112 protein-coding genes, 3 tRNA genes and 1 pseudogene (1 of these 116 running past the window's edge) are annotated in these 108,746 nt (G+C 66.5%); 54 read left to right on the top strand and 62 right to left on the bottom strand.

All coding sequences use genetic code 11. The features are described from left to right. The 4 genes in view from ABWP22_RS07485 to ABWP22_RS07470 are tightly spaced (at most 3 nt apart) and all read left to right on the top strand, a layout consistent with a single transcriptional unit that may run on beyond the window. A protein-coding gene (locus ABWP22_RS07485; protein ID WP_353199331.1) for a spinster family MFS transporter crosses the window boundary here: on the top strand, positions 1–575 show its end. It extends 727 nt beyond the left edge of the window; only the last 575 of its 1,302 coding nucleotides appear in the window; its start codon lies off the left edge, out of view; the stop codon is at positions 573–575. Then, positions 553–1,458: a haloalkane dehalogenase gene (locus ABWP22_RS07480; RefSeq protein WP_353199330.1), complete on the top strand. Its 906-nt coding sequence runs from the start codon at positions 553–555 to the stop codon at positions 1,456–1,458. The genes ABWP22_RS07485 and ABWP22_RS07480 overlap by 23 nt, the downstream gene beginning before the upstream one ends. Before the next feature lie 3 nt (positions 1,459–1,461). Beyond that, positions 1,462–1,872 (top strand): DUF1330 domain-containing protein, encoded by a 411-nt coding sequence (locus ABWP22_RS07475; protein ID WP_353199329.1) that lies wholly within the window; start codon positions 1,462–1,464, stop codon positions 1,870–1,872. Next, the gene (locus ABWP22_RS07470) at positions 1,869–2,519 is read left to right on the top strand and encodes a 2-hydroxychromene-2-carboxylate isomerase (protein WP_353199328.1); all 651 of its coding nucleotides are present in this window, start codon (positions 1,869–1,871) and stop codon (positions 2,517–2,519) included. Before ABWP22_RS07475 ends, ABWP22_RS07470 begins: the two co-directional genes overlap by 4 nt. A 148-nt stretch (positions 2,520–2,667) precedes the next feature. On the opposite strand, the gene ABWP22_RS07465 is transcribed toward ABWP22_RS07470, so the two are convergent. Genes ABWP22_RS07465 through ABWP22_RS07455 form a run of 3 tightly spaced genes read right to left on the bottom strand, consistent with a single transcriptional unit; the run spans position 2,668 to position 6,057 of the window. Further along, positions 2,668–3,321 (bottom strand): YoaK family protein, encoded by a 654-nt coding sequence (locus ABWP22_RS07465; protein WP_353199327.1) that lies wholly within the window; start codon positions 3,319–3,321, stop codon positions 2,668–2,670. After that, complete coding sequence (locus ABWP22_RS07460; protein WP_353199326.1) at positions 3,291–5,024, bottom strand: arylsulfatase; 1,734 nt, start codon at positions 5,022–5,024, stop codon at positions 3,291–3,293. Before ABWP22_RS07460 ends, ABWP22_RS07465 begins: the two co-directional genes overlap by 31 nt. Continuing rightward, positions 5,011–6,057: an MBL fold metallo-hydrolase gene (locus ABWP22_RS07455; protein WP_353199325.1), complete on the bottom strand. Its 1,047-nt coding sequence runs from the start codon at positions 6,055–6,057 to the stop codon at positions 5,011–5,013. The genes ABWP22_RS07460 and ABWP22_RS07455 overlap by 14 nt, the downstream gene beginning before the upstream one ends. 237 nt (positions 6,058–6,294) lie before the next feature. Here ABWP22_RS07455 and ABWP22_RS07450 point away from each other — a divergent pair, with 237 nt between their 5' ends. The 5 genes from ABWP22_RS07450 (at position 6,295) to ABWP22_RS07430 (ending at position 10,634) form a co-directional block, all read left to right on the top strand. After that, entirely contained in the window at positions 6,295–6,675 is a 381-nt protein-coding gene (locus ABWP22_RS07450) for a hypothetical protein (RefSeq protein ID WP_353199324.1), read from the top strand. After that, positions 6,672–8,354, top strand: coding sequence for a sulfatase-like hydrolase/transferase (locus ABWP22_RS07445; protein ID WP_353199323.1), 1,683 nt, complete (start codon positions 6,672–6,674; stop codon positions 8,352–8,354). The genes ABWP22_RS07450 and ABWP22_RS07445 overlap by 4 nt, the downstream gene beginning before the upstream one ends. Positions 8,355–8,390: 36 nt before the next feature. Then, positions 8,391–8,987, top strand: a complete 597-nt coding sequence (locus ABWP22_RS07440; protein ID WP_353199322.1) for a TetR/AcrR family transcriptional regulator — start codon at positions 8,391–8,393, stop codon at positions 8,985–8,987. 67 nt (positions 8,988–9,054) lie between these two features. After that, positions 9,055–9,570 carry a 5-(carboxyamino)imidazole ribonucleotide mutase gene (gene purE / locus ABWP22_RS07435; RefSeq protein WP_353199321.1) on the top strand — a complete coding sequence of 172 codons (516 nt, stop codon included), beginning with the start codon at positions 9,055–9,057 and terminating at the stop codon, positions 9,568–9,570. Next, positions 9,570–10,634, top strand: a complete 1,065-nt coding sequence (locus ABWP22_RS07430; protein ID WP_353199320.1) for a 5-(carboxyamino)imidazole ribonucleotide synthase — start codon at positions 9,570–9,572, stop codon at positions 10,632–10,634. The genes purE and ABWP22_RS07430 overlap by 1 nt, the downstream gene beginning before the upstream one ends. Position 10,635: 1 nt before the next feature. Here ABWP22_RS07430 and ABWP22_RS07425 read toward each other — a convergent pair whose 3' ends face one another. Beyond that, positions 10,636–12,294 (bottom strand): M28 family peptidase, encoded by a 1,659-nt coding sequence (locus ABWP22_RS07425; protein ID WP_353199319.1) that lies wholly within the window; start codon positions 12,292–12,294, stop codon positions 10,636–10,638. Positions 12,295–12,356: 62 nt separating this feature from the next. On the opposite strand from ABWP22_RS07425, the gene ABWP22_RS07420 reads away from it, so the two are divergent. Then, on the top strand, positions 12,357–15,164 hold the full coding sequence (locus ABWP22_RS07420) for a M16 family metallopeptidase (protein ID WP_353199318.1): 2,808 nt from the start codon (positions 12,357–12,359) through the stop codon (positions 15,162–15,164). 145 nt (positions 15,165–15,309) lie between these two features. On the opposite strand, the gene ABWP22_RS07415 is transcribed toward ABWP22_RS07420, so the two are convergent. The 4 genes from ABWP22_RS07415 to ABWP22_RS07400 all read right to left on the bottom strand — a co-directional run bounded on the left by ABWP22_RS07415 (position 15,310) and on the right by ABWP22_RS07400 (position 19,170). Then, positions 15,310–15,969 (bottom strand): DsbA family oxidoreductase, encoded by a 660-nt coding sequence (locus ABWP22_RS07415; RefSeq protein WP_353199317.1) that lies wholly within the window; start codon positions 15,967–15,969, stop codon positions 15,310–15,312. A 13-nt stretch (positions 15,970–15,982) separates the two neighbouring features. Then, the gene (locus ABWP22_RS07410) at positions 15,983–16,870 is read right to left on the bottom strand and encodes a c-type cytochrome (RefSeq protein WP_353199316.1); all 888 of its coding nucleotides are present in this window, start codon (positions 16,868–16,870) and stop codon (positions 15,983–15,985) included. A gap of 43 nt (positions 16,871–16,913) precedes the next feature. Beyond that, positions 16,914–17,762 (bottom strand): l-ornithine N(alpha)-acyltransferase, encoded by an 849-nt coding sequence (olsB, locus tag ABWP22_RS07405; RefSeq protein WP_353199315.1) that lies wholly within the window; start codon positions 17,760–17,762, stop codon positions 16,914–16,916. Positions 17,763–17,832: 70 nt separating this feature from the next. After that, positions 17,833–19,170 carry an AmpG family muropeptide MFS transporter gene (locus ABWP22_RS07400; protein WP_353199314.1) on the bottom strand — a complete coding sequence of 446 codons (1,338 nt, stop codon included), beginning with the start codon at positions 19,168–19,170 and terminating at the stop codon, positions 17,833–17,835. A gap of 394 nt (positions 19,171–19,564) precedes the next feature. Between ABWP22_RS07400 and ABWP22_RS07395 the strand changes: the two genes are divergently transcribed. The 3 genes from ABWP22_RS07395 to ABWP22_RS07385 all read left to right on the top strand — a co-directional run bounded on the left by ABWP22_RS07395 (position 19,565) and on the right by ABWP22_RS07385 (position 22,812). After that, positions 19,565–20,719, top strand: a complete 1,155-nt coding sequence (locus ABWP22_RS07395) for an aromatic ring-hydroxylating oxygenase subunit alpha (RefSeq protein WP_353199313.1) — start codon at positions 19,565–19,567, stop codon at positions 20,717–20,719. 193 nt (positions 20,720–20,912) lie between these two features. Further along, the gene (locus ABWP22_RS07390; protein ID WP_353199312.1) at positions 20,913–22,100 is read left to right on the top strand and encodes a toxic anion resistance protein; all 1,188 of its coding nucleotides are present in this window, start codon (positions 20,913–20,915) and stop codon (positions 22,098–22,100) included. Position 22,101: 1 nt separating this feature from the next. After that, positions 22,102–22,812 carry a hypothetical protein gene (locus ABWP22_RS07385; protein WP_353199311.1) on the top strand — a complete coding sequence of 237 codons (711 nt, stop codon included), beginning with the start codon at positions 22,102–22,104 and terminating at the stop codon, positions 22,810–22,812. On the opposite strand, the gene ABWP22_RS07380 is transcribed toward ABWP22_RS07385, so the two are convergent. From ABWP22_RS07380 to ABWP22_RS07360, 5 genes are read right to left on the bottom strand one after another with little or no spacing between them, the layout of a single operon-like run. Further along, positions 22,809–23,210, bottom strand: a complete 402-nt coding sequence (locus tag ABWP22_RS07380; RefSeq protein WP_353199310.1) for a type II TA system antitoxin MqsA family protein — start codon at positions 23,208–23,210, stop codon at positions 22,809–22,811. The genes ABWP22_RS07385 and ABWP22_RS07380 overlap by 4 nt on opposite strands. Next, entirely contained in the window at positions 23,203–23,391 is a 189-nt protein-coding gene (locus ABWP22_RS07375; protein ID WP_353199309.1) for a type II toxin-antitoxin system MqsR family toxin, read from the bottom strand. The genes ABWP22_RS07380 and ABWP22_RS07375 overlap by 8 nt, the downstream gene beginning before the upstream one ends. Positions 23,392–23,413: 22 nt before the next feature. Beyond that, positions 23,414–24,556: a succinyl-diaminopimelate desuccinylase gene (dapE, locus tag ABWP22_RS07370; protein ID WP_353199308.1), complete on the bottom strand. Its 1,143-nt coding sequence runs from the start codon at positions 24,554–24,556 to the stop codon at positions 23,414–23,416. After that, complete coding sequence (locus ABWP22_RS07365) at positions 24,553–25,293, bottom strand: DUF1499 domain-containing protein (RefSeq protein WP_353199307.1); 741 nt, start codon at positions 25,291–25,293, stop codon at positions 24,553–24,555. Before ABWP22_RS07365 ends, dapE begins: the two co-directional genes overlap by 4 nt. Beyond that, positions 25,293–25,964 carry a glutathione S-transferase gene (locus tag ABWP22_RS07360; protein WP_353199306.1) on the bottom strand — a complete coding sequence of 224 codons (672 nt, stop codon included), beginning with the start codon at positions 25,962–25,964 and terminating at the stop codon, positions 25,293–25,295. The genes ABWP22_RS07365 and ABWP22_RS07360 overlap by 1 nt, the downstream gene beginning before the upstream one ends. 182 nt (positions 25,965–26,146) lie before the next feature. On the opposite strand from ABWP22_RS07360, the gene accB reads away from it, so the two are divergent. Genes accB through aat form a run of 3 tightly spaced genes read left to right on the top strand, consistent with a single transcriptional unit; the run spans position 26,147 to position 28,791 of the window. Further along, positions 26,147–26,656, top strand: coding sequence for an acetyl-CoA carboxylase biotin carboxyl carrier protein (accB, locus tag ABWP22_RS07355; RefSeq protein WP_353199305.1), 510 nt, complete (start codon positions 26,147–26,149; stop codon positions 26,654–26,656). A 5-nt stretch (positions 26,657–26,661) separates the two neighbouring features. Then, entirely contained in the window at positions 26,662–28,050 is a 1,389-nt protein-coding gene (gene accC / locus ABWP22_RS07350) for an acetyl-CoA carboxylase biotin carboxylase subunit (RefSeq protein WP_353199304.1), read from the top strand. A gap of 48 nt (positions 28,051–28,098) precedes the next feature. Continuing rightward, positions 28,099–28,791: a leucyl/phenylalanyl-tRNA--protein transferase gene (gene aat / locus ABWP22_RS07345; RefSeq protein WP_502951099.1), complete on the top strand. Its 693-nt coding sequence runs from the start codon at positions 28,099–28,101 to the stop codon at positions 28,789–28,791. 35 nt (positions 28,792–28,826) lie between these two features. On the opposite strand, the pseudogene ABWP22_RS07340 reads toward aat, so the two are convergent. The 3 genes and pseudogenes from ABWP22_RS07340 to ABWP22_RS07330 all read right to left on the bottom strand — a co-directional run. Continuing rightward, a pseudogene (locus tag ABWP22_RS07340) lies at positions 28,827–29,219 on the bottom strand (DUF2155 domain-containing protein); the annotation flags it as partial. A 169-nt stretch (positions 29,220–29,388) separates the two neighbouring features. Further along, positions 29,389–29,889, bottom strand: coding sequence for an outer membrane lipid asymmetry maintenance protein MlaD (gene mlaD / locus ABWP22_RS07335; RefSeq protein WP_353199303.1), 501 nt, complete (start codon positions 29,887–29,889; stop codon positions 29,389–29,391). Between the two features lie 8 nt (positions 29,890–29,897). After that, a complete protein-coding gene (locus ABWP22_RS07330; protein WP_353199302.1) occupies positions 29,898–30,287 on the bottom strand; it encodes an NADH:ubiquinone oxidoreductase subunit NDUFA12 in 390 nt (129 codons plus the stop codon). Between the two features lie 133 nt (positions 30,288–30,420). Here ABWP22_RS07330 and ABWP22_RS07325 point away from each other — a divergent pair, with 133 nt between their 5' ends. After that, entirely contained in the window at positions 30,421–31,638 is a 1,218-nt protein-coding gene (locus ABWP22_RS07325; RefSeq protein WP_353199301.1) for a TCR/Tet family MFS transporter, read from the top strand. 98 nt (positions 31,639–31,736) lie between these two features. On the opposite strand, the gene ABWP22_RS07320 is transcribed toward ABWP22_RS07325, so the two are convergent. Then, positions 31,737–32,876: a pyridoxal phosphate-dependent aminotransferase gene (locus ABWP22_RS07320; RefSeq protein WP_353199300.1), complete on the bottom strand. Its 1,140-nt coding sequence runs from the start codon at positions 32,874–32,876 to the stop codon at positions 31,737–31,739. A 65-nt stretch (positions 32,877–32,941) separates the two neighbouring features. Between ABWP22_RS07320 and modA the strand changes: the two genes are divergently transcribed. From modA to ABWP22_RS07305, 3 genes are read left to right on the top strand one after another with little or no spacing between them, the layout of a single operon-like run. Beyond that, a complete protein-coding gene (modA, locus tag ABWP22_RS07315; protein ID WP_353199299.1) occupies positions 32,942–33,673 on the top strand; it encodes a molybdate ABC transporter substrate-binding protein in 732 nt (243 codons plus the stop codon). Continuing rightward, complete coding sequence (gene modB, locus ABWP22_RS07310; protein WP_353199298.1) at positions 33,670–34,335, top strand: molybdate ABC transporter permease subunit; 666 nt, start codon at positions 33,670–33,672, stop codon at positions 34,333–34,335. The genes modA and modB overlap by 4 nt, the downstream gene beginning before the upstream one ends. After that, complete coding sequence (locus tag ABWP22_RS07305) at positions 34,328–35,014, top strand: ATP-binding cassette domain-containing protein (RefSeq protein ID WP_353199297.1); 687 nt, start codon at positions 34,328–34,330, stop codon at positions 35,012–35,014. Before modB ends, ABWP22_RS07305 begins: the two co-directional genes overlap by 8 nt. Here the strand turns inward: ABWP22_RS07305 and ABWP22_RS07300 are convergent. Next, the gene (locus ABWP22_RS07300) at positions 35,011–35,484 is read right to left on the bottom strand and encodes a YqaA family protein (protein ID WP_353199296.1); all 474 of its coding nucleotides are present in this window, start codon (positions 35,482–35,484) and stop codon (positions 35,011–35,013) included. The genes ABWP22_RS07305 and ABWP22_RS07300 overlap by 4 nt on opposite strands. Before the next feature lie 783 nt (positions 35,485–36,267). On the opposite strand from ABWP22_RS07300, the gene ABWP22_RS07295 reads away from it, so the two are divergent. Together ABWP22_RS07295 and ABWP22_RS07290 are read left to right on the top strand one after the other, a co-directional pair. After that, positions 36,268–36,969: a transferrin-binding protein-like solute binding protein gene (locus tag ABWP22_RS07295; protein WP_353199295.1), complete on the top strand. Its 702-nt coding sequence runs from the start codon at positions 36,268–36,270 to the stop codon at positions 36,967–36,969. A gap of 2 nt (positions 36,970–36,971) precedes the next feature. After that, complete coding sequence (locus ABWP22_RS07290) at positions 36,972–38,120, top strand: porin family protein (RefSeq protein ID WP_353199294.1); 1,149 nt, start codon at positions 36,972–36,974, stop codon at positions 38,118–38,120. 376 nt (positions 38,121–38,496) lie between these two features. Here ABWP22_RS07290 and ABWP22_RS07285 read toward each other — a convergent pair. Further along, positions 38,497–38,588: transfer RNA gene (locus ABWP22_RS07285), tRNA-Ser, on the bottom strand. 70 nt (positions 38,589–38,658) lie between these two features. Next, positions 38,659–39,960: a UDP-glucose dehydrogenase family protein gene (locus ABWP22_RS07280; RefSeq protein ID WP_353199293.1), complete on the bottom strand. Its 1,302-nt coding sequence runs from the start codon at positions 39,958–39,960 to the stop codon at positions 38,659–38,661. A 164-nt stretch (positions 39,961–40,124) separates the two neighbouring features. On the opposite strand from ABWP22_RS07280, the gene ABWP22_RS07275 reads away from it, so the two are divergent. Continuing rightward, positions 40,125–40,742: a DUF1134 domain-containing protein gene (locus ABWP22_RS07275; protein ID WP_353199292.1), complete on the top strand. Its 618-nt coding sequence runs from the start codon at positions 40,125–40,127 to the stop codon at positions 40,740–40,742. 18 nt (positions 40,743–40,760) lie between these two features. Here ABWP22_RS07275 and ABWP22_RS07270 read toward each other — a convergent pair whose 3' ends face one another. After that, entirely contained in the window at positions 40,761–41,702 is a 942-nt protein-coding gene (locus ABWP22_RS07270; protein WP_353199291.1) for an NAD(P)-dependent oxidoreductase, read from the bottom strand. An 87-nt stretch (positions 41,703–41,789) separates the two neighbouring features. On the opposite strand from ABWP22_RS07270, the gene ABWP22_RS07265 reads away from it, so the two are divergent. The 10 genes from ABWP22_RS07265 (at position 41,790) to ABWP22_RS07220 (ending at position 48,208) form a co-directional block, all read left to right on the top strand. Then, the gene (locus ABWP22_RS07265) at positions 41,790–42,107 is read left to right on the top strand and encodes a 2Fe-2S iron-sulfur cluster-binding protein (RefSeq protein ID WP_353199290.1); all 318 of its coding nucleotides are present in this window, start codon (positions 41,790–41,792) and stop codon (positions 42,105–42,107) included. Positions 42,108–42,127: 20 nt separating this feature from the next. Further along, positions 42,128–42,697 carry a Maf family protein gene (locus ABWP22_RS07260; protein ID WP_353199459.1) on the top strand — a complete coding sequence of 190 codons (570 nt, stop codon included), beginning with the start codon at positions 42,128–42,130 and terminating at the stop codon, positions 42,695–42,697. Then, a complete protein-coding gene (locus tag ABWP22_RS07255; protein WP_353199289.1) occupies positions 42,694–43,632 on the top strand; it encodes a ribonuclease in 939 nt (312 codons plus the stop codon). Before ABWP22_RS07260 ends, ABWP22_RS07255 begins: the two co-directional genes overlap by 4 nt. Next, entirely contained in the window at positions 43,616–43,837 is a 222-nt protein-coding gene (gene yacG / locus ABWP22_RS07250; protein ID WP_353199288.1) for a DNA gyrase inhibitor YacG, read from the top strand. The genes ABWP22_RS07255 and yacG overlap by 17 nt, the downstream gene beginning before the upstream one ends. 43 nt (positions 43,838–43,880) lie before the next feature. Next, positions 43,881–43,955, top strand: a tRNA-Phe gene (locus tag ABWP22_RS07245). Positions 43,956–44,051: 96 nt separating this feature from the next. Continuing rightward, positions 44,052–45,059 (top strand): D-cysteate sulfo-lyase, encoded by a 1,008-nt coding sequence (cuyA, locus tag ABWP22_RS07240; protein WP_353199287.1) that lies wholly within the window; start codon positions 44,052–44,054, stop codon positions 45,057–45,059. Then, complete coding sequence (gene cuyB / locus ABWP22_RS07235; protein ID WP_353199286.1) at positions 45,059–45,739, top strand: cysteate racemase; 681 nt, start codon at positions 45,059–45,061, stop codon at positions 45,737–45,739. Before cuyA ends, cuyB begins: the two co-directional genes overlap by 1 nt. Beyond that, positions 45,736–46,851 carry a zinc-binding dehydrogenase gene (locus ABWP22_RS07230; RefSeq protein WP_502951098.1) on the top strand — a complete coding sequence of 372 codons (1,116 nt, stop codon included), beginning with the start codon at positions 45,736–45,738 and terminating at the stop codon, positions 46,849–46,851. The genes cuyB and ABWP22_RS07230 overlap by 4 nt, the downstream gene beginning before the upstream one ends. Next, entirely contained in the window at positions 46,851–47,594 is a 744-nt protein-coding gene (locus ABWP22_RS07225) for a prepilin peptidase (protein ID WP_353199284.1), read from the top strand. The genes ABWP22_RS07230 and ABWP22_RS07225 overlap by 1 nt, the downstream gene beginning before the upstream one ends. Next, a complete protein-coding gene (locus ABWP22_RS07220; RefSeq protein ID WP_353199283.1) occupies positions 47,591–48,208 on the top strand; it encodes a prolyl hydroxylase family protein in 618 nt (205 codons plus the stop codon). Before ABWP22_RS07225 ends, ABWP22_RS07220 begins: the two co-directional genes overlap by 4 nt. A 127-nt stretch (positions 48,209–48,335) precedes the next feature. Here ABWP22_RS07220 and ABWP22_RS07215 read toward each other — a convergent pair whose 3' ends face one another. From ABWP22_RS07215 to ABWP22_RS07110, 22 genes are all read right to left on the bottom strand, one after another. Next, positions 48,336–51,038, bottom strand: coding sequence for a TonB-dependent receptor domain-containing protein (locus ABWP22_RS07215; protein ID WP_353199282.1), 2,703 nt, complete (start codon positions 51,036–51,038; stop codon positions 48,336–48,338). A 79-nt stretch (positions 51,039–51,117) separates the two neighbouring features. Then, positions 51,118–52,656: a beta-helix domain-containing protein gene (locus ABWP22_RS07210; RefSeq protein ID WP_353199281.1), complete on the bottom strand. Its 1,539-nt coding sequence runs from the start codon at positions 52,654–52,656 to the stop codon at positions 51,118–51,120. A 183-nt stretch (positions 52,657–52,839) separates the two neighbouring features. Then, positions 52,840–53,547, bottom strand: coding sequence for a hypothetical protein (locus ABWP22_RS07205; RefSeq protein WP_353199280.1), 708 nt, complete (start codon positions 53,545–53,547; stop codon positions 52,840–52,842). Continuing rightward, the gene (locus ABWP22_RS07200; protein WP_353199279.1) at positions 53,547–53,951 is read right to left on the bottom strand and encodes a hypothetical protein; all 405 of its coding nucleotides are present in this window, start codon (positions 53,949–53,951) and stop codon (positions 53,547–53,549) included. The genes ABWP22_RS07205 and ABWP22_RS07200 overlap by 1 nt, the downstream gene beginning before the upstream one ends. Next, positions 53,948–54,604 carry a type II secretion system protein N gene (gene gspN / locus ABWP22_RS07195; RefSeq protein ID WP_353199278.1) on the bottom strand — a complete coding sequence of 219 codons (657 nt, stop codon included), beginning with the start codon at positions 54,602–54,604 and terminating at the stop codon, positions 53,948–53,950. The genes ABWP22_RS07200 and gspN overlap by 4 nt, the downstream gene beginning before the upstream one ends. Continuing rightward, positions 54,601–55,068 carry a type II secretion system protein GspM gene (gene gspM, locus ABWP22_RS07190; RefSeq protein WP_353199277.1) on the bottom strand — a complete coding sequence of 156 codons (468 nt, stop codon included), beginning with the start codon at positions 55,066–55,068 and terminating at the stop codon, positions 54,601–54,603. Before gspM ends, gspN begins: the two co-directional genes overlap by 4 nt. Then, complete coding sequence (gene gspL, locus ABWP22_RS07185; protein ID WP_353199276.1) at positions 55,065–56,105, bottom strand: type II secretion system protein GspL; 1,041 nt, start codon at positions 56,103–56,105, stop codon at positions 55,065–55,067. Before gspL ends, gspM begins: the two co-directional genes overlap by 4 nt. After that, complete coding sequence (gene gspK / locus ABWP22_RS07180) at positions 56,102–57,055, bottom strand: type II secretion system minor pseudopilin GspK (protein WP_353199275.1); 954 nt, start codon at positions 57,053–57,055, stop codon at positions 56,102–56,104. Before gspK ends, gspL begins: the two co-directional genes overlap by 4 nt. Next, positions 57,052–57,786, bottom strand: a complete 735-nt coding sequence (gspJ, locus tag ABWP22_RS07175; RefSeq protein ID WP_353199274.1) for a type II secretion system minor pseudopilin GspJ — start codon at positions 57,784–57,786, stop codon at positions 57,052–57,054. Before gspJ ends, gspK begins: the two co-directional genes overlap by 4 nt. Next, positions 57,783–58,151 (bottom strand): type II secretion system minor pseudopilin GspI, encoded by a 369-nt coding sequence (gspI, locus tag ABWP22_RS07170; protein WP_353199273.1) that lies wholly within the window; start codon positions 58,149–58,151, stop codon positions 57,783–57,785. Before gspI ends, gspJ begins: the two co-directional genes overlap by 4 nt. Then, the gene (locus ABWP22_RS07165; protein ID WP_353199272.1) at positions 58,135–58,731 is read right to left on the bottom strand and encodes a GspH/FimT family pseudopilin; all 597 of its coding nucleotides are present in this window, start codon (positions 58,729–58,731) and stop codon (positions 58,135–58,137) included. Before ABWP22_RS07165 ends, gspI begins: the two co-directional genes overlap by 17 nt. Continuing rightward, entirely contained in the window at positions 58,706–59,143 is a 438-nt protein-coding gene (gene gspG, locus ABWP22_RS07160; protein ID WP_353199271.1) for a type II secretion system major pseudopilin GspG, read from the bottom strand. The genes ABWP22_RS07165 and gspG overlap by 26 nt, the downstream gene beginning before the upstream one ends. Further along, positions 59,140–60,348, bottom strand: a complete 1,209-nt coding sequence (gene gspF, locus ABWP22_RS07155) for a type II secretion system inner membrane protein GspF (protein WP_353199270.1) — start codon at positions 60,346–60,348, stop codon at positions 59,140–59,142. The genes gspG and gspF overlap by 4 nt, the downstream gene beginning before the upstream one ends. Further along, on the bottom strand, positions 60,341–61,795 hold the full coding sequence (locus ABWP22_RS07150) for a GspE/PulE family protein (protein ID WP_353199269.1): 1,455 nt from the start codon (positions 61,793–61,795) through the stop codon (positions 60,341–60,343). Before ABWP22_RS07150 ends, gspF begins: the two co-directional genes overlap by 8 nt. Then, entirely contained in the window at positions 61,792–63,882 is a 2,091-nt protein-coding gene (gene gspD / locus ABWP22_RS07145; protein ID WP_353199268.1) for a type II secretion system secretin GspD, read from the bottom strand. The genes ABWP22_RS07150 and gspD overlap by 4 nt, the downstream gene beginning before the upstream one ends. Continuing rightward, positions 63,879–64,433, bottom strand: coding sequence for a type II secretion system protein N (locus ABWP22_RS07140; protein ID WP_353199267.1), 555 nt, complete (start codon positions 64,431–64,433; stop codon positions 63,879–63,881). Before ABWP22_RS07140 ends, gspD begins: the two co-directional genes overlap by 4 nt. Positions 64,434–64,638: 205 nt before the next feature. Further along, complete coding sequence (locus tag ABWP22_RS07135) at positions 64,639–65,241, bottom strand: c-type cytochrome (RefSeq protein ID WP_353199266.1); 603 nt, start codon at positions 65,239–65,241, stop codon at positions 64,639–64,641. Beyond that, positions 65,241–65,786 (bottom strand): methylamine dehydrogenase light chain, encoded by a 546-nt coding sequence (locus ABWP22_RS07130; RefSeq protein ID WP_353199265.1) that lies wholly within the window; start codon positions 65,784–65,786, stop codon positions 65,241–65,243. The genes ABWP22_RS07135 and ABWP22_RS07130 overlap by 1 nt, the downstream gene beginning before the upstream one ends. A gap of 27 nt (positions 65,787–65,813) precedes the next feature. Continuing rightward, positions 65,814–66,440: a thioredoxin domain-containing protein gene (locus ABWP22_RS07125; RefSeq protein ID WP_353199264.1), complete on the bottom strand. Its 627-nt coding sequence runs from the start codon at positions 66,438–66,440 to the stop codon at positions 65,814–65,816. 22 nt (positions 66,441–66,462) lie between these two features. Further along, a complete protein-coding gene (locus tag ABWP22_RS07120) occupies positions 66,463–66,999 on the bottom strand; it encodes a MauE/DoxX family redox-associated membrane protein (protein WP_353199263.1) in 537 nt (178 codons plus the stop codon). 25 nt (positions 67,000–67,024) lie between these two features. Beyond that, entirely contained in the window at positions 67,025–68,227 is a 1,203-nt protein-coding gene (locus ABWP22_RS07115) for an amine dehydrogenase large subunit (RefSeq protein ID WP_353199262.1), read from the bottom strand. Between the two features lie 177 nt (positions 68,228–68,404). Further along, complete coding sequence (locus ABWP22_RS07110) at positions 68,405–69,097, bottom strand: TetR/AcrR family transcriptional regulator (protein ID WP_353199261.1); 693 nt, start codon at positions 69,095–69,097, stop codon at positions 68,405–68,407. Positions 69,098–69,155: 58 nt separating this feature from the next. Here ABWP22_RS07110 and ABWP22_RS07105 point away from each other — a divergent pair, with 58 nt between their 5' ends. Further along, positions 69,156–69,698 carry a c-type cytochrome gene (locus tag ABWP22_RS07105; RefSeq protein WP_353199260.1) on the top strand — a complete coding sequence of 181 codons (543 nt, stop codon included), beginning with the start codon at positions 69,156–69,158 and terminating at the stop codon, positions 69,696–69,698. A 7-nt stretch (positions 69,699–69,705) separates the two neighbouring features. Here ABWP22_RS07105 and ABWP22_RS07100 read toward each other — a convergent pair whose 3' ends face one another. Continuing rightward, positions 69,706–71,760, bottom strand: a complete 2,055-nt coding sequence (locus ABWP22_RS07100; protein WP_353199259.1) for a tetratricopeptide repeat-containing sulfotransferase family protein — start codon at positions 71,758–71,760, stop codon at positions 69,706–69,708. Positions 71,761–72,203: 443 nt separating this feature from the next. Here ABWP22_RS07100 and ABWP22_RS07095 point away from each other — a divergent pair, with 443 nt between their 5' ends. From ABWP22_RS07095 to cysN, 3 genes are all read left to right on the top strand, one after another. Next, entirely contained in the window at positions 72,204–74,795 is a 2,592-nt protein-coding gene (locus ABWP22_RS07095; RefSeq protein ID WP_353199258.1) for a TonB-dependent receptor, read from the top strand. Between the two features lie 329 nt (positions 74,796–75,124). Beyond that, on the top strand, positions 75,125–75,976 hold the full coding sequence (cysD, locus tag ABWP22_RS07090; protein ID WP_502951097.1) for a sulfate adenylyltransferase subunit CysD: 852 nt from the start codon (positions 75,125–75,127) through the stop codon (positions 75,974–75,976). Further along, the gene (gene cysN / locus ABWP22_RS07085; RefSeq protein WP_353199257.1) at positions 75,976–77,829 is read left to right on the top strand and encodes a sulfate adenylyltransferase subunit CysN; all 1,854 of its coding nucleotides are present in this window, start codon (positions 75,976–75,978) and stop codon (positions 77,827–77,829) included. Before cysD ends, cysN begins: the two co-directional genes overlap by 1 nt. Before the next feature lie 187 nt (positions 77,830–78,016). Here cysN and ABWP22_RS07080 read toward each other — a convergent pair whose 3' ends face one another. Then, positions 78,017–79,264, bottom strand: coding sequence for a DmpA family aminopeptidase (locus ABWP22_RS07080; protein ID WP_353199256.1), 1,248 nt, complete (start codon positions 79,262–79,264; stop codon positions 78,017–78,019). A gap of 257 nt (positions 79,265–79,521) precedes the next feature. On the opposite strand from ABWP22_RS07080, the gene ABWP22_RS07075 reads away from it, so the two are divergent. Beyond that, positions 79,522–80,934 carry a DEAD/DEAH box helicase gene (locus ABWP22_RS07075; protein WP_353199255.1) on the top strand — a complete coding sequence of 471 codons (1,413 nt, stop codon included), beginning with the start codon at positions 79,522–79,524 and terminating at the stop codon, positions 80,932–80,934. A gap of 177 nt (positions 80,935–81,111) precedes the next feature. On the opposite strand, the gene ABWP22_RS07070 is transcribed toward ABWP22_RS07075, so the two are convergent. The 4 genes from ABWP22_RS07070 to ABWP22_RS07055 all read right to left on the bottom strand — a co-directional run bounded on the left by ABWP22_RS07070 (position 81,112) and on the right by ABWP22_RS07055 (position 84,436). Beyond that, on the bottom strand, positions 81,112–81,513 hold the full coding sequence (locus tag ABWP22_RS07070) for a PaaI family thioesterase (protein ID WP_353199254.1): 402 nt from the start codon (positions 81,511–81,513) through the stop codon (positions 81,112–81,114). A 3-nt stretch (positions 81,514–81,516) separates the two neighbouring features. Then, a complete protein-coding gene (locus ABWP22_RS07065; protein WP_353199253.1) occupies positions 81,517–82,047 on the bottom strand; it encodes a class I SAM-dependent methyltransferase in 531 nt (176 codons plus the stop codon). Between the two features lie 149 nt (positions 82,048–82,196). Beyond that, positions 82,197–83,372: an acetyl-CoA C-acetyltransferase gene (locus ABWP22_RS07060; RefSeq protein WP_353199252.1), complete on the bottom strand. Its 1,176-nt coding sequence runs from the start codon at positions 83,370–83,372 to the stop codon at positions 82,197–82,199. A 74-nt stretch (positions 83,373–83,446) separates the two neighbouring features. Beyond that, positions 83,447–84,436 carry a polyhydroxyalkanoate synthase family protein gene (locus ABWP22_RS07055; protein ID WP_353199251.1) on the bottom strand — a complete coding sequence of 330 codons (990 nt, stop codon included), beginning with the start codon at positions 84,434–84,436 and terminating at the stop codon, positions 83,447–83,449. Positions 84,437–84,760: 324 nt separating this feature from the next. Here ABWP22_RS07055 and phaR point away from each other — a divergent pair, with 324 nt between their 5' ends. Together phaR and dksA are read left to right on the top strand one after the other, a co-directional pair. Next, on the top strand, positions 84,761–85,366 hold the full coding sequence (gene phaR / locus ABWP22_RS07050; RefSeq protein ID WP_353199250.1) for a polyhydroxyalkanoate synthesis repressor PhaR: 606 nt from the start codon (positions 84,761–84,763) through the stop codon (positions 85,364–85,366). 255 nt (positions 85,367–85,621) lie between these two features. Further along, positions 85,622–86,050, top strand: coding sequence for an RNA polymerase-binding protein DksA (dksA, locus tag ABWP22_RS07045; protein ID WP_353199457.1), 429 nt, complete (start codon positions 85,622–85,624; stop codon positions 86,048–86,050). Positions 86,051–86,068: 18 nt separating this feature from the next. Here the strand turns inward: dksA and ABWP22_RS07040 are convergent, their stop codons facing one another. Then, on the bottom strand, positions 86,069–86,230 hold the full coding sequence (locus tag ABWP22_RS07040; protein ID WP_353199249.1) for a DUF465 domain-containing protein: 162 nt from the start codon (positions 86,228–86,230) through the stop codon (positions 86,069–86,071). A 244-nt stretch (positions 86,231–86,474) separates the two neighbouring features. Between ABWP22_RS07040 and ABWP22_RS07035 the strand changes: the two genes are divergently transcribed. Both ABWP22_RS07035 and ABWP22_RS07030 read left to right on the top strand, forming a co-directional pair. Further along, the gene (locus ABWP22_RS07035; RefSeq protein WP_353199248.1) at positions 86,475–86,672 is read left to right on the top strand and encodes a YdcH family protein; all 198 of its coding nucleotides are present in this window, start codon (positions 86,475–86,477) and stop codon (positions 86,670–86,672) included. Between the two features lie 8 nt (positions 86,673–86,680). Next, positions 86,681–87,244, top strand: coding sequence for a tetratricopeptide repeat protein (locus ABWP22_RS07030; RefSeq protein WP_353199247.1), 564 nt, complete (start codon positions 86,681–86,683; stop codon positions 87,242–87,244). 86 nt (positions 87,245–87,330) lie between these two features. Here the strand turns inward: ABWP22_RS07030 and ABWP22_RS07025 are convergent, their stop codons facing one another. After that, the gene (locus tag ABWP22_RS07025) at positions 87,331–87,792 is read right to left on the bottom strand and encodes an Hsp20 family protein (protein WP_353199246.1); all 462 of its coding nucleotides are present in this window, start codon (positions 87,790–87,792) and stop codon (positions 87,331–87,333) included. A gap of 61 nt (positions 87,793–87,853) precedes the next feature. Here ABWP22_RS07025 and ABWP22_RS07020 point away from each other — a divergent pair, with 61 nt between their 5' ends. The 6 genes from ABWP22_RS07020 (at position 87,854) to ABWP22_RS06995 (ending at position 94,454) form a co-directional block, all read left to right on the top strand. After that, on the top strand, positions 87,854–88,297 hold the full coding sequence (locus ABWP22_RS07020) for a DUF1465 family protein (protein WP_353199245.1): 444 nt from the start codon (positions 87,854–87,856) through the stop codon (positions 88,295–88,297). Further along, the gene (locus tag ABWP22_RS07015; protein WP_353199244.1) at positions 88,294–88,707 is read left to right on the top strand and encodes a VOC family protein; all 414 of its coding nucleotides are present in this window, start codon (positions 88,294–88,296) and stop codon (positions 88,705–88,707) included. The genes ABWP22_RS07020 and ABWP22_RS07015 overlap by 4 nt, the downstream gene beginning before the upstream one ends. A gap of 73 nt (positions 88,708–88,780) precedes the next feature. Next, positions 88,781–89,539 (top strand): ABC transporter ATP-binding protein, encoded by a 759-nt coding sequence (locus tag ABWP22_RS07010; RefSeq protein WP_353199243.1) that lies wholly within the window; start codon positions 88,781–88,783, stop codon positions 89,537–89,539. A gap of 19 nt (positions 89,540–89,558) precedes the next feature. Continuing rightward, positions 89,559–92,108, top strand: a complete 2,550-nt coding sequence (locus ABWP22_RS07005; protein WP_353199242.1) for an FtsX-like permease family protein — start codon at positions 89,559–89,561, stop codon at positions 92,106–92,108. Then, positions 92,108–93,154 (top strand): lipocalin-like domain-containing protein, encoded by a 1,047-nt coding sequence (locus ABWP22_RS07000; RefSeq protein WP_353199241.1) that lies wholly within the window; start codon positions 92,108–92,110, stop codon positions 93,152–93,154. Before ABWP22_RS07005 ends, ABWP22_RS07000 begins: the two co-directional genes overlap by 1 nt. 58 nt (positions 93,155–93,212) lie before the next feature. After that, a complete protein-coding gene (locus ABWP22_RS06995) occupies positions 93,213–94,454 on the top strand; it encodes a Coenzyme F420 hydrogenase/dehydrogenase, beta subunit C-terminal domain (protein WP_353199240.1) in 1,242 nt (413 codons plus the stop codon). Between the two features lie 82 nt (positions 94,455–94,536). Here the strand turns inward: ABWP22_RS06995 and ABWP22_RS06990 are convergent, their stop codons facing one another. Further along, entirely contained in the window at positions 94,537–95,520 is a 984-nt protein-coding gene (locus ABWP22_RS06990) for a protochlorophyllide reductase (protein ID WP_353199239.1), read from the bottom strand. 69 nt (positions 95,521–95,589) lie between these two features. Here ABWP22_RS06990 and ABWP22_RS06985 point away from each other — a divergent pair, with 69 nt between their 5' ends. Genes ABWP22_RS06985 through ABWP22_RS06975 form a run of 3 tightly spaced genes read left to right on the top strand, consistent with a single transcriptional unit; the run spans position 95,590 to position 98,461 of the window. Then, positions 95,590–96,672: an alanine racemase gene (locus tag ABWP22_RS06985; RefSeq protein WP_353199238.1), complete on the top strand. Its 1,083-nt coding sequence runs from the start codon at positions 95,590–95,592 to the stop codon at positions 96,670–96,672. A 14-nt stretch (positions 96,673–96,686) separates the two neighbouring features. Beyond that, a complete protein-coding gene (gene mtnP, locus ABWP22_RS06980; protein ID WP_353199237.1) occupies positions 96,687–97,559 on the top strand; it encodes an S-methyl-5'-thioadenosine phosphorylase in 873 nt (290 codons plus the stop codon). 29 nt (positions 97,560–97,588) lie between these two features. Further along, the gene (locus tag ABWP22_RS06975) at positions 97,589–98,461 is read left to right on the top strand and encodes an alpha/beta fold hydrolase (protein WP_353199236.1); all 873 of its coding nucleotides are present in this window, start codon (positions 97,589–97,591) and stop codon (positions 98,459–98,461) included. Here the strand turns inward: ABWP22_RS06975 and lptA are convergent. The 3 genes from lptA to ABWP22_RS06960 are packed head-to-tail and all read right to left on the bottom strand — an operon-like array spanning position 98,433 to position 100,216. Continuing rightward, on the bottom strand, positions 98,433–98,927 hold the full coding sequence (gene lptA, locus ABWP22_RS06970; RefSeq protein WP_353199235.1) for a lipopolysaccharide transport periplasmic protein LptA: 495 nt from the start codon (positions 98,925–98,927) through the stop codon (positions 98,433–98,435). The two genes, ABWP22_RS06975 and lptA, sit on opposite strands and share 29 nt — an antisense overlap. A 2-nt stretch (positions 98,928–98,929) precedes the next feature. Then, positions 98,930–99,580 carry an LPS export ABC transporter periplasmic protein LptC gene (gene lptC / locus ABWP22_RS06965; protein ID WP_353199234.1) on the bottom strand — a complete coding sequence of 217 codons (651 nt, stop codon included), beginning with the start codon at positions 99,578–99,580 and terminating at the stop codon, positions 98,930–98,932. Positions 99,581–99,601: 21 nt separating this feature from the next. Further along, entirely contained in the window at positions 99,602–100,216 is a 615-nt protein-coding gene (locus tag ABWP22_RS06960; RefSeq protein ID WP_353199233.1) for a ribonuclease D, read from the bottom strand. A 63-nt stretch (positions 100,217–100,279) separates the two neighbouring features. Here ABWP22_RS06960 and ABWP22_RS06955 point away from each other — a divergent pair, with 63 nt between their 5' ends. Continuing rightward, a complete protein-coding gene (locus ABWP22_RS06955; protein WP_353199232.1) occupies positions 100,280–100,624 on the top strand; it encodes a ribose-phosphate pyrophosphokinase in 345 nt (114 codons plus the stop codon). On the opposite strand, the gene ABWP22_RS06950 is transcribed toward ABWP22_RS06955, so the two are convergent. The 4 genes from ABWP22_RS06950 to ABWP22_RS06935 all read right to left on the bottom strand — a co-directional run bounded on the left by ABWP22_RS06950 (position 100,618) and on the right by ABWP22_RS06935 (position 103,816). Next, the gene (locus tag ABWP22_RS06950; protein ID WP_353199231.1) at positions 100,618–102,069 is read right to left on the bottom strand and encodes a DUF6600 domain-containing protein; all 1,452 of its coding nucleotides are present in this window, start codon (positions 102,067–102,069) and stop codon (positions 100,618–100,620) included. The two genes, ABWP22_RS06955 and ABWP22_RS06950, sit on opposite strands and share 7 nt — an antisense overlap. A 119-nt stretch (positions 102,070–102,188) precedes the next feature. Next, positions 102,189–102,944 carry a sulfite exporter TauE/SafE family protein gene (locus tag ABWP22_RS06945; RefSeq protein WP_353199230.1) on the bottom strand — a complete coding sequence of 252 codons (756 nt, stop codon included), beginning with the start codon at positions 102,942–102,944 and terminating at the stop codon, positions 102,189–102,191. A gap of 28 nt (positions 102,945–102,972) precedes the next feature. Further along, positions 102,973–103,500: a rhodanese family protein gene (locus tag ABWP22_RS06940; RefSeq protein WP_353199229.1), complete on the bottom strand. Its 528-nt coding sequence runs from the start codon at positions 103,498–103,500 to the stop codon at positions 102,973–102,975. Then, entirely contained in the window at positions 103,475–103,816 is a 342-nt protein-coding gene (locus tag ABWP22_RS06935) for an ArsR/SmtB family transcription factor (protein WP_353199228.1), read from the bottom strand. Before ABWP22_RS06935 ends, ABWP22_RS06940 begins: the two co-directional genes overlap by 26 nt. A gap of 64 nt (positions 103,817–103,880) precedes the next feature. Here ABWP22_RS06935 and ABWP22_RS06930 point away from each other — a divergent pair, with 64 nt between their 5' ends. Continuing rightward, on the top strand, positions 103,881–104,762 hold the full coding sequence (locus tag ABWP22_RS06930) for an MBL fold metallo-hydrolase (protein ID WP_353199227.1): 882 nt from the start codon (positions 103,881–103,883) through the stop codon (positions 104,760–104,762). A gap of 22 nt (positions 104,763–104,784) precedes the next feature. On the opposite strand, the gene ABWP22_RS06925 is transcribed toward ABWP22_RS06930, so the two are convergent. From ABWP22_RS06925 to moaA, 3 genes are all read right to left on the bottom strand, one after another. Beyond that, positions 104,785–104,859 (bottom strand) — tRNA-Asn (locus ABWP22_RS06925). Positions 104,860–104,935: 76 nt separating this feature from the next. Continuing rightward, positions 104,936–105,700 carry an NAD kinase gene (locus tag ABWP22_RS06920; RefSeq protein WP_353199226.1) on the bottom strand — a complete coding sequence of 255 codons (765 nt, stop codon included), beginning with the start codon at positions 105,698–105,700 and terminating at the stop codon, positions 104,936–104,938. A 45-nt stretch (positions 105,701–105,745) separates the two neighbouring features. Next, on the bottom strand, positions 105,746–106,807 hold the full coding sequence (gene moaA / locus ABWP22_RS06915; RefSeq protein WP_502951096.1) for a GTP 3',8-cyclase MoaA: 1,062 nt from the start codon (positions 106,805–106,807) through the stop codon (positions 105,746–105,748). Between the two features lie 151 nt (positions 106,808–106,958). Here moaA and ABWP22_RS06910 point away from each other — a divergent pair, with 151 nt between their 5' ends. After that, positions 106,959–108,698 (top strand): EAL domain-containing protein, encoded by a 1,740-nt coding sequence (locus ABWP22_RS06910; protein ID WP_353199225.1) that lies wholly within the window; start codon positions 106,959–106,961, stop codon positions 108,696–108,698. Positions 108,699–108,746 lie beyond the last annotated feature (48 nt).

The following is a 108,746-nucleotide window of genomic DNA, read 5'->3' as shown; positions in this document are numbered from 1 at the left end:
TGTGGGTGCTGGTGTATTTCCAGCGCACCCACGGGCTGAGCGTCGGGCAGACAGCGCTGTTTGTCGGGGTGACGCTGGGGATTGCCGGCATTGTCGGCACCTGGTTGGGCGGCTGGGCCGCCGATCGCTGGGGCCGGCATGACAAGCGCCACATGCTCACCCTGCCGGCCTGGGCGATGGTGCTGGCGGCGCCGATCCTGTTTGCCGGTTACTGGATCGATGATTGGCGGCTGGCGATTGCCTTGCTGGTGCTGCCGACCATCGCCAATTCGGCCTATTACGGCCCGGCCTATGGCGCGGCGCAAGTGCTGGCCCGGCCGGACACGCGGGCGATGGCGGCCGCATGGATGGTGTTTGCGCAAAATCTGATCGGGCTGGGGCTGGGGCCGCTGCTGTTCGGCGCGCTGTCGGACATGCTGAAGCCCGAATATGGCGCGCAGTCGGTGCGCATCGTGCTGTATTTTGCGGCCTGGGCCGGCCTGCTGCCGGCGTTGCTGTTCTGGCTGGGCGCCCGCGCGCTTGGCCGCGAAACCAAGGAAAGGGAATTGATCAATGCACGTGTTGCGAACGCCTGACGACGCCTTTGCCGGCATCGCCGATTATCCATTCGCGCCGCATCATGCGGACATCACCGATCGTGCCACCGGTACGGCCATGCGCCTGCATTATGTGGATGAAGGCCCCCGCGATGCCGCGCCGATCCTGCTGCTGCACGGCGAACCGAGCTGGAGCTATTTGTACCGCAAATTCGTGGGCCCACTGGTCGCCGCCGGGCACCGCGTGGTGGCGCCCGATCTGATTGGCTTCGGCAAATCCGACAAGCCGGCGGACCGTAATGATTACACCTATGAACGCCATGTCGAATGGATGAGCGACTGGCTGACCGGGCTCGATCTGACCGGCATCACCTTGTTCTGCCAGGATTGGGGCGGGCTGATCGGGCTGCGGCTGGTTGCGGCCTTTCCCGATCGGTTCGCCCGGCTGGTGATCGCCAATACCGGCCTGCCGATCGGCACCGGCTGGTCGGAAGGCTTCCGCGCCTGGCTGGAATTCAGCCAGAAGGTGGAGACCTTCCCCGTCGGCTTCATCGTCAACGGCGGCACCACCCGCGACCTGACGCCGGCCGAGATCGCCGCCTATGAAGCGCCCTTCCCGGACGAGACGTTCAAGGAAGGCGCGCGCCAGTTCCCGACGCTGGTGCCGATCACGCCGGAACACGCCAGCGTCGCCGAGAACAAGGCGGCGTGGGAGGTGCTCGGGCGCTTCGACAAGCCGGTGGTCACCTGTTTCTCCGACAAGGATGCCGTGACCCACGGCGGCGAGAAGCTCTTCATCGATCGCGTGCCCGGTGCCAAGGGCCAGCCGCACACGATCGTGCAGGGAGGCGGACATTTCTTGCAGGAAGACGCACCTGAAGAAGTCGTGCAGATCATCCTCGATCACATCAATCGGGGGTAAGCCATGCAAGTCGTCAATGAAACCGCGCCGCGTCCAGAGGTGATCGCCGGCTTTTTCGGCGATGCCGATCATGGCCCGATGGTCATGGTCAACCTGCTGAAGTTCAAGGACAAGGCGACCTATCCCGATGGCCGGGATCCCGAATTGACCGGGCGGGAAGCCTATGACCGCTATGGCGAGGCCGTGCGTGGCTGCCTGGAAGCGGTCGGCGGCCATGTCGTCTATCACGGGCCGGTCAGCGGCATGCTGCTGGGCCAGGTGGAGGAACAATGGGATGCGGTGGCGCTGGCCTGGTATCCCAGCCCGCAGGCCATGCTGCAGATGGTGGCGCTGCCCGAATATCAGGCCATCGAAATCCATCGCTACGCCGGGTTGGCCGGGCAATTGAACATCCGCACGAAACCACAAGCATGAGCCTCAGCTTCGACCTGTTCTGGTCGTTCCGCTCGCCCTATTCCTATCTGCTGCTGCCGCGCGTTGTCGATCTGGTGGCGACGCACGACGTGACCTGCAACGTGCGCATCGTCTATCCGATCGCGGTGCGCCAATCGGATTTCTTCCAGAAGGTCGATCCCTTGTGGATGTTCTACCTGATGAAGGACACGTATCGGGAATCGCAGTATCTGGGCATGCCCTATCGCTGGCCGCAGCCCGATCCGGTGTACATGGATCCGGCGACGCGGCTCTATCCGGCCGAGCAGCCTCATATCCACCGCTTGTCGATGCTCGGCATTGCCGCCACCGAGGCCGGGAAGGGTCTCGCCTTCATCCGCGAAGTCTCCCACACGATCTGGAGCGGCACGGTCGATCAGTGGCACGAAGGCGATCATCTGGCCGAGGCTGCGGCGCGCGCCGGGCTCGATCTGGCGGCGCTCGATGCCGCCATTGCGGCTGACCCTGACCATTATCGTGCAGCCATCGAGGCCAATCAGGATGCCCAGCGCGCGTCGGGCCATTATGGCGTGCCGTTGATGGCGCTGGATGGTGAGCCGTTCTTTGGCCAGGACCGGTTCGATCAACTGGTGTGGCGGCTGAAGCAGAAGGGGCTGCAGGCGCTGTAGTCTCAGCTCCCTCCCCCTTGCGGGAAGGGCGACTCGGCGCCAGCCGAGCGGGGTGGGGGGTTCCAATTGTGGCCACGTTGGTAACCCCCACCCCGCTCACGCCAAGGGCGCGAGTCGCCCTCCCCACACGGGGGAGGGCGTTTTGTCCCTAAGCATCGATCACCAGCGCCAGCCCCGCCGCCACCAGCGCCGCCACCGCCAGATTGGCCAGGCCCAGCCACGGCCAGGCCAGCGCGCCGGCCACGGCACCGCCAATCATCGCCAGCCACAGCAACAGCCACGGCACGAAGGCAAAGGCCGGCCCGCCGGCCAGCGCCAGGCCCAGCCGCTGGCCGATCTTCACCAGATTGCCGGTCATGAAGGTCAGGCTGATCTTCACGTCGCCGCCGGCTTCGAACACGCAGTTTTCGGCGCCCATCGCCATCGCCGCCAGCAGCAGCCCCGGCCAGGTCTGCCCGCTCAGCGCCAGCGCCGCGCCGGCCGCCAGCAGGCCGGCCACCAGCAGCAACTGCGAACGCCGCCGCTTGTGCTGCAACCGCCGGCCCACCAAGCTCGCCAACGTCACCCCGGCCACGAATGCCGCCAGCAGGCTGCCGGCCAGCAGGGCGAAGCGGGTCGCCTCGGCGAGGCCGATGCCCAACCGCGTGCTGTTGCCGCTCATGAAGCTGATGAACAGGCCGCCGCTGGCGAGGAAACCGACCGCATCGACAAAGCCGGCCAGTGCCGCCAGTGCGGCCGCCATGATCTGATCGCGCCGCGAATGATCCTGCATCAGCCAGCGCGCCAGCGCCGGCCCGTCCACAGCCCGGCCAGCAGCAGCAACAGCGCGGCAGCGATCGGCGCCAGCCGCGGGGCCAGCAGATCGTGCAGGGCATTGGCCTGGATCTGCGCTGGCGCGCTGTAACCGGCTGGCATCGGCAGCACCTTGTTGGCCTTGGCCCAGCGCCTCCATTCGGCCTGCATGGCCGACAGCAGAACCGGCTGCGCTGCCGCCAGATCGTTTGTCTCACCGGGATCGGCGTTGATGTCGAACAAATGCCAGCCGCCATCGCCATAGGGCGGCAAATTCTTCACCAGCTTCATCGCGCCTTGATAGAGCACGGCGTTGCCCGACAATTCGTAGCCAATGGCCTCGCCCTTTGGGTGGATGGCGGCTGCGGAGTTGGTGAGCGCCGGCAACAGCGAATGCCCTTCCAGCCCGGCGCGGTCGGTGACGCCGGCCACATCGAGCAGGGTGGGCGCCAGATCGACGGCATGTGCCGGTGCGCCCGCCACGCCGCCGCGCGCCTGTTGCAGGGCCGGCGGCAGCGACAGGATGAACGGCACGCGCACGCCGCCTTCCCAGGCGCTGAACTTGTAACCGCGCAAGGGGCTGGCCGCGGCGCTGGCCCAACTGGCACCGATATAGGTGAGGGTGCCCGGCTGGCCCTGGCGTTTCGGCGCCATGTCATATTCAAGATTGGTCGTGAAGCGGGTGAAGTCCGTCGCTTCGGGATTGGTGGCCTCCGCGCCATTGTCGGATACGAAGACGAACACCGTGTTGTCATACAGGCCGCGCGCCTTCAGATGGGCCACCAGCCGGCCCAGTTCGCGGTCCATCGCCGTGGCCATGCCGCCATAAACGGCCATGGCGCCGGCCCAGCGCGCGCGCTCCTCGGCGCTGAGCGCCTGCCAGTTGCGGGTGCTCGGCATCGTCACCGGCGCAACCGGTGGCAGCAGCCCGGCACGGGTCACGCCGCTGGCCCGCGCGGCGCGCAGTGCGGTCCAGCCGGCATCATAACGGCCCGTGTAAGGCGCTATGTCGGCCGCGCTGGCCTGCACCGGGATATGGTTGGCCAACAAGCCCAGCGTCGCAAAGAAGGGTTTGCCCTTCACGCTGTCGATCTGGCCGATGGCTTCATCCACGATCAGCGTGGAGGAATAGAAGCGCCGCGGCAGCTTTGCCGTCTTGCCGTCGCGCGTCCAGTCGGCGCGTTCATAAAGCAGGCGATTGGGCTTGTTCTCCCAATTGTCCGCCCCCGATTGCGACAGCGCCAGCGCGTGATCCCAACCGCGCGCGGTGGGCAGATCGGCGGCATCGTGCCCCAGATGCCATTTCCCGGCATAAAGCGTGGCATAGCCGGCGCGTTTCAACCGCTGCGCCAGCGTGGTGACGCCGGGGGCCAGCACCGCGTTGTAGCCGGGCTGGCCGCGATGTTCGGGCGGGATGGTTTCGGGCATGTTGCCCAACCCGGCACGGTGGCTGTTCACCCCGGTCAGCAGCATGGCGCGGGTGGGGGAACAACTGGCCGCGACATGGAAATTGGCAAAGCGCGTGCCCTGGCGCGCCAGGGCATCGATGGTGGGCGTCGCCATCTCGCTGCCGTAACTGCCCGGATCGGAAAAGCCCCAATCGTCGGCGATGATCAGCACGATATTGGGGCGGGCAGGTTGTGCGGCGGGCTGGGCGTGCGCGGTGAAGCCACTGCTGGCCAGCAACAGCGCTGCAACCCTAGAGCGAATCATCATCCACCGCCTTGCTGCCCACCGGCAGGTGCAGCACCAGGCCATCATGGGCAATGCGGATCGGCCCGCTGAACCGCGTGGCGGCGTCCCCCAGGAACGCCGCGTGCAGCAGGCGTGATGGCAGCGGCGGAGCGATGTGGGTGAGCAGCAGCATGCCGACCTTGGCCTGCGCGGCGATATCGGCGGCCTGTTCCGGTGAGGTGTGGTAATTCAGGATATCGCGGGTGATCTGCGCGGTGCGCTTTTGCCCGGCGCGTTCCAGCCCGGCCGTGATGCCGGCCACCAGCCGTGGTTGCAATGCTTCGTGCACCAGCAGATCGGCGCCCTTGGCGGCGGCAGCCACCGCCGGATTGGCCGTGGTATCGCCGCTGATCACCACCGTGCGGCCCTTGTAGGCCAGTCGATAGCCGAAGGCCGGCGCGATCGGCGCATGATCGACAGAAAACGCCGTCACCACCAGGCCGCCGGCGTTCCACACCTCGCCGGGGCCCACATCGCGCCCGGAAAACTGCCCGCCGCCGGTCGGCGTGATCGCCTCGCCGTGGTGCGCGGTGCGATAACCGGCATCGGCGTGGAGCATTTCATTATATCCCGCCGCCAGCCGCGCCGTGCCGGCCGGGCCGATCAGCGGCAGCGCGGTGCGCGCCGCGCTGCCCGTCCAGCGCATCAGCAGCGCCGGGCCCAGCCCTTCGATGTGATCGCTGTGCAGATGCGTGATCATCACCGCATCAAGCCCGCCCAGCGGCACGCCCCAGCCGGCCAGCTTGCGCGCGCCGCCATCACCACCGTCGATCAGCAGCAGATTGTCGCCTGCCTGCACCAGCAAACAGGATTCGGCACGATCCGGATCGGGCAGCGGCGTGCCGGTGCCGCAGAAGATCAGGGTGATGCCATCGGAACGCCCCGCCAGCGCATTGCGCCCGGCGCGTTGTTCGGCGACGCGGGCATAAAATGCCGCGCCCAACGGCGCGCGGCTCCACCACAGGCCCACCGCCAGCACCACCAGTGCAACCAGAAATCCCCACCGCCGCATCAGCGGACCCTAGGCCGCGGTGAGCTCAGAGGCAATGGCACCCCACTGTCCTACGGCGCCATTTGTCGCTATAATGGCGCGGCGCGTGTCACATGCTTGTGTCGCGAGCGTTGCTGAGGACCGAAAAAACAGATCGTCACAGGTTCAAAAACCGCAAAAAGCGGAACTTTTGTAACCTTGTACATTGCAATTCAGGACGACCTGACGGCGTCCGGACATATTTTCGAAGGGATGGGCATGGCTGGGGCGTTGCGCGTGTTGGTGGGGTTGATTGCGCTGTTCAACATCGCCATCGGCCTGGGATTCTTGTTCAATCCGGCCGGGGCGGCGGCGAATTTCTTCCTGATTCCGGATGGCGGCCAGGGCATGGCAACGCTGCGCGCGGATTTTCCGGGCTTCTTCATCACCGGCGGCACATTTGCCATGATCGGTGCGCTGCAGAAAGACCCAAGGGCGCTGCTGGTGCCGCTGCTGCTGCTCGCCATCGCCATCACCGGGCGCTGCGTGTCGCTGGTCGCCGATGGCATCGGGCCTGAAGCCATCCCGCCGATGGTGGCCGAAGCGGTGATGATCATCGTGCTGGTCCTGGCCCGCCGCACGCTGGTGGCCGGCAAATGAAGCGGGTCATCAAGGTCCTGCTCGGCGGGGTCGCGCTGGCAGGCGGCGCGCTCTATCTGTCCGCCGATTACATCAAGCTCAATTTGAACCGCTGGATCAGCACGCCAACCGAGGCCAACCGGCCGGTGGCGTGGAACCAGGGCCCGGCGCAGGCCCCTGCGGGTGCGCGGCCGCCCAACATTGTGCTGATCGTCGCGGATGATCTGGGCTACAACGATGTCACGATCACCGGGCAGGGCGCTGGCGGGATGCCCACGCCCAACATCGATGCCATCGGCCGCGAAGGCGTGGTGTTTGCGCAAGGCTATGCCGGCAACGCCACCTGCGCACCGAGCCGGGCGGCGCTGATGACGGGCCGATATGCGACGCGCTTCGGTTATGAATTCACGCCCACCGATGTGAAATTGCCGGGCTGGTTTCCCACCGGCATCATCCGCCCCGATGCGATGTTCGCCCGCAACATCGCCAATTTCCCCAGCGACTGGGCGGTGAAGACCGTCTTCGACGAAGAGGCGGCGAAGAATCTGCCACCGGCGGGCAACAAGGGTGTGCCGGCCGGCGAAATCACCATTGCCGAACAATTGCGCGGCCGTGGCTATCACAACATCCATCTGGGCAAATGGCATCTGGGCGAAGCGGCGGGCATGCGCCCCGAAGATCAGGGCTTTGATGAAAGCCTGGGCTTCATCATCGGCGGCCAGAAATATCTGCCCGACGATGATCCGAACGTGGTGAACAGCAAACAGGATTTCGATCCGATCGATCGCTTCCTGTGGGCCAATCTGCCCTATTCGGTGCAGTATAATGGCGGGCCGCGCTTTGCCCCCGACAAATACATGACCGATTATCTCACCGCCCAGGCGCTGTCCGCCATTCGCGCCAACCGCAACCGGCCGTTTTTCCTGTATCTGGCCTACAACGCCCCGCACACGCCGCTGCAGGCGCTGAAAAGCGATTATGATGCCCTCAGCGCCATCAAGGATCCGCGCCGCCGCGTCTATGCCGCGATGGTGCGCGCCGTTGATCGCGGGGTTGGCCAGGTGATGGCCGAACTGAAGCAACAGGGCCTGGATGACAACACACTGGTGATCTTCACCTCTGACAATGGTGGCGCGCACTATGTCGGCCTGCCGGAACTCAACCAGCCGCTGCGTGGCTGGAAGGCAACCTTCTACGAAGGTGGCACCCGTGTGCCCTATCTGATGCGATGGCCGGCGCGCTTGCCTGCGGGCAGACGATTCGCCAGCCCGGTCAGCCATTTCGATATCTTCGCCACGGCCGCCGCCGCAGCGGGCGCCGCGCCGCCGCCGGATCGGACCGTGGACGGGGTTGATCTGGCGCCGTTCGTGGCCGGCGAAGCAACCGGCGTGCCGCACCGCACATTGTTCTGGCGATCGGGCGGCTACCGGGTGGTGCTGCACGAAGGCTGGAAATTGCACAGCCTGGGGCAGCAGCGCGCGGTTCGGCTGTACAATCTCGCCACCGATCCGGGGGAGCGCATCGATCTGGCGGCCCAGCAGCCCGCGCGCGTCGCGGAATTGCAGGCGATGCTGGCGGCGCATGATGCCACACAGGTGGCGCCGGCATGGCCGAGCCTGATCCGTTCACCCATCCCGATTGATCGGCCGCTGGGGGTTAAATCGTCGCCGAACGATGCCTATATCTATTGGTGGAACTGACGCTTGCCACTGGTGTAGTGACGAACTGCTATAAAAATGCCGGACCTTGATAAAACCGATGGCCGCAAACTGCGCTCGCTCGCCAGCCGCGAGCGCATCATCGAAGCGTTGATCGCGCTGATCGACGAAGATGATGATCCGCCGAGTGCCGAGAATATTGCTGCACGGGCTGGCGTTGGCCTTCGCAGTCTGTTTCGGCACTTCGGCGACATGGATTCGCTTTACACGGCGGTGCTCGATCGGATCGGCCGCCGCTATCTGCATTTTCTGGAGCCGTATTGCAGCACGGGGTGGCCGGATCAGGTGCAGGAACTCGTGGCCCGCCGCATGGAGATGTTCCAGGGCGCACTGGGCTATCGCCGCGCTGCGGATCTCTATCGTTCGGGGTCTGAATCGGTTCAGATCGGACGACGCGCCTTCGAACAGATGCTGCGGGCCCGGCTGGAATCGGTGGTTCCCGAAGCACTGCGCGAGGACAGCCTGTGGTTTGAACAACTGGATCAATGGCTCAGCCTGGATTGCTATGCCAGTCTGCGTGACCGGCGCGGCATGGCGCACGAAAATGCGGTGACGGTGATCATCACGGCGGTCACAGCGCTGGTTGCCGGGAAGGCCGGCGCACCCATTACCTGAATTTCTTTGCGAGTCGCCCTGCCGGCAGGTAGAGCATCGCGCTTTCGCGTCGAGGGGACACGGGGCCATGGCAAGCGAAGCCGCCGCCACTGCTGCAATCAAGGTGGGGATCATCATGGGCAGCCAATCGGATTGGCAAACCATGCTGCATGCCGCCGAAACCCTTGCGGCTTTGGGCGTGGGCCATGAAACCCGTATCGTTTCGGCCCACCGCACGCCGGATCGGCTGGTGGATTATGCGCGTTCGGCTGCGACACGCGGTTTGCAGATCATCATTGCCGGTGCCGGCGGGGCTGCGCATCTGCCCGGCATGGCGGCGGCGCTGACCGCGCTGCCGGTGCTGGGGGTGCCGGTGGAATCGCGGCAGTTGAACGGCATCGACAGCTTGCTGTCGATCGTGCAGATGCCGGCAGGCGTGCCGGTCGGCACCTTCGCCATCGGCAAGGCCGGCGCGGTGAACGCGGCCCTGCAAGCCGCGGCGATTCTGGCGCTGCACGATCCGGCGCTGGCGGCGCGGCTGGCAGCGTGGCGGCAGCGGCAAACCGATGCGGTGGCCGAAGTGCCTTCGGACAGCCTGCCCTGATGCTGGCACCCGGTTCGACAATCGGCATCCTGGGCGGCGGCCAATTGGGCCGCATGCTGGCCATGGCAGCGGCAGAGCTCGGCTATCGCTGCCACGTGTTTGCCCCGGAAGCCGATTTGCCGGCGGCCGATGTGTCGGCAGCGGTCACCCGCGCCGATTATGCGGATCGCGGCGCGCTGTCGGCCTTTGCCGCGGCGGTGGATGTGGTGACCTTCGAATGGGAGAATGTCGATCCGGCCGCCGTGCGCCACCTGGCGCAGGCCGTGCCCGTCTACCCCGGGACACACAGCCTGGAAGTGGCGCAGGACCGCATGGCCGAAAAACAGTTCGTCGAATGGCTGGGCGGCCGCACCGCGCCGTGGGTGCAGGTCGACAGCCGCGCAGGCCTGGATGAAGCGATTGCCCACATTGGCGTGCCGACCATATTGAAAACCCGCCGCTTTGGGTATGATGGCAAGGGCCAGGCGCGGATCAAGGCCGCCGGGGATGCCGATGCCGCTTGGGAATTGATCGGCGGGCAGCCGGCGATCCTGGAAGCCATGGTGAATTTCGCCCACGAATACAGCGTGATCCTGTGCCGGGGGCAGGATGGCGCGATGGTGCACTGGCCGGTGTCGGTCAATCTGCATCGCGGTGGCATATTGGCCACCTCCAGCCTGCCGGCGCCGGCGCTGGTGCGGGCGCAAACCGCCGATGCGGTGGCGCTGGCCCGCACCGTGGCGGAAAAGCTCGATCATGTCGGCGTGCTGACAGCCGAGTTTTTTGCCTGTGCCGATGGCCTGCGCTTCAACGAAATGGCGCCGCGCGTGCACAACAGCGGCCACTGGACGATCGAAGGCAGCGCCACCAGCCAGTTCGAAAACCATGTCCGCGCCATCTGCGGTCTGCCGCTGCGGCCGACCACCCAGATGTCACCGCAGATCGAAATGACCAATCTGATCGGCGCCGATGCCGAAGACTGGCCGCGCCTTCTGTCTGACCCGTCCTTGCATGTGCATCTTTATGGCAAGGGCGAAGGCCGGCCGGGCCGCAAGATGGGGCATGTGACCCGGCTGGGGAGCTGACTTACCGGCCTTGCCCGGGCTTCCGGGCCTTGGCGGCGGTGGGGGCAAAGGCGGTGCCGAAATAATCGCCGGCGTACCACTGCGGCGCGGATTTGGCGTTGGCGATCAGGCGGATGATGTTGGTGTTCAGGCGTGACCATTTCGCCGCTGCCGTCCAATCGAACGGCAGGCTGAGCTGGTCGGAGACTTCGTGGTAGTTGTTGAGGCGGAAATTGCGTTCGGCGTCCTTGCAGGTCATGCCGCCCTTGGTATCGGTCCAGCCGGTTTTCAGGAACACCGACGGCACGCCCTTGCGCACGAAGGGATAATGGTCTGACCGGGTGAACACCGCTTCTTCGGGCTGCGGATCGGGTGACAGGCCCAGTTTTTCGGCCTTGGCGGCGGCTGCCACGACGGTGCCGATGGTCGAACGATCGCCGCCGAAGGCCACGACATCGCCGAAATCACAGGTCAGGATCGGCATGTCGATATTGACGTCGGCCACGATGCGCCTGGCTTCCACCGTGGGTTGGCGGGCGAAATAATCGGCGCCCAGCAAGCCGGATTCTTCGGCCGTGGCGGCCAGGAACAGCACGCTGCGCTTCGGCGGTGCCTTGGCCAGCGCGGTGGCGGCCTCCAGCAGCGTGGCGCTGCCGCTGGCATTGTCCATGGCGCCATTGTAGATCGCATCTTCGCCCGGCTTGGCGCCGGCCTTGATGCCGACATGATCGAGGTGCGCGGAAATCACCACGATTTCAGCAGCCAGCTTCGGATCGGTGCCGGGCAGCAGGCCCAGCACATTCGGGCTGGTGATGCGCTCCACGCCGGTGGCGCGGCGCACGGTGAGATTGCCGTTCAGCGCAAAGCCTTTGACCGCGCCCAACTTGGCGGCAGCGCGGATCGCGGCAAAATCCTGGCCGGCGGCGGCGAACAGCGCGGTGGCGGCGGCATCCTCGATGGTGGCGCGCACCTTCAGGCCGGCGCCGTCACCCAGCGGCTGGCCATCGGCCGTCAGCAGGATGCGGCGCGGCAGGCGCGCGCTGCGCACCGATTTGTCCCACGGCAGGCGGTCCGCCTCTTTCTGGGTGCGCACGTTGATCAGGCCGATGGCACCTGCGGCTTGCGCGGCAATCGCCTTGGAGGTGCGGGCGAGGTGGGCGGCGACTTCGCTGTTGAGATTGTCCGGCGCGCCGGACAGCACGACGACATATTTGCCGCGCACATCCAGCCCGGCGAAATCATTGATGCCCTGGCTCGCGTCTTGCAGGCCATAGCCGGCGAACACCAGCCCGCCGCTGATTTCCTCGGTGCCGGCCACCGGGCCGGGGGCGAGGATCAGGCTGACACCGTTTTCCAGGGTCAGGCGCTGGCTGCCGAGATCGAGCACGGCGGTCTCGCGCTCGCTGGCGAAGCGGCTTTCGGCGAAATTGACCCGCTGATACCAGGTGCCGGCGTCGCCTGCCGGTTGCAGGCCCAGCCGCGCGAAATGCTGCGCGACATAATTTGCGGCAATCTCGTGACCGCGGCTGCCCAGCCCGCGGCCTTCCAGCAGATCATCGGCCAGAAAGGCGACATGGGCGCGGAACGAGGCCGCCAGCGGATCGGCCGGCGCTTGGGCAAATGCGGGAGCGGCTGCGGCGATGAGCGGCAGGGCGGCGAGGGTGAAGATGCGCTTGTTCATTGGCGATACGTATCAGGCGCGCTAGACCGGTGCAAACCCTCGCAAATCGGCAAGGATCGGGCATGTTGCACAAATTGATCACGGCGGTTGTGGCGGGGCTGATGCTGGCCGGGTCCGTTGCGGCCCAGACGGCGCCGCAAACTTCTGGGGCGCCGACCAGCATTGCCCGCCTCGTCGATCAGGTCAGCCTGCCTCACGAGCAGTTCACCCTGCCCAACGGCTTGCGGGTGATCGTCCACACCGATCGCAAGGCGCCGATCGTCGCGGTGAGCGTGTGGTATCACATCGGTTCGCGCGATGAGCCGGAGGGCAAATCCGGCTTCGCGCATCTGTTCGAACATCTGATGTTCTATGGCAGCGAGAACAACGACGGTGTGTTCTTCAAGAAACTGGAGGATGTCGGCGCCACCGATGCCAACGGCACCACCTGGTTCGATCGCACCAATTATTACGAGAATGTGCCGACCCAGGCGCTCGATCTGGCGCTGTATCTGGAAAGCGATCGCATGGGCTGGCTGCTCGGCGCGGTGACCCAGGCCAAGCTGGATGCGCAGCGCGGGGTGGTGCAGAACGAGAAGCGCGAAGGCGACAATCGCCCGCTGGGGCTGACGCAATATGCCACGCTGAAGGCGCTGTTCCCGGCCGGCCATCCCTATGCCCACGACACGATCGGTTCGATGACGGATCTGAACGCGGCGAAGCTGGCGGACGTGCAGGGCTGGTTCCGTGCCCATTATGGCCCCAACAACGCCGTGCTGGTGCTGGCCGGCGACATCGATGTGGCCACGGCGCGCAATATGGTGACGAAATATTTCGGCGCCATCCCGCGCGGGCCGGATGTGCAGCGGCTGCCGGCGCCGGTGCCGGAATGGGCTCAGGAGCGCCGCGAAACGCTGCAGGACCGCATCCCCAATCCTCGCCTCAGCTTCAACTGGACGGTGCCCGGCCGGCTCGATCAGGCGGCGGTCCTGAATGACATCGCGCTCACCGTCTTGGCCGGCGGCGCCTCCTCGCGCTTGTTCAATGCGCTGGTGCGCGAATCGCGGCTGGCGGTGTCGGTGAGCGGCGGCGTGCAGGCCTTCGAACAGGTCGGCATGGCCGAAATCGAGGTGACCCTGGCCCCCGGCGCCAAGCTGGCCGATGTCGAAGCCAAGGTGAAGGCGGCGCTGGCCGACTTCATCGCCAAGGGCCCCACCGCCGACGAGGTCAGCCGGGTGGCCACGCGCAATGTTGCCAGCACCATCCGCGGGCTGGAAGCCGTCGGCGGCTCCGGTGGCAAGGCGGTCGCGCTGGCCGAAGGTGCGGTCTATGCCGGCAATCCCGATCAATATCGCACCGAGCTGGGCTGGTACGCCAATGCCACCCCGGCGGCGGTGCAGGCCGCTGCCAAACGCTGGCTGGGGCAGGGTGCCTATGTGCAGACCGTGCTGCCCGGTGATCGCCCGGCCGCCGAAGAGGTGCCGCCGCCGCCCAAGGTCGCCGCTGGTGCGCCGCCGGCCAAGGGCCCGCCCCGCATGGCCGAACCCGCCGTGGGCGCGCCGCCGTTGCTGCAATGGCCGGCCATCGAACGCTTCACCCTGGCCAATGGCCTGAAGGTCGAACTTGCCCGCCGCACCACTGTGCCGCTGGTGCGCATGCTGCTCAGCATGGAGGGCGGCATGGCCGCCGATGAGCGCAGCCAATTGGGCATTCAGCAACTGGCGCTGGCGCTGCTCGATGAAGGCCATGACGGGCTGACCGGCCCGGCCATCGCCGAACTGCGCGAGCGGCTGGGGGCCGGCATCGGTGCCGGCGCCGGGCTCGATCGCACCAAGCTCAGTCTGGATGCGCTCAAATCCAATCTGCCGCAGTCGCTGGCGCTGTTCGCCGCCATCGTGCAGCGCCCGGACTTCCCGCCGGCCGAACTGGAACGCGTGCGTGGCCAGATGCTCAGCGCGCTGGCGCAGGAAGCCAGCACGCCGGCCAGCATTGCCCAGCGTCTGCTCACCCCGGCGCTTTATGGCCCCAATCACCCCTATGGCGCGCCGCCGAGCGGGCTGGGCACCCCGGCCAGTGTGAAAACACTCAGCCGCGATGCGCTGATCGCCTGGCACAAACGCTGGATCCGCCCGGACAATGGCACATTGTTCGTGGCCGGCGACATCACCGCCGAGGAGCTGAAGCCGATGCTGGAAACCGCATTCGGCCGCTGGCAGGCCGATCCGGCGGTGCCGCGCGGCACGGTGCAGGCTGCTGCGCCCGCACCCGCCAAACCGACACGCATCCTGTTTGTCGATCGCCCGAACAGCCCGCAAAGCCTGATCCTGGCCGGCAGCCTGCTGCCCATCACGGGAACACAGGATCTGATCGCCCAGCGCGCCGCCGCCGATGTGCTGGGCGGGCTTTCGACCTGCCGCATCAACACCGACATCCGCGAGGAGAAGAACTGGGCCTATGGCGCCTTTGCCGGGATTTCCGATGGCAAGGGCCAGCTCTACAGCATCGTCTATGCCCCGGTGCAGACCGACCGCACCGCCGACAGCATCAAGGCGATCCAGGCCGACATCGCCGCGATCAAGACGACCCGGCCGATCAGCGCCGAGGAACGCGGCCGCACCATTGCCAACAGCGTGCTGGCGCTGCCCGGCGAGTTCGAGCGTGGCAGCAGCTTCCTGTCGGCGATGGAGCGCAACCAGTTGCTCGGTCGCCCGGATGATTATTACGTGACCGCCGCGCGCCGGCTCGGGGCGTTGACCGTGGAGGATCTCAACAAGGCGGTGCAGCTTTTCGATACGGACCAACTCCTGTGGGTGGTGGTTGGTGACCGCGCCAAGGTGGAACCGCAACTGAAGACGCTCGGCCTGCCGGTGGAGGTGGTGAAACCGGAGTGATAGATCACCTCTGCCACCAGGGGAGCGGTCGAGAGACGGGGCAGCCGGCCCGGGAACGGGGTGGCGCGTCGAGTTGATTGAAGTGGTTGGCTCCCTCTCCCTTGCAGGGCGGGCGTAGGGCGGTTCAACTTGAACGCAATTGCGCCTAAACCTCGCCCGCGACGATCCGCCGGATCACCTTCTCGAACGTCGCCGCCGGCTGGCCGCCCATGATGGCGTATTTGCCGTTGAAGATGATGGCCGGCACGGCGTGGATATCCTGTTCCTCGCGCCAATACGCCTGATCGGCGCGGACTTCGTCGGCGTAGCGGTCGGAGGTGAGGACGTCGCGGGCGGCACTGGCATCGAGGCCCACGGCGCTTGCCGCCGCGATCAGGGTTTCCGGGTCGTTCAGCGGCTCGCCGCGGGTGAAATGCGCTTCGAACAGCGCGGTCTTCAGCGCGTGGGCTTTCCCGGCGCGCTCCGCCCAGTGCAGCAGGCGGTGGCAATCCTTTGTATTCCAGATCATCGAATCCGGCCCGCCCTTGAAGGTGAAGCCGAGTTGTTCGCCCATGGACTTGATGTGGCTGCGCGCGGCCGCGCCCTCTTCGGGCGGGCGGCCATATTTGCGGGCGATATGGTCGGCGCTGTTCTCGCCTTCCGGCGCCATGCCGGGGTTAAGTTCGAACGGGTGGAAATGCCAATCGGCCGCCACCTCGCCATCGAGATTGGCCAGCGCCTGTTCCAGCGCCTTCATGCCGATCACGCACCACGGGCAGACGATGTCGGAAACGAAATCGATGCGGAGCGGCGCAGGCTGGTTCATGTCGGCAGGCCTTTCAGAAATCATGCCCGGCGGGCGTATGGTGCGGCGGCGTGGCGGTGGGGTCGCCGAGTATGCGGCCGGCAACCTGCGTGCCATAGCGGCTCCACGGCCGGTTGTGATGCGCGGTGCGCGTGGCGGCCGGGTCGCCGGCAAAGCGCGGATCTTGCGGGCGGACCTGGCCGTCGATGAACCAGGCGATGTCCCAGGCTTGCTGGACGCTCAAGCTGCCGCCACTGCCCAGCGGCATGTTGGCGCGAATGAACGGGGCGGCCTTGTCCACCTGCGCCATACCGGCCCCCCAATTATAGCTGTTTGGCCCCCAAAGCGGCGGATTGACCACCGTGGCGCCCTCGATCAGCCCCTGGCCGGTTTCGCCGTGGCAGGATGCACAATGTTCGGCAAACAACGCTCGGCCCCGCGTATCGTCGGGCGGCGTGGCCGGCGCGGCAATCGCCGGAAAGCTGCGTCCCGGCGGCGACACGCCGATGCGCTGGCCCTGCGCCAGCCAGGCGGCATAGGCGGACACCGCCAGCAGCACTTCGCCACCCATCGGCGGCGGCGCGGCGTTCATCGAATAGATGAAGCAATCCTGCACCCGCTTTTCAAAGCTGTTCATGCGGCCGTTCTTCTCGCGAAAGGCCGGGAAATTGCCATAGGCCGCCCACAGCGGCGCGGCACCGGCGGTGCGGCCGGCATCAAGGTGGCAATTGGCGCAGCGCAACTGGTTGCCGGCGTGTTGCGGTGCGGCGGCGCGCGTGTCGGTGAAGATCGCCAGCCCGCGCCTTATGGCATCGCCGGCCGGGCCAGCGGGGATGGCGGCTTCATCCGGGACGGTGGGCGCCGGCGCCTGCCCTGCAAGCAGGAGAGCGGCGGCAACGGCGATGAACAATCGAGCCTTCATGCCGCGAACGCTAGCATGACCAGCAGGCCGTAGGAAAACCCTCTCAATCGTTGGCTGCGCCAAAGCGTTCGGCATAGCGGCTGGTGATGCGATCGACCGGCATCACCACGAACACATCGACTGTGTTGAACTGCCGATCGACAAAGCCGCCGTCGCCGACCATCGCACCAACGCGCAGATAGCCCTTTACCAGCGGCGGCAGCGCGCGGGCGGCGGCGCGGGTGTCGATGGCGGCGGCGGGCAGCCGGTTCATATCAACCCGGTACGGCGGCAGCGCGGTGGCGCGCAGTTCCGGCGGCGCGAGATGATGGTGATAGAGGTAGGACAATTCGGCAGCATGCAGGTGCGGATCCGCACCGTGCAGCGAAGCGCAGCCGAACAAGTGACCGATCTTGTGCTGCGCCAGGTAAGACGCGATGCCGCGCCACAGCAGGGAGATGGTGGCAGCCGTGCGCCATTCCGGCGCGACGCAGCTGCGGCCCAGTTCCAGCAACTGCTGGCTCGGCGTCGACTGCGCGATCAGGCGCGACAGATCATATTCGCCGGCCGAGTAGAATCCGCCATTGGCTTGCGCCACATCCTGGCGCAGCAGGCGATAGGTGCCCACCACCCGCGGCCGGCTGCTGTCGGCATGATCGATCACCAGCAGATGATCGCACACCGCATCATAGGCATCGATGTCGCGGCGCTGGCGGGCCATGGCGGCGGAGGGCTGGGCGCCCATCTCGTCGTAGAAGATTTCGTAGCGCAGCGCCTGGGCGGCGGCGATTTCTGCCTCGCTGGCGGCCAGCCGCACATCGAGCAGACCGGCGCGGTGGATGGCCGGCGCACGGGCGATGATGGCTGGGGCAACTTCAGTGGCGCGAGAACGGGCAAGAGACTGGGCAAGCATTGGCGGGCTGCTCCAAAGCGGCGGACTTCCTGCCATAGCCCTGTCATATGACAGGCTTGTGCATGATTGATTACACGCGGGTTGCAATCGGGTTGCCATCGCTGGCGGCATTGTCATCAGCCACCACCAGCCCGGCCCGCCAGAGCCAGACGAAGATCAACACGCCGGGCAAGGCCAAGGCCGTGGTCAGCCAATAGAAATCGACATAGCCCAGGCTTTCGATCAGCGCGCCCGCGGTGCCGGACGAGAAGGCCCGGCCCAATATGGCGGCGGCAGATGACAAAAGCGCAAACTGCGTCGCCGTGAAGCGCCGATCGCACAGCAGCGACAGCCACGCCCCCACCGTCACCCCGCCGATGCCGCTGGCGAGGTTTTCAAAGCCCTGCACCGCCGCCAGCGCCCACACATCATGGCCGATGATGGCCAGGCCGGCATAGGCGGCGTTGGACACGCCCATCAGCAGCAACGACAGGAATACCGATCCGGCCAGCCCCAGCCGCTTGTAGAGCAGGCCGCCCAGGAACACGCCGGCCAGATAGCCGATCAGGCCCAGTGACACGTCGTAATAGGCCACTTCAGCCTTGGTGAAGCCCATGTCATTGTAGAACAGCCGCACCGAAAGTTGGCAGACGGTATCGCCGATCTTGTGCACCAGCACGAAGGCCAGGACGATCCACGCCCCCTTGCGGCCAAGGAAATCGGCAAGCGGCGCGACGATGCTGTCCTTCACCAGCGCAGAAAAGCCCTTGCCGGATGGGATGGCCGGCGGACGATTGGGCTCGCCGAGCAGCGCGGCGGCGACCAGCGAGGGCAGGAACAGGATGATCGCCGCCAGATAGGCCAGGCCCCAATTGCTTTCGCCGCCGCCATTGCTGGCCAGCAGCAGCGCGCCGGCACCGGCGATATAGCTGCCCATGCGCCAGCCATATTGCGTCATCCCGGAACCAGCACCCATCTGATCGCTGCGCAGCCATTCGATGCGGATGGCATCGATCACGATGTCCAGCGTCGCCCCGGCAAAGCCCACCGCCACGGCTGCGGCGGCAAACAGTGCAATATCCGCCGCCGGATCGAGTGCGCCCAGCCAGGCGATGGCGGCGCTGGCCATGATGATCGCCACCACCAGCCACGCCCGCCGCTGCCCGATCAGGCTTGCCAGCAGCGGAATCCGCGCCCGATCGATCAGCGGCGCCCACAGCGGCTTGAAGCTGTAGACCAGCAACGCCAGGCCGAACGCCGTCACCGATTTCTTCTCGATGCCGCTTTCCGCCAGCCGCGTGGTCAGTGTGGAGGCGATCATCGTGTAGGGCGTGCCGGATGCCATCCCGAGCGCCAGCGCGCCCAGTGGCCCGGCCTCGAAATAGGGTTTGATCGCGGCAAGGAATGAGGCGTTGGCAGGCTGGGTCATGGCGGCACCTTGGCGTGGGCTTGTGGGCTGTCAATGGTGCGAAATATTTTCGGCTGGGTGGGGCAGCGAGGTCTGATTGTTATTTACAAAGTTACAAAGGTTCCGCTTTTTCGACGTTTTGATGCTGAACAAGATATATCTTGAAGCGTTCAACGGCCCGGCCTGCAACCCATCCGGGCGCACAGTCTAACCCAAACCGGGGCCTGTAGGACAGGCCTGTCGGCGACATCGGCAAGGCTGCGGACCGTGCAGTTGAAGGCCGAGCCTCATGCCCTGCTGCGCCACATCGATTGATTGACGGATGAAGCTGCAAAATCGCCATCTTGAAAATAGCCATCTTGAAAATATTCGACGCGAAGTTGCATGCGCGCGCGATTGGCGTAGCATATCGGCCATGGATATTCCCTTCGCACATCGGCACCCCACGCCCGGCCAGCGGGCGCTGGCGGCCGGGATTCCGGCCGCCGCGGGACGGCCCGCCAGTGGCGTGATGCGGGAGATTCCGGCCAGCGCCTATACCAGCCCCGATCACTTCGCCGCCGAATGGGCCAGGGTGTTCAAGCGGCTGCCCGTGGTGATCGCGCCGTCCGCCCTGCTGCCGCAGCCCAACATGGCGGTGCCGCATGATGGCTTTGGCCTGCCGCTGCTGATCGCCCGCGATGGCAAGGGTGTGGCCAGGGTGTTCATGAACGTCTGCCGCCATCGCGGCACGCGGCTGGTCGAGGGCTGTGATCTGGTCAAATCGCCCGCTCTGGTCTGCCCCTATCACGCCTGGAGCTATGGCACGGACGGCATGTTGAAGGGCCTGCCGCGCCCGGAAAGTTTCGCCGGGCTGGACAAGGGCACGCGCGGCCTGATCGAGATGCCGAGTGTGGAAGCCGGCGGGTTGATCTGGGTGGGGCTGGACCGTGATGCCGCGCCGGATTTCAGCCTGGCCGCCGGGCCGCTGGCGGCGGATTTCAGCGCCATCGGTTTTCCGGAACAGCATCTTTATGCCCGGCGCACCCACAAGGTGGCGGCGAACTGGAAGCTGATCATGGACGCCTTCCTGGAATCCTATCATGTGCTGCGCCTCCACGCCAACACCATCGCGCCCTATTTCCAGGATGGCGTGACCACGGGCGATCGCATCGGCCCGCACCAGCGCAGCGCCGTCGCCCGGCTTTCGGCGCTGGACGGCATGGACCTTGATGACATGCGCGATCTGCGCCGCACGATGACCTTCACCTACACGTTGACGCCGGGCACGGTGATCGTCGCCAGCCCGGATTATATCAACATCATGGTGGTGATGCCGCGCGGGGTTGGGGAAACCTGGGTGGAGGATTTCATGCTGATCCCCGAACCACCGCGGGACGAGAAAGCCGAGCGGCACTGGGCGAAAAGCTGGGCGCTGCTGGATGGCGCGGTGTTCGGTTCCGAAGATTTTCGCGCCGCCGCGCTGGGCCAGGAAGGGCTGATGTCGGGCGCGGTGGATCATATCCTCATTGGCGGCATGGAGCAGGGCATCGGCACGCTGCATGACACGCTGGCAGGCTTGATGGCGTGATCCTGCAATCGTGCGCGACACGCTGAGCCGCAGTCCGGCGATGCCAAACATGTTCAGCATGACGGAGTCTTTTTAGGCGGGATACAAGCTTCCCCCTTGCAAATGCGTGTCGCAATCCTAACACAGTAGGCAGGCGCAATGGAAATGGGGGGCAGGCCCCGTTAAGCCGGCGCAGCCACGCAAGAGGATATGCATGTCGGACGAAGTCGCCATCAAGCTGGAAGCCCCCGTTGCGGTGAGCGCCATCGCGCCGACCCGCGCCGCCGGGCTGGTGCCCCTCAAGGATCAGGAGCGCGCGGCGCTCGATGCCAAGGTGGACAGTTTCATCGATGATCTGATCGCCACCGACGCCTCCAGCCCGGAATTCGGCAAGAAGGTCGATGCGCTGGCCAATCTGGGTGCCACCGAAATCGCCCGCGCCGCCGCGCAATCCAACCGCTTTCTCGAACGGCCGACACGCGCGATCAACAAGGAGACGGGGATCGGCGCCGATCTGGTGCAGCTGCGCAAGATCGTCGAGGATCTCGATCCTGGCAAATCCGGCAAATTGACCGGCCGCAAGAAACTCTTTGGCCTGATCCCGTTTGGCGGTGACAAGCTGCGCAGCTATTTCGACAGCTACAAGAGCGCGCAGGGCAATATCAATGCCATCCTGGGTGCGCTGAAAAGCGGTAAGGACGAATTGCTGAAAGACAATATCGCCGTCGAGGACGAGCGCGCCAAGCTGTGGGACGCGATGGGCAAGCTGGAACAGATGGTCCACATGTCCAAGGTGCTCGACAGCCGGCTTGAGGAAAAGGCCGCCGAACTTGATGTGAGCGATCCGGCCAAGGCCAAGGCGCTGCGCGAAAGCGCGCTCTTCTATGTGCGGCAGCGCACGCAGGATCTGCTGACGCAATTGGCCGTGTCGGTGCAGGGCTATCTGGCGCTCGATCTGGTGAAGAAGAACAATGTCGAGCTGATGAAGGGTGTCGATCGCGCCAGCACCACCACCGTTTCGGCCTTGCGCACCGCCGTCACCGTGGCCGAAGCGATGACCAACCAGAAACTGGTGCTGGAACAGATCACGTCGCTGAATGCCACCACCGCCGGCATCATCGATTCAACCGGCGAGCTGTTGAAGAACAATACCGCCAGCATCCACGAGCAGGCGGCCAGCGCCACCATTCCGGTGGAAACGCTGCAACGCGCCTTCCAGAATGTCTATCAGACGATGGACGCCATCGACACGTTCAAGCTGAAATCGCTGGAAGCGATGAAGACCACGGTCGATACGCTGAGCATCGAGGTGGAGAAGAGCCGGGCCTATGTGGCGCGTGCGCAGGGCCAGGCCGAAGCCCAGATCGCCGGCCCGCAAAGCAGCCTGACGGCGCTGAGCTGACATGGCGATTGGCGCCCCGGTGAACGAGGCCGACGTGCGGCGGCGCCGGCTGGCGCGCGCCGAAGCCCAGCAGATGGCGCGCAACCGCCGCTGGGAAAAGCGCAAGGCCAACATGGCCAAGCGGGTGACGCGCGGCTTCTTCGCGTTTCTGGCTTCGCTGCTGGCCTTCATCGTCTATGGTTGGACGGCGGGCGGCGCCGGCATCGGGCTGTTTCTGCTGGCGCTTGTGCTGCTGCCGATGGCTGGCATTGCCGGCATGCTGCTGCCGCTCGGCGGCCCGGATGTCGACAAGATCGACAAGGCGACCCCGGCGGAACTGCCCGGCATCACCGAGGCCTTGCTGGACAAGCAGCGCCGGCAGTTGCCGCGGCTGGCGGCGCCGCAACTGGATGGCATTGCCGTGCAACTGGCGGCGCTGGAAACCCAATTGGCGCGCGTGCCCGCCGATCATCCGGTGGCGCAGGATATCGGCCGGCTGCTCGGCAGCCATCTGCCCGAACTGGTCGACCGTTATACCCGCATCCCGCCGATCCAGCGCGCCAATGTGGTGGAACATGATGGCCGCACGCCCGAAGCCACGGTGGTCGACGGCCTGAAGACGGTGGAAGCCGAACTGGCGCGCGCGTCGGCGCTGCTGGCGGAATCGGATCGTGATGGCCTGCGCGTGCAGGGCCGCTTCCTGGAAGCGCGCTATGGCGAGGGGCAGGGTTAGGCGGCCTCGCGCAGCGCTTTCAAGGTTTCGACTTCCTGCGGATTGCGGGCGAGAATTTCGATCAGGCCGATGGCCGCGTCGCTTGGTGCCATCAACCCACTTTCGTATTTCTGGAACGCGCGCCGGCCGCCGCCGATCAGGCGACCCGCTTCTTCCTGCGTGAGGCCCAGTTGCTTGCGCACGCGCCGGACATGGGCGGCATAGGCCGTCTTCAGTTCGTGGTAGATACGATCACTTTCAGTCAGATCGGTGCCGCTGAACAGGGCATCGCTGTCATCGTCCGGATACCAGCCGGGAACATCAATGCCGCGGGCGAAGGCCCCGAACCGGATGGTCTGCACCCGCACGCCGCGCCGCAGCAGCTTGCCGGTCTGCGGATGGATCCGTTCTTCAGTCATTGGCCGCGTTTCTGATGAAATCGCCCGGTTCGAGTGCTTGCACAACATCCACGATATCCGCCAACCCGAAGCCCAGGTTGCGGGCGGCAAAGACTGCGGTCCGGGTGATTTCCAGTGTCGCCATGCTGGCGAACTTCGCTTTCACCGCCTGCAGATCATGGTGCGGGCGGCGTTTGATCATGCGATCTGATACACCTTGAGGGTTAAAAGGGCAACGCCCGCGCCAGCACGGCCGCATAGATTGCCGTCAGCCCCTCCACGTCGGCCACCGCCGCCTGCTCATCCACCTTGTGCATGGAAAGGCCCGGCAGGCCGAATTCGACGACCGGGCACAGGCGGCGGATGAAGCGGGCGTCGCTGGTGCCGCCGGTGGTGGACAGGTCGGGCGATTGGCCCGTGACCTGCGCAATGGCATCGGCGACCAGCGACGACAGCGGGCCGGGTTCGGTCAGGAAGGCTTCGCCTGAGATCTTCACCTCGACATGATTGGCCGCGGCGTGGACGGCGACGGTGCGGCTTATCCAGTCGGACAGGGACGCGCCGGTGTGTTCGTTGTTGAACCGGATGTTCACGCGCGCGCGGGCCTGGGCGGGGATGACGTTGGTGGCCGCGTTGCCGACATTGATATCGGTGATTTCCAGATTGCTGGCCTGGAACCAGGCGTTGCCTTCATCCAGCACCCGCGCCTTCAATTCGGCGAGGATGGTCACCAGCGGCGTGATCGGGTTCGACGCGCGCTGCGGGTAGGCGACATGGCCTTGCGCGCCGTTGACCGTGATCCAGGCATTCAGGCTGCCGCGCCGGCCGATCTTCATCATGTCGCCCAGCCGCGCCTGGCTGGTGGGTTCGCCCACCAGGCACAGATCGGGCACCAGATCATTGGCCTCCAGCCAATCCAGCATCATGTTGGTGCCGAAGGTGGCGGGGCCTTCTTCGTCGCCGGTGATGATCAGGCTGATGCGGCCCTTGGGGGGGCCGTTGGCCAGATGCTGCGCGCAGGCGGCGACCATCGCGGCCAGCGCGCCCTTCATGTCGGCGGCGCCGCGGCCGACGACGAAGCCGTCGCGCACTTCGCCCGCGAAGGGGCCCAGGCTCCAGCCGGCCAGATCGCCGGCCGGCACCACGTCGCTGTGGCCGGCGAAGGCAAAATGCGGGCCTGAAGATCCCGATATGGTGGCGAACAGATTGTCGATCGGGCCATCGGGCGGATGGCCGAATGGCAGCCGCGTGCAGGCAAAGCCCAGCCCGCTGAGCGCAGTTTCCAGCACATCCAGCGCGCCGGCATCGGCCGGCGTCACACTGGGGCAGCGGATCAGGGCTTGGGTGAGCGCAATCGGATCGATCATGGCCCGGCCTTGCGCATCAACACCGCCAGCCGGTCAAGATAGGCGGCGATGCGCCGTGCATTGACGCCGAGATCGCCTTCCCCCACGCGGGATTTCGATCGCACATCGATGCGGGTGCCGGTGGCAGTCGCGGAGAGCCGGATCACCACATCGTCGCGAAAGCCCCACCAGGCGACGCGCGCGACCGCTTCGATGCGGCCGGCGGCGCGGTCCGCAGCGATGATCTGCCAATCCTTGTCGCATGCCGCCAGCGCCAGATCATAGGCTTGGGGACGCGGCACCGGCAGATCCAGCGGGCGGATGTCGGGATAGGCGCGGGCCTGTTGCGCCGCGAAGGCCGGGTTGTAACCGATCGGCGTCACATCCTCACCCCGGATATCGCCATTGATCGCCGCAAAGACCGGCGGGTCGAGCGTGTCGGTGCTGATGTCGTTGATCGGCGGCTTGTCACTGCCGGCCACCGCCAGCGCAAGGGCGGCCGCTACCGCCGCAAAGCCGACTGCCGCGGCCACCACCGTGACCGTGCCGCCACGCCGGCGCAGCAACTGCACCAGGCACCAGATCGCGCCGATGCCGGACAGCAGCGCCGCCATGACAAACAGGCCCAGCGCCGCCTGCCAGCCCAGCACGTCATACCGGTGCAGCGGCCCGGCCAGCAGCACCAGCAGCGCCGCGGCCAACGTGGCGCGGGCGATGTTGGCGGAAAAACCCGATCTGGCGCCGGCCGCATCGGCCATCAGCGCCGCACCCCGCCCGGCACATCATAGCGGGTGAAGTTGTAATCCTCTGCCATTGCGGCATCGCGCCACTCGACCACGAACGGGTGTTCGAGCACGCGGTCCACATAGGCGCGCGCGGTCGCGCCCACCTTCAGATGATAGGAATCGATGCGGGTGCAGGTGGGCGCGAACATGATGTCGGCGGCGCTGAAGCGGCCGAACAGCCAGGGTTCGCCAGTGTCGGCACCAAAACGCGCCAGCGCTTCCTCCCACAAGGCCTCCAGGCGGCGCACATCGGCCTGCACATCGGCCGGGGCGACGAAATCCGGGAAATGATGTTGCAGGTCCATCGGGCAGTTGCTGCGCAGCGGGGCAAAGCCGCTGTGCATTTCGGCGCACATGGAATAGGCTAGCGCCCGCGCCCGCGGTTCACGCGGCCAGAACCGGTCGTGCCCGGCCTTGTCGGCGAGATAGAGGATGATGGCCAGCGAATCCCACACCGCTTCGCCATGATCCCACAGCACCGGCACCTTGCCCGATGGCATGTCATGCTTGGCCTCGCCGGAAATCCAGGCGGGCGAATCCATCACCCTGAGTTCGGTTTCGAACGGCAGCAGCGATTGCCGCGCGGCGAGCCAGCCGCGCATCGACCAACTGGAATAGGTGCGATTGCCGATGATGATCTTCATGGAGTGCAGCCCCCGTTTCTGGATGGCCGCAACCATCGCGCAATCGGTTCATGCCGGCAACCCGCTGGCGTCTGCGGGCGGCATTTGCCGGCTCCCGCGCAAGCGCAGTTGCGCTGGCGCTGGACGCGGCGGCGGCTTTGCGGCAAGGAACAGGGGATTTTGGGGCAACAGACGGGATCAACATGCCTGACAATACGGGAATCGTCGTGGACACCGGCCTTGTGCGCGAACTGGCCGAGCTGCTCGACGCCAACAACCTGACCGAGATTGAAGTGCAGGATGGCGAGCGGGTGATCCGCGTCGTGCGCGCTGCCGCACCGGTCAGCGTGACCGCTGCGCCGCAATATGCGCCGGCCTATGCGCCCGCGCCGCCTGCTGGCGGCTGGCCGGCCCCGCCGCCGCCCACTTCGGCTGCGTCCACCCCGGCGTCTTCGGCGGGCGACGATCTGCGCAATCATCCCGGCGTGGTGAAATCGCCGATCGTCGGCACCGCGTACCTCACGCCGGAACCGGGCGCTGCGGCGTTCGTATCGGAAGGGGCCACCGTGAAGGTGGGCGACACACTGCTGATCATCGAAGCCATGAAGGTGATGAACCCGATCACGGCGCCGCGCGCCGGCACCGTGCGATCGATCATGGTGAAATCCGAACAGCCGGTGGAGTATGACCAGCCCTTGCTGATCATCGAGTGACGCCGGTGTTCAAGAAGGTCCTGATCGCCAACCGGGGCGAAATCGCGCTGCGCGTGCACCGCGCCTGCCGGGAAATGGGTATCCGCACCGTCGCCGTGCACAGCACGGCCGATGCCGATGCCATGCACGTGCGGCTGGCCGATGAAGCCATCTGCATCGGGCCGCCATCGGCCGCCGAATCCTATCTGAACATCCCGGCGATCATTTCGGCCGCCGAGATTGCCCAGGCCGATGCCATCCACCCCGGTTACGGCTTCCTGTCGGAAAACGCGCGCTTTGCCGAAATCGTGCAGGAACATCGCATCACCTGGATCGGGCCCGATCCCGAACATATCCGCAAGATGGGCGACAAGGTGGAGGCCAAGCGCACCGCCGCGCTGCTCGGCCTGCCGCTGGTGCCCGGATCGGATGGGCCGGTCGAGAGCATGGAAGAGGCGCTCGCGGTGGCCGAGATCATCGGTTATCCGGTGCTGGTCAAGGCCGCGTCTGGCGGCGGTGGCCGCGGCATGAAGGTGATCCCCGATGCCGCCAGCCTGCCCGGCCTGATCAGCCAGGCCAAATCCGAAGCCAAGGCGGCCTTTGGTGACGACACCGTCTATATCGAGAAATATCTTTCCGAACCGCGCCACATCGAATTCCAGATTTTCGGCGACGGCCACGGCGGCGCCATCCATCTGGGTGAGCGCGATTGTTCGTTGCAGCGCCGCCACCAGAAGGTGCTGGAAGAGGCCCCGTCGCCGGCGCTGGGCGCGGCGGAACGCGCCCGCATGGGCGAAGTGGTGCGCGGCGCCATTTCCAAGCTGAAATATCGCGGTGCCGGCACCATCGAATTCCTGTGGGAAAACGGCGAGTTCTTCTTCATCGAGATGAACACCCGCCTGCAGGTCGAACATCCGGTGACCGAAGCCATCACCGGCATCGATCTGGTGCGTGAACAGATCCGCGTCGCATCGGGCCTGCCGTTGTCCGTGACCCAGGAGCAGATCAATTTCGAAGGCCATGCCATCGAATGCCGCATCAATGCCGAAGATCCGGCGACCTTTGCGCCGTCTCCGGGGCGCGTCACCGATTTCCACCAGCCCGGCGGCCTGCATGTGCGGGTCGATTCGGCGCTCTATGATGGCTATCGCATCCCGCCTTATTATGATTCGCTGATCGCCAAGCTGATCGTGTATGGCGCGACGCGTGACGATTGCCTGATGCGGTTGCGGCGCGCGCTGGAGGAGTTCGTCATTCATGGCCCGAAAACCACCATCCCGCTGCACCAGGCCCTGATCGAGGATCCGGATTTCCGCGCCGGTGATTATTCGATCAAGTGGCTGGAACGCTGGTTGGCGGCCAAGGCGGATCTGGCGGCGAAGGCCGCGGAAGCGGCGGGATCGCCCGACCCCTGATCACATTGGCGGTGGCGTTGGCCGCGTACGCAAGGCAAACTGTTCATCGTGAGCCGGCCGATCGTCAACCGCCTCGATCCCGAAATGCTGCTGCGCGCCTATGCCAGCGGCATTTTCCCGATGGCCGAGCGCGCCGATGCCACCGAAGTATTCTGGGTGGAGCCGCGGCGACGCGGCGTGTTGCCGCTGGATGGTTTCCATCTGCCGCGCAGCCTCGCCAAGACGCTGAAGCAGCAGAATTTCCGCTTCACGGTCGATCGTGCCTTCGCCGATGTGCTCGCCGCCTGTGCGCGCGCAGCGCCGGGGCGCAGCGAGACCTGGATCAACCCGCTGATTGCCGAAGCCTATCTGGCGTTGCACCAGCGCGGTGATGCGCATTCGGTGGAGGCGTGGACCCCCGAAGGGGCCCTGGCCGGCGGCCTTTATGGCGTGCGGCTGGGCGCGGCGTTTTTCGGCGAATCGATGTTCACCAACGTGCGCGATGCCAGCAAATGCTGCCTCGCGGCGCTGGTGGCGCGGCTGCGGCTGGGCGGGTTCCAGTTGCTCGATACGCAATTCCTGACCAGCCACCTGGCCGGCTTTGGGGCCACGGAGATTTCGGCGCGCGACTATCGCGGTTTGTTGGCGGCGGCGGTTTCCGGTTCGGCGGATTTCTGGGCCGCCGATGATGCCGGCGCCGGGATCCGCGGCTTTGGCCCGTCGGGAAAACGCATCGTGCAGCTTTTGAGCCAGACGTCGTAGCGCGGGTGCTCCATCACGTTCAGGCTGGGGGTTTCGGCATAAAGCCAGCCGGAAAACACCCGCCGCGCCGGCTGGCCGCGCAGCGTTTCGTTCACCTGCAGGAACGCACCTGACAAGGTGGGGGATTCCCACGGCGGGGTGGTTTCGCAGGTGCGCGCGATGATGCGGATGCCGGTGAAATCGACATATTGGCCCGGCTTCAGCGTGAAATACTGCGTCTTGCCGGTGCGCTTGGCCAGCGCGCCGATCACCAGCACGCGATCCTTCACCGGGGTGGGCGCGGTGACGCCCAGGGCTGGTTTCGGTGCTGCTGGCGGGGCAGGGGTAGCCGACGCCGGCGGTGATGCTGCGGGCGGGGCCGGCTGGGCGATCGCCGGGCCGGCCGCCAGCCCCGCCAGCAGCAGTCCAAGTAGGTTGCAGCGCACCATTCCCTCCCCCTTGCGGGGAGGGCGACTCGCGCCCCTTGGCGCGAGCGGGGTGGGGGTTGCGCGAGTGGTCACGAAAGGCAGGTTCCCCCACCCCGCTCGGCTGGCGCCGAGTCGCCCTCCCCGCAGGGGGGAGGGAGCCGGGAGTGCTTCAATCAAAGCGCAGCTTTGCCTAGGGCTTGGGCGCATCGGCGCTGCCCTGGGCGGCTGGCGGTTCCCCGCCGGACCTGTTCACCACGCTGCCGATCAGGCCCATCAGATCGGGCGCGCCCGATGTTTCGACGATTTCCTCGCCATCCTTCAGCAGCGCCGGGTCACCGCCGGGCGTCAGTGCGATGAAATTGCCGCCAAGCAGGCCTTCGGAACTGACGGCAGCCGACGAATCGATCGGCAGTTTCAGGCCGCGGTCCACCGTCAGCTTCAGCACCGCCTGATAGCTGGTGGGATCCAGCTCCAGCCCGGCCACCTTGCCGACCCGTACGCCGGCGACCTTGACATCGGTGCCCAGCGTGACGCCGCCGATGTTGGGAAAGCGCGCCAGCAGGGTGACACCGTCCTGGCCGCCGCCCGCCCCGGTGCGTGCCCAGGCAAAGCCGACAAAGCCCACCGCCATCATCACGACCAAAAGGCCGACAATGGCTTCGATCAGATTGTCTTTCAGGGTGCTGGCCATGGCCCTTGTCAGGCGTCCGGCGTCCAGGCGCGGTAATCACCCGTGGTCGCCGCGCGCTTGGCTCCCGCAATCAACGCGCCGCTGGGGCGGTGGGCCAGCCTGGTGCCGGTGGCATTGGGCGTCCAGCCGCGTTCCCAGGTGCGGGTGACCAGCGGCTTGGTGCTGGGCGGATCATTGACGGTGCGGTGCATCCACAAATGCCATTCCGGCGGGATACGGCTGGCTTCGGGTTCGCCGTTGTAGATCACCCAGCGCTTCTCGGTGGGCCCGCTGCCCTTGCGGTAATAGATATTGCCCTGATCATCGCGGCCGACCTCAACGCCATGGCGCGCGGTGAACAGACGTGTGGTGAGGCCGGGGCCGTTCCACCAGGTAAAGAGCATCGAAAGCAGCGACACGGGCAGGTTCCTTCGCACCACCCCAAGCATATTTTGCCGCAGCCGCGCAACCCCAGCGACGTTCGGATAGGCGCGCAGCGAAAAAGCCGCTAACCACCCTCCCCATGAACCAGCACCCAATGGCGCCTGCCGCGTGAACCGCGCCCTGGCCTTCATCTTCGTGACCGTGCTGATCGACGCGATCGGCTTTGGCATCGTCATCCCGGTGTTTCCGGAATTGATCATGAAATTGACCGGGCGTGATCTGGGCAGCGCCGCGCAGGTGTCGGGCTGGATCGCCTTCCTGTACGCCAGCGTGCAGTTCGTGATGGGGCCGGTGATCGGCGGGCTGTCGGATCGTTTTGGCCGGCGGCCGGTGCTGCTGGCCAGCCTGGCGGCGTTCAGCCTCGACTATCTGGTGATGGCCTATGCGCCCACACTGGCCTGGCTGGTGGCGGCGCGGGTGGTGGCCGGCATCACCGGCGCCACCTTCCCCACGGCCTATGCCTATATCGCCGATGTGACGCCGCCGGAGAAGCGCGGCGCGAATTTCGGCGTCATCGGCATGGCCTTCGGCTTCGGTTTCATCATCGGGCCGGCGCTGGGCGGGCTGGTGGCGAAATTTGGATCGGAAGTGCCGTTTCTGCTGTCGGCGGCGCTGGCGATGGGCAATTTTGTCTATGGCCTGTTCGTGCTGCCCGAATCGCTGCCGCCGGAACGGCGCCGGCCCTTTGCCTGGCGGCGCGCCAATCCGGTCGGCGCGCTGGTCTGGCTGAAATCGGCGCATCCGGTGGTGCTGATGCTGGCTGCCACCGTGCTGGTGTGGACGATTTCCTACCAGTCGCTCTATTCGATCTGGTCGTATCACGGGCAATTGCGCTACGGCTGGACACCGGAACAGGTCGGCTGGAGCCTCGCCGCCGTCGGCGTGTCGGGCGCCCTGGTGCAGGGCGTGCTCAGCCGGCGGTTGATCCCGCGCTTCGGCCAGCGCCGCATCATCATCTTCGGGCTGATTTCGGCGGTGGCCGGCTACAGCACCTATGCGATGGCCGATGTCGGTTGGATGGTTTACCTGGGCATCGCGGTGTCGTGCTGCCAGGGCCTGGTGTTCCCCTGCCTGCAAGGCCTGATGTCGGCCGAGATCGGGCCGACCGAGCAGGGCGAACTGCAGGGCGCGGTGGCGTCGATCCAGAGCCTTTCGGCGATCATCGGCCCGCCGTTGATGACCAACACTTTCGGCTGGTTTTCCGGTGGCGGTGCGCCGGTCTATGCGCCGGGGGCGCCGTTCGTGCTGTCGCTGGTGTTTGTGGGATTCACGGCGGTGCTGTTCTTCCGCGCCCACGCCGGCCGGCGCGTGGTGGCGGCGGGCTGATCTCTCCCCTCCCCTTCAGGGGAGGGGTCGGGGGTGGGGCTGTGCCGCCGGGGCCGCCGTTTGGTCCTCACTGCGCATTCCCACCCCCAGCGCCTCTCCTAAAGGGGAGGGGAATTGAACCACGGCGTCATGCGCGCCAAGGCCTCTTCGACCAACGGCGTCGACACGGCAAAGCTGAAGCGCAGATAGCGATGCCCATCCACCGGATCGAAATCGAAACCCGGCGCGCAGGCGACGCCGGTATCGCGCAACAACTGTTCAGCCAGCGCCATGGCATCGTCGGTCAGATGGCCGACATCGGCCCAGATATAGAAGGCGCCATCGGGCGGGGCGATCCTGGTCAGGCCCATCGCCGGCAGCGCCGCCAGCATCAGCGCGCGGTTGGCGGCATAGCGGGCGATGTGGCCTTCGAGTTCGTCCACACAGTCCATCGCCACCAGCCCGGCATGCTGCGACAGCGTGGGCGCGGTGAGGAACAGATTGCCCATGCGCGCCCGCGCCGCACCCAGCAGATCATCCGGCGCCACCAGCCAGCCCAGCCGCCAGCCGACCATGGAGAAATATTTGGAGAAGCTGTTCACCACCAGCGCGTCGGGCGCATGTTCCAGCGCGCTCGCCACCGGGCCGACGAACGACAGGCCGTGGTAGATTTCATCCGAAACGATGCGGATGCCGCGCACCTTGCACACGGCGGCGATGGCGGCCATTTCGTCGGCGGGGATGATGGTGCCGGTGGGGTTGGCCGGGCTGGCGATGATCACCCCGGCCGGCGCGGGATCGAGCGCGGCGAGATGCGCGGCGGTGATCTGGTATCGGCTGTCCGCCCCGCAGGCGATCTCCTGGGGGATCATGCCCAGCGCCCGTACATTGTTGCGATAGGCGACATAGCCGGGGCGGGCGATGGCAATCACATCGCCGGGGCGGAAGGCCGAGCTCAGCGCCAGCACCAGCGCTGGTGACGCGCCGCAGGTGAGGATGATGCGTTCGGGGGCCACTGTCACGCCGTGGCGGTCGGCATAAAGCTTTGCGATTCGGGCCTTGAGCGGTTCGGATTCCCAATAGCTGCCGGGATCCGTGGCCAGCACATGCTGCGCCCGCGCAATGGCAGCGGCGGGCGCGCCGGTGGAGGGCTGGCCGAATTCCATGTGGATGATGCTGCGGCCTTCGCCCTCCAGTTGGCGGGCCAGGCGCGACAGGGCGATGGCGTGGAACGGCTCGACGGGATCAGGGCGGTGCATGGGCGATGCCTTAGCAAGGATGTGTGTGCGTTGCACAGGGTGGCCGGCGCTGGCATGACGCCGCGATGATATTGCGTTTCCTCGCCCTGTTGCTGATGGTCTGGCCGCTGGCCGCGCGAGCCGCCACGGTGGCGGCGGCGGCCGATCTGCGCACGACGCTGCCGGCGCTTGCGCAGGCCCACGAAGCCGCCACCGGCCAGCGCATCACCCTGGTGTTTGGATCGTCGGGCAATCTGGCGCAGCAGGCGATGAACGGCGCGCCCTATGATCTGCTGTTGATGGCCGATGCCGCCACGGCGCAGCGCGTGGTGGCAGCCGCGCCCGGCGCGGTGGCCCGCCCCTATGCGCTGGCGCGGCTGGCGCTGGTGGTGCGGCCGGGCGCTGGCGTGCGCGATCTGAACGGTTTGAAGGCGGCGCTGATCGATGGCCGCGTGCGCCATCTGGCGATCGCCAATCCGGCCCATGCGCCCTATGGCCTCGCCGCGCAGGGCGTGCTGGCCAGCCTGGGCGCGCGCGCAGCGGCGCTGCCGCGGCTGGTGCTGGGCGACAATGTCGCCCAGGCGCTGAGCTTCGTGACCAGCGGTGCGGCCGAGGCCGGGCTGGTGGCGCTGCCGCTGGCCCGGCAGGCGGGTGGCGGCCTGAGCGTCGTGCCGGTGCCGCCAGCCTTGCATGCGCCGCTGGTGCAGACATTGGTGCTGATGCCGCGCGCTGATGCGGCGGCGCGCGCGTTCGCCGCCCGGCTCACCGGGCCGCAGGGGCGCGCGGCGCTGCGCCGGGCGGGCTTCGGCCTGCCATGATTGACGCGGATCTGACGGCGCTGCGCCTGTCGCTCGCGCTGGCCGGCGCGACGGCACTGATGCTGCTGCCGGTGGCCGTGCTGCTTGGACATTGGCTCGCCACTACGCGCTGGCCCGGCAAGCCGCTGCTGGAGGCGCTGCTGCTGCTGCCGCTGCTGTTGCCACCGACCGTGGTCGGGCTGGCGCTGCTGATCGCCATGGGGCCGGACACGCCAGTTGGCCGGGCGTGGGCAGCGCTCACCGGTGGCCGGCTGGTGTTCAGCTTTGCCGGCATCCTGCTGGCGTCGGTGCTGATCAACCTGCCGCTGGCCGTGCAACCGGCGGTGCAGGCGTTTCGCGGGGTCGGCGATGATCTGCGCCGGGCGGCGTCCAGTTGCGGTCTGTCGCCAAGCCGCGCCTTTGCCCGCGTGGACCTGCCACTGGCCTGGCCGGGGCTGGCAACCGGCGCTGTGCTGGCGTTTGCGCACACGCTGGGCGAATTCGGCGTGGTGTTGATGGTCGGCGGCGCGATTCCGGGCGAAACGGCGACGCTCAGCCTGACCATCTATGATCGGGTGCAGGCGTTCGACATGGCCGGCGCGGTGCGGCTGGCGGTGCTGCTGGCCGGGGTCAGCGTGACCGCGGTGGCGCTGCTGTTCCTGCTGGGGCGCAAGCGTGGTTGAGGGCCTGACGCTGGCGCTGACCCAGGCCGGCCCGCTGGCGGTGTCGGCGGACTTGCACGTGCTGCCGGGGCAGACGCTGGCGCTGGTCGGGCCATCAGGAGCGGGCAAGACCAGCCTGCTGAATGCCATTGCCGGGCTGGTGCCGGCGGTGGGCCGGGTGCAGGTGGGCGATGATGTGTGGCAGGATGGCCGGCAAGGCCTGCCGGCATGGCGGCGGCGCGTCGGGCTGGTGATGCAGGGCGGTGGGTTGTTCCCCCATCTCGATGCGCTGGGCAATGTGATGATCGCGCAAGGCCGCCGCGATGCCGATGCGGCGCTGGCGCTGCTGGCGGCGGTGCAACTCGACGGGGCCGCGGCTCGCCGCCGGCCAGCACAACTGTCGGGCGGGGAGCAGATGCGCGTCGCCTTGGCACGGGCCCTGGCCCGCGAACCGGCGCTGCTGCTGCTCGATGAACCCTTCGCTGCCGTCGATCGCCCGGTGCGCCGCGCGCTGGTCGCCCTGGTGGCGCAGATGCGCGTGATGAGCGCCGCGCCGATGATCATCGTCACCCATGATCTGGAGGATGCCGCCGGCATTGCCGATACCGCCGCCTTCATGGTGGATGGCCGCATCGTCGAGCAGGGGCCGCATGTGCTGGCCGATCCGGAAAGCCAGCTTGGCCGCTGGCTGAACGGTTAGAACAAGGCCGCCAGCACGGCATAGCGCCCGCCCTTGGCCAGCGTGACCAGCGCCAGGAACAGCCAGGGCGGCGTGCGCGCGGCGCCGGCGATCAGGGTGAAGCCGTCGCCGATGATCGGCAGCCAGCTGAGCAGCAACGTCCCCACGCCATAGCGATTGAACAGGCGCGTGGCTCGCTGCCAGCCCGCATCCGTGAGCGGAAACCAGCGCCGATGCCGAAAGCGCGCCGCCGAACGGCCGAGCAGATAGTTGAGGCACGCGCCCAGCACATTGCCGGCGGTCGCCACCGCCACCAGCAACCAGGGCGACAGGCTGCCGGCGTGCAGCATGGCGGCCAGCACCAGTTCCGATTGCGCCGGCAGGATCGATCCGGCCAGCAGCGCGTTGCCGAACAAGGCAATCAGGGCGGCAGCATCGGTGACCATCTGCGGCGGCATAGCCGGGCCGGGGCGGCTGACCAAGCCCGGCACGCGCCAAACCTTCAAACGAGGGTTCGCAGGCGCGTTCTTCTGTTCAGTGGCGGAGTCGGAGTCCTACTTAGTAGGGTCTAGAGAGCTTCTTCTGGCTACTGTAATACCAGCAAGATCAGTCGGTTAACGAGCAGCGTTAACGGTCAAGCACGCAAAGACAAGCACCAAGGTCGGTTACACAGCCGACGGCAAGCAGGCCGGCCTAAACCTGCAGGTGGCCTTGGGGCCGGACGGTTAGGGCAATTACGCAAGTGCGTTCGGTGCTTTTCAAACCGTAAAAGCTATGGCAACAACCGCCATCTGCTCGGGTCTGAACAGCCTTGGCAGTGCACATGTGTGCGGAGCACGGAACCGCCTATGTCGGGCGGCTCCCGAAATATAATACCTCTCGTAGGAAATACGGGAGGCATGCTGCCCCGTGCTCGCATGTGTTCAACCACCCGGCATCAGCCGGTTCGGACACGGGGGCTTATTATGTTTCAAAATAGCGGGACTCACCCTTCCTTTGGCTGTGCTCCTTCAGGAAAGCGTCAAGCATTGCGCCTGCTAGCCATTGCCCCGATTGTTCTCTGCCTTTCAGCTTGTGGCGGTGGAGGCACTGGGGGTGGCGTAAACCCAATACCCGCGCCTCCCCCGACGCCGTCGCCTACGCCAACGCCGACCCCAACGCCGACGGCTTTTTCTAACTGGCAATCAGTCCCCGTAAATGGGACTCTTAGGCTGTCCGGGAGCACAGTCGAGGCTCCCTACAATAAGCCATCTGGATTAAGTTCTTCTGGAACTTTGGGTACTGTAATTGCAGGAAGCCTCGTAACGGATATCACCTATAACGCAGGTGCTCAGACTGGAATCTCTGTACAGGGCGGCCTGTCATCCGTAAATTTCAACAACTCTGACGGATCGACAAAGGTACGGCTTGCTGCCAACCCAAATATTATAAAATATGCTTCCCCGAGCGGAAGTCCGTCATTAATTATGGTTGATGCACCATCAGCCGGGTATTCCTATATGAGTTATGGCGCATGGAGTGGATTAACTACAAGCGGGGGGGTTATCAACGGCTTCCAAGGTGGCACCGCAACTCAGGGCACATCAGTACCAACAACAGGTTCAGTAACATATAATGGCACCTCTACTGGATATTACTCGTCCCAAGGAGGAGTTAATGTTAGAGAAAGCACGGGTGCCGTCACCCTAGAAGTAAATTTTGGATCAAGATCAATAGCTTTTCGTTCAGGCAGCGGCGCGCAACCTATGTTTGGACTGCTAAGCTATAACGTCGGTTCTAGTGCATTTTCCGGACAAGTTACATCGGTAGACCCAATTGGAACCGGCGAGAAATTATTTGGGTTTTCTGGGACACTTGCTGGCAATTTTTATGGCCCAGTAGCGCAAGAAGTTGCTGGCACATTTTTTATGATTAGTAATTTCGGCTCCTGCACTCCTTGCCAATACGTAGGAGCATTCGGAGCCAAGAGGCCGTAACAATGCTGTTATCGGCTTTGAACGCCCCTGTGCAGGTCATTGCTTCTTCGCCTGCAGAGATTGATGGCGAATTCCAATTCGCATTGCGCCTGATCGATGTTGGTCAGGCGGCAGTGGCGGTCCCTATCCTTGAGCGTCTTTACGGACAGACCAGAGCGATACGCATCCGCTTAGAATTGGCCCGTGCACTCTGGTTTAATGGCCGCGCTGAAGAGGCGCGCGCGCTTTTTGTCGAGATATATCAGTCAAACCCGCCTCCAGCGGTGAAGGTCACGATCCTCAAATTCACCGATCAGATTGACCGTAAGCGCGGCAAGCTAAGCCTGAGCGTTTCAATAACGAAAGCATCTAACCCACTCAACCAACCTGCGGAGGTTCAACTCTTCTTCCTTGGCAGTCCGTTCACCCTTCAGCTAAGCCAGAAGGACAAAAATCTGTGGGGGTTCATCCTCAGTGCGGGATACGAGCGAACGTTTACTAATGGTTATGATGTGCGCGCCAACGTCTCGTTTCGTGAAATGCCAAAACACCCGGACGTTAATATGTTGGTCGGCAATGTGTCTGTCGGCAAGCAGATCAGGAACAAACCGCTAGAAGTAAGGATCGGCGCTCAGTTTGAGCAGATGACCAACCGATCCTATCGGCTGCCCTATGTCGAGGTAGGCTATCGGAGAATAATTAATCAAAAGTTGGAATTCCAACCTCGCTTGCAGGTTGGATACTATCACTTCCTGCCGGGCGATGGCCTGTCTGGCATGAACTATCGTGCGACTGCACCTGTCACCTACACTTTTAATCCTGCCATGGCTGTATCCGTCGGACCAACGTTTGAAGTTCGCGATGCTTCGTTCGCCGAGCAACGTTATGTTAATGCGGGGGTGGATTTCGAGGCAGCGCTCAACTTTAAGCGGGTGACAGTCGCGGCGACATTTTACCCTTATGTGACCCAGTTCTGGCGTACTGATCCATTCTGGGGGCAGAGGCGGTCGGATAAGGCGCTTTATGTTGGGGCAGCGATTAGTTCGGACCGGGTCAGGTTCAGGGGCTTCCTCCCAACTTTAAACCCCTTCTGCTCTCTGAACGATTCGAACATCGCTTATTACAGGGTCAACAACTGCGGCTTCAACATCGGGGTCAGGCAAATCTTCTGAGACATGAAGGCGGCTGCGGAGGAAGTGTTTCTCGACGCAGGGATGCAGAGGCGGATTTAGATTCGGATCGAACCCAATGAAAGAATCAGACTGTGCGGCTGGGCGCGGTGCTGGGATTGGCAAGGGTAACACCTGCTCGAATTGAACGGAACCACCATCCAACGAGCAGATCATTATGTAGGAAGGAAGCATGGGTCCCATATCTGGGAAAGGGGGGGGGTACCCCCGGGTGGGGTCTGGCTGAGCAGGAATTTGTAGGGGGTGGGGGTAAGTGTTCTTGCCGCCCCACATCCGCCCCAAGACCGGTTCCAAAGGTGGGTAGAAGGGTGGGTATTACCCCCACCCTTCTTTTAAGAGATTGAAAACATTGAATATATGGCGGAGTCGGAGGGATTCGAACCCTCGGATCCAGTTACCCAGATCGGCAGTTTAGCAAACTACTGGTTTCAGCCACTCACCCACGACTCCGGACGAGACGGCGGCTATAACCACTTGGCTGCGCGCTTGGCAACAGCTTTGCGGTCACAGCCGCCGGCAATCAGCGCCCGACCGCCAGATAGGCGAAGCCATGCCTGGCCATCTCGCTGGGGCGGTAGATGTTGCGCAGGTCGGCAATCGCCGGAGTCTTCATCACCGATTTGACGCGCGCCAGATCGAGCGCGCGGAAGGCTTCCCATTCGGTCACGATCGCGGCGACGTCGGCGCCTTCCAATGCTTGGTAGGGCGTGTCGAAATAGGCGACATCCTTCAGCACCAGTTGCGCCTGTTCGGTGCCTTCCGGATCATGCGCGCGAATGGTGGCACCGGCCTTCTGCAGTTCTTCGATGATGGCGATCGACGGCGCATCGCGCATGTCGTCGGTGTTGGGCTTGAAGGTCAGGCCGATGATCGCCACCGTCTTCCCGGCCACGTCGCCGCCGGCCAGGCGAATCACCTTTTGCGCCATGCGGCGCTTGCGATCCTCGTTCACCGCCGCCACGGTTTCGACAATGCGCACCGGCGAGTTGTAATCCTGCGCGGTCTTGATCAGTGCCAGCGTGTCCTTGGGGAAGCAGCTGCCGCCATAGCCGGGGCCGGCGTGCAGGAACTTGCTGCCGATGCGGCCATCCATGCCGATGCCGCGCGCCACGTCCTGCACATTGCTGCCCACCGCCTCGCACAGATCGGCCATTTCGTTGATGAAGGTGATCTTGGTGGCGAGGAAAGCGTTGGCGGCATATTTGGTCACTTCCGCCGAGCGGCGGCCCATGAAAAGCAGCGGCGACTGGTTGATGAACAATGGCCGGTACAGTTCGGTCATCACGGCGCGGGCGCGATCATCCTCGGTGCCGACGACGATGCGATCCGGGTGCTTGAAATCGCCGATGGCGGCACCTTCACGCAGGAACTCCGGGTTGGACGCGACGGCGAATTCGGCATCCGGGCGTTCTTCGCGGATGATGCGCTCCACCTCGTCGCCGGTGCCGACCGGCACGGTGGATTTGTTCACCACCACCACATATCCCTTGATCGCCTGGGCGATTTCGCGGGCCGCGGCATAGACGTACGACAGATCGGCATGGCCATCGCCGCGCCGCGATGGCGTGCCCACTGCGATGAACACCGCTTCGGCGCCTTCGATGCCGGCGGCCAGATCGGTGGTGAAGCTAAGCCGCCCGGCTTTCACATTGCTGGCGACCAGCGTGTCCAGCCCCGGTTCATAGATCGGCATGATATTGTTGTTCAGCCGGTCGATCTTGGACGGATCCTTGTCCACACAGACAACGGTGTGGCCGAAATCCGCGAAGCAGGCCCCCGAAACCAGTCCGACATAACCTGAGCCAATCATTGCGATACGCATTGCAGTAATTCCCGGGCTGGCGTGAGGATTCGTGTGATGCGGGTGCGGCTAGCACAGGGCAACCGCGCGCGCTACAACAGGAATTGCGATTTTGGTGGCTTGCCGGGTCAGGCCTGGTTCACATCGTGGCAGCCATATCGGCAGAGGTTTTCCTGGAGCTCGGCATGACAAGCACGTCATTATCCACTGCAGTGTCGCTGTTGTTGATGGCGACGATCGGCGGCCCGGCCTTCGCGCAAGCCGTGCCAGCCGAACAACCCGCGCCAGCCCAGCCGTCGCCGCCGCCGCCAGCCACCGCGCCGGTCTATGCCGAGGACGATGTGCTCGGTGCAGCCGAAGATGTGTTCGGCAAGGGCGCCGAAGGCCTTGCCGAAATCGTCCGCAAGACGTTCAAGGATCGCGGCCAGCCCAACGCCTATATCGTCGGCCGGGAGGTGGGCGGCGCCTTCGTCGTCGGCGTGCGTTATGGCAGCGGGACGCTGTATCACAAGGTGGAAGGCCAGCGGAAAGTCCATTGGACCGGGCCATCGGTGGGCTTTGATTTTGGCGGTGACGGATCGAAGGTGTTCGCGCTGGTCTATAATCTCGACGATACCGAGGACTTGTTTCAACGCTTCCCGGCGGCCGAGGGCAAGGCCTATCTGATCGGCGGCTTCACCGCCAATTACATGCAGCGCGGCCGAATCGTGGTGGTGCCGATCAAGCTTGGCGTGGGTGCGCGGCTTGGTTTGAACGGCGGCTATATGCGCTTTTCCAAGAAGGGCCGGGTGCTGCCGTTCTGATCCCGTGTTCTCGCCGGTTCAGGTCAGCGCCCCCAGCAACGCCTCGCCCGCACCCAACCGCCGGATATTTTCCATCAGCCGCTCCATGATGCGGCGGTTGATATCGGGGTTGCTCCACGACACATGCGGGGTGATGCGGCAGCGGGCGTGGCCCAGCAGAGGATGGCCGGCCGGCAGCGGTTCGGGATCGGTGACATCCAGGCTCGCCCACAGCCGGCCCTTGTCCAGTTCTGCCAGCAACGCATCCTGATCGATCAGGCCGCCGCGCCCGACATTGATGATGTGTGCGTCCGCCTTCATGCGCGCCAGCCGATCGGCGTTCAGCAGATGCTGCGTGGCTGGCGTGATCGGCGCGGCCAGCACCAGATGATCGGCGCGCGCCACCACCTCATCCAAAGGTGCCACCTTGATCCACGCCTGCGGCGCGGGCGCATTGCTGCCGCGCGCAGCGATGATGGTCATGCCGAAGGCGTGGGCATAATGCGCGACCTGGGTGGCGATATTGCCCAGCCCGACCAGGCCAAGCGTGCGGCCATGCAGCGTGCCGAGCGGTTGCGCGACGAACTGCTGGCGTTCCGGCCACGCGTCGTCCGACGTCAGGATGATGCTGGCCAATTGCTTGGCGTGGGCCAGCATCACCGCCAGGGCATATTCGGCAATCGGAATGGCGGTGGTGCCCGATGCGCTGGCCACGGTCGCTTCGAACAGCCAGGGCGGATAATCATCGGCGCCGGCGCTGGCCAGTTGCACCAGTTTCACCGTGCCCGGCCAGCCGGCGGGGCGCGGCGCGTCCAGCGCCTGGGCGCGATCTTCACCTTCGCCGTGCAGCACGAACAGCACATCGACATCGGTGGGCAGCGCCCAGCGATCCGCCTGCGGCACATGCGTCGCCGAGGTGACACCGGGCAAGCCGGCCAGCATCGCCGACATCGGCGGCGCGAATTGATGGGCGATGCGCATGTTCATTCCCCTTTTGCTGAACCCTAGCGGCAAGCGCGGCGGCTCGCTACAGGGGCGTGTCGTTCACTTTTGCCAGAGAAGGTTGCCATGGCCAGCATCACGATCACCACCCGCAGCGGCGAAGAGCGCGTGCTGCCCGCACAAATTGGTCTGAGCGTGATGGAAATCATCAAGGACGCCGGTATCGATGAGCTGCTGGCGCTGTGCGGCGGCTGCTGTTCGTGCGCCACCTGCCATGTGCATGTGGATGAAGCCGATATGGCGCGCACCGGCCCGGCCAACGCCGATGAAGCCGATCTGCTCGATTCGTCGGATCACAACCAGCCGAACAGCCGCCTGTCGTGCCAGATCCCGTTCACCGCCGCCCTGGACGGCCTGCGCGTCACCATCGCGCCGGAAGATTGAGCCTGACCGTGGGGCCGTCGATGGCGCTGGTGCTGGCATCGGCCAGTCCGCGCCGGCTTGATCTGCTGGCCCGGCTGGGGCTGGTGCCGGCGGCGGTGGACCCGGCCGCGATCGACGAATCGCCGGGCAAGACCGAACTGCCGCGGGACCATGCGCGCCGGCTGGCCCGCGAAAAGGCGCTGGCGGTGGCGCCGCGCCATGACGGCCAGATCGTGCTGGCCGCGGACACGGTGGTGGCCGTGGGCCGGCGCATCCTGCCCAAGGCCGAAGATGAGGCCACGGCGCGTGCCTGCCTGGCGCTGCTGTCGGGCCGGCGGCATCGGGTGTTGACCGCCGTGGCGGTGGTGGATGCCGGCGGGCAACTGCGGGAGCGCTTGAGCGAGACGGTGGTGACCTTTCAGCGGTTGACGGCGGCGGACATCGATTGGTTGATTGCGCGCGGCGATTGGCAGGGCAAGGCCGGTGGCTATGCCATCCAGGGCGCTGCGGAGGCGTTTGTGCGCAGCCTGTCGGGCAGTTTTTCCGGCGTGGTTGGCCTGCCGCTGAACGACACGCGCCTGCTGTTGGCGGCCAGCGGCTGGCGCGAATGACGGCGTTGGTTGAGGCGGCACCGGGCGCGGCGCGCGCGCTGCTGCTGAATGGTGACAGTGTGATCGAAGCGCATCTGCGCCGCAATGATGTGGCGCTGCCGTTCGGATTGGTGGCGCCGGCGCGGCTGATTCGCCGCGATGCCGGGCACGCGGTGGTGCAAATTGCCGGCGAAGAGGCGCTGCTCAGCCCGCGCCCGGCCGATTGGCACGAAGGCCAGACAAGGCTGGCCCAGGTGGTGCGCGAAGCCCGCAGCGACGGCGCGCGCGACAAGCAGGCGCGGGTGGTGGCCCATGCTGGCCCGGCGCAGGCCCCGCCGGCGCTGGCCGATTCGTTCGAACAGCCGACACTGGTGACGCCCTTTGGCGCGGACCGATTGGGCGAAGCCAACTGGGATGCGGTGGTGGAGGAGGCGGTGACCGGCGTGGTCGATTTCCCCGGCGGCCGCCTGCTGATGGCGCCGACGCCGGGCATGCTGGTGATCGATGTTGATGGCCCCGGCGATCCCGGCCGTCTCGCCGAAGCCGCCGCCATCGCCGTGGCCGCCGCGATTCGCCGCCATGGCATCACCGGCCCGGTGGTGGTGGATTTCCCGTCGCTCGGCGGCCGGGCCGCGCGTGCGATCGTGGATGCGCTGCTGGCCACACATCTGCCGAACCCGTTTGAAAAAACCGCCATGAACGGCTTTGGCCTGGTGCAGATCATCCGGCCACGCGGGCGCCTGTCGCTGCTGGAGGAGGCACGGCGGCCGGGTTTTGCCGCGCTGGAACTGCTGCGCCGCGCCATGCGGTTGACCGGCGCCGTGACGATCAGTGGCCCGCCATCGGTGCACGACTGGCTCGGCGCGCGGCCGGCGCTGGTCGCGGAACTGGCGCGGATCACCGGTGGTCGCGTGGCCGTGGAACGAGGAGAAATGCCCCATGTCCAACAAGGCTGATTCGCCCAAGGCATCGGCTCCGCGTCCCTGCGTCTATTGCCGCAAGCAGCCCGCCGTGGCGGCGTTCAAACCGTTCTGTTCGGAAGGCTGCCGCAGCCGCGACCTGAATGCCTGGCTGTCCGACGTCTATGTCATCCCCGGCAACGCCAATGAGGACGAACTTTCTGACATGTCGGCGCTGGACAAGCCGCACGAGGCTGGCTAATTGCCGTCCTCCCACGCCGGCCACCCAGCCGCGCGCGCTGTGGGCCCGGGTAGCTCAGGGGTAGAGCAGGGGATTGAAAATCCCCGTGTCGGTGGTTCAAATCCGCCCCCGGGCACCATTTTCTCTGGCCGCAAAAAATCGGCTGGGCCGTGGGCGCCGGTTTTCGGCGGCAAGCCTCTTCCAATGGTGATCCAGTTGCGCCATTGCGCTGGCCATGAACCTCGCTCGCTTCCCCCGTCGCCGCTACACGCCCGGATTCACCCCGCTGGAACCGCTGCCGCGCCTTTCCGCTGCGCTGGGTGGCGCGGAATTGTGGATCAAGCGCGATGATCTGCTGGGGCTGGCCGGGGGTGGCAACAAGACACGCAAGCTGGAATTTCTGGTCGCCGATGCGCTGGCCAAGGGCGCCGACACGCTGATCACGGTGGGCGCGCCGCAGAGCAATCATTGCCGGCTCACCCTGGCCGCCGCCGCCAGGGAAGGGCTGAAGTGCCGGCTGGTGATCGAGGAGCGGGTGCCCGGCAGCTATGCCACTGAAGCGCTGGGCAACAATCTGCTGTTCGATCTGATGGGCGCCAGCAACGTCCGCATGGTCAAGGCTGGCGCCGATCTGGCGGCCGAGATGGCGGCGGATGCGGCGGCGGTGACCGCGGCGGGTGGGCGGCCCTATGTGATCGTCGGCGGCGGGTCTTCGCCGTTGGGGGCGCTCGGCTATGCCGCGTGCGCGCAAGAGATCATGGACCAGAGCTTCGAAACGGGTGTGGCGTTCGATCGGATCGTGGTGGCTTCGGGCAGCGCCGGCACCCATAGTGGCCTGGTCGCCGGGCTGGTCGCCCTGAACGCCGGCATCCCGGTGACTGGCGTCAACGTGCGCCGGCAACGCGTTGAACAGGAAGCCAATGTGCTGAAGCTGGCGCAGGCCACCGCCGATCTTCTGGGCACGCCGCAGCCGGTGGCGGGCGATATTGTCTGTCTGGACGAATGGGTTGGCCCCGGATATTCGCTGCCGACGCGCGACATGGTGGCGGCGGTGCGGCTGTTGGCGGCGCAGGAAGGCATTTTGCTCGATCCGGTCTACAGCGGCAAGGCCATGGCCGGGCTGATCGGGCTGGTGCGCGATGGCCGCATTGCGGCGGGGGAACGCGTGTTGTTCCTGCACACTGGCGGTTCGCCCAGCCTGTCGGCCTTTGCCCATGTGCTGCGCGATCCCGAACTGAACTGATGCCCGCCTATCGGGTCATCGGGGTGATCGGCGGCATGGGACCGGCGGCAACGGCCGATTTTCTGGCCCGATTGGTGGCAGGCGTGACAGCCCTCCACGATACGGACCATCCCCGCGTGCTGATCGACAGCAACCCGCATGTGCCCGATCGCAATGCCGCGGTGCGTGGGGATGGGCCGTCGCCAGGCCCGGCGCTGGCCGCAATGGCGCAGGCGTTGGTGGCGCAGGGCGCGCAGGTTCTGGCGATGCCGTGCAATGCTGCCCATGGCTGGGCCGATGCGATCGATGCCGGCGTGCCGTTTGTCTCGATGATCGATGCCGCATTGGCCGAAGCGCTTGGCCACCGCCCGCGCTGTATCGGCGTGCTGGCAGTGGGCGCGACGCTGGCGCTCGATCTTTATGGCCGCGCCAGCCCTGTGCCGGTGATCGCGGGCGATCTGGCGGTGGTGCAGCCGGCGGTGAACGCCATCAAGGCCGGGGACCGCAGCGATGCGGTGCGCGCCGCGTTGGCCGGCGAAGCAGCGCGATTGGCGCTGAGCTGCGACGTGATCATCGCCGCCTGCACCGAAGTGCCGCTGCTGCTCCGCCAAGCCGACGTGTCCGTGCCGCTGATCGATTCGACCGCCGCGCTGGCCCGCGCGACATTGGCGGCAGCGGCATTGCCCGATATGGATGGATGATGACCCAGACCATCGCTGCCGTGCTCGACACCATGGGCGCCGCCCGCCCCTATGCCACCTCGCGGCCGCTCAGGTTGGCGACGCTCGATCTGGCGCCGCCCGGCCCCGGTGAACTGCTGGTCCGCATCGAGGCTGCCGGCCTGTGCCACAGCGATCTTTCGGTGGTGAACGCCGATCGTCCGCGCCCGCTGCCGATGGCGCTGGGCCACGAAGCCGTCGCACGCGTCGAAGCCGCCGGGCCGGGCACGCGCTTGCCGCCGGGTGCACGTGTGGTGATGGCGTTCCTGCCGGCGTGCGGCCATTGCACGGCCTGCCACAGCGGCGAATCCTGGTTGTGCCCCAACGGCGCGGCGGCCAACGGCAAGGGCGAATTGCTCGGCGGCGGTTTTCGCCTGTCGGAATGCGGTGCGCATGTGCACCATCATCTCGGCCTGTCGGCCTTTGCCAGCCACGCGGTGATCGATGAGCGCAGCTGTGTGGTGATCGATGATGATATCCCCGCCGAGATCGCCGCGCTGTTCGGCTGCGCCGTGCTGACCGGCGTGGGCGCGGTGTTCAATTCGGCCGTGGTGCGCCCGGGCGAGAGCGTAGCCATCTGGGGCCTGGGCGGGGTTGGCCTGGCCGCGCTGATGGGCGCGATTGCCGCCGGCGCCGAGCCGGTGATCGCCATCGATCCGGTCGCGGAAAAGCGCGCGCTGGCGCTGGCGCTGGGTGCGCGGGCCGCCGTTGCCCCCGAAGACGCCGCCGCCGCCTTTGCCGCCCACGGCGCGCCGCGCGTCGCCATCGAAAGCGTCGGCAGCGGCAAGGTGCTGGCTGAGGCGTATCGCACTGCGGCGCGCGGTGGGCGCATCGTCACGGTGGGCCTGCCCAACCCGGCCGACCCGTTCACCATTCCGGCCGTGCAGCCGGTGGCGGAGGCGAAGACGTTGATCGGCAGCTATATGGGATCGGCGGTGCCGGCGCGCGACATTCCGCGCTACATCGCGCTGTGGCGCGCCGGGCGCCTGCCGGTGGAGCGGCTGCTGACCAGCGTGCGGCCCATGAGCGAGATCAACGATGCGCTCGATGCGCTGGCCAGCGGCCAGGCGGTGCGCCAGATCTTGATCCCCTGATGCTGGCCTTATGGGTGGCGGCCGGGGCGGTGCTGGGGTTGATTGCCGGCAGTTTCCTGGCGCTGCTCACCTGGCGCTGGCCGCAGGGACAGGCGATCACCGGGCGGTCGCATTGCGATGCGTGCGGCGTGGTGCTGGGGCCACTGCAACTGGTGCCTTTGTTGTCCTTTCTGGCGCAGCGGGGTCGCTGTGCGCGCTGCGGCACGGCCATTGCGCCGCGCCATCTCGCCATCGAACTGGCGGCGGCTGCCATCGGCGCGGCGCTGTTGTGGCGCTGGCCGGGGGTTGATGGGCTGTTGTTGGCGCTGGTCGGCTGGTGGCTGCTGACGCTGATCATCCTCGATGCCGAGCACCAATGGTTGCCGGACCTGTTGACCCTGCCGTTGATCCCAGTGGCGTTGCTGCTGCCCGGCCCGCCATTGTCGGAGCGGCTTTGGGGGGCCGGGCTGGGCTTTGCCGGCCTGTGGCTGGTCGGGGTCGCCTATCGCTGGTGGCGCGGGCATGATGGTCTGGGCGGCGGCGATCCCAAGCTGCTGGCCGGGCTTGGGGCGATGCTGGGGGCGTGGGCCTTGCCGCTGCTGATCAGCGCGGCGGCCGGTGTGGGCCTGGGGCTGGCCGGCTGGGATGCGCTGCGCGGCCGCCATGTGACCGGGATGACGCGGCTGCCGCTGGGTGCCTTGCTCGCCGGGGTGGCGTTGATCGGCCTGTGGATCGGGCCAGGCTGGAGGGAACTGCTGCGATGAACCATTTTGCCGGGGCCCAGCGTTTGCCCGACAAGCGGGTGGAGTTGCTTCAGAAGAAGAAATTCCTTTCCGCCGCCGAATGTGCCGGCCTGGTCGCGCTGATCGATGTCCACCGCCGGCCTTCGACCATCACCGATGCCTATGGCGCATCGGCCGATTTCCGCACCAGCGAAACCGCGGATCTGCCGACCGATGATGCACTGGTCGGGACGGTCTATCGCCGGCTGGCCGATTATGCTGGCCTGCCGCTGGCCCATGCGGAGGCATTGCAGGGCCAGCGCTATGCCCCGGGCCAGCAGTTTCAGATGCACACTGACTATTTCGAGCCGACGGGACTGGATTTTTTCCCGCACACCGAAGACGGCGGCCAGCGCACCTGGACGATGATGGTCTATCTCAATCAGCCCGATGCCGGCGGCGCGACCCGCTTCCAGCATCTGAACAAATTGTTCCAGCCGGAAACCGGCAAATTGCTGGCCTGGAACAATCGTTTGCCCGATGGCACGCCCAATCCGTCCACGCTGCACGCCGGCCTGCCGGTGCGCGCTGGCACCAAATATATCATCACCGCCTGGTTCCGCGACCAGCCACGGCGGTTCCCGCCGGTGGTGTAGAATCCTTGCGATCAAGTTCAGCGCCCAACGCCCTCCCCGCAAGCGGGAGGGAGCCCAAAACTCTGACTTCAAAAAACAAAACCGCCGGCGCTGTTGCCAGCGCCGGCGGTTTGCGATGCGCAATGGCTCAGAACTTGGCCGACACACTCGCCTGGAAGGTACGGCCCAGCACATAGGTGTTGGTGTCGATCCGGCTGGCATTCAGGGTCTGGAACTCCTGATAGCGCGTGTTGGTCAGGTTGCGGCCTTCCAGCTTGGCTTCGATCTCGTGCCCGAAGACCTTGAAACCCTGGCGGATGACCAGATCGAGCCGGATGCCCGGCTTTTCGATCAGATCGGGCTGGCCGGCCGGGCCGCGGAAGGCGGCGCGGGTGCTGGCATAGTTGAACAGCAACGTCTGCTCCGACAGGCCGTCTTCGTCCTGGAAGCCGAGCTGCAGGTTCACCAGGTGATCGGACTGGCCGGTGAGCGGGCGGCCATCGAGGAAGATGTCCGTCGCCGGAACGATGGCGCCCGACAGCGGGAAGCGGGTGGTATCGCCGGCCTTCACCTGGATCTTCGAATCGGTGAAGGTGTAATTCGCCGAGATGAAGAAGCGGCGGCTGGCGAAGAAATCGCCCCAACCACCCAGATCGAAATATTTCACCGCTTCGATTTCGGCCCCATAAAGCTGGGCCTTCGGCGCGTTGGCGAACGTCGTCTGGAAAGTGCCGCCCTGCACGAAGGCAATGGCGTCGATCGGGTTCTTGATATCCTTGTAGAAGACACCAGCCGACAATTTCTCGTCGCGGCCGAAATACCATTCGTAGCGCGCTTCGGCGTTGATCAGTTCCGAATTGGTCAGGAACTGGTTGCCGAAGCTGAGACGATCGCTTTCGGTGTCGAAATAGGGCTGCGGCGCCAGTTCGCGGAATTGCGGACGCGCGACGGTCTTCGAGACCGCAAACCGCAACTGCATGTCGGCCATGAAATTCCAAGTCAGGGTTGCCGCCGGCAGCCAATAGCCGCGGTTGATGTTGGTCGGCGTGTTGAAGGCCGAACCCGGATTGGAATTGAACACGTCAACCGGCGTCACATTCTGACGGCCGCTTTCATAACGGATGCCGCCAACGATCTGCACGCCATCGGCCGGTTCCATTTCCACCTGTGCATAACCGGCCTGGGTGGTCAGTGCCGCTTCATAGCGCGGCGATACGGTGGAGATCGACTGCAGGTTGATGCCGTAGGTGTAGACGTTGAAATCCGACAGCAGGAAATCCGGCCGTTGCTGCGTCACGCCGCCAGGCAGCGCCGCGTTGGATTGATAGCGATAATCGAAGCGTTCGGAGCTGCGATCGGATTTGGTATAGGCATAGCCGCCGGTGAAGCGCACCGGGAAGGCCCCGTCGCGCACGCGGTAACCAAGATCGATCCCGCCGGCGAGCACATTTTCGTTCAGACGGCTGAACGCCACCGTGCTGGCCTGACCCGGCGAGCGCAGATCGTTGACGAAATCCTTGAACTGCGCCGAGAAGGCATAGTTGTTGTTGCGTTCGTAGGGGGACAGACGCTTGGTGTTGGCATAGGTGCCGCGCAGCTCGAGCGTGAGATTGTCCCACTTGAACTCACCGACCACTTGCGTGTCGATCAACTGGCGGCGGAACAAGGCGGTGGCATTGCGCTGCAACAGGCGATCGTTGCCGACGTTGATATCGTCGGTGCCGGCCTGGATGCGGGCTTCCTTGATGGTGTCGTTCACATACAGGTTCGAAAACCGGATCTTGTGATCACCGAATTCAGCCCCCACGCTGAACAGGCCGTTCAACACGCTGCGAAATTCGGTGGAGGCAAAGTTGAAATCCTGATCGGCGTTCAGCTGCCGCTGGCCGCCGGTGCCGATCGCCACGCCGCCCGACAATTGCTGCTTGCCGGCCTTGGTCTGCCAATCGTTGGAGAAACCGGCGGCAAACACGAAACCGATGCGGCCATCGCCGATATCCCAGGCCCGGCCGCCCGACATGTTGGCACCCCAGTTCACCGGGATATTGTCGTTGCGGAAAATCACGTTGGTTTCCGCATTGGCCAGCGACGCCGTGATCGTCTGCAGTTGGCTCAGCGTGTAATTGCTGCCGACCGCCAAGGCTTTGCCGCTGTCCTGGCTGGCGCGCACGCCGGCTGGAAGATTGCGGATGCCGCTGTCAAAGCCGGTCCAATCGGTGCTGCCGCCGGCATAGACATAGCCGAGCTGCCCCGTGGTGGCGGTGTTGGCACCGATGCTGCCCCCCACGGTGAAGAAGGCTTCTTTCGGCACGGCGCGGGTCGTCAGGTTGATGACGCCGCCGCCGAATTCGCCGGGGAAGTTCACCGAATAGCTTTTCTGGACGATCGAGGAGGCCAGAACGGAGGTCGGGAACAGATCCAGCGGCACCACGCGGCGCAGCGGATCCGGCGACGGGATCGGCAGACCGTTCAGCAGCGCCAGCGAATAGCGTTCGCCCAGGCCACGCACATAAACATAGCGGCCACCCACGACCGACAGGCCGGTGACACGCTTGAGTGCGCCGGCAATGTCGCCTTCACCAGTGCGCGCGATATCGGCTTGGCTCAGCACCGAGACCACTTCGCGGCTGAGCCGCACGGTATTGGGGATGCGGCGACCGATGACGACGATCTCGCTGCCACCGCCGCCGGGAATGGAAACGTCAACCGGCTCTTCTTCGGGCACGGCATCTTCGGCGGCAGGCGGCGCCGGCGGCGCAGCGGGCGCTGCCGCCTGCGCAAACGCCGGGGCGGCCATGCCGGCCAGCATGGTGGTGGAAAGCAGGATGTGCAGCGGCTTTGGCATGTTCATTTTCAAGACCCCCTGGGAACGCCACGTCGCGTGGCTTGGCAAACGGCCGGGGCGGGAAACGCCCCGGCCGTCAGGGTGATCACTGGATCGGGGACGGCGCTGCGGTGCAGGCCGTGGCACCAGCGCCGACGCCGCACGTCCAGCCGGTGTACCAGGTATCAGTGGCGTTGCGGAAGGCACCGACGAAGGTGGTTTCATCGAAGAAGGTGCCGGTGCCGGTGAACGCCGTGCGCGGATTGGTGGCCACGGCGGCGGTTTCGAAGGTGCCGGGCAGGAAGTCGCTGGTCAACGTCAGCGTGACCGGCGGCAGCAGGTTGTTGTTGCCGGTGATCAGCGGCGTGATGTTCGCCACCGGCACGTCGCTTTCGTCACGGGCGGCGGCCGGGCAGCCGAAGATCACCGAACGGAAGATCGGTCCGCCGGCTTCATCGGTTGCAGTGTCGGCGGTGGTCACCGCGGTCTGGTTGCCATCGATGTCGAGGCAGAAGCTGGCCGCGCTGTTGGAAATGATGCCGTTGACCAGGCCGTAATCGGTGCCGCCGCGCAGCAGCACCGAATCAAAGGCGCGGCGGCCTATGAAGGTGAAATTGGCAATGCGCGGGTTGGAACGGGGCGTGCGGGTTTCGTTACCGCCGGTGTCGGCTTCGATGGTGCGGTCACCGCCATTGCTGCGCTGCACGACCAGCACATATTGCATCAGGCCCTTGAAGCCGAGGTCGGTATCTACCGAATCATCGTCGGCGCCGGTGATGACCAAGAACTTGTGGTTGATGCGGCCACCGAACCATTCGATCCCGTCGTCCGAGCTGTTGTGCACCTGGATGTTCTGGGCGAAGCTGCCGGAACCGACACCGGCGAAGGTGATGCCGTTCAGCTCGTTGCCGGGGCTGACTTCGAAGCCCGGGTAGCGAACCTGGACATATTGCATGCGGCCCGAGTTGTCGGACGGCGAACCGCCGCCGTAGAACGCACCGGTCAGGCCTTCCACGGCCGATTGGCAGGAGGCGGTGCCCGGCGTGGCGCCGGCGCCGACGCAGGTGTGGATCGGCGCGCGGCCGAGGACGACGATGCCGCCCCACTGGCCGATCGAGCTGTCATTCACCGTGCCTTCCATGTTGGAACGGCTGGTGAAGATGATCGGGCGGGTGGCGGTGCCTTCCGCGAAAATCTGCGAGCCGCGGTTGATGACCAGCGCATCGGCGCCGGACGAACCGAACACCACCACGCCCGGTTCGATGGTCAGGATGCCCTGGCTGCCACCAGCGGCCGGCGCGCCCGGATCAGAGCCGAGATCGACACCGACGTTGACGCGGCCATTGAGCGAATAGACCACGCCGCGGATGTTGCGCAGCGTCAGGGCACCAGTGACGGTGCCGGAGATGGAGCAGTTGCGCAGGCTGTTGATGACGCCGACATTTGCCGTGCCGGTCGGGCAATCGGCGGCCGGGCCGGTGGGCGTTGGCGTGGGGGTCGGTGTCGGGGTCGGGGCGGGTGCCGGCGCCGGTGCCGGAACGATCAGCGTGCCTTCACCAGGCGAAGCAATGTTGCTGGCACCATCGCAGGCGGCGAGCGCCACAGCCGAACCGATCAGCAACAAGGCACGAAGACGAAGATTCATGGGACACCCCTTTGGCCGTGTGTTGGCATTGTCCGGGGTGCGACGATGGCCAATTGTGTCTGCCCCCGAATTAGGGCCGCAGATAGGCGCGATTCGCGTCACTGAAATTGCATCTGCATTGCAGAAGGATAACAACTATGTTGCAATATGAAGACAGTGACGGCGGAGATGCGCCAGACCCGATCAGGGTTTGACAATGATTTCCATCACTTGACCGCCGCGACGCACCCGCAGGGCCAATTGCCCGTTGGCGGCCAGCTCCTGCGGCAGCTCCATGATCTTTTCTTCAGACATCAGATCAGCGCCATTGGCCGCCAGCAATATGTCATCCGGGCGCAGCCCGGCGCGGGCGAGCAGGGGCAAGCCGGCGAGACTGGTCACCCGCCAGCCATCGAGGCCCTGGGCGCCGCGCAGCGGGGCGGTGGCCAGCAGCCACGGTTTCGGATCGCCACCCGGCGGTGGCGATGGCCCGGCGGCGGCCGTTCTGGGCGCATCGGGAAAGGCCAGGATCTGCTCGCCGCCCGGCCCGGCGAGGATGGCGCGGCCCGGCTCCACCCGCAACAGCCGCAAGCCACCAATATTTGCTGCGTTCAGGCTGCGGCCGGGGCGCAGCAGATATTGCCGGCCGCCGGTGATCACGATGGCCATGCCGCCATCCGGCCCGGTGCGCAAACCGGCCAGGGCGAGATCGGTGGGGGCCGCGACGGCCGCAACAGGGGGCGCCGGTGGCGCAATCGCGGCGGGCGGCGCGGCAATGGTCGCCACCACGGGGGCTTCTGGGGCCATATCCGAACCCGCGCCGCGCAGCAGAAAAACCAGCGCCGCCGCCATCGCCAGCCCGCCGCCAATCGCGATCGCCCATTCGCGAGGGGTGTTCCGGCGCGCCGCCATCACGGGCAGCCGGCCAGGCCCGCCACCGGCAGCACCAGCGCGCTGCCATCGGCTTCGGTGATGGTCAGGCTGCCATCGCGCACCACCGCGCCGCCGGCGGTGGCGGGCAGGATGGTCAACCGCACCTCATAGCTGCGGGTGGCGGATCGGTACCGGCTGACCGGGGCAAAGCCGAGCACGGCCGTGCCTTCGGCGGTGGTGACCGGCAGATCATTGATCTGGCCATCGATCACCAGCCGCAGCAGCGCCGGATTGCGGCCGAGCATGGCGAAGCGCTTCGTGGAGGCGCGGTCCCACAGGAACAGCGCGCATTCGCCGGCGGGCAGCGGCTGCGGCGGCAGTTCGGACAGGCTGGGTGGCAGGCTGGCGGCGGCCAGTTGCGCGGCGATGAGGGCGGCGATCACCATGATGCCTCGCGATTCAGCACAGTCTCTCCATTCACCCGTCCAAAGCCGGCGGCGGCCAGCGCCAGGGTTTCGGCCGGGGCCGCACCGGCGATGGCCAGCCGCGCCTGCCAGCCTTGCGCCGTGAGCGCCAAGTCCAGCCGCACCCGGCCATCCGGGCTGGCCAGCGGCAGCAGCAGCACCGCGCCGTCGCAGCGTGGCGCACCATTTAGGCTGGTCTGTCCGGCCAACGCGATGGCCAGCGTGGCACTCACCTGCCCGGACGCGCTGCGGCAGCGGCCATCGACATCCAGTGTGATGCCGGTGTCGGCCAGGGTGAGGCCGGCCAGGGGCAGGCCGGGCAGGGCGGTGCCGGCGAGCGTGCCGGTCAGGCCCTCGCCGCCGCCGCCCGAAGCGCCCTGGAACAGCCGGCCGGTGACGGCGCCGGCCAATTGCCATTGCAGCCGGCCCTGCACCAGCGCGCCGGGTTGCAGGCTGAGATCGATCGGACCCAGGCGGGCGCTGCCAATGGCGGCACCGTCAAGGCTTGCGCGCCAGATGCTGCCCGATACGCTGGCGGCGGACAGCGGCGGGGCGGGCAGCAGCAGCCGCGCCGGCAACAGGGCGAGCGCGCCGATGGCAAGGCCGGTGAGCAGAGGCCAGACACGCGTCATTGCGAACGCCGCACGGTGAGGCGCACGCGCACCGATTGGTCGGGATTGCGCGTCGCCTCCAGCTGATCGATCACCAGGCCATCGCGCACCTCCAGCCCACTGGCCCAGCCGAGCAGCAGCCGGCCGTTGACTGCAGTGATTTCCACCACCGCCTGGCCCGACCCTTGCGCCTCCAGCCGCGCGGCTTGCAGGCCGGCTTCGGCCAGCCGACGGTTGAGGATGTCCTGCACCGGGACCCCCGTGGCGGCGGGGCGGGCGCGGATGGCCGCGACCAGCGCCTGCGCCTCGGCATGGCGAGCGACGGCGGTGCTGGCGTCTGCTGTCGCCTGCGCGCGCGCGGCACCCAGCGGCCGCAGCACGACCAGCCAGACCAGCACGGCGGCAAGCAGCGCGGCCATGATCGCCAGCAGCGCACGCTCGCGCGGGGTGCGGTCGTTCCACCATGGGGTGAAGACCGTGATCATTTGCTTAACCTCACGTCGGTGATGCTGGCGTCGGCCGTGGCGCGGGTGGCTCCAACGCTGACGGTCAGGCCCGACGGGGCCAGCGCTGACGCCAGCGCCTGGGCTTCGGCCGGGCCGCCGGCCACACCCGCAATCAGCCCGCCGGCCGGCGTGTAGCTGAGGCTGCCGAGCCCGGCACCGGGGCGTGCGGCCAAAGCCTGCACGACCGGCGCGGCCAGGGTTGCCAAGCCGCCATCGGCACCGCGCTGCTGCGCGACGGCCGCCAGGCCGGCCAGCGCTGCCGTGCCATCGCCGGCGCCGCCAATCCCTCCCGGCGCGAGCAGCGGCCGGGCCAGCGCCAGCGTTTCGGCATGGGCCGCACTGGCGGCGGCGCGGGCGCGCAACAGCGCCGCGATATCGCCGGCCAGCCACAGCCCGGCGATGGTCGCCGCCAGCAGCGCCCAGCGCCGCCACAGGCCGGCGGGGGCCTGCCAGCGGGTGACGGTGGCGAAATCGCCGACCAGCAGATCGAGTGCGTCCGGCATGGGCGGGGCCAGCGCGACCTCCGCCACCGCATCGGTGCCGATCAGCGCGGCGGCCAGATCGGACTCGGCCGCGAAGGCGGCAGCCATGCTGCGCGCCACGACGCGCATGCCCTCGCGCGCCACTCCCCAGCCGGCGGACGGCACCGGCAGCAGCAGCGGATCGGGGATGATGCGGCTGGCATTGAGGCCATTGCGCGCCAGTTCGGCCAGCCAGCCGGCCATCACGGTGCGGCTGACCACGGCGACAGCGCGCGGGCCTGAACCTGGTGCGACAGCGATGTGCGGGTCGCTTTCCGCCAGCCGATCCGCCAGCGCCAGCCGGGCGGCAGCGGCGGCCTGTGCCGGTGCCAGATCAGGCAGATCGATCCAGTGCAGCGCCACGTCTTCACCGGGCACGGCGAGCACCAGCGGCACCGCTGGATCGGCAACAGGCCAGCCGGCGGCGCTGGCGATCAGCCGGCCTTCGCCCCAGCGCTGCCAGCGCACCTGTGGTGCGAGATACAGGACAATCATTCGTCGGGCCCCCAGCGCCGCACCACCAGCCGCGCCGGTGCCCGGCCGGCATCGATCAGCCCGGTGGCGGCGATCGGCTGCAATGGATCGAGGCCCGTCACCGTCAACGCCAGCCAGCGATTGCGCAGATCGGGCTGGCGCAAGGCATCGGCGGCCACGGCCCGCCCCGCCAGCAAGGGCTGCGCCCAGAAATCGGCAAGGCTGGCCCAACCGGCGGCGGGCCGTGCCGCGATCGCATCGCGTACCGTGGCCAGTGGCGCACCGATAATCGCCGCCAGCACCGGCGCATCGGCCGGGCGCATCGAATTGAGGTTGGGCCGCGACAATTCGGCTTCGGGCAGCGCGCACACAAAGGGCCGGGCGCGGGCATAGATCGCCGGGGTGACGCCAGCCACCGCGCGCCATTCGGACACTTCGGCCAGCAAGGTCGAGGCGGTGCGATAGGGCGTGGCAGCGCGGGCATAGGCCGGGTCTTCGGCGCCGCCGGGGCCGGGTTGCTGATCAATGTCGATCCAGTCGGCGGTGGCAGCAGCGATGCGGGCGGCCTCTTCGGATGGCACATCCAGGGCGGTGAGCAGGCGGGCGAGTTGTTCGACGCCAAGTGGCCTGGTGACGCTGCGCCCCGGCGCGCCGAGGGCAACGCTGTTGAGGTTGAAGCAATTGCCGCCGGGCGTCACCGCGGCGCGGGCACCGGGGCCAGTGCCGGGGGCCGCGATTTGCAAGCCGGCTTGTGGCAGCGGCACGGCGGGCGAGACGCTGGCAATCGCGACGGTTTCGGCGGCGAGAACGGCGGCTTCCTGGAGGGCACGGCCGTCACGATTGGCCTCCAGCGCGCGGGCGAGGCGCAGCCGGTCGAACAGGCTGGTCGAAAGCGTGGCCAACACGCCGACCAGAACGAGGACGTTGATCAGCGCTGCGCCTTGCTCGTGCTTGGGAACGGAGCGCTTCATGTTGCCCCTCCCGGCCCGATGAGCAGCACATGCCGCACCTGGCCCAGGTCCTTGCCGGCCAGCGTCAATTCGATGGCGCGCGGCAGGGCGGCGGGACTGGTGGCCGCCCAAGTTTCCTGCCAGCCGCTGCGCCCGAACAGGCGCAGCCGGGCGCTGCTGATGCCGCTGGCCAGCACCGTCGCACTGCCCGGCGCGTCGCCATCCAGCATCGACGCGGTACGGCGGATCAGTTTGCCGCCTTCGATGGCCCAGCTCACGCGCTGCAGGCTGGCGCGCGCTGCGCCATCGGGATTGCGCCAGCCGCGTCGGACCAGCGTGAACAGCGCGCCGTCGTTGGCGCTGAAGGCCGGCCGGCTGCGGCCTTCGGCGTCGCGCCACGGCCGGGGAGCGGCCTGGCTGGTATCGGCGCTGAGCAACGCGCGCAGGCGGATGTGCGCTTGAGCATCGTTCAGCAGCACGCGGCTGCTGTCACCGGCCTGCACGGCGCTGCCCAGCAGCACGGTGCCGGCGGCGGCCATCACGCCGAACAGGAACAGGCCGACAAGCAGTTCGATGAGGGTGAAGCCGGATTGGTTCAGCTCCCTCCCCCTTGTGGGGAGGGCGACTCGCGCGAAGCGCGGCGGGGTGGGGGTATGCGTGTGGCCGCACGTGGAACCCCCACCCCGCTCGGCTGGCGCCGAGTCGCCCTCCCCACAAGGGGGAGGGAGTTGAGGAGGCGCACTCGGGATCACTGCCCGCTCCACAGCAATTGGTCGGTCGCGACGATCTGCCCGGCATCACCGCGCACCTCAACGGTCACCACTTGCGTGCCCGGCACCGGGCCGGGCGCCACCCGGCGCTGCCAGGGCCAGTCGCGCTGGCCGGCGCGTTCGCGGCCCTGATCGGCGGCGGGGGCGGTGGGGGACAGCATGGCCTCCAGCGTCTGGTTGCGCGCCACCGTGGCCGCATATTGCCGATCGGCCAGATGCACGGCGCCCGACAGCGACAGGCCAGAGAGCCGCACCAGCGCGACCGCAGCCATGGCGAAAATGGCCAGCGCGACCATCACCTCGATCAGGCTGAAGCCCCCAGAGCGGACGTCATGCTGCACCGGCACGCACGCCTCCTGCAGCATCGATGGTCACGGCCGCCGCGCTGCCATCGGCGCTGATCAACAGTCGTGCCGGGGTGGCGAGGCCGGTGGAATCGAAATCGATGTTGGTCACCGGCAGCGCCATCCCGGCGGGCAGTGCGGTGGGCTTCAGGTTCGGATCGGGCAGCCATGCGTTCCCGCTGGCCAGTCGCAGCACCTGCCAGCCGGCCACGTCTGTCGCCAGTCGCACCGCGCAGCCGCAACTGATCGCCAGATCGCGCGCCGCGGCGGCATGGGCAGCGAGCCGGTCGGCCTGACGGCGCACATCGCCACCCGGCGCCGGCAACGACAACAGCAATGCCGCGCTGGCCATGCCGATGATCAGCATGGCCACGGTGAGTTCCACCAGGGTGAAGCCGGCTTGGTGAAGCTCCCTCCCCCCTGAGGGGAGGGCGACTCGCGCCCCTTGGCGCGAGCGGGGTGGGGGTTGCGCATGCCGAAACGACAGGCGCGAACCCCCACCCCGCTCGGCTGCCGCCGAGTCGCCCTCCCCGCAAGGGGGAGGGAGTTGGTGCGCATTAGAGGTTCCAGTTGCCGATGTCATCGGCCTCCCCTCCCGGGCCGCTGGTGCCGTCCGGCCCCATCGACCATATGTCGAAGGCACCGTGGCGGCCGGGGCTGGCATATTGATAGGGGTGGCCCCAGGGATCATCGGGCAGGCGCGTCAGGTAGCCGCCGGGGCGATAGCGATCGGGGTTGCCAAGATCGGCAGGTGCGGCCTTCAGCGCGGCGAGGCCCTGCGGGGTGCTGGGAAACACCATGGTATCGGCCTTGTAACTGGTGAGCGCGGTTTCCAGTGCGGCAATGTCGGCACGGGCGCGGGTGAGGGCGGCCTTGTCGACATTGGGCAGCACGTTGATCACCACCACGGTGGTGAGGATGCCGATGATGACGATCACCACCATCAGCTCGATCAGCGTGAAGCCGTTGGGTTTGGGGCGATTGCGAAGTTTCATGCGCCGGCCAGACTCTCGAGTTGCAGGATGGGCAGCAGGATGGCGAGCACGATGATCGCCACTGCGCCGCCCATCACCAGGATGATCGCCGGTTCCAGCACGGCGAGGCCGGTGCGGGTGACGGCATCATATTCGCGCTCCAGCGCCTCGGCGCCGCGTTCCAGCATGGTATCGAGCCGCCCGGCGCTTTCGCCGCCGGCCACCATGGCGACCAGCAACGGCGGCAGCACCGCAGCACGCTTCATGGCGGTGGTCAGGCTGGCGCCTTCCCTGACGTCGCTGGCCATGTCGGCGACGCGCATCCGGATGGCGTGGTTGCCGATGGTGGGCAGGGTGAGCATCAGGCCATCGACCAGCGGCAGGCGGCTGGCGACCATCATCGCCAGCGTGCGTGCCAGCCGCGCGGCCGCCAGATCACGCAGCAGGCGCCCCACGATGGGCAGCCGCAGCAGCCAGCTGTCGAAGCGCAGCCGGAAATCCGCATCCTGCAGCGCCCGGCCGAACAAGGCCGCACCGCCGGCAATGAGGATCAGGATCAGCCACCAGAAACGGGCGAGGCCGGCCGAAAGCGCCATGACGATGCGGGTGAGCAGCGGCAGGGTCTGGCCGATGTCGGCAAATTGCCGGGCAATGGTGGGGACAACAAAGGCCATCAGCGCGCCGACTGCCAAGGTGGCGACGATGGCCAGCGCCGCCGGATAGGCCAGCGCCGATTGCACCCGGCCCTTCAGTTCGGCCTGGCGTTCGAGCAGATTGGCGAGACGTTCGAGCACGGCGGGCAACGTGCCGGCGCCTTCCCCGGCGGCGACCATGGCGCGGTAGATCGGCGGGAAGCTGCCGGGGGCCAGGCTCATCGCGTCCGAAAGGCGGCGGCCTTCGACGACGGCACCGTGCACGCTGGCCAGCACGGCCTTGCTGCGGTCCGATTCGGTTTGGCGCACGATGGTGCGCAAGGCTTCTTCCAGCGGGGCAACGCTGGCCAATGTGGCGAGCTGGCGCGTGAACAGCACCAGTGCCGAGGGCTTGAGCTTGCCGCTGATGCGGGTTTCGGCTGGCGTGGCGACGGCAGTGGCCGGTTCGAGCTTGGTGGCAAACAGCTTGCGTTCCAGCAGATCGGCGCGGGCGGCTTCCGGGGTCGGCGCGGCGAGGCGGCCGGCGCGCGGGCGGCCGGCGATATCGAGCGCTTCGTAGCGCCAGTCAGCCATCTGCCGGCTCCAGTTCCGGCAAGCCCATCACGCGCAGCGCTTCGGCCGCGGTGGTCAGGCCATCGATCACGGCCTGGCGGGCGATGGCGGCCAGGCCGGGGCTTCCCGCGGCCTCGGCGAGTTCGACCGCGCTGGCGCCGGCGTGGATGCGGGTGGCGAGCGCATCGGTCATGCGGATGATTTCGAACAGGCCGACCCGGCCCTGCCATCCCGTGTGGTTGCAGGCGGTGCAGCCGTCTGCGTGCCAGATCGGATCGCCAGCGGTCAGGCCCAGGCTGCTGGCTGCGCCGGCATCGGCGGGCCGGCTGGTGCGGCACGACGGGCACAGGCGACGCACCAGCCGCTGCGCCACCACGGCGCGCAGCGTGGCAGCGAGCAGGAACGGCTCCACGCCGAAATCGCGCAGCCGCGTGATGGCGCTGGCGGCATCATTGGTGTGCAGCGACGACAGCACCAGATGCCCGGTGAGCGCGGCCTGCACGGCGATGCCGGCGGTTTCGCCATCGCGGATTTCGCCGACCATCACCACGTCCGGATCCTGGCGCAGGATGGCGCGCAGGCCGGCGGCAAAGCTGAGGCCGACGCGGGCATTCACCTGCGTCTGGCCGATGCCATCGACGGCATATTCCACCGGGTCTTCCACTGTGAGGATATTGCGGCGGCCATCGTTGAGCAATTTCAGGCCGGCATAGAGCGTGGTGGTCTTGCCGCTGCCGGTGGGCCCCGTCACCAGCACCAGGCCGTTGGGTTCGGCCAGCGCGGCGCGCAAGCTCGCGTCGATGGCGGCGGGCATGCCGAGCCCGACCAGATCGATGCCGGCATTGTCCTTATCGAGCAGGCGCAGCACGACGCGTTCGCCGCCGCGCGCCGGCAGGGTGGAGACGCGCACATCCAACCGCTTGCCGCCCAGCGCCAGTTCCATGCGGCCATCCTGCGGCAGGCGCCGTTCGGCGATATCCAGCCGCGCCATCACCTTGATGCGGCTGGCCAGCAGCGGCGCGACGCCGGGCGGCAGGCGGTGCAGCTCGCGCAGCTCGCCATCCAGCCGCATGCGGACGACCAGGCCGGTTTCAAACGGCTCGATATGGATATCCGACGCCTTCAGGCGGGCGGCCTCCGCAATCAACCCGTTGATCAGGCGGATGGCGGGCGCTTCGTCGTCGCTGGCCAGCAGATCCTCGGCGGACGGCAGATCATCGGACAGGGCGGCAAGATCATCGGCACCGCCGGCATAGGCGGTGGCGGCATAATGATCCTGCAACAGGCGATCATATTCGGCGGCGCCAACCTCGCGGATGCGCAGCGGCCGGCCGGCAAGGCGGCGTACTTCGCTGAGCGCCGACACGCTGCTGCCCGCGCGGCGGGCGACATCGGCCACATCGCCGAGCGCCGTGACGATGACCCCTTGCGCGCGCGCGAAGCCGTAGGAGAGGGTGGGCGCGGTCATGGTTTCGGTGGTTCGGCCGGCGGGGCTGGCGGGTTTCCGGGCGGGGTGGCCTTCAGATAATCACGCACCAGCGCATCAAGGCTGGTGGCGGCGCTGCCTTCGCGGCTGGCCTGTTCGGCGCGCACATATTGATAACGGTCGCCGGCAATGCGCGCCGCATCCTCGGCATTGCGGATGATGGTCGGGCGGATGAACACCATCAGATTGGTCTTGGTGCGATTGCGCGATTTCGATCGGAACAAATTGCCGAGGAAGGGGATATCGCCGAGCAGCGGCACTTTCTCGATGGCGCGGCGTTCATTTTCGTCGATCAGGCCGCCCAGCGCGATGATCTGGCCGTCGTCCACCGTCACCGTCGTGCTGATCTCGCGCTTGTTGAGGATCAGATCGGGGATGTTGGCGGTCACCACCGCCGATGCGATGCTGCTCACCTCTTGCCGGAGGCTCAGCTTGATGGTGTTGCCGGCGTTGATCTGCGGGCGCACATCCAGCACGATGCCGACATCCTGGCGCTGCACGGTGCGAAACGCATTGTCGAAATTGTTCGAAAGCGCCTGGCCGGTGGCGATCGGCACATTCTGGCCGACCAGGATATGCGCCTGCTGATTGTCCAGCGCCATCACCGACGGGGTGGACAGTACATTGGAGGCGGTATCGGCCTTCACCGCATTGACGACAAAGCCGAACACGGCGCCGCTGCCGAGATTGCCGCCAAAGCCGAACTGGCCGCCGTTGGCGTTCAGCAGGCTGTTCACCGCCGCGGTGCGCAGCGCCACCGACGTGCTGTTGTCCTGACCATAGCGGCGTTCCGACACGATGGCGCCGGCGACCGACAGCAGATTGGGCGCGGCGTTGCTGTAGTTGGTGACCGAGAAGGGGATGTTGCTCCCCCCGGTGCCCGACAGCAGGAATTGCACGCCCAGGCGCTGCGCGGCGATGTCGCTGATTTCGACGATGACGGCCTCGACCAGCACCTGTTCACGGCGCACATCGAGTTGGCGGATGACCTCGCCCAGCCGGCGCTGCACATCGGCGGGTGCGGCGATCACCAGCGCGTTGGCGCCTTCATAGCGCGCGATCACCGCCTGGCCGCGGCCGATGCTGGCGCCGGGCACGAAGCCGCTGGTGCCCAAGGATCCGCCGGTGGTCGGCGTCGGTTGCGGCGCGCTGTTCTGTTGCTGCGGCGGCTGGCCGGCGGTTTGCGCGCCGTTGCCGCCAAGCTGGCTCTGCATCGGCAATGCCAGCGGCGCGGCCTGGCTGGCCGGGCTGACCGGTTGGCCGACAAGCTGTTGCAACACCGGCACCAGTTTCTCGGCATCGGCATGATTCAGGAAAATCACCCGCACATCGGCACCGGCCGCGGCCGCCTGATCAAGATCGCCGACAATGCGGGCCAGCTTGGCGAGGGTGGCGGGATCACCGCGCAGCACGAGGCTGTTGCTGGCATCGACCGGTGCCACTTGCCAGCCCCGCCCTTCGGCGCTGCCTTGCGCCACCTGGGAAAGGCTGGTGGCGATCTCGCGCGCGCCGGCGTGCTTGAGCGCGATCACCCGCACGGCGGCGCGATCCTGATCGATCTGCCGGGCAATGGCGCGCACGCGGGCAACATTGTCGGCATAATCCGCGACGATCACCGCGTTGCCGGCGCGATTCGCCGTCACCTGGCCTTCGCGGCTGACCAGCGGCCGCAGCGTTTCGATGGCGCTGGCGGCATCGATGAAGCTGAGATTGATGACGATGGTTTCAAAACGGTCGCGCCCGGTGCCGCCCGAAGGCTGGGTGGCGGCGCCATCGGCCGGCGCGACGCGAAACGCGCCGCCGGCTGCCGGTGTGACCACCAGGCCATTGGCGCGCAGCGTCGACAGGAACAGCTCGAAATAACCGGCCTGATCGAGCGGGCGTTCGGACACGACCGTCACCTTGCCCTGCACGCGCGGATCGATGATGAAGCTGCGCCCGGTGGCGCGCGCCACATCCTGGATATAGGCGCGCACATCCGCATCGCGCAGATTGACCGTCTGTTGGGCAAGCAGCGGTGCCGCGATGAGATGCGCGGCGAGCAGCAGCGGGATGATCCGGCGCTTCATTTTGCTTGCGCTCCGGTCGGCGTGGCGGGCGGGGCCTGCAGTGGCGGCGGCGCGACCTGCACGGCCGGTTGCGTGGTCGGCGCTGCGGCATCGCTGGGCGATTGATCAATATACAGGGTTTCGCGCGCGCCGCCGCGGTCCAGAACCACCGATTCGAATTCCACCGCCACCAATTTCACCCCCGGCATGATCTCGTCGCCTACTGCAAAGCTCTGCTGGCGGCCATCGGGCGTGGCGATGATCGCCGATCCGCGCGCGCTGGCGGCGTCCACCCGGGTGCCGACCAGCGCCAGATCGAGACCCGACACCGCATCGGGTGCGGCCGTGCCCTGCGGGAAGAACGGATCGCTGCCCGCCAGCGCCAGCGGCGATGCCGTCGCCGTGGCGGAACGCAGGGGCGGACTGGGGGGCGGCGCGCCCAACGGCCCGGCCGGCGTGACCGCCAGCCAGATGGCGCGGGCCAGCACGATGCCGGCGACGCTCCAGCCGAGGGTTTCGGCGACAGCAAGCGCGAGCGGCATCCGGCTGTGATTGGCGATCAGCTTCTGCACCCCCACACACTCCATCGGACGGGCCGGGAATCCAAGCCGGATTCGAAGCGAGAGCTTGCCCTATCGGCTGCGTGTGACGGTATGGTTACAGCATTGTGACGGGATGGGGGTGCGCCTGATCTTGGACCACTGGAAGATGCAGGGGCCACACGCAATGATCCTCCCCTGAGAGGAGAGGAGCAGGAAAAGAGGCGCTTGATGTCGGTTATTCCGCCTTGGAGCCGAACCCGCGCCGCGCGGTGGTTTTCACCGGCTTCACCTCGCCCGGATACATCAGCCGCAAGGATGCCGGCGCGCCGCAGGATTTGATCAATTTCTCCACAATCAGCTTGCGGGTCTGGATCAGCGAGACGGAGGTGAAGGGGATCACGCGCTCCTTCGCCACTTCATCGGCGGTGAACGGCTTGGCGGTGGCCGGCGCGGTGCCGCCGCCCAGCCCGAACACCATGAAGTTCATCAGATCGGCCAGTTGTTCATTGTCGGTGATGCGCGACCGGGCGATGTTGGGCAGGCGCGCCAGATAGGATCGGCCTTCGGGCAGGCACATGAACCAGCCGACGCGGCCGCCAATGGTGGGCAGATCGGCCGGCGCGGCATAGCCATGGATGCCGTGGCAGCCGCCGCAATGTTCGACATAATCGGATTGCGCCTGGGTCATTTCCGCCGGATATTGAAACGGCGTGCCCTTGGGCGGCGGCGCGGCAAAGGCTGGAATCGTCGCGCCGGGGGGGGGCGGGGCAGCGCTGACTGCGGGGGCAACGGCGAACATCGCCATCGCCGCCAGCGCCAGACACCGCCCCGGATGCATTACTGCGCCTTTCCGACCAGCACGGCAGTGGAGCAGTGATATTCCATGCTGCTGGTGCCGAAGCACCAGATGACGTTGTTGTTGAGCTGCGGCATGTACAACTGGGTTTCGCGATCGGTGTTGTCGCAGCCGCACTGGCCGCAACCCGATTTGCCGCAGCAATCGCGATAGGCGATCAGATAGGCATTGCCGTCATCGGGATTGATGCAGGTGCCAACCCACGACACCGGCGATGGCTCGGTGCCGGCCGGGCAGCTCGCCGCGGTGCCGCCGCAGCAGCTGCACAGCGAACCATCGATGGCGCAATAACGCCAATATGTGCACTTGGTGTCGTCCTTGGTCTGCGCGTTGCGGGCAAAGGCCGTCTTGGCTTCCGGCGTGCGGTCCGGCTTGGCGGCGTTGGCGCGGCTGACGGGCAGCAGCGGGAACACCGGTGCTGCGACGATGGTGGCGCCCAGCTTGGTGATGAAGGAGCGGCGCGAAGTGCTGCCGGCGAACTTGCGCAGCAGTTTTTCGCCCAGCGCATCCATGTTGAACTTGCTCATGTCGTGTCCCCCTTGGCTAGCCGGTTGTCACGCTGTCGCCGCGGCGTGCGGTTTGGCGGGTGCCGGCTTCAGACCGGCAATATAATCCTGAACGCTCGCCACGCCCATTTCGTGGCTGACGATCAGACTTTCGAGATGTTCGCGGCTGTTGACCAGCCCCTTGGCCAGAATCTTGCCGGCCCCGTCCATCAACACGGCGTGCGGCAGCTTGTCGACTTCGAACAGGCGGCCGACCTCATCACTGTTGATGAACGGATAGGCATCAAGCCCCTGCGCTGTCACCAGTGATTGCTGGATCGCCGGTGTGTCATCGCCCACGAACACCAGGCTGATGCGTTCGGCGGCGGCAAAGCTTTTCGCGACCGGGATCAGCGATTTGCACATCGGGCACTGCGCCGAAACGAACATCAGCAAGCGCAAAGACGCCGTGGCCGAGACGCCGCCAACCGTATAGGGCCGGCCATCCAGCGTGGTGACGGCGAGCGGCGGCGCAACATCGCCCACCGCCGGGCCGCGATTGGCATCCAGTGCGCCGGCCGGGGCCACGCGCACATGCAGCACGCCAACCTGCCGGGCCAGCGCCAGGCCCGCGACGCCCAGTGCAATCAGCACCAGCCATTGCAGCGCTTCGTTGATGATCAGCAGGGTGAACATGAAAAGCGAAACCTCTTGAATATCAACCGCGCGCCCGGCCGGGGGCCAGCCCGGCCACGGCGTTCAGCGTGGTGAACAACAGCAGCAACATATAGACCGCAATCCCAGCCACCAGCGCGACGGCCAGATCGGCGCCTGCCAGCGACGATGCGTTCCCCGTTGCAAGCAACGGCAACAGCCCGGCGGCGAGCACGACATTGCGCATCACCTGCCCCCAGCCCAGTTGCTGGCGCAAGGCCGCATGGCCGCAGCCGCAATCAATGTGGCGGCGGCCGCGCTGGATGTTGACGGCCATCGCCGCCGCAAACACCAGCAGCAACAGCACCGCCGCGAGCGGTGCAATCGGCGGCATGGCGGCCACCAGACCGAGCAGCAACAGAACGGCAATCACCAATTCCGCCACCGGCAACAGCGCCGCCGCCGGTGCGACCAGTGCGCTGGGCAGCAGGCGATAATTGGCAATCACGCCGGGCAGCAGCGCGCGGTGGCGCAGCTTGTCAACGCCCGCAACCAGAAACAGCAGCGCAACCACGACGCCGGCCGCGCTGCTGATGATCAAGAGGATGCTGCTGCCCAAGCGAGGCTCACTGCCCGTCGAAGGTGTGGATCACGCCGCCGCCGGCGCGTTTCAGTTCATGCTTCTGTTCATAGGTCGTGCCATCCATCACGATCACCATGCCTTCATCGCCCGCCATGAAGATCAGCGGCTTGTCATCCTGGGTGATGTTGATGTTGCTGGCCTTTTCCTTCAGCGGCACGCGCTTGACGATCTTGCGGGCCGCCAGATCGACCACCCACAATTCCTCGCCGTCTTCCTTCTGGGTCCAATATTCGCCGCGGTGCATCAGCACATAAAGCATGCCGGTTTTCTTGTGCAGCGCGGTCAATTGGCGGCCGCCGGGAAACCAGTTGATGTCGAGCGGCTTGGTATCACCGGGGCGCAGGCCGGCGGCGGCCTGCAGCGACCAGGCATCGCCGACCACCGGGGCGGCGCCGAGCGTCGCGGTGCGCACCAGGCCGGTGTAGGTCACGAACACGGCGGTTTTTTTGGCGCGATCATAGACATAGGAGTCAAAGACCGGATCTTCGGCCGCCTTGAAGAACGGGGCGGTGTGGGTGATCACCGGCGTCTTGCCGGTCAGCGTGGCGGTGGCGATGGTGCCATCGCTGCACAATGCCGAAAAGCCGACGCCGGCCACCGGCACGAAGCTGGCGCAGCCAGGCAGCTCCACGACCTGGACCATCTTCTTCTTTTCCAGATCGACGACGTTCACCGATGATGCCGGGCTGAAATTATAGACGAACGCCGTCTTGCCATCATCACTGATCTGAAAATTGTTGCTCTGCGCGCCGATGATCAACCGGCCCGGCATCGGGATTTCGGTGATCAGATTGAGCGTGGCGGGATCATAGACCGCGATGAAATCCTGGCGGGTGCCGCGGTTGATCTTGGTCCAGATGGTTTCGGAGACGTACCAGGCCTTCTTCGTCGGATCGAGCGCCAAATCCGACCATTGCGAGGTGCTCAGCTGCCCGACCATCTTGCCGGTGTCGCCATCGAAGATGCGGGTGCCGCCGGCGCCCCAGCCGCCACGGAAAATGCCCCAGTGCGGCGATGCGGCGGGCAATTTGCTGGTGAAGGGCGTTTCCGGCTCCAGGCCGGGGGTGGAGGTGGTTGGCGCAGCCGACGCGGCGCTTTGCGCCATGGCGCCACTGGCGGCCAGAACGCCGATCACCACGGCGGTTGCCAGGCTGGTTGCCCGCACTGAAATATATGTGGTTTTCATGATCGCACCTGTCCCCCAAACCCGTCTGAAAAACGCACCCTCGCGCGACTCACCTAAATGCTTCGGTGCCATGCCGCGTTCCTGATGGATGCTGGACGGGCGTCAAGTATTCGTCAAGCCGTCCTGCACTGCCTGAATTGCGTAGGCGATGGTTCGGGTGCGTTTCGGCTTGCGTGCTCATGCGAAGCGCTGGATCTCGGCCGGGGTGACCGTCTTGGCCAGATGCACCAGCGCGGTGACGGCCAGCGCCTTCATCTGCGGCATCTGGTGGGCCCAGGGCTTGCCATGGCCGGCGAAGATGGTGGTGCCTTCCATGCTGGCGCTGATGAAGCGGGCGACGATGTCCACATCTTGCGCCGTCAGCGCTGGATTGAGCGGCGCGATGGCAGACCCCAGATTGCGGTGGGCACGTCTGTAAAAGGCCGCGACGCGATCGGCGACGAAGCTGTCGTGATTGGCCAGCGCCCATAATTCGGTGAAGACATGGGTGGTGCGCTTGGTGCCGATGTCGTCCAGCACGATCTCGATGGTGATGCGCAACTGGTCTTCCGGGCTGAGGCCGGGCTGCCGGGCGGTGTTGTCGAGCAATTGCTCGTAATAGTCGAGCAGATCGTCAAGCAGCAGCTGGATCAGCAATTCCTTGCGGGCGAAATGATAGGAGACATTGCCGACCTTCATGCCGCAGCGTGCAGCGATGCGGCGGAAGGTGAACGCACTGGCGCCTTCGTCGATCAGCACGGCCAGCGCGGCATCAAGGATCAGTTCGACGGTCTCGGCGCCGCGCGTGTAGACGCCCGGTCGGCTGGAGGGCCGGCTGGGCGGGCGGTCGGGAGCGGCCTCCAGGATGGCGTCGCCTCTTTTTTCGTTCATCGAAGGAAACTACGCCGGGTGACGTATGCCGTCCAGTGCAGCGCTTGACCAAAGCTTGATGACTGTCCAGTATTCGACCGTGATTGCGCCGCGGCATGGCGGCATCGGCAAGCGGGGATCGACTGTGACGTCTGCGAAGAATCTGGTGTTGGCGCTGGTCGCCGTGTTGGCCACGCCGGCGGCTGCGGCCGATCCCAAGGCGGCCGCCAAGGCAGCTTTCGTGGCACGCTGCGGCATGTGCCATCAGGCGACAGGCGACGGCCTGGCTGGGCAGTTTCCCAAGCTTTCGGGGCGGGCCGCAGCGATCGCGCAGACGCCGGCCGGGCGCCGTTACCTGGCCCGGGTGGTGCTGGGCGGCATGGCCGGGCCGATCGAGATCGATGGCGTCAAGCTCAATGGCGTGATGCCGGGCATGGCGTCGATGTCGGATGCCGAAATCGCCGAAATCCTCAGCCATGTCGTCACCCTGGGCAAGCCGGCCAAGCCGGCCAAGCCGTTCAAGGCCGAAGACATCACGGCGGCGCGGGCCGAAGGCGGCGCGAACATGTCCAGCAACAAGGCACTGCGCCTGCAGATGGTCGCCGACGGCGTCGTGAAATAACGCAGGCTCAAGCAGGGCGAAGCGTGGGCGGTACCGCCGGGTAGGCGCTGCTGATATCGCCGAGCGTTTCGGCCAGCGGGTCCAGCCAATCGGCAAAGCGCTTCCAGTGATCGACGCCATCGGTGAAGATCGGCTGGCGCACCTGCTCGCTGCTGGCCGTGCGAACGGCACGGTCGGTCTGCCAGAAGGTCAGGCAGGCCGGCTCGAAATCCACGCCGACAGCGCCAAGCAGCTTCGTCACCTGCACCTCGGTATCTGCGACCATCTGTTCGTAGATGACGCGATGGACAGCGCCCGGCAGCACCGCATCGATATGCGCCATGAAGCGCACATAATCCCGGTAATAACGGCCGACATCGACCAGATCATAGGAAAAGCTCTGCCCGCGCGCGAAATGCTGTTTCCAGGCCGAGAAGCAACAGCCCATCGGGTGGCGGCGGGCATCGATGATGGTGGCATTGGGCAGGATCAGCTTGATCAGGCCGACATGCTGCCAATTGTTCGGCATCTTGTCGATGAACAGCGGCCGGTCGCTCTTGCGGTGGATGCGGGTGCGATCCAGATATTCCTCGCCCAGCCGCGCGCAATCGGCCGGAGACAGGCTGGCCAGCATCGCGCCGAAATCGGCAAATTCGCCGGCATCGATGCGGCTTTGCAGCCGGCTGCCGATCATCATCATCTCCGGCAGTTCCATGGTGCCTTCGATCTGGCTGTGGCTGGCGAGGATCTGCTCCACCAACGTCGAACCGGAGCGCGGCAGGCCGACGATGAAGATCGGATCGCGCGCCGGGCAGCCGCCAGCGGTCTGCGCAAGAAACGCCGGCGAAAAACCGGTGATCGCCGCGCTGATGTCGGCCGAGAATGCATCCGCGTCGTGCTGGATCAGCGTGCGGCGGCGGGCATTGCCTTCGCGGTAATGGCGGAAGGCGGCGGCCGCATCGCCGGCATCCTCATGCGCCTTGCCCAGCGAGAAATGCAGGTGGAAGATATCCTCGGCCCGCGCTTCATCTGCGCCGGCCAGCCCGGCCAGCGCCTCGTTCATCACCGTGATGTCGCCTGGGCCGAGCTTGACGGTCTTCAGGTTGGCGAGGCTCCACCACGCCTCGCCCAGCGTCGGCTGGCGGGTCACCGCTTCGCGATAGGCGGTGACGGCATCGGCCTGGCGGCCCAGCGTCTTGTGGACATGGCCCAGATTCTGCCAGACCATCGGCTGATCGGGCGTCGCGGCCAGATAATCCTCGTAAATGACGCGTGCCGGCTCCTGTTCGCCCAGCCGCACCAAAACGGAGGCGTGCAGCAGCGCATGGCCCGGCGCATTCACCGGCGATTGCCGCAGGGTTTCGGCATGGACCAGCGCCTCGGGCAGCCGGTTGGACTGCATCAGCAGACGGATCAGGAATTCGCGCGCCAGATCAAAGCCCGGCGCCAATTCGATCGCGCGCTTCACCTGGGCCAGCGCATCGTCCATGTCGCCGCGCCGCCAGCAGATTTCGCCCAGCAGGCGGGCGGCCGGCGCATCATCGGGCGTGCTGGCCAGCCGGGCCGACACCATGGCGGCGGCCTCGTCCAGCCTGTCGTCGTTCATGGCCACGGCCGCGGCGATCAGTTCGGCATCATTGGCGGCGGCGCGGGTGCCGGACAGATCGGCACGCCAGGCGTCTGCCCCCCGGCCAACGGCGCGCAGTTCGCGGGCGAGCAGGAACCAGCCGCCCGGCACCGCCGGCAACTGGCCGGTGAGGCGGGTGAGCGCGGCAATCGCCACGTCGTGGGCACCGGCCGTGCTGGCTGCCTGTGCAAGTTCCCAACTGACCGCCGGCACCTGCGGGTGGCGCGTCGCCAGCGCCTCGAGCGTGGCGACCGCATCGGCAATGCGGCCAAGTTGGCGCAACGCCTGGCCGCGCAACAGTTCGGCCTGTGGCAGGAAGGGCACATCGGCCAGAATAGCATCAACGATTCCCAGCGTGGCGGCAGGATCGGCGGCCAGCATCTGCGCCGCACGCGCCAGCATCGCCTGTTGCCCGCCGATATTATCTTGTGATTTGGACGGGTTGGCTGGGGTCATCGAGGTGTCCGAACATGGGAATGGGCCGGATGGCATGCGCAATCATGATCTAAGTCAACTGGCGTATAGTGGCAAATTGAGCATTGACTTGCCATGTGGCTGTCGCATGTTTGTAAAGCAGGGTCGCTGTTCTTTCGGGTCGCGATACCGATGGCAAAGGCTGGCAGCAAGTGTAGGCGCGCCCGCCGGAGCAATGCAGCAGCAAGGTCGCGGACATCGCGCCTGCTGGCCTGCATCAAGTGCGTTTGGTCGGGAGATGCCAGGAAATGGCGCCTCGACAGGGGTTCAGGGGTGAAGAACGGACAGATTGCTGCAACACGGCGTTTCGTCGTGTTTGGAATATGACGCTAATTTGCAATTGGGGGACCAAGGCGATGATGACGATTGTGGGCCGCAAATCGAATTTCTTGCGGATGTTGAGTGTGACCACGGTTTTGACCGGGATGACTTCGCCGGCCTTTGCCGCGGCAGCCGCCCAGGATCAGGCTGCTGATCAGGCAACCGCTCAGGCCGAGGAGAACGAAGGTCTGGAAGAGATCATCGTCACCGCCACCCGCAGCGCCCAGAGCATCCAGAAGGTGCCGATTTCCATCCAGGCGCTTACCGCCGATGCGCTCGCGCAGCGCCAGGTGAAGGGCCTCACCGATTTCGCCGTGTTGCTTCCGTCCGTGTCATTCGTGGGCCTTGGCCCTGGCCGTACCGCCGTCTATTTCCGCGGCATCGTGCCGGCCGGCGGCGCCTATCCGGCGACCGGCTATTATCTTGATGACATCGCCATCAACGTGAATGGCGTGCCCGACATCCACGTCTATGATGTGGCGCGTGTCGAAGCGCTGTCGGGCCCGCAGGGTACGCTGTTCGGCGCCGGTTCGCTGGCCGGCACCATCCGCTTCATCACCAACAAGCCGACCACCGACAAGTTCGAAGGCGGCATCAATGTCGAAGGCAACAAGTTCGGCAAGGGCGATTTCGGCGGACAGGTCGAAGGCTTTGTCAACGTGCCGCTCACCGAAACGCTGGCGATCCGCGCCATGGCCTATGTCCGCCAAGAAGGCGGCTATGTCGACAACACGCCGAACAACGGCAAATTTGCCGATGGTTCGCCGGCCGTCTTGAAGCTGGGTGACGACAATCCGTTGACCAGCTTCACGCTGAACAATGCGGCGATTGCCAAGGATGATTACAACAATATCGATGAATTCGGCGGCCGCCTGTCGCTGATGTGGGAACCGGCCGATGGCTGGAAGATCAACCCGCAGATCACTGCGCAGCGGCAGATCTCGCGCGGCTATTTTGGCTTCGATCCCAAGGTCGGCGATCTCGAGGTCCATGATTACGGCCCAACCCGCAACGACGACAAATGGTACCAGGCGCAGATGACCGTCAACGGTCACATCGGCGATTTCGAACTCGTTTCGGCCACCGGTTATTTCCGGCGCAATATCAAGCTGCTGAACGATTATACCTATTATACCGTTGCCTATGATGGCTTCGGAACGGGGTATGAAAACTACCTGCAGTTCTTTGGCGCCTCGGGCTGCACCGGCACCGGCGCGTCCCTGAAGTGCACCCAACTGATCAATCCGACGCAATTCTATCGCGGCAACCGCAACGATCGCATCTTCACCCAGGAACTGCGCCTGAAGACGCCATCAAGCTGGCCGTTCGATGTGACCGTCGGTGGTTTCTACCAGATCCAGAAAAACGAGATCAACGACGACTATTCGACCGAAGGTCTCGACAAGGTGATTGGTTATACCCAGTCGGGCGGCGGTGATCGGGCCGATTTCGCCACCTCGTTCGGCCGTCCGACTTCGGCGGGCGGCAGCATGATCCTGGGTTCCCCGGCGGTGAAGCGCGACGCGTTCTACACCACCGAACAGGATCGCCGGGTGCGCGATGCGGCGATTTTCGCCGAAGGCCATTACAACATCACGCCCAATTTGAAGATCACCGGCGGCCTCCGCTATTTCTGGACGGATTTGCAGGTGATCGGCTTTGCCGGTGTGGCGGGTTCGGCGCGCAGCCTGGTGACGACCACGTTCGTGCCGACCGGTCAACGCGGTTGCCCGACGCCGATCCCCAACGATGCCCGGTTGAACTGCCTGAACACCAACTTCCGCGCCGCCGATCAGGCGATCCGCTACAAGGAACAGGGCCAGACCCACAAGATCGCGCTCGATTGGCAGTTCGCGTCCGACAAGATGGTGTATTTCAACTATTCGACCGGCTTCCGGCCCGGCGGCGGTAACCGGCCGCTGCGCACCGGCGGTCTCGTCTATGAAGTCGCACCGTTCCGCTCGGAAGATCTGACCAACTTCGAATTGGGCTTCAAGACGGAGTGGAACAACATGCTCCGCCTGAACGTCGCCTTCTACTTCGAAAAGTGGAACGATCTGCAATATTCGGTGGTCGTAGCCGGGGCGCAGGGCGCCGGCATCACCGGCAACGCCGGCAAGGCCGAAGTGCGCGGCGTGGAATATGATGCCGATCTGCGGCTCGGCAAATTCACCCTCTCCACCAACGGCGCCTATAATGATGGCAAGCTGGCCGGCAACTTCTGCAACTTTGCCGCCAATTCCGCCAATCTGACCATCTCGCAAGTGGCCACCTGCGCGCCGGGCACGTTCCTGCCGGGCAATCCGCCGACCCCGTCGGTGGCCGCCCAGGATGGGACCCGTCTGCCGAACCAGCCCAAGTTCAAGGGCACCACCTCGATCCGCTATGACACCGATATCGGCGATTATGGCGTCTATGTGCAGGGTGCCGCCCTGTATCAGACCAGCGCCACGCAGGATCTGAACGTGGAGCTCAACAAGCTGCTGGGCAACTCGGCCGGCTTTGCCTCGTTCGATTTCGCGGCCGGCGTGAAGCGGGACAATTGGACCTTCGACGTGTTCCTGCAGAACGCGTTCGACAAGCGCGGTGAGGTGAGCCGCAACACCTTCTGCTCGATCTCGATCTGCTCGGGTTCGTCGCGCACCTTCACCATCCGTCCGCAATTCTTCGGGATGCGGGCCGGGTATCGCTTCTGATCAGCCGATCAGCATGACTGCGGGGCGGGCGGTGGCGATACGTCACCGCCCGCTGCCGTTTTCGGCTGAAGTCGATCCCGCTCAAGTTGAAGCGTTCAACGCCCCCCGTTGACGCTTCGCGTCGCCTGCGGCTGCGGGGAGGGAACGCAAACACAACGCAATCGGGTCCAGCGCTCCAGGGCTTGGATTTTCGCGGCGGCAACCGTAACACGAGGGCCGCCGCCTGCATCGCACAGCAGCGGCGCAGCGATGAGGACCAGATTCTGCCCGCTCAGCCCCAGCCTCGCCCAACGCATCTGCAAACGCTGGAAGCCCAGGCCATCCACATCATGCGCGAGGTGGTGGCAGAGGCGCAGCGGCCGGTGTTCCTGTATTCGGTGGGCAAGGACAGCGCAGTGATGCTGCACCTGGCGCTGAAGGCCTTTTACCCGGCGCCGCCGCCATTTCCGTTCCTGCACATTGCATCGGGGTGGGATTTTGGCGATCTGCTTGCCCACCGTGACAAGATGGTGGCGCGCCATGGCCTCGACCTGATCGTCGCCAGCGCAGCCGAGGCCGATCAGGCGCGGGTGACGCCGTTCACGGCCGGTGCCGATGTCTATGCCGAAACCTTGCTGACCGGGCCCTTGAAGGCGGCGCTGACGGCGCATGGTTTTGATGCGGCGTTCGGCGGCGGCCGCCGCGATGAGGAGAAGAGCCGGGCCAAGGAGCGGATCATGTCGTTCCGCTCCACCTCCCACCACTGGGACCCGAAGAACCAGCGGCCGGAATTGTGGGACCTGTATAATCTGCGCCTCAGCCCCGGCGAAAGCATTCGGGTGTTTCCGCTGTCCAATTGGACCGAGGCGGATATCTGGGCCTATATCGCGCAGGAAATGATTGATATCGTGCCGCTCTATCTCGCCGCGCCGCGCCCGACCGTGGAGCGTGGCGGCCAGATCATCGTGCTCGATGATGATCGTATGGCTTTGGCGCCGGGCGAGGCGGCGACTCTGCGCAACGTGCGGTTCCGGACCCTTGGCTGCTGGCCGCTCACCGGTGCAGTCGAAAGCACCGCCGCCGATCTGCCGTCGGTGATTGCCGAAATGCAGGCCTCCACCACGTCCGAACGCCATGGCCGCATGATTGATGTCGGCGCGGCGGCGAGCATGGAGCAGAAGAAGCAGGCGGGTTACTTCTGATGACCGAGCCAGATAAACGCGAGTTGTTGCGCTTCATTACCTGCGGCAGTGTCGATGATGGCAAGTCCACCCTCATCGGCCGGCTGCTGCACGATACCGGCATGATCCCGGATGACCAGTTGGTGGCGCTGGCGGCGGACTCGCGCCGGCTGGGCACGCAAGGTGGCGATCTCGATCTGGCGTTGCTGGTCGATGGCCTGGCGGCCGAGCGCGAGCAGGGCATCACCATCGATGTCGCCTACCGGTTTTTCCACACCGCGGCGCGCAGCTTCATCGTCGCCGATTGTCCGGGCCATGAACATTATACGCGCAACATGATCACTGGCGCATCGAGCGCCGATCTTGCCGTGCTGATCGTCGATGCGCGCGGTGGGTTGACCGCGCAGACGCGGCGCCACGCCGTGCTGTGCAACCTGGTCGGCGTGCGCGCCATGGTGCTGGCGGTGAACAAGATGGATCTGGTCGGCCACAGCCCAGCCGTGTTCGATGCCATCGTCGCCGATTTCACCAGCTTTGCCGCGCGCATCGGCGTGACGCTTATCGGTGCGGTGCCGATGTCGAGCCTGAAGGGCGACAATGTCTGTGCGCCCTCGCCGAACATGGCCTGGTATGATGGCCCGACGCTGCTGACCCTGCTGGAAACCGCCGATGTGCGGGCTGATCTGGCCGCCGCGCCGCTGCGCCTGCCGGTGCAGTGGGTGAACCGGCCCAATCCGGATTTCCGCGGCTACGCCGGCACGATCGCGGCCGGCACGGTGCGGCCCGGCGATGCGGTGCGGCTGCTGCCATCGGGGCGCATCAGCCAGGTGGCCCGCATCGTGACCATGGATGGTGATCTGGATCGGGCGGTCGCTGGCCAGTCGATCACCCTGTGCCTCGCCGACGAGATCGATTGTTCGCGCGGCGACGTGATTGCCGCCGCCGATGCGCCGCCGCAGTCCGCCAACCAGTTCGAAGCCACCATCGTCTGGCTGGACGAGGCGCCGATGAAGGTCGGCCGCGGTTACTGGCTGAAACTGGCGACGCAAATGGTGTCGGCGACAGTGCAGCAACCGAAATATGTGCTGAATGTGGAATCGCTCGATCATCTGGCGGCGCGCACGCTCGATCTGAACGCCATCGGCGTGGCGGAACTGGCCACCGATCGGCCTTTGGTGTTCGAACCCTATGCCGACAGCCGTGTGCTCGGCGGCTTCGTGCTGATCGACAAGTTGAGCAACCATACGGTCGCCGCCGGCATGCTGAACTTCGGCCTGCGCCGGGCGCAGAATATCCACTGGCAGGCGCTGGAGGTGACGCGCGAGGCGCGCGCCGCGCAGAAACAGCAGCGCGCCGCCGTGCTGTGGTTCACCGGCCTGTCGGGCTCCGGCAAATCGACCATCGCCAATCTGGTGGAAAAGCGGCTGCTGGCGCTCGGCCAGCATAGTTTCCTGCTCGATGGCGACAATCTGCGCCACGGCCTCAACCGCGATCTGGGGTTCACCGAGGCCGACCGCATCGAGAATATCCGCCGCGTCGGCGAAGTCGCGAAGCTGATGACCGACGCCGGCCTGGTGGTGATCACCGCGCTGATCAGCCCGTTCATGGCCGATCGCGACACGGTGCGTGCCATGCTGCCCGCCGGCGAGTTCATCGAAGTGCATATCGACACGCCCTTGGCCGAGGCCGAACGCCGCGACGTGAAGGGCCTTTATGCCAAGGCGCGCGCCGGGCAGATCGCCAACTTCACCGGCATCGACAGCCCCTATGAAGCGCCGGTTGCGCCGGAAATCCGCATCGATACGATGCGTGAAACGCCGGAGGCCGCAGCGGAGCGGATCGTGGCCTATTTGCTGGCGCGGCAGGCCGGGTGATGATTCCCTCCCCCTTGCGGGGAGGGCGAGAGACGAGCCGAAGGCGAGGCCCGTGGGGGTTTCGGATGCGGCCATTCGCAGCAACCCCCACCCCCCCGGATCAAGTCCGGGGCAGGCTGCTCGGCTGGCGCCGAGTCGCCCTCCCCGCAAGGGGAGGGAGCCGTTCTGCAATGCGAGCCAGCCCCGCCTACTTCGGCGCCACCAACAGATTGTGGCGGCGCAGCACATCCTGCAACGGCTTGTGCGGCAACGCGGAAACGGTCCAGTAATCGACGCCTGTCATCGTCTTGGCGGCGATCATCGCATTGATCACCGCCTCCTCCACGCCTTCGATGGTGGCGGTGAACAGTGGGTTGATGGCGGCGTTGGGCAGGCGGGACAGGGTTGCCGGCTTGTCGGCCGCCGCGTGCCAATTGCCATCGTCCACGCCCGGATTGGCGGTGGAAAAGGCGATGAAGATATCGCCCGAACCATCGGCCAGGATCGATCCCAGCCGGCCCAGCCCCGCAGTGCCGCGCCGCGCCAGTCGCTTCAGTTGTTCAGGCGTGAGCGGCGCATCGGTGGCGATGACGATGATGATCGATCCGCGATGCTCCTCGCTCGCCGGGTCCGCAATGGCGAGCTTCTTCGGGTCGCACAATGTGGGTGCCTGGCCAAAGAAGACCTGCGGCGGCGACAGCAGCTTGGTCACGCAGCGCGGCTGCAGATCCATCTCACGCGCCACGTTGATGCCGGCAATGCGCAGGCCATTGGCGGAGCCATAATTGCACTGCACCAGCACACCCACTGTATAGCCGCCATCGCCCGCCGCCAGTCGGCGCGAGGCCGTGCCGGTGCCGCCCTTGAAACCGTTGCACACCATGCCGGTGCCACCGCCGACATTGCCTTCCGCCACCGGGCCGGGCTTGGCAGCCGCCATCGCATCCATCGCGTCTTGCGCGGTCACATGCTGGCCCGGCATGTCGTGCAACAGGAAATCCGCCGTTTCGGCCACCACCGGATACCAGAAGCCGCCGCTGCGGTGATCGGCCAGCCATTGGAACGCCGCATCGCGCACCACGCCGACGCTGCCGGTGCCGGTGATCAGGATCGGTGTTTCCAGCACGCCGCCTTCTTCCACCCAGTGCGTGCCGGTCATGTCGCCATTGCCATTGCCGGCGAAGAATCCGGCAAACACGCCGCGCGCATCGGCACGCCCACGCGGGAAAATCGCCGTCACGCCGCTGCGCACTGGTCCCTTTCCGCGCACCCGCGCGCCTTCGCCCGAAATCAGCGTCTTGAAGCCGACCTCGATGCCGGGAACATCGGTGATGGCGTTGAGCGGCCCCGGCGTGCCATCGAACGGCACCCCCAGATCCCGCGCGCGCGGCTCGGCGGCCTGTGCCGATGCGGCCAGCCCCAGCGTGGCAAGCAGTGCCAATCCGATTGTCTTCATCCTGCGCTCCCCCCGGATGGGGATGCTATCAGAGCCGAACCGGAACGCCAGAGCCGCCGCCCAATTTGACATTCCCCCTGCAATGCAGCATAGCCGCGTTTCTCGACGGGCGCGTGATCGGAGCAGATGGCTCCAGGCCCCCCGCAGACGCTTGCTTCCCATATCACGCGGGTTGCTGGTCAACCCCCCCCATTTACCGGTGGGCCCAGAGTCAATCCCGACTCCGGCTGGCCGGTTTCGATATGTTGGAAACCCACATGAATTTTGCTGATCTCGCCCTTGCCGAGCCGATTTTCCGCGCGCTCGCCGAAAAGGGCTATGCCGAACCCAGCCCGATCCAGGCGGCGGCCATCCCGCCGGCGCTGGCCGGCAATGATGTGCTTGGCCTCGCGCAAACCGGCACCGGCAAGACGGCGGCCTTCGCGCTGCCGATCCTCCACCGCCTTGCTGCCAACCCGAAGCATCGCCTGAAAATCTCCACCCGCTGCCTGGTGCTGGCGCCGACGCGCGAACTGGCCAGCCAGATTGCCGCCAGCTTCCAGGCCTATGGCAAATACATGAAGCTCTCCGTCTCGGTGGTGTTCGGCGGTGTGCCGATCGGCCGGCAGGAGCGTGCGCTGTTTCCGGGCGTCGATGTGCTGGTGGCAACGCCGGGCCGTCTGCTCGATCTGGTGATGAAGGGCGCGCTCGATCTTGGCCATGTCGAGATGCTGGTGCTCGATGAATGCGATCAGATGCTCGATCTGGGCTTTGTCCATGATCTCAAGCGCATCACCGGCCTGCTGCCGAAGACGCGCCAGACGATGCTGTTCTCCGCCACGCTGCCGCCGGCGATCGAGGAACTGTCGCAGCGTTACCTGAAGAACCCGGTCAAGGTGGCAGTGCAGCCGCAGGCGACCACGGTGGACAAGGTGGTGCAATCGGTGGTGCATGTTTCGCAGCCTGAAAAGCTGGCGCTGCTGGCGCATCTGCTGAAGCAGGACGATGTCGAGCGCAGCATCGTTTTTAGCCGCACCAAGCATGGCGCCGATCGCATCGTGCGCCAGTTGGCCGCCAACAAGATCGCCGCCGAAGCCATCCACGGCAACCGCAGCCAGGCGCAGCGCACCAAGGCGCTGACGGCGTTCCGCTCCGGCGAGCTGACCGTGCTGGTCGCCACCGACATCGCGGCGCGCGGCCTTGATATCCCGGAGGTCAGCCATGTGTTCAATTACGAGCTGCCCAACGTGCCGGAACAATATGTGCACCGCATCGGCCGCACCGCGCGTGCCGGCCGCAACGGCCAGGCGGTTGCGCTGTGCGCGCCCGATGAGCGCGGCCTGCTGAAGGATATCGAGCGCACCATCCGCAAGCCGCTGGCGGTGCAGCCGCTGCCCGGCGACTTCCGCGACCTGGTTGGCCTCGCCGCCAAGAACATCAAGCTGGCGCCGCCGGAACCAGAGCGCGAAGAGCGTGGTGATTTCGGCCGCCGCCCCGGTGGCAACAATGGTGGACGCCGCGAAACCAGCTATGGCGCCCGCCCGGCCCGCGATCCGCGCGTGGCAGTGCGGCCCGATGGCCGGCCCGGTGGTCGCCCGGAAGGCCGCAACGAAGGTCCGCGCCCGGCGCAGGCCCGTGATGGCCAGCGCCGCCAGAACCAGGGCCAGCGGCGTTCACCCGCCGGCCGCTGAGGCTTTTGATTGAATGGGAAACCCCGCCGACACGAAGGTGCCGGCGGGGTTTTCCATTTGCGGCGGGGTGGGGGTTCTCCATGTTGCCGCTGTTGGACCCCCACCCCGCTCGCGCCAAGGGGCGCGAGTCGCCCTCCCCGCAAGGGGGAGGGAGTGGCTCACGCCACCTAATGCGCTCTACAGCGCCATCTGCGTCTGCGTCGTCACGCTGGCCAGCTTGCCGCCCTCGCTTTCCACGCGCGTCACCCACACGCTGGTGCGCCGCCCGACATGCAGCGGGGTGGCGGTGGCGACCAACGTGGTGCCGGCTGGAATCGCCCCCATCATGTTGGTTTTCGATTCGATGGTGGTGGTACCCTTGGCGCCTTCGGGCAGCACCTGAAACGCGCCAACCGCCCCGGTGAAATCCGCCAGCGCCATCAGGAAGCCGCCGTGGGCGGTGCCGCCGCTGGTGCAGTGTTCGGGCTGGATGACAGCGTGGACCACAACCTGGTCCTTGCCCATCACCTTGATCTCAAAGCCGAGATGCGCCGAAAATGGCACCATCTTCACCACGGCGGCCAGTGCGTGTGCGTCCATCGATCAATTCACCAATCGGGGTTCCATCGCGGGATCGGCGGCGCCGACCAGAACGGATTTCTGCCAGTCGCGCTTGGAAACCAGCACGACATGATGGCGATCGGGCAGGGATTCGACGCGCCAGTCCATCACCTCGAACATTGTTTCATCCAGCCGCAGTTGCAGCGGATCGCGCAGCCAGCCGATATCCTTGATGTGCCAGGGCCGCCGCGCCCGCACCACCAGCACGGCCAGCCCGGCCGGCGCCAGCACGCGCCACAATTCGCGCAGCATCAGCCGCGGTTGCACCAGTTCCGCCGACAGCAACGCCTTGTCGAACAGCGCCTCGTGAAACGGCAGATGATGCGGATCGGCGCGCACCGTGCCGGGGCGCAGTTCATCGTCGCTGGCCGCCACGCAGGCGACGCGTTCCCAGCCTTCCAGATTGAGTTCGACCTTTTCCGGTGGCCGGCCCAGCACCAGCAGACGGCCATTGGGATGCTCGGCGCGGTGGCCGGCAAACAGGCGCTCGATGGGCGTGGCGTCGCGGATCATGGGCCAAGGTTATGGCGCGGATTGCCGGGGGCGGGAAGGGGGCTGTTCCCACCCCCAGCCCCTCCCGCGAGCGGGAGGGGCGCCGTTTGCGCTTGGCCCTTCTGCTCCCCTCCCGCTTGCGGGAGGGGCTGGGGGTGGGCCTTTCGGCCTCAGCCCCGTTCAACCGCCAGCGCAATCCCCATGCCGCCGCCGATGCACAATGTCGCCAAGCCCTTCTTGGCATCGCGCCGGCCCATCTCGTGCAGCAACGTCACCAGCACGCGCGCGCCCGACGCGCCGATCGGGTGGCCGATGGCAATCGCGCCGCCATTCACGTTCAGCGTGGCGGGATCGAGGCCGAGTTCCTGGCCCACCGCCAGCGCCTGCGCGGCAAAGGCTTCATTGGCTTCCACCAGATCGAGATCGGCGACCGACCAGCCGGCCTTGGCCAGCGCCTTGCGGCTGGCCGGCACCGGGCCGATGCCCATCACGGCGGGATCGACACCGACGCTGGCGAAGCCGGCGATGCGGGCGAGCACGGTGGCGCCGCGGCGCGCGGCTTCGGCTTCGGTCATCAGCACCAGCACGGCGGCACCGTCATTCAGGCCGCTGGCATTGGCGGCGGTGACCGATCCGTCCTTCTTGAATGCGCCCTTCAGGCCTGACACGCTGTCGATCGTGACGCCATCGCGGATATATTCGTCGGTATCGACGATGGTGTCGCCCTTGCGGCCCTTGATGGTGACGGGCGCGATTTCGGCCGCGAAGCGTCCGGCGGCGCGGGCGGCGCTGGCCTTGTTCTGGCTGGCGACGGCAAATTCATCCTGGGCGCTGCGGCTGATCTGGTACATTTCCGCGACATTTTCGGCGGTGATGCCCATGTGATAGCCGTTGAAGGCATCCCACAGGCCATCCTTGATCATCGTATCGACCAGTTCCATGTGGCCCATCTTCTGCCCGGCGCGCAGGGCCTGGGCATGGTTGGAAAGGCTCATCGATTCCTGGCCGCCGGCCACCACGATGCCGGCATCGCCATTGGCAATGGCTTGCGCCGCCATGGCGACCGCGCGCAGGCCCGATCCGCACACCTGGTTGACCCCATAGGCCGGCGCTTCGCGGTTGACGCCGGCGGCCATGGCGGCCTGCCGGGCCGGATTCTGGCCCTGTGCCGCGGTGAGCACCTGGCCCAGGATCACCTCATCCACCTCTTCGGGCGCCACGCCTGCGTCCAGCAACGCCGCCTCGATCGCCGCCTTGCCAAGCAGATGGGCCGGGGTGGCGGCGAAGCTGCCAAGGAAACTGCCGACAGCGGTGCGGCGGGCGGCGGTGATGACAATGTTGGTCATTGGCGTTTGTTCCTTTGGTTATCCGAGTCGTTTGGGCGAAGACTAGGCCCGCGCCGTCGCACGGGCCAGCCGATTCAGCCAGCCAGAAACGCCGTCAGCGGCGCATGCAGCCGGGCCGGGGCACCGCGGCCGACCACCATGCCGACATGGCCGCTGGCAATCTCCAGCCGCGCGGCATCGCCGGGGTTGGTCAGTGCCGCCGCCGCCGGGACGATGCGATCCGTGAGCGCCACGACATCGAGGATCTTGATGGTCGGCACCGCATCGCCGGCAATGCCGGTTGCGCCGCCATCGAACAGCGCGGCCAGATCGGCGGCGGCGGCCAGGCTGAGCGGCGCGCCGCCGTTGGCCCAATCCTCCAGCCGCGCGAACGCCGCCACCGTGGGCTCGTCGGCGTCGGCGATCTGCGCGAACTTGTGTGCCAGCGCTTCGGGATCGAGCGCCCAGAACGCCGGCTGCAGCAGGTCCATCGGCACCAGGCCCAGCGGCTGCGCAATGGGTTGTGCGCCGGTCCACCAATGGCCCAGGGTCTGACGGCCCGTCTCTCCATAGGCGGCAAAGCGCCAGGGCGTGGCCAGCAGCGCCAGCCGTTTGATGCCGCCGGCGCGCGCCGCCGCCAACGCCAGCGTGCCGCCCAGACAATAGCCCACGGCCGGCAGCTTCTGCCCCAGCGCGGCGATCAGCGGCACCAACCGCTGTTCGACCAGTTCGGCAAGGCCCAATGGTTCGGGATGCGCGCCCCAATCGACCAGCAACGGCTGGAAACCCGCGTCGGCAAGATGGCCGAGCAGGCTCTGCCCCGGTGCCAGATCGAGCACATCGGGCGGGTTGATCAGCGACGGCACCACCAGCAGCGGCCTGCCTGTGGCAGCGCGGGCGCGCAGCGTGACGCCGCCGACGCGGGCGATTTCGGGGAGGGCAGGTCGCGGTGGCGGCCGGCGGGCGGACTGATAGCGGGTCAGGCCAGCAAGGATCTTGGCCATGCGCGCCCGGTCCGGCCCGCAGACATGACTGATGGTGGCGAGAAACAGCGGGAGCGGGTGCGGGCCGCGCGGGCGGGTCATGGGCGCAAAGCCCGGGATGTTGTGCAGATGACGGCGGGTGCCACCCCTCCGTCGCCCTGCGGGCGCCACCTCCCCTTGCCGGGGAGGAGCCTGCTGATCCTCCCCTGCAAGGGAAGGTGGCGAGCGAAGCGAAAGCCTGCCCCGGCGAAGGCCGGGGGAGGGGTGTGGAGAACGCGCTGTGGGGTTCGGGCCAGCCGCCCGCCCGGCCGGCCTTGCGCCTGTCGGCGCGCTTGGCTTCGCCAGGCGCGCTCGCGGCGCTGTGGCATTGCACCGCAACATGCGATCATGCTACCGATTGGGCGAATTTCCTTATCGAGAGCGTCCATGGTCAGTGCCCCAAACTCCCCAGACGCCAAGACCGGTTCGACCGGGCAGTCGCCGGTGATCATCAAGAAATACGCCAACCGGCGCCTCTACAACACCGAAACTTCCAGTTACATCACGCTCGACCATCTGGCGGTGATGACCCGCGAGGGGCGGGATTTCCAGGTGTTCGATGCGCGTACCGGCGAAGATATCACCCGCGCCGTGCTCACCCAGATCGTCATGGAAGGCGAAGCCGGTGGCCAGACCATGCTGCCGATTTCCTTCCTGCGCCAGATCATCGCGCTTTATGGTGATTCGATGCAATCGATGGTGCCGCATTATCTGGAAGCGTCGATGTCGGCCTTTGCCGAAAACCAGGCCAAGTTTCGCGATGCCGCGATGAAGCCGTTCGAACAGTTGGCGCGGCAGAATCTGGCGATGTTTCATGCCGCCACCGAATTGATGACCGGTGCGCGGCTGCGCGAAGCCAAGGGCGGCGATGGCAAAGCCAGTGATGGCAAAGGCGGCGATTCGGGGCCAAAGCCGGCGGCCACGGACGAAGTCGACCTGCTGCGTGACCAGTTGGCGGCGTTGCAGGCGCGCATCGACGGTTTGCAGCGCTGAGCTGACCACCTGCATCTGGCCAAACTGTCAGACAATCTTGCCGTCAACCAAATTGGACACTTGCCGCCCGCCCTGTTCAAATATATTGGCTCGCCGTGGGAGGCCGGTTGTCTGGAGGGGTCTGGACAGCCGGATTTTCGGGAACGGATCCGTTGGCTTTTGTGGCCGCGTGCGCCGTCCGGAATGTGGGATACGCGGTCGATGAAAAACGAGTCGCACGGTGAATTTGACGGTCCCGGCAACCATGGTGACACAATGACCATGGTGGCTGCGGATGATCTGCCACAGGATTATCGTCCGTCAGCGGACGAGGAATTCATGAACCCGCGTCAGTTGGCTTATTTCCGGCGCAAATTGCTCGACTGGAAAGAGCAGATCCTCAAAGAGTCGGAAAGCACGCTCGAAGCCCTGAAGGCTGAACCGCTGCGCGAACCGGATCTGACGGATCGTGCGGCCAGCGAGACCGATTGGGGCATCGAACTGCGCACCCGCGATCGCCAGCGCAAGCTGATTTCCAAGATCGATTCGGCGCTGCGCCGCATCGATTCCGGCGATTATGGCTGGTGCGAAGTCAGCGGTGAACCGATCAGCCTGGCACGCCTGGAAGCCCGCCCGATCGCCACCATGACGATCGACGCCCAGGAACGTCACGAGCGCGATGAAAAGGTGAGCCGCGACGAGTGAGCCGCGGCTTTCGACCTGTCAGTGCAATTGCGCGCTGATCTCGTCTTTCAGCTTGAGCTTTTTGGCTTTCAGGCGGCGCACCACGACGGAATCCGGCACCGGCCGTTTCAGTTCGGCAGCCAGGTTGGCATCGATCCTGGCGTGGCGGTTGGCGAGTTGTTCCCGGTGGGCATTGGCCATCAGCATGAGCCTTTCCTGTGCGGCGCCGCCAGGGATTGGCCAGCGCCGGGATTGGTGAGTGCATCATGGATTGCCTGGCCTGTCCATGGCCGTTGCGGCCATTTACCGCCGGTTCGGGATGATTGGCGCCCGATATGTTCTGGATGGGTCGCGCCCCCTTGAGCCGGCGGCCCGGATTGATTAACGCAAGGCAACGGGTCAGCGGCTGTTGGTCAGCGGCTGGCTCGGCAAATGGAGCGCCAGGGTGGACGAAGCCGAAATCCGCACCCGGATCGAACTGTTGCGCCAGGATCATCGTGATCTCGATGCCGCCATCGAGGCGCTGCGCACCCTGCCGATGCCTGACATGATCCAGTTGCAGCGCTTCAAGAAGAAGAAGCTGCGCCTGAAGGACGAGATCATGTTGCTGGAGGATCAATTGATCCCTGATATCATCGCCTGACCGCGCCGATGCGCTGCTTGCTGACCTTGCTGTTGTGGCTGGCCGCGCCGGCTCTTGCCCAGCCGGCCGAACCAGCGCCAGAGCCAGCAATCGCCCGACCGTGCCGCGAAGCCGCCGAAGCCCGCCCGCCCCAGCGCCGCCAGATCGCGCGCTGTGATCGCACGCTGCGCGAATCTGCCACGCCGCCGCCGCTGCGCCTGGCGATGTTGATGAACCGCGGGGTTGCGCTGCTCAATGCCGGCCGGCCGGATGCTGCCGCTGCCGATTTCGATCTGGCCATCAAGGCGGCCCCCGGTCTGCCCGAAGCCTGGATCAACAAGGGTGCGGCGCTCACCCGGCTGCCCGGCCGCAGCGCGGAAGCGGTGGCGTTGATCAGCCACGGCCTGTCCATCGGGCCGAAAGAGCCGGCACGGGCGTATTTTGCCCGGGCTCAGGCCCATGAAGGGGCCGGCCAATTGCGCGAGGCGATGGAGGATTATGCCGCCGCCGCCCGCGCCGATCCGAGTTGGCCGGCGCCCGGCGAGGAGCTGAAACGCTTCCGCATCGAGCGCCGGAAAGTGTTGCGCGGGTAGTCAAGATTGCCCTTGGTCGAACATGGGCAACGCCCTCCCGCCCGCAAGGGGGAGGGCGTTGAGCGCCTCAGTCGGGGGTAGCGCGCCTATTCCGCCGCAATCGCCAGGCCGTCGCCAGTGCCTGCCGCAGCGATGTCCACCTTGCGCGGTTTCTTGTGTTCCGGGATTTCGCGGAGCAGATCGATGTTGAGCAAGCCATTTTCGAAGCTGGCGCCAATCACCTTGATGGTATCGGCCAGTTGGAACCGGCGTTCGAAGGCGCGCTTGGCGATGCCGCGGTGCAGGAACACGCGCTCCTGCGCGTCGTTGTCGCTCGCGGCCTGGCCGGTGACAAGCAGGGTGTTTTCCTGCACGGTCAGATCAAGTTCCTGACGGGCAAAGCCGGCCACCGCCATCTGGATGCGGTAACTGCCTTCGCCGGTCTTTTCGATGTTATAGGGCGGGTAGGCATCACCGGCATCGATGCGGCCGGCATATTCCACCAACCGGTTGAGATTTTCGAATCCGATGGACGAACGCAGCAACGGCGAAATATCAAATCCACGCATGGCACTTTTCTCCTCTGGTCAGCCAGCTGGCCCCGCCCAAATCGGGCCGGGGAGTGCCGGCGTGCCCATTGGCCCCGCCGGCAACGCCAATCTGGGTTCCCTGCGGTCGCTTTCAAGAGGACCGGGCGGGCTGCGCGGCCAGCTCGACATGCTGTATCGCGACACGCTGGCCTGCGGCGAGGCGGCGCGAAACTGGTTCGATGGGCCCGGGCTGGCGTGGCGGGCGGGCCAGCCGCCGGCGGCACAGGCGGCTGCGGCGCTGGAAAGCCTGGGTGTCACGGCCCGCCTGCTGGCGGTGATGACCTGGCTGCTCGATTCGGCGCACAGCAAGGTGGGTTTGGCCGGCATGCCGTCCCGATTGAAGCCACTGCGCCATCAGGAACCGCTGCCATTTTCGGACGATCACCCCTTGGCAGCAACGCCGGGCGGTGCCATCGCCCGGGCGAGCCGGCAGGTGCTGGCGCGGGCCGAAGCATTGTCGGCCCTGTATGGGGAGCCACAATGAATCCGTTCCATCTCGCCATCCCGGTCGATGATCTGGCCGCCGCCCGGCATTTCTATGGCGAAGCGCTGGGATGCCCGGAAGGCCGATCGTCGGAAACGTGGATCGATTTCGATTTCCACGGCCATCAACTGGTGGTGCATCGCGCCCCCAGATCCGCCATCCACCGCAACCCGGTGGATGGGGACAGTGTTCCGGTGCCACACTTCGGCCTGGTGCTGGATTGGCCGGCCTGGGAGGCATTGGGCGCGCGCATCGCCGCCGCCGGTTTCAAGTTCGAATTGCCGCCGCATGTGCGCTTTGAAGGCAAGCCCGGCGAACAGGGCACCTTCTTCCTGTTCGATCCGGCCGGCAATGCGTTGGAGTTCAAGGCGATGCGCCACCCGGAAAATCTGTTCGCCAAACAGGCCTGAATCGGCGCTGGCCGGGAGGGCATGGTGCCACACCCGGCTAACATCGGCGCTGGCCTGCGCTACACACACGGCGATGCGCGCCGAAACGCCCTTTGCCATGGTCCAGCCCTTTGTTGCCGGGCCGCCACCGCTGATCGATGCGGCGCCGATCCTGTCGGCGCAGGGCCTTGCGAAATCCGTGCCGGCGGCCGGTGGCCCGCGCCGCCTGTTTGCCGGCCTCGATCTGGCCGTGGCCGCGGGCGAAGTGGTGGCGATCACCGGCGAATCGGGGGTCGGCAAATCGACCTTGCTCAACATCATCGCCGGCCTGGACACGCCGGATGCCGGCGACGTGCGCATCGCCGGCCAGGATGTGGCGCGGCTGAACGAAGCCGCCCGCGCCGCGCTGCGCTGCCGGCAACTGGGCTTTGTGTTCCAGGCCTTTCACGTGCTGCCCCACCTCGATCTGGCGCGCAATGTCGCGCTGCCATTGGCGCTGGCCGGCATGCCCCAGCGCGAGGCGCTGGCCCGCGCCGAAGCCATGCTGATCAAGGTCGGCCTCGGCGGCCGCGGCGGTGACTGGCCGGCGGCACTGTCGGGCGGCGAATTGCAGCGGATCGCCATCGCCCGCGCGCTGGTGCACGCGCCGCCCCTGGTGCTGGCCGATGAACCCACCGGCAATCTCGATCCCGAAACGGCGCGGCGCGTGCTCGATCTGCTGTTGGCCCAGGCCCGCGATGAAGGCGCTGCCGTGCTGATCGTCACCCACAGCGAAATGGTGGCCGCCGCCGCAACGCGCGCCGTGCGGCTGACCGCTGACGGGCTGGCGGCTGGCACCACGCTTGCCGCCTGAGCGCGCGCGCATGGGCATCATGCCTGCTCCCACCCGCTGGCTGCTGATTGGCGAATGGCGTGCGCAGCCGCTGCGCATTGCGGTGGCGGTGCTGGCGATTGCCGTGGGGGTGGCGCTGGGCTTTGCCGTGCATCTGGTCAACAGCGCCGCGCTGGCCAGTTTCGGCCGGGCGGTGGCCAGCGTGCAAGGCCGCGCCGATCTGGCGGTGCGGGCGCGGAGCCCGGCGGGCTTTGATGAAGCGCTGTATCCGCGCATCGCCCGGTTGCCGGCGGTGGCGGCGGTCAGCCCGGTGGTGGAATTGCAGGCGAGCTGGGGCGAACTGGCGCGTCCTGGAGAAAGAGGGGCCGGCGCGCCCAAGGTCGATGGCGGCCGCTTCACCCTGCTCGGCATCGACATGCTGCGCGCCGCGCGGGTGACGCCGGGGCTGGCGGCGGCGATGGCGCCCAGCATCGGCAACCAGCCGGATTGGGATGGTGATCCCATGTGGCTGTCCCCCGCGCTGGCCAACGCTGCCGGCGTGAAAATTGGCGACATGTTCGGCTTCACGGCCGCCGGGATTCAGGTGCGCTGGAAAGTCGTCGGACTGTTGCCGGGCAGCGAGGATGCACGGCTGGCGGTGATCGATATCGCCGGCGCGCAGTGGCGATTCGCCCAACTGGCCCGGCTGCAACGGCTCGATCTGAAACTGGCCGAAGGGGTGGATGCCGACGCCGCCCGTCGCGCCATCACCGCAGCCCTGCCGGCCGATGCCGTGCTGGCGACGCCGGAGGATGAAGCCAGCCGCGCCGACGCGCTCAGCCGCGCCTATCGGGTCAATCTGGGCATGCTGGCGCTGGTCGCGCTGCTCACTGGCGGGTTTCTGGTCTGGTCGGCGCAGGCCTTGTCGGTGGCGCGGCGGCAGCCGCAGTTCGCGCTGCTGGCCGTACTGGGCCTGCCGCGTGAGGGGCTGGTGCGGCAATTGCTGATCGAAGGCCTGGCCTTGGGGCTGGCCGGTGCGCTGTTGGGGGTCGGCCTGGGCTATGGCCTGGCCAGCCTGGTGGTGACGCAGTTCGGCGGTGATCTGGGCGGCGGTTATTTTTCCGGCGCCAATGCGCAACTGGCGTTTCCGCCGCTGGCGGCGCTGGTGTTCGGCGCGCTGGGCATTGTCACCGCGCTGGCCGGCAGCCTGGCGCCGGCACTCAATGCGGCACGGCAAAGCCCGGCCGCCGCCTTGAAGGGCATGGGCGAACGCCCCGATCCGGCGCGGCCGCCGCGGGCGTGGCCGGGGCTGGCGTTGCTGGCGGCTGGCGGCGTGGCGGCGCTGGGCCCGCCGCTGTGGGGACTGCCGATCCTGGGCTATGCGGCGATGGCGTTGCTGCTGGCTGGCGGGGTGGCGTTGATGCCGGCGCTGGTGCGCGCCCTGCTGGCGCCGCTGGCACGCGCGGGCAGCGGGGTGCCGGCGGTCGATCTGGCGGTGCGGCGGCTGTGGGGTGTGCCGCAGGCGGCCAGCCTGGCCTTGTCGGGCATTGTCGCGTCCACCGCGCTGATGGTGGCGATGGCGGTGATGGTGGCGAGCTTCCGGCAGAGTGTCGATGATTGGCTGGTCGCGGTGCTGCCGTCGGACCTGTATCTGCATCTTGAAGCGGCCGATGCCGGCGGCCTCGCCCCGGCCGATCAGGCGCGGCTGAGTGCGGTGCCCGGCGTCACCAATGTGCGGTTTCAGCGGCTGCAGACGATCCGCATCGATCCGGACCGGCCGGCGGTGATGCTGATGGCACAAGGCGGGCAGGCCAGCTTGCCAATGGTGGCGCGCACCGATGCGCCGGCCCCGCCGGGCAGCACGGCGGTGCTGATTTCGGAACCGATGGCCTGGCTTTATGGCTGGCGCGTCGGGGCGGTGCATGGCGTCGTGATCGGCGGAGTGGAGCGGCCGTTGTTCGTGGCCGGCATCTGGCGCGATTATGCCAGACAATGGGGCGCGCTGCTGCTGCCGATGGCGGATTATCAGCGCTTTACCGGCGATGCCCACGCCAGCGAGGCCGCGTTCGATCTGGTGCCCGGCCATGATGCCGGCATCGTGCAGAAGGCGCTGCACGAGGCGCTGCCGCCGGCCGTGGCGGGGCAGGCGCAGTTCGGCCGTCCGGCGGAGATGCGCAAGGTGGCGCTGGAGATTTTCGATCGCAGCTTTGCCGTCACCTATGCGCTGGAGGCGATTGCCATATTGATCGGCCTGGCCGGGGTGGCGACGAGCTTTTCGGCGCAAGTGCTGGCGCGAATGCGCGAGTTCGGCATGCTGCGCCACATCGGCGTGACCCAGCGGCAGATCCTGGCGATGCTGGCGCTGGAAGGCAGCGGGTTGGGACTGCTCGGCGCGCTGGCCGGCTGCACGTTGGGGCTGGTGATGGCGCTGGTGCTGGTGCGGGTGATCAACCCGCAGAGTTTCCATTGGACGATGGATCTGGCGCTGCCGTGGCCGGTGCTGGGCGGGCTTGTGCTGGCACTGCTGGCCTGCGCGGCGGGCACGGCGGTGGTAGCCGGGCGGCGGGCGCTGGGGCAGGGCGCGCTGCTGGCGGTGCGGGCGGATTGGTGATGAAGCGGCTTTTGCTCTTGCTGCTGGCGCCGCTGCTGCTGGCGGCGACGTTCGCGCCGGTGCGGCCGGGCGTGCCACTGCGCTTTCCGGCCGATCATGGCGCGCACCCGGATTTCCGCACCGAATGGTGGTACATCACCGGCTGGCTCGATACGCCGCGGGGGAAGAAGGGCTTTCAGATCACCTTCTTTCGCACCAAACCCGATCTCGACACGCCAAATCCGTCGGCGTTCGTGCCGCGGCAGGTGATTTTTGCCCATGCCGCATTGTCGGACCCGGGCCTTGGCCGGCTGCGCCACGCCGCGCGCATTTCGCGGGCCGGATTCGGGCTGGCGCAGGCGCGGGTGGGCGACATGGATGTGGCGGTCGATGATTGGCGGCTGTTTCGGGGCCGCGATGGCCGGTTGCACGCCAAGGTGGCCGGGGATGGCTTTGCGCTCGATCTGGCCTTCACGCCGACACAGAGCGTGATCGTGCAAGGCGATGGTGGCTACAGCCAGAAAGGGCCGGACCCGAAGGAGGCCAGCCATTATTATAGCTGGCCGCAGTTGAACGTGCAGGGGCAGTTGGCCGATGGTGACGGCCGGCGCGCGGTGACGGGCCGGGCCTGGCTGGACCGCGAATGGTCCTCCACGTTGATGAATCCGCGCGCCGTCGGCTGGGATTGGCTGGGTCTCAATCTGACGGATGGCGGCGCGCTGACCTTGTTCCGCATGCGCGCTGTGGATGGCACCGCGCTGTGGGCCGGTGGCAGCCTGCGCGACGCGCGCGGCCACTTGACCGTGCTGGGCCGCGATGATGTGCGCTGGCAGGCGGCGGGTTGGTGGCAAAGCCCGCGCAGCAAGGCGCGCTGGCCGGTGCGGCCGGTGGTGGAATATCGGTTGAACGGCCGCTGGCAACGCATCGCGGTGACGCCGTTGATGCCGGACCAGGAACTCGACAGCCGCAGGGGCGGCGGGCCGCTGTATTGGGAAGGCGCGGTCACCATAACGGGCGGGCGCGGCTATCTGGAATTGACCGGGTACGGCTCAGCCTTGCGGATGTGAGGCTGGGCAGGCTAACGCTGGGCGCGAAGAACGGCGGGCAGCCAATCGGGGAAAATTTGTGAACGAACAGCATGCCGCAGTGATTGCGCCTGAATTTGCCGCGGCGGCGCCGCGTGGCCTGTGTACCGATTGCGGCGTGTCGCGCACCGCCACGCCCAACGATTGCGGCACCGCCTGCCAGTTCATCAAGCCCGACTATGCCGCCATGGAAACCCAGGTGCATGGCCGCGCCCGTGACGAGAGCCGGCCCGACGAACTGTTTTTCGGGCCGTTCCAGCGCATGGCGCGCGCCCGATTGAAACAGCCATCGGTGGGCGCGCAATGGACCGGCATCACCAGCCGGCTGGGCGAGCGCTTGCTGGAAACCGGCGCGGTCGAGGCGGTGCTGACCATGGCGCCGGACCCGGATGACAAATGGCGGCCGCGTCCGGTGATCGTCACGCAGGCGGCGGCCATGGCCAGCGTGCGCGGCATGCGCATGGGCTATGCGCCGCTGCTGGCGCTGCTGGAACCGGCCCGCGCGGCCGGCTTCAAGCGCATCGCCATCATCGGTATCCCCTGCCAGATTCACGCGCTGCGCCGGCTGGAGGCCAAGCTGGGCTTCGAGCGCATCTATGTGATCGGCACGCCGTGCAGCGACAACACGACGACGGAGAATTTCCACGAATTCCTCAGCCTGCTGTCGGACAAGCCGGACAGCATCACCTATCTGGAATTCAAGGCGAATTATCATGTCGAGCTGCGGTTCGAGGATGGCGGCAAGCGCGAAGTGCCGTTCCTGATGCTGCCGCTGTCCGATCTGCGGCCGGATTTCTTCCCGCTCACCTGCCGGACGTGCGTGGATTACACCAACAGCCTGGCCGATATCACGGTCGGCTATATGGGCGGCACCGGCGAACAATGGCTGCTGGTCCGCAACGATCGCGGCGCCGAATTGCTCGGCCTGCTCGGCGATGAAGTGGGGCTGTCGGAGCCGGAGGATAACGGCAAACCGGATGGATCGAAGCGCGCCGGGCCGGTGAAGGGCTTCATGGCCAACACCAAACGCGCCGCTGGCGGCCTGCCGCTGCGCCGGATGCCGAAATGGGTGCGGCCCATCGTCGGCAAGTTGATGCCGATCGTCGGCCCCAAGGGCAAGGAATTCGCCCGCACCCGCGTCGAGATGAAGGCGATCGAAACCATCCTGCATCTGCGCCGCGAAGCGCCGGCGATGATGAAAAACATGATCCCGCCGCACGTGTGGACACTGGTGGCGCGATACGGGCTGGTGCCGGCAAAGGGCGAAACGAAGCAAGGGTAAAGGCACAGAAGCCGCCGGCGGGCACGGACGCAGTCCCTGCCCGCCGGAGGCTGCTCTTTCCCTGACGACCGTGGGGCAGGATTTATGCCAGCCCCACCGATTTCATCGTCAGATCCCACAGGCGTTCATTGCGCGCCTCGTTGGTGCCGCGCACGGACAATTTCTGCGCGAATGCCTGGCGGCCTTCCTGCTGGCGGTTGCCCCAGCTCCAGTGCACGCCCGATTGGGCGGCGAAGGCCGGATCGGCGACGACTTGCGCGGTGCGCTCCCCGGCGAGCGGCTGGGAGACATAGCCCTTGGTGATGTTCTTCTGGAACCAGGGAAAAATCTTCTGAAAGGCCGGCGGCGTGTGGCGGAACAGCGGCGTATCGGCCACGCAGCCCGGATAGAGCGTGTTGAAGATGACCCCGGTCTCGCCCCAGCGCTTCTGGAATTCCCGGTTCATGATCATGCAGGCCAGCTTGCTGTCTTTATAGGCCTTGCCGGGTTTGAACGGCTTGCCATCGATCATGGCAATCGGCGCCTGGAACCCGGCGGCAAGGCCGGCCAGATCGCCAAGGTCGGCCGGCGCCGGGATCGGCACCTTGCCGCCGAACTCCTCGCTGTTCGCCGTCACCGTGCCCAGCGTGATCAGCCGTGCCGGGCCGGCACCGCCAGTCTTTGGTCGGCCATGCGCGGCCTTCAGATCATCCAGCAACAGATGCGCGAGCAGGAAGTGCCCGAAATAATTGGTGGCGACGCTGATTTCAAAGCCTTCGGGGCTGCGCTGCGGCTCGGTGGCGCGTGGCAGATAGACAGCGGCGTTCAGCAGCAGTGCGTCCAATGGCAGACCAAGTGCATGGAAATCATCGGCAAAACGCCGCACGCTGGCCTGGCTGCCCAGATCGATGTGCAGGATGCGGCGCGATTCGGCGGGGATGCCGGCTTCGGCAGCCGCAGCCTCGGCCTTGGCGAGATCGCGGCAGGCCATGATCACCAGCCAGCCGCGGGTTGCCAGCGCCTTGGCGGCCCACAGGCCGACGCCGGAGGAGGCACCGGTGATGATGACCACAGATTGATCCGACATGAAGTTATCCCCTCGCGGTGCGCTTGCGGCTCTTTGACTCAAACGCTGCGGCGCGGCAAGACAAGGTCCATGCAACCGCTTGCCGACGTTCTGGGCCTGGTGAACCCGCCCATCACTCCCGCCCTTGTGATCCGCCGTGCCGCGATGCTGGCCAATCTGGCGGCGATGCAGACGGCGTGTGACGCAAAAGGCGTTCGGCTGCGCCCCCATGGCAAGATGCACAAGTGCAGCCGGCTGGGCAAATTGCAGGTGGCGGGCGGCGCCATCGGCCTGTGTTGCCAGACGGTGGGTGAAGCCGAAACCTATGTGCACGCCGGCATCAACGATGTGCTGGTGACAGCGCCGGTGCCGCCGTGGGGCTGGCCGCGGCTGGCGGCGCTGGCGCGTCTGGCGCACGTCGGTGCGGTGCTGGACAGCGCGGTTCAGGCCCGCGAAGCCAGCGTGGCGGCGCTGGCGGCCGGTGCGGTGCTGGATGCCTATGTCGATATCGATCCCGGCATGGGCCGTGCCGGGGTGGCCGCCGATCAGGCCGGCGCGCTGGCGCAGTTGCTGGTCGACCTGCCGGGCCTGCATTATGCCGGGGTACAGGCCTATTGCGGGCATCACCAGCATCTGCTGCCGGCCGAACGCGTCGCGGCGCATGCCGCGTGGACCGATCGCTTGCGCGGCGCGGTGCATGATCTGCGCAGTGCTGGCCTGGCGCCGCCGCAGGTGACCGGCGGCGGCACCGGCACGGCGGCGATGGATCTGGCGGCCGGCGTCTACACGGAAATCCAGGCCGGCAGCTATGCGCTGATGGATGTCGAATATGGCGATCTGGGCGATCTGCCGTTCGCGCCGGCGCTGTTCCTAGCCGCCAGCGTGGTTTCCGCCCAGCACGCCAGCCATGTCACCTGCGATGCCGGGCACAAGGCGCTGCACCCCAACGGACCGGCGCAGCGCGTCGTGGTGCCAGCGGGGAGCGGATATCGGCCAATGGGCGATGAACATGGCGCGATCATTCCGCCCGGCGGCGCAGTCGAAGGTGGCATCGTCTGGCTGCAACCCGGCCATGTCGATCCCACGGTCGCCTTGCACGATGCGTTTTTCGTGGCGGATGAAGATGGTGCGCTGGAACGCTGGGCCATCGATGCCCGCCGATCCAGCCTGTGACCTGGAAAAGTTGAATGTGGAAATTGGGCATCATCGGCGGATCGGGGCTCTATGCCATCGACGGGCTGGCCGATGCGCGCTGGGTGGCGGTGGAATCTCCGTGGGGGGCACCGTCGGACGCTGTGCTCACCGGGCGGCTGGGCAGCATCGACGTGGCGTTCCTGCCGCGCCATGGCCGCGGGCATCGCGTCGCCCCCGGCGAATTGAACGTGCGCGCCAACATCGATGCGCTGAAACGCCTGGGCTGCACCGATTTGCTGGCGGTGTCGGCGGTGGGATCGCTGAATGCCACGATGGCGCCGGGCGATTTTGTGCTGGTGGATCAATTCATCGATCGCACCAAGGGCCGCCCCGGCAGCTTCTTTGGCAGCGGGCTGGTGGCGCATGTGCCGATGGCTGATCCCACCTGTCCGCGCCTGTCGGGCCTGGTCGGCGATGCGGTGGCAGAAGTTGGCGGCACGCTGCACCGCGGCGCCACCTATCTGGCGATGGAAGGCCCGGCCTTTTCCACCCGCGCCGAAAGCCGGCTGCACCAGGCCTGGGGCTGTGATCTGATCGGCATGACCGCGATGCCGGAAGCCAAATTGGCGCGCGAGGCTGAACTGCCCTACGCACTGCTGGCGATGGTGACGGATTATGATTGCTGGCATGACGGCACGGATGTGGATGTCACCGACATCATGGCGGTGATGCACGGCAACGCCGCCCTGGCCCGCGCCAGCATCATCGCCTTGTGCGCCAGCCTGCCGGCCGCGCGCCCGCCCAGCCCGATCGATAATGTGCTGGACGCCGCCATCATGACCGCGCCGGAAGCGCGCGACCCGGCGCTGCTGACGAAGAATGCGGCCATCCTGGCGCGCTGGCTGACAAAAGGGCGCACTGGTTGACGCGCTGCCGTCTGCTATCGCTGCAGCCCATGAACCGCATCACCATTTCCACGCCGGCCGGGCCAGTGTCGGCGCTGCAAGCCGCAGGCTCCAGTCGGGGCCAACCCCTGCATTTCGCGCACGCCACCGGCATGAATGCGCAGCTTTATGCGCGGATGCTGGCGCCGCTGGCCGCGGATTTTGCCATCACTGCCAGCGATGCGCGCGGCCATGGCTTCACCGGCCTGCCCAAGGACCCGGCGGCGCTGACCAGCTGGGATGAATTTGCCGCCGATCTCGACATGTTGCTGGGCGTTATTGACGGTGATGCGCGCTGGATCTTGGCGGGCCATTCGATGGGGGCGGCAGTGTCGCTGCTCGCGGCCGCCCTGCGCCCGGATCGGGTGGCGGGCCTGGTGATGGTCGATCCGGCGATGCTGCCCTTCGAAGTGTCGGCGCTGGTGCGCGCCGGCCAGGCGATCCCCAATCCGATGGCCGATCAGGCCGCCAAGCGCCGCGGGCTGTTTCCCAGCCGCGCCGATGCCCGCGCCGCTTATCATGGCCGCGGCGTCTTCCGCAGCTGGGCTGACGAAGATCTTGATGCCTATCTGGCCGGCGGCCTGGTGGAGACGGCAGAGGGCGTGGAACTGGCATGTGCGCCCGCGTTTGAATCGGCAACCTTTCGCGCCGTCTCACCCCATGTCGAAGCTGCGCTGCACAGCCTCACCTGCCCGTTCATCCTGATCGCCGGTGAGCATGGCTCCACCGTGCAGACCGGCGAACTCGCGGCTTTTGCTGCCCATCCGGCGTGCCTTGGCGCCACCCGCATTGCCGGCACCACGCATTTCGTGCCGCTTGAACGCCCGGATCTGGTGCGGGACGCGATTGCGCAGGTCAGTTCGGCGGCTGCTTCGGGACGGTGAAGCGACCGGTCACACGGCCGCCGGGGTTGGCGGCGGAGCGATTGTCGAAGCTGCTGGTGCGGGTGTTGAGGTTCCAGACGACGCGCGCGCCTTCGAGATGGTTGCCATCGCGGTCCATCTTGACGCTGCCCAGCAAGGTCACCAGCCGGCCCTTCACATCGTAAATGCCGCTGTTGGCGGTGGCGTGCATCGTGTTTTGCCGCAGCCGCACATTGCCAAGGGCATCGAGCCGCTGCACCTGCGGATTGCCGCTGCTGTCCTTGGCATAGCTGATGCGGACGCGATCGGCATTCAGCGTCAGGCTGCCCTGGCGGATGACCACGGCGCCGGTGAAGATGGCTTCATTCTGATTGTCGGCAATATCGATGCGTGCGGCATCGACATCGATCGGCGCGGCGCTGTCGAAAGTCTGGGCCAGCGCCGGCGTGGCAGACATCAGCAACAGACAGAAAAGGGCTCGCGTCATGTCTATCCTCTGCCGCTGCGCTGGTTGATGCGCAAGTGCACATTGCCAGCCAGCGACACACGGTTGCCGGCCAGATCGCCGCTCATCCGATCGGCGCGGAAATTGCCCATCGGCAGCTTGCCCTTTACCGGCGTTCGCGTGTTGACCCGGCGGCGCTTGAGATCGACGAACACGGTATCGGCATCAAGGCGGTAGCCACCGTCGGACCGCAGCTCGACCGGGCCGGCCACTTCCAGGCGGTCTTCGCCCAGGAAATAGCGGCCCGAAGGTGCCGTCACCTGCGCCGGGCCATCACGCCCGTCGAGTTGGGCCCGCAGCGTTGTCAGCTCGACGATCGGCACGGCGCTGGATTTCTGCACGGCGCTGCCGGCCGAAATGGCAAAGGCTTCGCCGGCCGTGGTCTTGCCGCGATATTCGGCACGGTTCACCCGCAGCCGTTCGCGCGACACCGCCACCTGATCCTTGGCAAGCAGGAAGGAAAATTCCTGCACGCTGAGCAAGGGCCAGATCAATATGGCCAGGCCGATCATGACAGCCGCCGCCGGCAGCAGCCATTTCAGCACGGTCATGCGCCGATCATGGCTGCTGCCGGGCAGGGCAGCGCGCTGCCGGCGGGACAGGAGCGGCGCTGCGGGGATGGGGGGTGCGGTCACGTCGAGCCTTCGGCAGCGCCGTTACAGATGCGCGAAAATATCCTGTTCGGGCCAGCCCTTGAGATCGAGTTCGCAGCGGGTGGGCAGGAAATCGAAACAGGCATTGGCGATGGCGGTGCGGCCTTCGCGCGCCAGCCGGTCCACCAGCACGGCGTGAGCGCGGTGCAGATAGCGCACATCGCTGGCGGCATAATCCTTCTGCGCCTCGCTGAGTTCGCCGGCGCCCCAATCCGATGATTGCTGCTGCTTGGAGATATCGACCCCCAGGGTTTCGCGCAGCAGATCCTTCAGGCCGTGGCGATCGGTGTAGGTGCGCACCAGTTTCGATGCGATCTTGGTGCAGAACACCGGGGTCGCCCACACGCCCAGATATTGCTGGATCACCGCAATATCGAACCGCGCGAAATGCATCAGCTTCAGTCGGGCCGGATCGGCGAGCACCGCCTTCAGATTGGGCGCATCATAGACGCCGGGGCTGAAGCGCACGAGATGTTCGTCGCCGTGGCCATCGCTGATCTGCAGCAGGCACAGGCGATCGCGGTGCGGGTTCAATCCCATGGTTTCGCTGTCGACGGCGACAGGGCCGGGGGCGAGCACGCCGGCGGGCAGGTCCCCTTCATGAAGATACACAGTCATGCCGCCGCGTTAGCAGGGGCGGTTGACCCTGTCATCCAGTGATGGCTGCCGCTATGCTGGGCCATGGTGGCCGCTGCCGATCTGCCGGAGGTGAAGGCGTTGCTGATCGCCGCAGCGCGATCCGGGCGTGACCTGTCTTATTCGGAAATGTTGCTGGCACTGGGGTATCGCTTCAGCCGGCCGAAAATGCGCAGCCTGTGCCGGCTGCTCGACGCCATCGACGCAGACGCAAGGTCGGCGGGGGAGCCGGAACTGGCGGTGCTGGTGGTGCGCGAATCGGATCGGTTGCCGGGGCAGGGCTGGTGGGTCGGCCGGCGGGATGCACCGCCCGACTGGACCGGGCCCGACGCGCGCCGCTTTGTGGCGTCACGCCAGGCCCGGGCCTTCGCCTATTGGCGGGATCAATAGGGGTTGGGACGGCTGTCTTCGCGATAGCTGTCGCGCACCGGTTGTGCGGGCTCGGCGCGCTGCGGTGCTGGCTCGCTGCGCGGCGCTGGTTCGCTGCGCGGCGCTGGTTCGCTGCGCGGCTGGGGCATGAAATCGCGGACCGGGCGCGGTTCGGGCGCGGGCCGGGCCTGCATTGGTGGCGGGGCCATCGCACCGCCCACCGCCCCCGACAGGCCGGCGGACGGGCGATCGCCCCGCGGCGGACGACCGCCACCGTTCCAGCCCCCGCGGCGCGGATCGCCGCCACGTTCAACGCGGCGCGGTTCGCCGCCAATATCAGCGCGGCGCGGATCGCCGCCAATATCAGTTCCGCGCGGATCATTGCCCATTGAGGTTCCGGGTTGGCCGGCACGGCGACCATTGCCATTCCAGCCTTGCGGCGGACGCTGCAGTTGGCCGGTCAGATCACGGCCGATGGCATCGCCCACGCCGCCCGGTTGGACCTGACCGGGGTTGCCGTTCCAGCCATCACGGCGCGGGCCGCCGTTCCAGCCATCACGGCGCGGATCAGTGCCATAGTTGCCATTCCATCCTTGCGGTGGCCGCTGCGGTTGGCCGGTCAGGCCACGGCCGATGGCGTCGCCCACGCTGCCCGGCTGGCCCGGACGGGGGTTGCCGTTCCAGCCTTCACGACGCGGGCCGTTGTTCCAGCCGCTCCGGCCATCGCCTCGATAACCACGCGGGTTATGGCCATAGCCCCGACCGAACCCGGCTCCCGGCGCGCGCCAGCCCCAGCCGCGATTCCAGGGCTGGTTCCAGCCCCAATAGGGCGTGTGCTGCCAATGCGTGCGGCCCCAGTAATTCACGCCGAAATTCCACGGCAGGATGCGGCCGCCAAAGCGCGCGGCAAACAGGTTGCCGCGCGGCACCCACACCCATGACGGGCCATACCAACTGCCCCAATTGTCATAGCCCCAGCCTGCGCCAAAGCCGACGCCGACATTCCAGGCGATCTGCGGCGGGATCGGCGCCCAGCCGACCACCGCGTCGGCTTCGCGCCATGCCACCCAGCTTGGCCCCCAATTGGTGCCGGGCACCCACACCCAGCCGATCGCCTCGTCAAAGCCCCAGCGGCCATAATGATCGGTTGCCCAGCCCCAGGGATCGGCGGACAGCCAATAGCGATTGTCGAGCCACTGGCCGTTGACGTACGGCCGCCAACCCTGCGGCGCCGCCGGCTGAAACGCCCGGCCCCAGCGCGTCTGCAGCCAGCGGCCGTGCTGCGCCAAGGGCTGATAGAAAACGTCCACGCCGGGCACGTCTTCCGGCCCCCACAGTGCGCCGGGCTGCGCCGGCCAATCGGCCGCGTAACCGCCCATCACCGGCTGATCGCCATCATCATATACCGGTGCCCGGCCGGTAACTTCGCCGGGATAGGCGCAGGCCCCCACAGAAAGGGCCAGCATGATGGCAAGCGATCGCGGGAACATCGGCAAATTGGCCTTTCACCAGAGAAGGGCCTCTGTTTCGCACAGGGCGGCTGTCGCCTGCATGAATGTTGCAGGCGCGTTGCAATGGTGCAGCGTCAGCCCAGCGCCCGCCAGCCGACGTAGAGCGCGGTGGTGATCACCATCACCGCAAACAGTTGCCGGGCCAGCGCCGCGCGCGATGCCAGCCGCGGCGCCAGGCTGCGCGCGGCGATCACGCCGATGATGCCGCCCGCCGCCATCGCGATCAGCGCCGGCACATCGACGCGCCCGGCCGCCGCATAGGTGCCCGCTGTTGCCACCCCGAACACCAACACCGACACCAGCGACGATGCTGCGGCATTGGCGAGGGTCATGCCGGTCGCCGCCATCAGGCCCGGCACGATCAGAAAGCCGCCGCCAATGCCGAAAAATCCTGCGGCGAGGCCCACGGCCAACCCGACTGGCAGCAGCTTGAGGATCATGGCGGCATCAATGTGCACATCGGGATTTCCCACGTTGCGCGCCGGACGCAGCATGGCCAGCCCGACCGCCAGCATCGCCACAGCGAAGACGCCGAGCAATGCCTGGCCATCCAATTGCTGCGCCAGCGCGGCACCCGCCAGAGATCCGGCCAGGCCCGCCCCGGCAAAACTGAGCGCGCAGGGCCATTTCACCATGCCGGCGCGCGCCTGCACCGCCAGATTGCCGGCCGCGTTCAACGCCACGGCGGCCGCACCGGTGCCGATGGCCACGTGCGGATCGGCAATGCCAACCACATACAGCAGCAAGGGCGTCGCCAGCACCGAGCCGCCGCCGCCGAACAGGCCAAGCAACAGCGCAATCAGCGCCCCGCCAGCGGCGGCCGCCGGCAAACCAAGTGCAAGGCTGGCCTCCACCGGATCAGGCCGTCACGCGGTTCCACGGCATCACCGCCAGCAATCGCGCCATGCCGCACCAGCCCGACACACCGGCAAAGGTGAGGCCTGCCCCGACAAAGGCCGACAAGCCAATCCAGACAGGTGCCGCCACCAGGCTGAGCCCGACGCCGGCTAGCACCAGCACGCCGGCAGCGATCTGCACCTGTCGCATCAGCGGCATCGTACGGGCCGCATCACGCCCGGCCACACCCAGCCCGGCCTTCGCCCAGGCATCGACGCCGCCCGCCAGCAGATGGACATGGCCGGCCTTGCCGAGGGCAGCGAGACGTTGGTCATTGGCCGCGGTGCGCCGGCCGGTTTGGCAAGTGAACAGCAGTTCGACATCCGTGCCGCAAGCCAGCGGGCCTGCATCGGGCAGGCTGAGCGGGCGCGACAGCGATGCGGGGATATGCCGGGCGGCGAATTCGTCCGGCTCGCGCACATCGACGATCATCGCCTTGCCCCGTTCCAGCAGCATCGCGGCGTCAGCGGGAGAGATTTGCGGCAACATGGGCGTCTTCCTGTTGGTCAGGCGGGCAGAAAATGCCGGCCAGGGTGGTGATCACCGCAAGTACGGCGGGATCGGCAATGCGGTAATGGACGGCCAGCCCGTCACGGCGGGCGGCCACCAGGCCTTCGCTGCGCAGCAGCGCCAAGTGCTGGGACAGGGCGGATTGTGACAGGCGGCTGGCGATTTGCCCTGCCTGCCGCTCACCGGCGGCCAACTGGCACAGCACCAGCAGGCGGGAATCATGCGCCATCGCCTTCAACAGGCGGGAGGCCGCAGCGGCTGATGTTTCGAAGCGGGCAAGATCATCCGGGTTCATGTGATCAATATATGAGTTTATTCTAATTTAGCAAGGTCTAATATACACTGGAGAGGAACGTTCAATGGTCCCGACTCCAACCCGCCCAGCCCCAGAGGTCGCCCCGATCCTCGATGCGGCCACCAACACCTGGACCTATCTCGTTGCCGATCCCGCCACGGGCGCAGCCGCGATCATCGATGCGGTGCTGGATTATGAACCGAAAGGCGCTGCCGTTTCCCATGCCGGCCTTGAGCGCCTGCTGGATCTGGTGGCGCAGCGCCGGCTCAGCCTGAAATGGGTGATGGAAACCCACGCCCACGCCGATCATCTCGCCGGCGGCCATTGGCTGCGGGATCGCAGCGGGGCGCCGTTGGTGATCGGTTCAAATATTACCCAGGTGCAGCGGGTGTTCGCGCCGCGATTCGGCCTGTATGACATGGCCACCGATGGCCGCCAGTTCGATGTGCTGGTGGAGGATGGTGCTGTCTTGCCATTGGGCGATCTGACCATCCGCGTGCTGCACACGCCGGGCCACACGCCGGCCTGCGCCACCTATGTGATCGGCGCTGCGGCGTTCGTCGGCGACACCTTGTTCATGCCGGATTATGGCACGGCGCGCTGCGATTTTCCCGGCGGCGATGCCGCGACCCTGCATGCCTCCATCACCAAGATCCTGGCCTTGCCCGGCGATACCCGTATCTTTGTCGGCCATGATTATCTGCCGGCCGGGCGCAGCGACTATCGCTGCGAAACCACGGTCGCCGCGCAGAAAGCCGGCAACATCCACGTGCATGATGGCATCGATGCCGCCAGCTTCGTTGCGATGCGACAGGCCCGCGATGCCACGCTGGCGCCGCCGACGCTGATCCTGCCCAGCCTGCAGGTGAACATTGCCGCCGGCGAACTACCGCCCGCCGACGCGCAGGGCCGCCGCTTTCTCAGGCTGCCGCTGACATTGCTGTAAATTTTCGGGAGAACGCCCACGCTGGCTCCCCGGGCAGGATTCGAACCTGCGACCAGTCGATTAACAGTCGACTGCTCTACCGCTGAGCTACCGAGGAACAGCGTGGGAGCGCTCCCTTAGCGGTGCCTGCCGGGCTTGCCAAGCGGATTTCGGGCATGGTCGGCTGTTGCGGATCAACTCGCGAACTGTTCCAGGCTGATGCGGTCGTCCAGGGCATATTCGGGATCGAACATCAGGGTCAGGTTGATGTCGCGGTCGATGCTCACCTTCACATGCGCCACGTCGCGCACCTCCATCTGATCGGCGACGGCTGAAACCGGGCGCTTGCGGGATTCGCGCACTTCGAATTCGATCACGCTGGCGCCGGGCAGCAGCGCGCCGCGCCAGCGGCGGGGGCGGAATGGTGAAATCGGGGTGAGGGCGAGCAGATCGGATTCCAGCGGCAGGATGGGACCATTGGCTGACAGATTATAGGCGGTGGAGCCGGCCGGCGTGGAGACCAGCACACCATCGCAGATCAGTTCTTCCATGCGGGTCTTGCCATCGATGGCGATGCCGATCTTGGCGGCCTGGCGGGTTTCGCGCAGCAGCGACACCTCGTTGATCGCCGGGAACGACACGCAGCGCCCCGATGCCGTGGTGGCGGTCATCAACAGCGGATTGAGCGTGAAGCGCTTGGCGGCCTCGACGCGGGCCAGCAGATCCTTGGCGCGGAAATCATTCATCAGGAAACCCACCGTGCCGCGATTCATGCCGAACATCGGCTTGGGGTCTTTCAGTTGCAGGGCCTCGTGCAGGCAGTGCAGCAGGAACCCGTCGCCGCCCAGCGCCACCACGACATCGGCTTCGCGCACCGGCACGAATTCATGGCCGGCGCGCAGGGTTTCGGCGGCGGCGCGCGCGACATGGCTGTCGGATGCCAGCAGTGCGAGTTTCATGGAATCAATCCCCCGTTTGTCCCAGATGTGCCAGATGCCTGCGTATCAACCGCCGGTCATGCTCATGTGGCGGGCCACCGCCGGCTGCGCGCCGCGCCGATCGATGACGAAATCATGGCCCTTGGGCTTGCGCGAGATGGCTTCATCAAGGGCGGCATCGATGGCGGCAGGATCATTGCCAACCCGGCGCAGTACGGCGCGCAGATCGGCCTGGTCATCCTGGCCTAGGCACATGTACAATTGCCCGGTCGCGGTCAGCCGCACGCGGTTGCAGCTTTCGCAGAAATTGTGGGTCAGCGGCGTGATGAAGCCCAATTGCAGACCGAGCTCCTCGACATGGACATAGCGGGCCGGCCCACCGGTGCGGTGCGGCAGATCGGTGAGCGTGTAGCGCTGTGCCAATTGCCGGCGTACGGCTGACAAGGGCAGATACTGGTCCACACGGTCTTCGCCTATTTCGCCCAAGGGCATGGTTTCGATGAGGGTGAGATCATGGCCGCCCCGGGCCGCGAACGTCATCAGCGCTTCGATTTCGTCGGCGTTCTCGTGCGCCAGCGCCACGGTGTTGAGCTTGACCTTCAGGCCGGCCGCCGTGGCAGCGGCGATGCCATCGAGCACCTGCGGCAGGCGGCCCCAGCGGGTGATACGCGCGAATTTTTCCGCATCGAGCGTGTCGAGGCTGATGTTGACCCGGCGCACCCCGGCGGCAAACAGCGCTTCCGCATGGCGCGCCATCTGGCTGCCGTTGCTGGTCAGGGTCAATTCTTCCAGTGCGCCGGTTTTCAGGTGGCGCCCCAGGCTGTGCACCAGATCGGTGATGCCGCGCCGCACCAGTGGTTCACCGCCGGTCAACCGCAGCTTGCGCGTGCCGCGCCGAATGAAGGCCGAGGCGATGCGATCGATCTCCTCCAGGCTCAGCACTTCGGATTTTGGCAGGAACTGCATGTCTTCGGCCATGCAATAGACACAGCGAAAATCGCAGCGATCGGTAACGGAGACACGCAGATAGGTGATGGCGCGGCCGAACGGATCAACAAGCGGCGGCGCAGCATGCGGAGCCGTCGGCAGCACCGCAGGAGGCATGGTCGCAGGCCGATCACCGAACATGAGCCAAGCCTGTGGCAGGCGTGGCCGGCTTGGCAAGTGATTCGGCCACGGGCTGAACGCGTTGCTTATGTGAATTTGGCATCTACATGCTGACAATGGGTCTATCTTGGGTTATGATGTAACGCGATTTCAAGGCAGGTTAACGCGTTTCATGGTTCCCGTCCCTTACGAGCCGGTGTTGATCGTCTCGCCGCGCTATGCCGATGATCTGGCGGCGATGGCGACGGCGGCGGGCAAGGTGCCGCGGCTGGAACGCCGCCCGGACGCCGCGCCGGCGCGTTTTGCCGCCGAGCCGGTGCGGGTGGTGGTGGTGGATGCCCGCGGCGCGCTTGCGGCTGGACTGACCGTGGCGCGTGCCCTGGGGCCATCGGTGGAAAGCCGGCGCGGCGCCATGCTGGTGCTGCTGTCGCGCAGCGATGCCGATGCTTCCGGCGCCGCCAGCGAGGCGGGTGCAACATCGGTGCTGGTCTCGCCCTTCGGATCGGACAGTTTCACCAATGCGCTGGCCCTGGCCGGTCGCCACGCTGCGCGACTGGCGGCGGCCGCTGCGGCGCCGCTGCCCAACGATGCGCCGGGTGCCGACCGGCTGACCGGCCTCGCCAGCGGCGAACGTATCCAATACTGGCTCGCCGATCAGCGCGCCGCCGGGCAACCGGCGGGGGTGATCGTGGTCGGGGTTGGCCGCTTTGCCCAGATCAATACCATCCACGGCCGCGATGTGGCGGATCGCCTGCTGGCGGCGATCGCGGCCCGTCTGGGCCCAATTGCCGATGCCGGCCTGCAGGGCGGTGAAGTGCGCCTCCTTGGCCGCTTGACGGCGGCGGAATTCGCCCTGGGGGTGTCAGGCGCGGCCGCGGCGCGGGGCATCGATGCACTGGCGCGCCGGCTGCTCAGCGGCTTCGAACGGCCGTTTGCCGTGGATGATCGGCTGATCCATGTGTCGGGCCGCGCCGGCATCGCTTGGGATGATGGCCGCATGGCCGGCGAACCCGGCGCCGTGGCGGCCGGCCTGCTGCGCGAGGCGGCGATTGCGCTTGCCGATGCGCGCAGCCGGGAGCCGGGTGCAGTGGCACGGTTCATGCGCGACGATGTCGGGGCGGCGCTGGCGCTGCGCGTTGATCTGGAATCCGATCTGTTCCGGGCGCTGGCCGATGGCGATATCGCCGTGCTGTTCCAGCCGTTGGCCCGGCTGGCCGATGGCCATGTCGCCGGGGCCGAGGCCCTGGTGCGCTGGGACCATCCGGTACACGGCCGCTTGTCTGCCGCCACGCTGCTGGAAACGGCGGCATCGGCCGAATTGGCGATCACGCTGGGCCGCCACATCCGCGCCCGGGCGATTGCCGCGGCGGCGGCGTGGACCGGGCCGTTGGCCAATCTGAAATTGTCGCTGAACGTCACCGCCGCCGATCTTGCCGATCCACAGTTCATCGAAACGCTCGCCACCGATCTGATCCAGGCCGGCCTGTCCCCGAACCGGCTGATCGTGGAGGTGACCGAAGAAGCCATCATCAACGACATGGACGCGGCCGCCGCCACTTTGTCGCTGCTGCGCCGCGACGGGGTGGGGATTTCGCTCGATGATTTCGGTGCCGGCTATTCCAGCCTGGCGCGGCTGGCGCGGCTGCCCGTGGACACGATCAAGCTGGATCGCAGCTTTGCCGCCGGCCTGACCGGGTCGGAGCGGGAGCGGATCGTCGTGGAAGGCATGATCGCCACGGCACGCCGGCTGGGGCTCGCCGTTGTCGCCGAAGGCGTCGAGGATGATGTGCAGATGGCCGCCGCGCGCGCCGCCGGCTGCCAGTGGGTGCAGGGTTTCTGCGTGGCCCCGCCGATGGATGAAGCCGGGCTGGCCGCCTTCTGCGCGGGCCGGCCGCAAGTGAGCGTGGCCTAGATTCGGTTTCGTTTTGATTGGGTCCCCCTCTCCCGCAAGCGGGAGAGG

Origin of the sequence: Sandarakinorhabdus sp. (assembly GCF_040398665.1) — a bacterium.
Lineage (GTDB): Bacteria > Pseudomonadota > Alphaproteobacteria > Sphingomonadales > Sphingomonadaceae > Sandarakinorhabdus.
The sequence above is the reverse complement of the archived record's forward strand: the minus strand, read 5'-3'. Positions and strand labels throughout refer to the sequence as shown.

What these genes read in the sequence shown, in the direction of transcription:
- ABWP22_RS07480 (WP_353199330.1), top strand. Translation starts at nt 553, where the DNA reads ATGCACGTGTTGCGAACGCCTGACGACGCCTTTGCCGGCATCGCCGAT.
- ABWP22_RS07475 (WP_353199329.1), top strand. Translation starts at nt 1,462, where the DNA reads ATGCAAGTCGTCAATGAAACCGCGCCGCGTCCAGAGGTGATCGCCGGC.
- ABWP22_RS07470 (WP_353199328.1), top strand. Translation starts at nt 1,869, where the DNA reads ATGAGCCTCAGCTTCGACCTGTTCTGGTCGTTCCGCTCGCCCTATTCC.
- ABWP22_RS07460 (WP_353199326.1), bottom strand. Translation starts at nt 5,024, where the DNA reads ATGATTCGCTCTAGGGTTGCAGCGCTGTTGCTGGCCAGCAGTGGCTTC.
- ABWP22_RS07455 (WP_353199325.1), bottom strand. Translation starts at nt 6,057, where the DNA reads ATGCGGCGGTGGGGATTTCTGGTTGCACTGGTGGTGCTGGCGGTGGGC.
- ABWP22_RS07450 (WP_353199324.1), top strand. Translation starts at nt 6,295, where the DNA reads ATGGCTGGGGCGTTGCGCGTGTTGGTGGGGTTGATTGCGCTGTTCAAC.
- ABWP22_RS07445 (WP_353199323.1), top strand. Translation starts at nt 6,672, where the DNA reads ATGAAGCGGGTCATCAAGGTCCTGCTCGGCGGGGTCGCGCTGGCAGGC.
- ABWP22_RS07440 (WP_353199322.1), top strand. Translation starts at nt 8,391, where the DNA reads ATGCCGGACCTTGATAAAACCGATGGCCGCAAACTGCGCTCGCTCGCC.
- purE (WP_353199321.1), top strand. Translation starts at nt 9,055, where the DNA reads ATGGCAAGCGAAGCCGCCGCCACTGCTGCAATCAAGGTGGGGATCATC.
- ABWP22_RS07430 (WP_353199320.1), top strand. Translation starts at nt 9,570, where the DNA reads ATGCTGGCACCCGGTTCGACAATCGGCATCCTGGGCGGCGGCCAATTG.
- ABWP22_RS07425 (WP_353199319.1), bottom strand. Translation starts at nt 12,294, where the DNA reads ATGAACAAGCGCATCTTCACCCTCGCCGCCCTGCCGCTCATCGCCGCA.
- ABWP22_RS07420 (WP_353199318.1), top strand. Translation starts at nt 12,357, where the DNA reads ATGTTGCACAAATTGATCACGGCGGTTGTGGCGGGGCTGATGCTGGCC.
- ABWP22_RS07415 (WP_353199317.1), bottom strand. Translation starts at nt 15,969, where the DNA reads ATGAACCAGCCTGCGCCGCTCCGCATCGATTTCGTTTCCGACATCGTC.
- ABWP22_RS07410 (WP_353199316.1), bottom strand. Translation starts at nt 16,870, where the DNA reads ATGAAGGCTCGATTGTTCATCGCCGTTGCCGCCGCTCTCCTGCTTGCA.
- olsB (WP_353199315.1), bottom strand. Translation starts at nt 17,762, where the DNA reads ATGCTTGCCCAGTCTCTTGCCCGTTCTCGCGCCACTGAAGTTGCCCCA.
- ABWP22_RS07400 (WP_353199314.1), bottom strand. Translation starts at nt 19,170, where the DNA reads ATGACCCAGCCTGCCAACGCCTCATTCCTTGCCGCGATCAAACCCTAT.
- ABWP22_RS07395 (WP_353199313.1), top strand. Translation starts at nt 19,565, where the DNA reads ATGGATATTCCCTTCGCACATCGGCACCCCACGCCCGGCCAGCGGGCG.
- ABWP22_RS07390 (WP_353199312.1), top strand. Translation starts at nt 20,913, where the DNA reads ATGTCGGACGAAGTCGCCATCAAGCTGGAAGCCCCCGTTGCGGTGAGC.
- ABWP22_RS07385 (WP_353199311.1), top strand. Translation starts at nt 22,102, where the DNA reads ATGGCGATTGGCGCCCCGGTGAACGAGGCCGACGTGCGGCGGCGCCGG.
- ABWP22_RS07380 (WP_353199310.1), bottom strand. Translation starts at nt 23,210, where the DNA reads ATGACTGAAGAACGGATCCATCCGCAGACCGGCAAGCTGCTGCGGCGC.
- ABWP22_RS07375 (WP_353199309.1), bottom strand. Translation starts at nt 23,391, where the DNA reads ATGATCAAACGCCGCCCGCACCATGATCTGCAGGCGGTGAAAGCGAAG.
- dapE (WP_353199308.1), bottom strand. Translation starts at nt 24,556, where the DNA reads ATGATCGATCCGATTGCGCTCACCCAAGCCCTGATCCGCTGCCCCAGT.
- ABWP22_RS07365 (WP_353199307.1), bottom strand. Translation starts at nt 25,293, where the DNA reads ATGGCCGATGCGGCCGGCGCCAGATCGGGTTTTTCCGCCAACATCGCC.
- ABWP22_RS07360 (WP_353199306.1), bottom strand. Translation starts at nt 25,964, where the DNA reads ATGAAGATCATCATCGGCAATCGCACCTATTCCAGTTGGTCGATGCGC.
- accB (WP_353199305.1), top strand. Translation starts at nt 26,147, where the DNA reads ATGCCTGACAATACGGGAATCGTCGTGGACACCGGCCTTGTGCGCGAA.
- mlaD (WP_353199303.1), bottom strand. Translation starts at nt 29,889, where the DNA reads ATGGCCAGCACCCTGAAAGACAATCTGATCGAAGCCATTGTCGGCCTT.
- ABWP22_RS07320 (WP_353199300.1), bottom strand. Translation starts at nt 32,876, where the DNA reads ATGCACCGCCCTGATCCCGTCGAGCCGTTCCACGCCATCGCCCTGTCG.
- modA (WP_353199299.1), top strand. Translation starts at nt 32,942, where the DNA reads ATGATATTGCGTTTCCTCGCCCTGTTGCTGATGGTCTGGCCGCTGGCC.
- modB (WP_353199298.1), top strand. Translation starts at nt 33,670, where the DNA reads ATGATTGACGCGGATCTGACGGCGCTGCGCCTGTCGCTCGCGCTGGCC.
- ABWP22_RS07290 (WP_353199294.1), top strand. Translation starts at nt 36,972, where the DNA reads ATGCTGTTATCGGCTTTGAACGCCCCTGTGCAGGTCATTGCTTCTTCG.
- ABWP22_RS07280 (WP_353199293.1), bottom strand. Translation starts at nt 39,960, where the DNA reads ATGCGTATCGCAATGATTGGCTCAGGTTATGTCGGACTGGTTTCGGGG.
- ABWP22_RS07275 (WP_353199292.1), top strand. Translation starts at nt 40,125, where the DNA reads ATGACAAGCACGTCATTATCCACTGCAGTGTCGCTGTTGTTGATGGCG.
- ABWP22_RS07270 (WP_353199291.1), bottom strand. Translation starts at nt 41,702, where the DNA reads ATGCGCATCGCCCATCAATTCGCGCCGCCGATGTCGGCGATGCTGGCC.
- ABWP22_RS07265 (WP_353199290.1), top strand. Translation starts at nt 41,790, where the DNA reads ATGGCCAGCATCACGATCACCACCCGCAGCGGCGAAGAGCGCGTGCTG.
- ABWP22_RS07260 (WP_353199459.1), top strand. Translation starts at nt 42,128, where the DNA reads ATGGCGCTGGTGCTGGCATCGGCCAGTCCGCGCCGGCTTGATCTGCTG.
- ABWP22_RS07255 (WP_353199289.1), top strand. Translation starts at nt 42,694, where the DNA reads ATGACGGCGTTGGTTGAGGCGGCACCGGGCGCGGCGCGCGCGCTGCTG.
- yacG (WP_353199288.1), top strand. Translation starts at nt 43,616, where the DNA reads ATGTCCAACAAGGCTGATTCGCCCAAGGCATCGGCTCCGCGTCCCTGC.
- cuyA (WP_353199287.1), top strand. Translation starts at nt 44,052, where the DNA reads ATGAACCTCGCTCGCTTCCCCCGTCGCCGCTACACGCCCGGATTCACC.
- cuyB (WP_353199286.1), top strand. Translation starts at nt 45,059, where the DNA reads ATGCCCGCCTATCGGGTCATCGGGGTGATCGGCGGCATGGGACCGGCG.
- ABWP22_RS07230 (WP_502951098.1), top strand. Translation starts at nt 45,736, where the DNA reads ATGATGACCCAGACCATCGCTGCCGTGCTCGACACCATGGGCGCCGCC.
- ABWP22_RS07225 (WP_353199284.1), top strand. Translation starts at nt 46,851, where the DNA reads ATGCTGGCCTTATGGGTGGCGGCCGGGGCGGTGCTGGGGTTGATTGCC.
- ABWP22_RS07220 (WP_353199283.1), top strand. Translation starts at nt 47,591, where the DNA reads ATGAACCATTTTGCCGGGGCCCAGCGTTTGCCCGACAAGCGGGTGGAG.
- ABWP22_RS07215 (WP_353199282.1), bottom strand. Translation starts at nt 51,038, where the DNA reads ATGAACATGCCAAAGCCGCTGCACATCCTGCTTTCCACCACCATGCTG.
- ABWP22_RS07210 (WP_353199281.1), bottom strand. Translation starts at nt 52,656, where the DNA reads ATGAATCTTCGTCTTCGTGCCTTGTTGCTGATCGGTTCGGCTGTGGCG.
- ABWP22_RS07205 (WP_353199280.1), bottom strand. Translation starts at nt 53,547, where the DNA reads ATGGCGGCGCGCCGGAACACCCCTCGCGAATGGGCGATCGCGATTGGC.
- gspN (WP_353199278.1), bottom strand. Translation starts at nt 54,604, where the DNA reads ATGACGCGTGTCTGGCCTCTGCTCACCGGCCTTGCCATCGGCGCGCTC.
- gspM (WP_353199277.1), bottom strand. Translation starts at nt 55,068, where the DNA reads ATGATCACGGTCTTCACCCCATGGTGGAACGACCGCACCCCGCGCGAG.
- gspL (WP_353199276.1), bottom strand. Translation starts at nt 56,105, where the DNA reads ATGATTGTCCTGTATCTCGCACCACAGGTGCGCTGGCAGCGCTGGGGC.
- gspK (WP_353199275.1), bottom strand. Translation starts at nt 57,055, where the DNA reads ATGAAGCGCTCCGTTCCCAAGCACGAGCAAGGCGCAGCGCTGATCAAC.
- ABWP22_RS07165 (WP_353199272.1), bottom strand. Translation starts at nt 58,731, where the DNA reads ATGACATCGGCAACTGGAACCTCTAATGCGCACCAACTCCCTCCCCCT.
- gspG (WP_353199271.1), bottom strand. Translation starts at nt 59,143, where the DNA reads ATGAAACTTCGCAATCGCCCCAAACCCAACGGCTTCACGCTGATCGAG.
- gspF (WP_353199270.1), bottom strand. Translation starts at nt 60,348, where the DNA reads ATGGCTGACTGGCGCTACGAAGCGCTCGATATCGCCGGCCGCCCGCGC.
- ABWP22_RS07150 (WP_353199269.1), bottom strand. Translation starts at nt 61,795, where the DNA reads ATGACCGCGCCCACCCTCTCCTACGGCTTCGCGCGCGCGCAAGGGGTC.
- gspD (WP_353199268.1), bottom strand. Translation starts at nt 63,882, where the DNA reads ATGAAGCGCCGGATCATCCCGCTGCTGCTCGCCGCGCATCTCATCGCG.
- ABWP22_RS07135 (WP_353199266.1), bottom strand. Translation starts at nt 65,241, where the DNA reads ATGCATCCGGGGCGGTGTCTGGCGCTGGCGGCGATGGCGATGTTCGCC.
- ABWP22_RS07130 (WP_353199265.1), bottom strand. Translation starts at nt 65,786, where the DNA reads ATGAGCAAGTTCAACATGGATGCGCTGGGCGAAAAACTGCTGCGCAAG.
- ABWP22_RS07125 (WP_353199264.1), bottom strand. Translation starts at nt 66,440, where the DNA reads ATGTTCACCCTGCTGATCATCAACGAAGCGCTGCAATGGCTGGTGCTG.
- ABWP22_RS07115 (WP_353199262.1), bottom strand. Translation starts at nt 68,227, where the DNA reads ATGAAAACCACATATATTTCAGTGCGGGCAACCAGCCTGGCAACCGCC.
- ABWP22_RS07110 (WP_353199261.1), bottom strand. Translation starts at nt 69,097, where the DNA reads ATGAACGAAAAAAGAGGCGACGCCATCCTGGAGGCCGCTCCCGACCGC.
- ABWP22_RS07105 (WP_353199260.1), top strand. Translation starts at nt 69,156, where the DNA reads ATGACTGTCCAGTATTCGACCGTGATTGCGCCGCGGCATGGCGGCATC.
- ABWP22_RS07100 (WP_353199259.1), bottom strand. Translation starts at nt 71,760, where the DNA reads ATGACCCCAGCCAACCCGTCCAAATCACAAGATAATATCGGCGGGCAA.
- ABWP22_RS07095 (WP_353199258.1), top strand. Translation starts at nt 72,204, where the DNA reads ATGACTTCGCCGGCCTTTGCCGCGGCAGCCGCCCAGGATCAGGCTGCT.
- cysD (WP_502951097.1), top strand. Translation starts at nt 75,125, where the DNA reads ATGCGCGAGGTGGTGGCAGAGGCGCAGCGGCCGGTGTTCCTGTATTCG.
- cysN (WP_353199257.1), top strand. Translation starts at nt 75,976, where the DNA reads ATGACCGAGCCAGATAAACGCGAGTTGTTGCGCTTCATTACCTGCGGC.
- ABWP22_RS07080 (WP_353199256.1), bottom strand. Translation starts at nt 79,264, where the DNA reads ATGAAGACAATCGGATTGGCACTGCTTGCCACGCTGGGGCTGGCCGCA.
- ABWP22_RS07075 (WP_353199255.1), top strand. Translation starts at nt 79,522, where the DNA reads ATGAATTTTGCTGATCTCGCCCTTGCCGAGCCGATTTTCCGCGCGCTC.
- ABWP22_RS07070 (WP_353199254.1), bottom strand. Translation starts at nt 81,513, where the DNA reads ATGGACGCACACGCACTGGCCGCCGTGGTGAAGATGGTGCCATTTTCG.
- ABWP22_RS07065 (WP_353199253.1), bottom strand. Translation starts at nt 82,047, where the DNA reads ATGATCCGCGACGCCACGCCCATCGAGCGCCTGTTTGCCGGCCACCGC.
- ABWP22_RS07060 (WP_353199252.1), bottom strand. Translation starts at nt 83,372, where the DNA reads ATGACCAACATTGTCATCACCGCCGCCCGCCGCACCGCTGTCGGCAGT.
- ABWP22_RS07055 (WP_353199251.1), bottom strand. Translation starts at nt 84,436, where the DNA reads ATGACCCGCCCGCGCGGCCCGCACCCGCTCCCGCTGTTTCTCGCCACC.
- phaR (WP_353199250.1), top strand. Translation starts at nt 84,761, where the DNA reads ATGGTCAGTGCCCCAAACTCCCCAGACGCCAAGACCGGTTCGACCGGG.
- dksA (WP_353199457.1), top strand. Translation starts at nt 85,622, where the DNA reads ATGACCATGGTGGCTGCGGATGATCTGCCACAGGATTATCGTCCGTCA.
- ABWP22_RS07040 (WP_353199249.1), bottom strand. Translation starts at nt 86,230, where the DNA reads ATGGCCAATGCCCACCGGGAACAACTCGCCAACCGCCACGCCAGGATC.
- ABWP22_RS07030 (WP_353199247.1), top strand. Translation starts at nt 86,681, where the DNA reads ATGCGCTGCTTGCTGACCTTGCTGTTGTGGCTGGCCGCGCCGGCTCTT.
- ABWP22_RS07025 (WP_353199246.1), bottom strand. Translation starts at nt 87,792, where the DNA reads ATGCGTGGATTTGATATTTCGCCGTTGCTGCGTTCGTCCATCGGATTC.
- ABWP22_RS07015 (WP_353199244.1), top strand. Translation starts at nt 88,294, where the DNA reads ATGAATCCGTTCCATCTCGCCATCCCGGTCGATGATCTGGCCGCCGCC.
- ABWP22_RS07010 (WP_353199243.1), top strand. Translation starts at nt 88,781, where the DNA reads ATGCGCGCCGAAACGCCCTTTGCCATGGTCCAGCCCTTTGTTGCCGGG.
- ABWP22_RS07005 (WP_353199242.1), top strand. Translation starts at nt 89,559, where the DNA reads ATGCCTGCTCCCACCCGCTGGCTGCTGATTGGCGAATGGCGTGCGCAG.
- ABWP22_RS07000 (WP_353199241.1), top strand. Translation starts at nt 92,108, where the DNA reads ATGAAGCGGCTTTTGCTCTTGCTGCTGGCGCCGCTGCTGCTGGCGGCG.
- ABWP22_RS06990 (WP_353199239.1), bottom strand. Translation starts at nt 95,520, where the DNA reads ATGTCGGATCAATCTGTGGTCATCATCACCGGTGCCTCCTCCGGCGTC.
- ABWP22_RS06985 (WP_353199238.1), top strand. Translation starts at nt 95,590, where the DNA reads ATGCAACCGCTTGCCGACGTTCTGGGCCTGGTGAACCCGCCCATCACT.
- mtnP (WP_353199237.1), top strand. Translation starts at nt 96,687, where the DNA reads ATGTGGAAATTGGGCATCATCGGCGGATCGGGGCTCTATGCCATCGAC.
- ABWP22_RS06975 (WP_353199236.1), top strand. Translation starts at nt 97,589, where the DNA reads ATGAACCGCATCACCATTTCCACGCCGGCCGGGCCAGTGTCGGCGCTG.
- lptA (WP_353199235.1), bottom strand. Translation starts at nt 98,927, where the DNA reads ATGACGCGAGCCCTTTTCTGTCTGTTGCTGATGTCTGCCACGCCGGCG.
- ABWP22_RS06960 (WP_353199233.1), bottom strand. Translation starts at nt 100,216, where the DNA reads ATGACTGTGTATCTTCATGAAGGGGACCTGCCCGCCGGCGTGCTCGCC.
- ABWP22_RS06955 (WP_353199232.1), top strand. Translation starts at nt 100,280, where the DNA reads ATGGTGGCCGCTGCCGATCTGCCGGAGGTGAAGGCGTTGCTGATCGCC.
- ABWP22_RS06950 (WP_353199231.1), bottom strand. Translation starts at nt 102,069, where the DNA reads ATGCTGGCCCTTTCTGTGGGGGCCTGCGCCTATCCCGGCGAAGTTACC.
- ABWP22_RS06940 (WP_353199229.1), bottom strand. Translation starts at nt 103,500, where the DNA reads ATGTTGCCGCAAATCTCTCCCGCTGACGCCGCGATGCTGCTGGAACGG.
- ABWP22_RS06935 (WP_353199228.1), bottom strand. Translation starts at nt 103,816, where the DNA reads ATGAACCCGGATGATCTTGCCCGCTTCGAAACATCAGCCGCTGCGGCC.
- ABWP22_RS06930 (WP_353199227.1), top strand. Translation starts at nt 103,881, where the DNA reads ATGGTCCCGACTCCAACCCGCCCAGCCCCAGAGGTCGCCCCGATCCTC.
- ABWP22_RS06920 (WP_353199226.1), bottom strand. Translation starts at nt 105,700, where the DNA reads ATGAAACTCGCACTGCTGGCATCCGACAGCCATGTCGCGCGCGCCGCC.
- moaA (WP_502951096.1), bottom strand. Translation starts at nt 106,807, where the DNA reads ATGTTCGGTGATCGGCCTGCGACCATGCCTCCTGCGGTGCTGCCGACG.
- ABWP22_RS06910 (WP_353199225.1), top strand. Translation starts at nt 106,959, where the DNA reads ATGGTTCCCGTCCCTTACGAGCCGGTGTTGATCGTCTCGCCGCGCTAT.